This window comes from Brevibacillus dissolubilis, from assembly GCF_006170445.1.
GTDB classification, from domain to species: domain Bacteria; phylum Bacillota; class Bacilli; order Brevibacillales; family Brevibacillaceae; genus Brevibacillus_B; species Brevibacillus_B dissolubilis.
The window spans coordinates 57672-173014 of the sequence record NZ_VCNA01000001.1; the positions used below are offsets into that span (position 1 = coordinate 57672).

At 51.3% G+C, this 115343-nt stretch carries 18 protein-coding genes and 2 pseudogenes (2 of these 20 cut by a window edge); 18 read left to right on the forward strand and 2 right to left on the reverse strand.

What is annotated here, in order from left to right:
- The 7 genes from FGI41_RS00190 to FGI41_RS00220 all read left to right on the forward strand — a co-directional run.
- Positions 1 to 1181 carry the 3' end of a non-ribosomal peptide synthetase gene (locus FGI41_RS00190; protein WP_139487908.1) on the forward strand. Its footprint begins 2776 nt before the window's first position, so only the last 1181 of its 3957 coding nucleotides appear in the window; its start codon lies off the left edge, out of view; its stop codon occupies positions 1179 to 1181.
- 125 nt (positions 1182 to 1306) lie between these two features.
- Positions 1307 to 5830: a non-ribosomal peptide synthetase gene (locus tag FGI41_RS00195; protein WP_139487909.1), complete on the forward strand. Its 4524-nt coding sequence runs from the start codon at positions 1307 to 1309 to the stop codon at positions 5828 to 5830.
- A gap of 35 nt (positions 5831 to 5865) precedes the next feature.
- Positions 5866 to 8757, forward strand: a complete 2892-nt coding sequence (locus FGI41_RS00200) for an AMP-binding protein (protein ID WP_139487910.1) — start codon at positions 5866 to 5868, stop codon at positions 8755 to 8757.
- 33 nt (positions 8758 to 8790) lie between these two features.
- Positions 8791 to 9354, forward strand: a complete 564-nt coding sequence (locus tag FGI41_RS00205) for a GNAT family N-acetyltransferase (RefSeq protein WP_139487911.1) — start codon at positions 8791 to 8793, stop codon at positions 9352 to 9354.
- A 16-nt stretch (positions 9355 to 9370) separates the two neighbouring features.
- Positions 9371 to 15613, forward strand: coding sequence for a MupA/Atu3671 family FMN-dependent luciferase-like monooxygenase (locus FGI41_RS00210; protein WP_139487912.1), 6243 nt, complete (start codon positions 9371 to 9373; stop codon positions 15611 to 15613).
- Positions 15614 to 15723: 110 nt separating this feature from the next.
- The gene (locus FGI41_RS00215; protein WP_139487913.1) at positions 15724 to 16281 is read left to right on the forward strand and encodes a beta-sandwich domain-containing protein; all 558 of its coding nucleotides are present in this window, start codon (positions 15724 to 15726) and stop codon (positions 16279 to 16281) included.
- The gene (locus tag FGI41_RS00220) at positions 16282 to 17265 is read left to right on the forward strand and encodes a hypothetical protein (protein ID WP_139487914.1); all 984 of its coding nucleotides are present in this window, start codon (positions 16282 to 16284) and stop codon (positions 17263 to 17265) included.
- A 263-nt stretch (positions 17266 to 17528) separates the two neighbouring features.
- Here the strand turns inward: FGI41_RS00220 and FGI41_RS00225 are convergent, their stop codons facing one another.
- Positions 17529 to 18107, reverse strand: coding sequence for a diacylglycerol/polyprenol kinase family protein (locus FGI41_RS00225; RefSeq protein WP_139487915.1), 579 nt, complete (start codon positions 18105 to 18107; stop codon positions 17529 to 17531).
- Positions 18108 to 18634: 527 nt separating this feature from the next.
- Here FGI41_RS00225 and fabD point away from each other — a divergent pair.
- The 8 genes and pseudogenes from fabD (at position 18635) to FGI41_RS00335 (ending at position 87428) form a co-directional block, all read left to right on the forward strand.
- Positions 18635 to 20953 carry an ACP S-malonyltransferase gene (gene fabD / locus FGI41_RS00230; protein ID WP_139487916.1) on the forward strand — a complete coding sequence of 773 codons (2319 nt, stop codon included), beginning with the start codon at positions 18635 to 18637 and terminating at the stop codon, positions 20951 to 20953.
- A 148-nt stretch (positions 20954 to 21101) separates the two neighbouring features.
- Complete coding sequence (locus FGI41_RS00235) at positions 21102 to 25106, forward strand: type I polyketide synthase (protein WP_139487917.1); 4005 nt, start codon at positions 21102 to 21104, stop codon at positions 25104 to 25106.
- On the forward strand, positions 25103 to 37516 hold the full coding sequence (locus tag FGI41_RS00240; protein ID WP_139487918.1) for an SDR family NAD(P)-dependent oxidoreductase: 12414 nt from the start codon (positions 25103 to 25105) through the stop codon (positions 37514 to 37516). The genes FGI41_RS00235 and FGI41_RS00240 overlap by 4 nt, the downstream gene beginning before the upstream one ends.
- Before the next feature lie 3 nt (positions 37517 to 37519).
- Positions 37520 to 44275 (forward strand): SDR family NAD(P)-dependent oxidoreductase, encoded by a 6756-nt coding sequence (locus tag FGI41_RS00245; protein ID WP_139487919.1) that lies wholly within the window; start codon positions 37520 to 37522, stop codon positions 44273 to 44275.
- Positions 44272 to 44649: pseudogene (locus FGI41_RS25730) on the forward strand (class I SAM-dependent methyltransferase); the annotation flags it as partial. The gene FGI41_RS00245 and the pseudogene FGI41_RS25730, both read left to right, overlap by 4 nt.
- A gap of 150 nt (positions 44650 to 44799) precedes the next feature.
- Positions 44800 to 54864 (forward strand): annotated as a pseudogene (locus FGI41_RS25290) (SDR family NAD(P)-dependent oxidoreductase); the annotation flags it as partial.
- 36 nt (positions 54865 to 54900) lie between these two features.
- A complete protein-coding gene (locus FGI41_RS25295) occupies positions 54901 to 74385 on the forward strand; it encodes an SDR family NAD(P)-dependent oxidoreductase (RefSeq protein WP_255298242.1) in 19485 nt (6494 codons plus the stop codon).
- A 116-nt stretch (positions 74386 to 74501) separates the two neighbouring features.
- The gene (locus tag FGI41_RS00335) at positions 74502 to 87428 is read left to right on the forward strand and encodes an SDR family NAD(P)-dependent oxidoreductase (RefSeq protein WP_139487920.1); all 12927 of its coding nucleotides are present in this window, start codon (positions 74502 to 74504) and stop codon (positions 87426 to 87428) included.
- 228 nt (positions 87429 to 87656) lie between these two features.
- Here FGI41_RS00335 and FGI41_RS00340 read toward each other — a convergent pair whose 3' ends face one another.
- Positions 87657 to 88886: a cytochrome P450 gene (locus tag FGI41_RS00340; RefSeq protein ID WP_139487921.1), complete on the reverse strand. Its 1230-nt coding sequence runs from the start codon at positions 88884 to 88886 to the stop codon at positions 87657 to 87659.
- Positions 88887 to 89309: 423 nt separating this feature from the next.
- Between FGI41_RS00340 and FGI41_RS00345 the strand changes: the two genes are divergently transcribed.
- The 3 genes from FGI41_RS00345 to FGI41_RS00355 form a co-directional block, all read left to right on the forward strand.
- Complete coding sequence (locus tag FGI41_RS00345; protein WP_139487922.1) at positions 89310 to 105137, forward strand: non-ribosomal peptide synthase/polyketide synthase; 15828 nt, start codon at positions 89310 to 89312, stop codon at positions 105135 to 105137.
- Between the two features lie 162 nt (positions 105138 to 105299).
- Entirely contained in the window at positions 105300 to 113105 is a 7806-nt protein-coding gene (locus FGI41_RS00350) for a non-ribosomal peptide synthetase (protein WP_139487923.1), read from the forward strand.
- Positions 113106 to 113166: 61 nt separating this feature from the next.
- Positions 113167 to 115343: the beginning of a non-ribosomal peptide synthetase gene (locus FGI41_RS00355; RefSeq protein WP_139487924.1), read on the forward strand. It continues 16963 nt past the right edge of the window; the window shows 2177 of its 19140 coding nt (coding positions 1–2177); it begins with the start codon at positions 113167 to 113169; its stop codon lies off the right edge, out of view.

The following is a 115343-nucleotide window of genomic DNA, read 5'->3' on the forward strand; positions in this document are numbered from 1 at the left end:
TTCTGCATGAGTCAGATATCTCGTCTGAAGAGGCAGAGCTATTCATGGCCCGCCACTCCCATTTTGATTTGGCGAACGGTCCACTTGTCAAGCTTGTTTTGATCAAGTCAGGCAGTACGGACTTTTTGGGCATTCTGATTCATCATCTGGTCATGGATGGTATTTCCTGGAGAATCGTATTGGAGGATTTCGTTGTCGGCTATCAGCAGGCACTACGCCAAGAGGAAGTCACCCTGCAAGAGAAGACCGATTCCTATCTGAAATGGTCCCACCACTTGCAGCAATACGCAGAGGGAAGCAAGCTGCGCCAAGAAGTGGACTACTGGGATTCCTTGGAACAGATGAATATCCCTCCGCTTCCAAGCGATTCCACTGCTTCCATCCAGCATCGCAATGCAAGCCATACCCTCACCATCCAACTTTCTCCGGAAGAGACAGATCGCTTAGTCACGACAGCCAACAAAGCGTACCGTACGCAGATCAATGATCTTTTGATCACGGCGCTGGGATTGGCGGTAAAAGAATGGTCAGGCAATGAGAAAATCCTCTTGAATCTGGAAGGCCACGGCCGGGAAGAGATCGGCAAAGATATAGCGATCAGCCGTACAGTAGGCTGGTTTACTACGATGTTCCCAGTCGTCGTCGACATGACCCGTTCCCATGACATGAGCTATGCCTTGAGGCAGACCAAAGAAACCTTGCGCCGCATTCCCAATAAAGGAATCGGGTATGGGATTTTAAAATACCTGACTGCTCACAAACAACCTGATTTGCCAGTTTTCAACCTGCAGCCGCAGATGAATTTCAACTATTTAGGTGAGATGGATGAGAGCACACGTGGTACTGAATTCCAAATTACTGCGTACAAAACCATCAGCCATGAAACCGACCCGGCGCAACACGTACGCCCCATTGACATCGTGGGGATCATCGAAGACAAATCACTTCATCTGTCGGTTACGTACGATGAGAAGCTGTATGGGGAAGTCATGGTGCAAGAATTGCTCCGCAGCTTCCAGTCCCATTTGATCAACCTGATCGATCACTGTTGCTCCCGTGTGTCAGCTGGTACGATTCAACCAACCCCATCTGATGTCACCGAGGAAGAGCTGACGATTGAAGAACTGGACAAGATTTACCAATTGATTGAAGACCTGTCCATCGAAAGCGATTCAGACTAGCCGATTGGCATGAACCTCCCTTTCCAAATGGTTTATGAATGCACGTTTTGTGAAAGGGAGGATTTTTTTCACCTACGTTTGCCTGCCTGTCAGAGTAGGCAGAGTGATTCGGGAGGAAGTATGTTATGGGAAACAAAGTGGAGATCGACAAAATTTACAGCTTATCTCCTTTGCAAAAGGGGATGTTGTTTCATTCGATGGTTGAACCGGATTCCGTTGCCTACTTGGAGCATTATTCCATCGACATAGATGGTGCTCTATATATCGAACATTTGGAGAAAAGCTTCAATATGCTGCTTCAGCGGCATGATGTGTTTCGCACCATTTTTCTTTTTGGTGATACAGATGAGCCCAAGCAGATTGTGTTGAAGAAGCGCACATCCAAAATTAAGACGTATGACATTACCCGCAGACCAGAGGCAGAAAAACAGGCTTTTCTCGATGAATTCGAAGAAAGTGACAAGCGAAAACGGTTCAACCTATCCAGGGATGTACTGATCCGGATCACCGTGATTCAGGTGACCGAATCTCATTACCGGTTGAGTCTATGCTTCCATCATATTATTATGGACGGTTGGTCTGTCGGAATCATCATCAATGAACTGTTCCAAATCTATAAGCGGTTGATTCATAACGAACCTAGCCTCGTCGAACAGCCCCATCCGTTTGCCCATTACATCAAATGGCTGAGAGAACAGGACAAACAAGAGGCTATTGGTTACTGGAAGGATTATTTAGCGAATTATGAACAAAAGATCAGTGTGATTCCCCATCTGAGAGAGATCGAATCGAACACAGCGAAAATCTATCAATATGAAGAATATAAATTTCAAATCAGTCAAACTGATGCACAAGCACTGACAACACTCGCCCATGAACAAGGCGTCACGATAAATACCGTCATCAAAGCAATCTGGGGCATCTTGCTGCAAAGATACAACAATGTGGAAGACGTCGTATTCGGCACCGTGATCTCTGGAAGGTCTGCCGATGTAACCGACATCAATCAAATGGTCGGGATGTTCATCAACAGCATTCCTGTACGAATTCAGAATTCCAAAGAGACGACACTGGCTGAACTGCTAAAGAAGATTCAGGAAGCCAGCATTGCCTCGGAGCAGTACGGCTACTTGTCCCTGGCAGAGGTCCAAGCCAACTCTGATCTCAACAGCCAATTGGTCAATCACCTGATGTTGTTTGAATACAATTTTTCGGCTGATGCGCTCAAGCAGGATCACTCCCTTGGTTTTGACATTCACAGGATCAAGGATTATGAACAGACCAACTATGACTTTATGGTTTCCGTCAATATGACCGAGGGAATCACCGTTACCTTCAAATACAACGCACATGTGTACAAGCAGCAAGATGTCCGCAAGATAGAGACCCATTTCCATCAAATCAAAAAAGCCTTCCTGGTGGATCAGCATATGTTGATCCATCAGATAGAAGTGGTGGATTCCGAAGAAAAAGAAGTTCTGATCAACAGGTTCAACCCCAAACCAACAGCCTATGATCATACGAAAAAGATTCAAGATCTTTTCGAGAAACAGGTCATGCTTCAACCGTCCGCCACAGCCGTCGTGTTCCAAGGAGCGAGCATTACGTACGCGGAACTGAACGAAAAAGCAGACAGGCTCGCCCGATATCTGCGTTCCCGTATCACGAAGCCTGACTCGATCGTAGCGATTGCCACTCAACGCTCCATCGAAATGATCACCGGGATCTTGGCGACGCTCAAAGCCGGAGCAGCCTTCCTGCCGATTGACCCGAAATTTCCGCAGGAACGGATTCAATATATGCTCCAAGACAGCCAAACCACCATTCTGCTGACGGATGAGTCCGTAGGCGAGTCGATCCGTTTTGACGGGGAGGTATTGGAGCTGGCAGCGTTTTACACGAACTCACCTGAGGAAACGGAACCGATCATGCCTGTGACGAACCTGACTGATCTGGCGTATGTGATCTATACGTCAGGTTCAACCGGCAATCCAAAAGGGGTCATGATCGAACATCATTCTGTGATCAATTTCTTCCAGGCGATATCTGAGAACATTGATGTTCGTGCAGGCCGCTCCATCCTAGGGCTAACGACAATTTCCTTTGACATCTTTATCTTGGAGATTCTGCTCCCGCTCGCGGTGGGGATGAAGATTGTGCTCGCAGATGAGATGCAGCAGAACGATGCCGAGGCGATTGCCAGCCTGCTCCTTCAGAGCGGTGTGGACATGATACAGCTGACACCGTCACGCTTGCAGCTGCTGCTTGGCAGTCCTTATGCCCAACAGGCACTAAAACAGGTCTCCAAAATCATGGTTGGCGGTGAAGCGTTCCCGCTCAGTATGCTGAAGCAGCTGAAAGCGGTGACGGATGCGCGAATATATAATATGTACGGTCCGACAGAGGTAACCATCTGGGCTGTTATGAAAGAGTTGACAGACGAGGAATCAATCTCGATCGGCAGACCTTTGAAGAATATTTCCGCCTATGTCGTAGATAAATACAACAAACTGCTTCCGCATGGGGCAGTCGGTGAACTCTGTCTGGCAGGGGCAGGTGTTGCAAGAGGATATCTGGGCAAACCTGATCTGACGGCGAAGGTATTCGTCGAGAATCCGTATCAGCCGGGTACGTACATGTATAAAACAGGGGATTTGGCAAGATGGCTGCCAAACGGGGAGTTGGAATATATAGGCCGCTCCGACTTCCAGGTCAAAGTCAGAGGCGTGCGGATTGAACTGGGCGAAATCGAATACCAACTGTCAGAGCATCCAGCAATTCAAGAGGCGGTTGTCGTGATCAGACATGATTCCTCCGGCAATCCGTACATCTGCGGCTATTACGTCTCCGCGGCGGAAGTGGATCAGAAGGACATCCGTAAAACCTTGCTGGAGAAACTGCCTACCTATATGGTCCCGTCCATCCTCATGCGACTGGAGAGCATTCCACTGACCCCTAATGGCAAGACCGACCGACTGCGTCTGCCGGAACCACTAAGTACACATGACACAGCAGGAAGCTTACCTAAAAACGAGATGGAGAAGAAAGTGGCGGACATCTGGAGAGACATTTTAGGAGTTACTGAGATCGGAGTGAATCAGAATTTCTTTGATCTGGGTGGACACTCGATCAAGGCGATGAATCTGATCTCACGGATCAAACGGGAAATGAATAGGGATCTTCCGCTCAGCAAGTTTTTCGAAGATCCGACGGTCGAGCATGTCTCATCCCTGCTCCTTGAAGCGGAGAAGGAAATCCAATACCACATCACTCCTGCTGAAACCAAAGAATATTACCGCGTCTCATCTGCACAGAAACGACTTCTGGTGTTGCTCAGCCAGTTGGATGAGGCATCATCCATCAGTTACAACATACCGGTCGTGGTTCAAATTCACGGCAAGCTGGACATCTGTCGACTGGAAGAAGCTTTCCATGCGCTGATTTTGCGTCATGAATCCTTACGTACCACGTTCCATTGGATGGACGCAGAGCCGATGCAAAAAATCCATGAGAGTCCACCATTCCACTTGGAATACACCGAAGCCCGGTCGGAAGAAGTGGATTCTATCATCCAAGGGTGGATTCAGCCATTCGATGTAGAGCAGGCCCCGTTGCTGCGTGCAGGCGTGATCCAAACCGCCCTGAATCAATATGTACTGGTCATGGATATGCTGCATGTGATTACAGATGGAACCTCGATTGGTACGATGGTGGGAGAACTGATGGATTTCTACGCAGGCAAAACATCGCCTGACTTGAAGATTCAATACAAAGATTATAGCGAGTGGCAGCACGAGTTCCTCCAATCCGAAACCATCCAGAAACAAGCGGATTATTGGTTATCCGTCTTTTCCGGGAATTTGCCAGTGTTGAATCTGCCGACCGATTACTCCCGGCCTGATGTCCAGAGCTTCGCGGGCGAGACGGTCGTCATGGATCTGGACAAGCAGATGTCAGACAGGCTCTATGCGTATGTGAGTGAATCAGGAACAACACTGTTCATGTTTTTCATGGCGGTCTACTCGATCCTGCTGTCCAAATTGGCTGTCCAAGATGAAGTGATTGTAGGCGTTCCGGTCGCGGGCCGCACCCATGTGGACCTGGAGCAGATCATCGGAGTTTTTGCCAATACGATCGCCTTGCGGAACTTCCCGACAGGAAATAAATCATTCGCAGATTATCTGCAAGAAGTGAAAAAGCACACATGGGACGCATTGGATCACCAAGACTATCAATTCGATGATCTGGTGAGAGCGCTCAAAATCGAACGGGATGTCAGCAGAAATCCACTGTTTGATGTGATGCTGTCTGTTCATAATAATAATTTCCCTGAAGTGAACGTAGAGGGCTTGCGGATCGTTCCAGAAAAGGCTTCTACCCATACATCGCGCTTTGATCTCACTTTACTCATCAGTGAGACGAATCATACGATCGGGGTCGAGCTGGAGTACAACACCCAATTATTCAAAAGAGAGACGATTGATCAGTACCTCAACTACCTTGTCACGATTATGAATCAAGTGACCCAAAATCCACAGGTGCTGTTACAGGATATCGAAATCATTGATCAGGAGACGTTGAATGCGATTCAGTCCAAATTCAAGTCGTCCGAAAAGAAAGTCTCTATAGATGTAACGTTCAACTTTTAATTTGGCAGCATACGAATGGGAGCAGGTGAAAAGCAATGTTTATCAAATTTCCGTTAAAACCGGATGATCAGCAATTGATCGAGACATATAACCAAACAGAAGAAGCGATCACTCCGACTACCTTGGATCGATTGTTTAGCGACCAGGCGGTAAGATTTGGTGAGCGGGTCGCAGTCGAGTATCAAGAAGAGAGCATGACGTATCGGGAACTGCACGAAAAATCCAATCAGGTCGCCGCCTATCTCAAAAATCGCAACATCAGCAATAATCACTTGGTAGGTGTGCTGGCTGAGCGGTGCATCGAGACGATTGTGATGATTCTTGGGGTACTCAAAGCGGGTGCCGCGTATGTACCGATTGACCGCGAATATCCGGAAGAGAGACGCAATTATATTCTCTTAAATAGTGACTGCAGGCTCCTGCTGGATCGCAATTTTTACAAGAAAAAGGGAATCGATCAGCTCTCTACAGCCGAACATGAACCGGTCAGCCAACGGGATGATATGGCCTATGTGATGTACACCTCTGGCAGTACGGGACGTCCTAAGGGTGTCGTCATCACACACCGGGCTGTGACGAACACCATACTTGATATGAACCGAAAATTCAACGTGAATGAACAAGATAAGTTTCTCGGTGTCTCCTCCATGAGCTTTGACTTATCCGTGTATGATATCTTTGGTGCCTTTGCCAGTGGGGCGAGATTGGTCATCGCTCCCGATCAACGGGACATCAAGAAGCTCTATCAACTGATCCAGAACAAAGGGATCACCATCTGGAATTCCGTACCGGCGATCCTGGATCTGGTGACCGATTATGCCGCCAATCACCGACCGACGGCTGCTGCTGAGGAGCCGGCGATACAGCCGGAAACTGCCACAGGGAACACGTCCACCCCAGCTGATAAAGCCGCATCCATGGTTGAAACGATGACATACTATTGGTCTCCTGCTGCGCATTGGTCTATAACAGGTACGGTTCTACAGATTGCCCATACTCCGTTTGAGAATCACGAGCATGTCCTGTTCCCTGATTTTTACTATCTTGCACAGGCAGGAATCACACTTGATGACCTCACTCGTCATTTCCCTCTGCATCACCCGGAGAAGCTCCAGCAGTTTTTCCGCCAACTGGTTGATCAGCATGTGCTCGTGTCAGAGCTGCTTCCGGTTCAAGAGGTGTTTTATCCTCATCATGAGCTGTACAAAAAGCTCTCACAGAAAAGCAGCCAGCCGCACGAGTCTGGATATGAGCTGACCATTCCTTTGAAGCCTACCACAGTGTATCCGGCCTCGATCACGAATCGGAAAAGCCACCGCCATTTTTCACAGACTACGCCTATTCCGTTCCACGATTTTTCCCATATGCTGTCCGTTCTCAAACGAAAAGGTACGGGTCGCGATGATTCCTATCATTATGCCAGTGCTGGCGGACTCTATCCGATTGAGACCTATGTCTATGTAAAAGAGGGAAGAGTAGAGGATGTCCCAGAGGGCTTGTATCATTATGACCCAGTAAGTGGTGAGCTTGGTCTGGTACAAAAAGAGGCGAACATCACAGCCTATCATTACAGCAACGTTAACCGTTCCCTCTTTAACGAATCAGCTTTTTCGATCTATCTGATCTATAATGCGGACGTCAATATGCCGAAGTATGGTGTCCAAGGTTATCTCTATGCCGCGATTGAAACAGGGATGATGACGACCACGATCTGCCAAGTCGCAGAAACCATCGGCATCGGAACCTGCTCGATTGGTGAACTGAGCTTCGAGGAGATCAAGCCGGCCTTTGACCTGAAGCCAAATCAACTGTTTCTTCACGCGATCGAAGGCGGGTTGATCCCGTCCTCCGGCTTCCCTGCAACCAAACAAGCTGTCGAACAACCATCGCAAGCAACAGCACCTTCCCCAGTCCCGGCGAGTGAAGCTCAGCCAGTCGGTACAAGTACGCTTCGCCTCATCCTGCTCAGTGGAGACTGGATTCCGCTGACTCTCCCGCAAGCGGCCAAGAAGCAATTCACCAAAGCACAAGTGATCAGCTTAGGCGGAGCAACCGAGGCGTCCATTTGGTCGATCTACTACCCGATTGAAGAAGTAAAAGAAGAGTGGACTTCGATCCCATATGGTATGCCATTGGCGAACCAAACCTTCTACGTGCTCAACTATGAGCTGGATCTCTGCCCGGTCGGAGTCAGAGGGGAGTTGTATATTGGCGGGGTCGGTCTTGCCCAGGGTTACTTTAAAGATGAAGAGAAGACGAATCATGCCTTTATTACCCATCCGAAATACGGACGTCTGTACCGCACTGGTGACCATGGCATTATGCGGAAGGAAGGCTATATCGAATTCATGGGCCGTGTCGATCACCAGGTCAAAATCCGTGGCTATCGGATCGAACTAGGTGAGATCGAGCATAACCTGCTGGATCACGAAGCTGTGAAAACAGCTGTCATCCTTGATAAAACCGATGCGAACGGGAAGAAGTATATCTGTGCCTACTACATTCCGCACCAAGAGGTCAGCACCAATGAGTTGCGTGAACATCTCCAGAAGCGAATCCCGATGTATATGATTCCTAGCTACTTTGTACCAATTGACCATATCCCGCTTACTCCGAACGGCAAAGTAGACCGCAATGCGCTACCGGAACCTCAAGAGGATGCATCTGTTACATCCAGCTATCAGGAGGCCACAACACAACTGGAAAAAATGCTGACAGGGATTTGGGAAGAGCTTCTGCAGGTCCAAAATATCGGGGTCCATGATGACTTTTTTGAACTGGGTGGACACTCTCTCATTGCGATTAAGATGCAGGTAGAGATTGAAAAGGTATTACATTTGGAAAATTTGGAGATTCATATTAAAATTTATGAATACCCAACAATCCAAAAGTTGGCTGCGTTTATTGAGCAACATCAAAAGCGTTAACGAAAATCTCTACATGCCAGGAGGACATTGGACATGACTATCGAACGTATTTTTCCCACTCTTGAAACGGAACGCTTCATTCTGCGAGAAATGACTGCTGAAGATGCAGCGGATCTATATAGTTATTACAACGACCCTGAACTGACAAAGTTTTTGGATTGGTTCGGCCCATCTTCCGTCGAACACGCCGAAGAATTGATTGCCTATTGGAGACAACAATTCGAGGAAGACACCTTTATGAGATTCGGCATCGCTTCTAAAGAGGACAACAAAATCATTGGAACCATTCCAATAAATCCTGTGCGTGGACCGTTCCGCTGGAGACTTCCGATTGTATTGGGATACGAGCTGTCCAGAGAGCATTGGAACAAGGGAATTATGACCGAGGCGCTGCAGGCGGTGATCCCGTATGTATTTGAGACTTTGAACAATCATCGGATTATTGCGGAGGTTGTACCTGACAATCATTCTTCTCTGCGGGTGCTTGAAAAACTAGGATTTGAAAAAGAGGGTTATCTGAAACAGCATTTCTATCACGATGGATTGCGGACATGGAGTGATGTGGTCACACTCGCGCTCTTGAAAGACAAGGAGTAATAAGGGGATATAACTTATGATCGATAAGCATACGCAATCCATCATCATGACCAGTAAAACCTTTGCCAAGGAACGGGATTACTGGAGTCAAAAATTATCCGGGGATTTCTTGCCAAGTCAATTTCCTGTGGAACACCGTACTCAGTCAACAGCAGAAGAGAGTCTGATCATTCGCAGCGTAAAATCGCTGTCATCCACCGCCAGCACCAAGCTTTCCGAGCTGGGCAATCATAACGGCATGGCAATCTATATGATGGCCGTTACGGCGGTTCAGTACGTACTGCGCAGATATACGGGTCAGACGGACATCACGGTTGGAATGCCGCGTCTTGGCGTCAATGATTCCAACGATAATGGTTATCTGTACCTGCGTACGGAGATGGCTTCCTGCACCACCTTCCGGGAGCTTTTGATGGCAACGAGAGAAACCGTCGCAGAAGCCATCGAGCATGAGAATTTTCCAGTCAGCGTCTTATTTGAGGAAGAGATGCCGATGTATACCTTGGTCATGCTCGACTCCATCCATGACCGTTCCATAGCCGGAAAGGGGGAAGCAGACCTCTGCTTCCTCTTCTCCCATACGGAGGGGGGGCTCAGCGTTGAACTGATCGGAAAACCAGCGCTCTACAGCGAGAGCTCATTGGAGCGGATTGCCGAGCATGTGATCCATTATCTCGAGGCAGTCGCAGCCAACCCAGCCACGACGCTCGCTGATGCAGATATTTTGTCAGCAGATGAAAAAGATGTTTTACTCAACCGCTTTAACGATACAGCGATGGAATTTCCACGTGAGCTTACGATCCAGCAAGCCTTTGAACAGGTGGTCGTACAGCAGCCGAACGCGGTCGCGATCGAGTTTGACGGGGAGAGCTGGACATTTGCCGAGGTGAACCATAAGGCCAATCAGCTGGCCCATGCCATCCGGGCGCAATACGAGATTGGTGCGAACGATCTGATCGGGATCAAGCTTGACCGTTCAGAACAGATGATCATCAGTATGTTGGCTGTGCTAAAGGCTGGTGCAGCCTATGTGCCTCTGGACCCTGCCTATCCGCGTGAGCGAATCTCTTATATCGCCCAGGACAGCGGTCTCAAAGCACTGATTACGGAGGACAGCTTTGCCGGGCAATTCGGTCACGAAATTGTGATTGACCGCGATGCCGCATCGATTAGCACCCAGCCGACCCATAATCCAGAGCTGATCAATCAGGCAGGGGACTTGTGCTATGTGATCTACACCTCCGGCTCAACCGGTAAGCCAAAGGGAGTCATGGTCACCCACCATAACGTGATCAACTTCCTGTATTCCATGGATCAGAAGCTGTCACCAGAATCCGACGATGTCATGTTGTCGGTGACGACGATTTCTTTTGATATCTCGGTCTTAGAGATTCTGTGGACACTGACACGAGGCATTCAGGTGGTGCTCAGGCCAAGTGGAGAGCTGACCAATTTTGACCGAATCCTCCATCGTAAATCCAAACAGGTCAACATGGAGTTCAGCATCTTCTTTTTCTCCAGCTATGACAATAACGATCCCGCCCACAAATATAAGTTGATGCTGGATTCGGCCAAATACGGAGACCAGCACGGATTTCGTGCTGTATGGACGCCTGAGCGCCATTTTCACGAATTCGGCGGGCTTTTCCCCAATCCATCCGTGACATCTGCTGCGCTGGCTATGGTGACAGAACAGATGCAGATCCGCTCCGGTTCTGTCGTATCCCCCCTGCACGATGCCATCCGGATTACAGAGGATTGGTCCGTAGTCGATAACCTGTCAGGTGGCCGGGTGGGCATCTCTTTTGCCGCGGGTTGGCATCCTGATGACTTCGTATTCGGACAATCTGACTTCGCAGACCGCTACCATACGATGTTCACCCAGATTGAAGAGGTTCGTACCCTTTGGCAGGGGGGAAGCGTGAAGCGGATGAATGGTCTGGGGAAAACAATTGACGTGCAGACCTATCCGCGACCGTTGCAAGAGAATGTACCAATCTGGGTAACCACCGGGGGGAACAAGGAAAGCTTCATCCGCGCCGGGAAGATCGGAGCCAATGTGCTGACCCACTTCTTGGGACAGGACTTCGATACCCTGGAGGAAAATATCGCAGCCTACCGCCATGCTTTGGCAGATGCAGGCTATGACCCAACTCAAGGGAAGATTTCGCTTATGCTTCACACGTACATGCACGATGATCTGGAGCATGTCAAACAAGTAATCAAAAAGCCGTTCACCGATTATTTGCGTACCAGTGTCGATCTGCTCAAACGCTTGGCTGACAACGCCAACATCGATGAGAATACGGTGAACGATGAATCCGTGATGGAGCAGCTGTTGGAAGTCGCCTTTGATAAGTACTGGAAGCTGTCGCTGATGGGAACACCTGAAACCTGCGCGGCCATGACAGAGAATCTGGCCAAAATCGGTGTAGATGAGATTGCCTGCCTGATCGACTTTGGGATCGACTACCAGGAAGTGATGAACAGCCTGCGCCGGATCGGAGAATGGAAACAGGGATATGAGGCCCAAGATACTTCGTTCACCAGCTCACCGGTTACCATGATGCAGACGACCCCATCTCTGTTAAAACTGTTGGCAAGCGATGACAAATCAGAGCGTTTCCTCGCTTCACTCCGTACGCTGTTGGTTGGCGGAGAAGCCTTCCCGCCCGGATTGGCAGAGGAGATCAGAGGCAAGTCCAGTACGAAGATTTTGAATATGTATGGCCCAACGGAGACAACCGTCTGGTCCTCAGTTCGCGAACTGCCGCGTGAGGAAAAGCAAATCATGTTAGGTGGACCCATCGGCAATACCCAGATCTATATTCTTAATGATCTGCATGAATTGATGCCAATCGGGATCAGCGGGGAGATATGTATCGGAGGCGAAGGGGTCACACGCGGTTACCTGAACCGGCCTGAGCTGACCCAGGAACGTTTCATTGTAAATCCATTTTCGGACAAGCCGGATGAGTATCTGTACAAAACAGGCGACATGGGCCGGTTGAACGCGGATGGTACGATCGAGTTTTTGGGACGTAAGGATTATCAGGTAAAAGTCAGAGGGCATCGGATTGAGCTGGGTGAGATTGAGGAAGCGATGCTTATCCTGCCTTCCATTCGGGAAGCGGTTGTCATCGACAAGCAAGATCAGACGGGTTCTACCCAGTTGATCGCGTACTACGTCAGTGATCGGGAATGGAAAATCGGAGACTTGCGGGATGCGATCGGGGAGAATGTGCCCGATTATATGATCCCTGCGTTCTTCGTCCGAATTCCGAAGCTGCCGCTTACCCCAAATGGAAAAATCGACCGCAAAGCACTCCCCACCCTGACTGCCGGTTCGGACAACAGCCATTACGTTGCACCTCGCAACAGCACGGAACAACTGTTGGTACAAGTCTGGCAAAAGGTCTTGGGAGTGAGTCAAGTCGGTATTACGGAGAACTTCTTCCATCTGGGTGGGGATTCGATCAAGGCTATTCAGGTATCCTCCCTCATGCAGAAATACGGAAAGAAGATTGACATTAAAGACTTGTTCCAAAATCCAACGGTGGAGAGATTAAGCGAACATGTCAAATCGTTGAGTTTCAACGCGGACGCACAGCGATTGGTGGAAGGTGAGCTTTCCTTGACGCCGATCCAGCATTGGTTCTGGCAACATGGCTTAGCCGATCCGCACCATTACAACCATTCTGTCATGTTATGGAACAAAGACGGCTGGGACGAAGCGATCCTGCGCAGACTTTTTGGCAAATTAACAGAACATCATGATGCGCTGCGCCTGCGTTTCGATAGGACAGACGGCTTGCCGCGCGTCTACAACCACGGATTAGAAGGTCAGCATGTGATCTTCGATGTATTGGATCTGCGTGGTATGGACGATTACGCTTCTCGGATCGGCTCCGAAGCCAACCGCCTTCAAGCCGGCCTTGACCTTCAGGATGGACCGCTTGTCCGAGTGGGTCTATTCCAAACGGATGAAGGGGATCACCTGCTGCTTGTCATTCATCACTTGGTTATTGACGGGATTTCCTGGCGTATCCTGTTTGATGACTTGTCTAGCGGATACGAGCAGGCGAAGAGTGGGATAGAGATTAGCTTCCAAGCCAAGACCGATTCGTTCCTAAACTGGTCCGAGCAGCTGCATGCCTACGCCAACAGTGATGAGGTTTTCCAAGAAATAGATTACTGGAAACAAATTACAGGTGCGGACGTTTCCCCGCTTCCGAAAGATTACAATGAGCCGGGTAATTATGTAGAAACCATGCAGCGGGTTTCATTTGAACTTAATCCGACTGAGACGGCCCGACTGCTCAAAGACGTGAATGCTGCCTATGGTACAGAGATCAATGATATCCTGCTGTCTGGATTATCTTTGGCCCTGTACAACTGGAGCGGTCATAGCCAGCGCACTTTTATGATCGATGTAGAGGGACATGGACGAGAGCATATCCCAGGATCATCGCTGGATATTTCCCATACAGTGGGCTGGTTCACTTCCTTGTTCCCGACGCTTCTTCAAGTCAAGCAGAATGACGTAGGACAGCATATTTTGGCGATAAAAGAAAGCCTGCACCAGATTCCTAATAAGGGCTTCGGTTATGGTCTGCTGCGCTATCTTTGCACCAGAGAGACTGATCTTGCCCAGCAGTTGGATGTACGTTCTGAGATCATCTTTAACTATCTGGGACAGTTTGATCAGGACGTAGAAACCGATCTGTTCACGCCTTCTCCATATTCTACCGGGAACAACATCAGCCCACGGAATAAGCGTCCGTACACATTTGAAATCAATGGGAAGATTCATGATCAAAAGCTCCAGATCGAATTGGATTACAACACCAACCATTATAACGAATTAACCGTAATCCGTTTCCTCGAATCTTACAAGATGAGCCTGCAAGAGATCATCGCCCATTGCATCGAGAAAAAAGCAACCAACGCCGAAACGCAACAGTATGAACCATTCCCGATGACCGATGTACAGCTGGCTTATTATTTCGGTCGAAACGATGAGTTCGGTCTTGGTGGAATTTCTCCGCATAACTACTCAGAAGGCGTCATGCAGCTTGATTTGGCTCGTTTTAACGAGAGTCTGAACAAAGTGATCAAGCGTCATCCGATGTTACGTGCGGTCTTTATCGCCGGTCAACAACAGATTTTGCCGGAAGTCCCTGACTATGTGATCGAAGTGACAGACATCAGTGGCATGAGTGAATCTGCGAGAGAGGCTTGGATTTTGACGCAGCGCAAAGAAATCTCCCATCGCGTGTATGCTCCTGATACATGGCCGCTGTTTGAAGTCAAGGCTGCCAGTCTAGGAGACGGTCAATACCATCTGTTCATCTGCTACGACCTGCTGGTTACGGATGCCATCAGCAATCATCTGATCAATCGGAATCTGATGGCCTACTATCAAAATCCTGAGCTTGTTTTGCCTGAACTAGAATACACCTTCCGTGATTATATCTTGGAATACGAGCGCTTAAAACAATCGGAGATCTACCAGAACGCCAAGATGTATTGGCAGAACAAACTGGAGTCGTTCCCATCTGCCCCTGAATTGCCTTACCGTCAAAAACCAACGGAGATCAAAGAAGCTCATTTCACAAGACAGAGCAGGGTCTTTAGCCGTGACGAGTGGGATCGCTTTATCAAAGTGGCGCAAGATCAGAACGTCACTCCGTCCACATTGTTATGCACGGTTTACGCCCAAGTACTGGGATATTGGAGCAATCAGCCACACATGGCAATCAATCTGCCGATCATTAACCGATATCCGTTCCATGAACAGGTTGATGAGATTGTGGGTGAATTCACCTCCCTGCTCTTGTTAGAGATTGACCTGCAGTCAGCCGATGCATTCTTCGATAAAGCCAGACAGATCCAAGGCAATCTCTTAGAAGCATTGGAAAACCGACATTATGACGGGGTAGAATTCATTCGGGATATCGTTCGTCACAGAAAACTGGCCAATACGGCTGTCATGCCGATTGTCTTTACCAGCCTGCTGTTTAACGAATTAAGTCAGACCACCGACAACGAAGAGGAATTCGGTGAAGGCGTGGGGATTAACCTTACGTCACAAACCTATCTGGATTGTCAGGTACTGGACAAAAACGGACAGTTGGTCATCTGGTGGGACTATGTGGAAGAACTCTTTGATGAGAACGTCATCCACACCATGTTTGACCAGTTTACCGGGATCATTGAGCAAATTATGCAGAGCATCACATCTGAATCGACTGTCTAATTCATGTGCGAAAGTAGCTTACATAGCCAGATCTGCACGGTGTTGTAAGCTGCTTTCGCTTATTTTTTCATAATTATGTGGAAAATAAATGAAAGAATAGGAGGATAACTATGAACGATTATCATTTTGATATTCAACTATTTCTAAACAATAAAGGGATTGTTGATGCGGCTGCGAGGGAAGAGGGCGGATTCAGTCTGGGCTTTACGTCCTATCCAAGTGAGTTATTGCCGCCAGAAGGATCGATTTTTACATGGAATGATGTATCCTTTCGTTTTCCAGTAAGATCTGCGGATGGTTTTGATAATTTCGTCTTAGAGGAACAACGGATGTCGGTCGTACCACGCAACTACACCAGCATAGCGATTCTGGGTGCTTCAACGAACGGCAACTTTTACGAGGAGCTGTCTCTGCTGTATCAAAGAGAGGAAACCTACCGCTTCAAACTAAAGCTGTCTAACTTTATTGAGCAGGAGAGCTGGTTTGGAGAAGCAGTTGCACTTGAATGTGCCTATGGACGATGCAGAACCAGTGATATTGACTACTATAAACCCAAAATCTACTGTGTAACGGAAACTCTTCCTGATCATCTTTTATTTGATGAGATCGTTATGGGGGATAATCCTTTCATGCATATTTTTGCGATTACAATAAGAGGGGTGAACTAAATGATCCAATTTTTTTCCCACCCCTTTCAGGATTGTATAACGATCTCGGTCAGTGGAGTGTTGCGGCCCTATGTCCAAACGGAGCAATTATGGTATCAAAACAAATTATTCGCTGTAAAAGCGAATGACGAAATCAGATTTGCAGCATCAATCGAATCGTTCCATACAGAGATATCCCGATATTCTAAAATCGAGGTGGATCATGTTAAAGCGAACACGATTGATGAATTTATAGATTGCGTCGATCTACATCTTGGGATGGGGAAATACCTCTTAGTCTCGATTGATAATTACTATTCACCGTACAGCCAAGATTATCGTACCATGCACGGGCTGCACTGGGTTATCTTATGGAAAAAAGAGGGACGTACATACAGCATTGCCGATTATTTTTATCATCATCATATCGATTTTGATGTAGAGACCCTTAAAGAATCGATGGAGGGGGCCCGTAATCTCAATCAAGCCGATTATATTGGATGCTTCGTCATGAACCAAAAGTCAGAGTGGAATCCCATCAATCTTTGCAATTATAAAGATGCCATCGAAGATAATTTAACCTATATGATCGGAAAATCCGAAGTAGGAAGTACTATTCCAGACACAAACTTGGTGGTCATCGAGCAAGGATTGGATGTTTTTCGTGTAATGTATCAGAAGATTGCGAGTATTGAAGATGATCTGTCCAGCTATGATGAAAATTCCGGATCTTTCAAACTTGATTTCGAACGTTTAAGTAATCATCGATATCTTTTTAGTGAATTTTTAGGCTCTTTGGATGTGTCCTATCCGTCTAAACATGAAACGATCGAACTGCTTACTGATATTTCGCATGATTACAGAGTCTGTCGTAACCTCGCTATTAAATCAGCGTTTGATGGGAGCAAATCCATTAAGAAAATGGCAGATCGACTTGAGAAAATTGAGAGGAATGAACAAACCTTATTAAAACAGTACGAGAATATATTGAGAGAACTGAGTTGAGGACGTTCGAAGAGTAGTCGTCTTCAGTAGTTAAAAGTGTTCGACAGCCGCAAGCCAATCATTAAACCATGATGGACGGGGCCAACCTGTAACTTCCGATTCACGCGGAATGATCAGGTTGGCCCCTTTTTGTTATCAGCCAATCGCATCTTCAAGGCTCCTCAAAATAAAACGATCGATCCTCGTATGATTTGAGGATCGATCGCTATCTGCAATGAAAGTAAGTTACATCTGGATCACAACGTGTCCAACATTCAACAAGCTTAAATCAGCTTAACCAAATACAACGTCACAAACCCTACCAGCAGCAGGAACGGTGTATCCCACGTATGCGGGGAGAACGCCTCTGTCAGTGTCATCAGGATCGGCAACGTTAATAGCGCAACGGTGAGCTGCATACCGGTGAAGCTGCTGCTAAACCCGATGAGGATCAGCACGGAAGCGATAAAGACACACGCACTTCCTTCAATACTGCGCCAGTATTTTTTGGTAGAGAACAGAGCGCGAACCTGGTATTTATGCTTGCCCCATTTGACTCCGACCGGTTCAGCAAGCCCGTCGCCAAGACCATTGATCAGGATCGGGATAATAGCAAGGGCCATGTAGCCTAAGCTTTGGAAGAACAAGAAGAACGGAATCATAACCACGTACATCCCTAACAGCTGAGTTACCAGCCACAGCAAGGTATGTGGACGGTCTTCCGGTCGGTCAAAAGAAACAAACATTCGATTGATGATCCAACTTCTTTTACGGATTGGCTCGATATAGATGACCATCATCCCACAGTTGATCACGACAGCAGCCAAAAGAGCAGGCAGGGTGAAGTCAGTTCCTGCTGGCATTATCACTTCCATCAGAATCGGGCTTAACATCGATAAGAAGTGAACCATTTTCCTAGCATAGTTTACCTTTAAACCTTTTTTCACGACGAGGGTTCCAACTAAAAATTGAAATCCACATAAGATTAAAAACAAAATCACATTTCTGATAATAAAATAGGTCATTCCATCAATCTCCTCTTGCTATGTTGATTTGTACAGATGAGAGAGGGGATTTCCCCTTGCCCGGTTTGTTCCATGCATATGTATGAGAGCCAAGTCAGGTATCTTCGATGGTTTCACCTCACTTTGATCTTCGGCGTGACAACTTTTTTTACAAAAAAAAACAAGTTTAAATCGTGTAATATTGGTAATTTTATATGAAATAATACAAAAAGTACATTGACTTAAAAATAATCTAAATGTTTAATTAATACATATACACGAATATATTATAGTATATTTCTTTATTGTGAAATAAATCAATGTATTTCCTATGTTAATAAAAAAACCTTACCGATAAAAGATAATGGCACGAAGGAGAAAAAAGGATGCTGGCATATGTATTTCCGGGTCAAGGCTCCCAAAAGAAAGGGATGGGCAGCGGATTATTTGACGAATTTCCTGAGATAACCGCTCAGGCTGATACGATATTGGGATATTCCATCAAGGAACTGTGCTTGGAGGATTCTGATGAGCGGTTGGGACAGACCCAATACACTCAACCTGCCTTATATGTGGTCAATGCACTGACTTATATGAAAAAGGTGAAAGATACCGGGAAAGTGCCAGACGTGGTTGCGGGGCATAGCCTTGGGGAGTATAACGCGTTGTTTGCTGCGGGGGCATTTGATTTTGCCACAGGGCTTCAATTGGTGAAAAAAAGAGGGGAATTGATGAGTCGTGCTTTCGGAGGAGGGATGGCTGCGGTCATCAATCTGAATGAGGAAGCGATTCGTCGTGTTTTACAGGAGAATCAGTTGGAGAGCATCGACATCGCGAACTACAATTCTCCCAAACAGATCGTGATCGCCGGCCCGCGTGAAGACATCGAACGGGCGAAGACCGCATTTGAAGTAGCAGGGGCCATGTATATTTTGCTGAAGGTGAGTGGGGCTTTTCATTCACGCTACATGATGGAGGCACAGGAGCAGTTCAGAGAGTTTCTGCAAACCTATCCTTTGTCAGAATTGAAGATTCCCGTGATTGCCAATATCAGTGCAAGACCGTACCGACAGTCCGAATTGATGCAGAACCTGACGGAACAGATCACGAACTCTGTCAAATGGTGTGAGACCATCCAAGTGATGATGGGGCTTAGGGACATCGAGATCCAAGAGGTTGGGCCGGGGAATACACTCAGTGGATTGGAGAAGCGGATTCGCAAAGAGGCAGAGCCAATCGTCATCTCACTCGATGAATACAAGGAGAGAGCAGCTGACGTAGTGGCTCAAGAGCATACGGAAGCCTATCAACAGGTGGCTGCGGGCATCCATACAGAAACGATACCCGTGTTATTCACTGCTCAAACGCTAGGATCGGCAGAATTTAAAAAAGATTATAATCTGAAGCTCGCTTACGTGTCTGGTGCGATGTATAAAGGCATCGGCTCCAAAGAATTGGTTGTCCGAATGGGAAAAGCAGGGATGATGGGGTTTCTGGGCACAGGCGGTTTGCGTCGGGAGCAGATCGTAGAAGCGATTGAATACATACAGAAGGAACTACGGGACGGACAATCCTACGGGATGAATCTCTTACATACCCCGACTCATCCAGAGCGGGAAGAGCAAAATGTGGACTTGTACATCCAATACGGTGTAGTGCATGTAGAAGCGGCCGCATTTATGTCGATTACACCGGCCTTGATCAAATACCGGGCACATGGACTACAGCGAAACCCAGATGGCTCTGTTGCGGTGAAAAATCGGATTATCGCCAAGCTGTCAAGACCCGAGGTGGCGGCAGTCTTTTTGAGTCCGGCTCCTGAGCAGCTGGTAGAGAAGATGGTCAAGAACGAGAAGCTCACGCGGGAGCAGGCCGAGCTGCTCAAAGAAATCCCGATGGCCGACGATCTGTGTCTGGAGGCGGACTCCGGCGGGCATACCGATGCGGGTGTCTCCTTCGTCATGATGCCAGCCATGGTGACGTTGCGTGACAGCATGATGAAGAAGTACGGGTACCACAAGCCAATCAGATTGGGACTGGCAGGCGGGATCGGCACTCCAGATGCGGCTGCGGCTGCTTTTATCATGGGAGCGGATTTCATTGTGACAGGGTCGATCAACCAATGCACCGTAGAAGCTGGAACCAGCGACGCCGTCAAGGATTTGCTTCAGCAGATCAACATTCAAGATACCGAATACGCTCCGGCGGGGGATATGTTCGAAATCGGCGCTAGAGTACAGGTGTTGAAAAAAGGCGTGTTTTTCCCGGCAAGAGCCAATAAGCTGTACGAGCTGTACCGTCAATACAACTCGCTTGACGAGATTGATGAGAAGACGAAAAAACAGCTGGAAGAAAAATATTTTAAGCGTAGCATTACGGAAGTCTATGAGGAAGTAAGAAGATATCAACCGCCAGAAGAGATTCAAAAGGCGGAACAAAATCCCAAGCATAAAATGGCACTCGTATTTAGATGGTATTTTGCTTACTCGACTCGTCTTGCGCTGGATGGTACTCCTGGTCAACAGGTGAATTATCAGATTCACTGTGGCCCTGCTCTGGGTGCTTTTAACCAATGGGTGAAAGGGACATCTTTAGAAGATTGGCGGAACCGGCATGTTGATGAGATCGGCATCAAGCTGATGACCGAAACGGCTGAATTGCTTACCAAACGGGTGACCTCTCTTCTAGCGCCTAACCAATCGTAAGCGATAAGACCAACGAGTGTGGAAGAGCTGCTGCCATTTTGATGGGGATGCTGTTTTTTCGCACTCGTTTTTTTTGAGCCGCCGAAAATGAGTCCGGGTGAAGTCCGGCTCACGGGGGCTAACTCTCTTTACAGTGAGGTGTGATGAGATGAAAACAGCTGCGCACAAGGGTGCGGTTAGAAGAAGCCAGGTGACAGCGGGAACAGGTGGCATCGCGATTGTGGGGATGGCGTGCCGGTTCCCTGGGGCCAATGGGTATGAGCAGTTCTGGGATAATCTGCAAAAGGGAGTAAACTCTATCAAAGAAATCACACCTGATCGCTGGGATATCGGTGAGTACTACTCTCCTAACATAGATGAGCCTAACAAGAGTGTGAGCAAATGGGCAGGCTTGATGGATGGTATCTATGATTTTGACCACCAATTCTTTCAGATATCGCCCCGTGAAGCGACCAACATGGACCCGCAGCAGCGGTTGCTGTTGGAGGGGACGTGGCATTGTATCGAGGACTCCGGTATTCCGCTGCGCGCCCTTCAAGAGAAGACGACCTCTGTCTATGTAGGGGTGATGGCGGCGGACAACCGTCAGGAGGCCGTGCTGCCAGGGCTTGAGACGGACAGCTACGCATGTCTGGGCAATTACGAGAGTATTTTGGCGAACCGGATTTCTTATACGTTTGACTTGCGGGGGGCGAGTGTCCCGATCAATGCGGCATGTGCCTCCTCGCTTGTGGCGATCCATGAGGCGAAGCGGTCCCTGCTTTTGGGGGAAATAGACTATGCGTTGGCGGGCTGTTGTAACCTGAATCTTCATCCGTGGAAATATATCTCCTTCTCCAAATCTCGTATGCTGAGTCCTGACGGGCAGTGCAAGACCTTTGACAAGGATGCGAATGGCTATGTACCAGGAGACGGGGTCGGCGTGCTTCTCTTGCAGAGGCTCGAAGATGCAATCCGGGACGGCAACCGAATCTATGGAATCGTAAAAGGCACTGCGGTCAATCACGGTGGGAAGAGCCAGTCGATCACCGCACCACGGGTGGAGGCACAGCGGGAGGTGATCCTCGCTGCTTATCAGGATGCGGGGTTCAGTCCGCAGACGGTCGGTTATGTAGAAGCGCATGGGACAGGCACCTCGCTTGGTGACCCGATTGAGATCGAATCGCTGACACAGGCGTTCCGTACCTATACCGAGGACAATCAATTTTGCCGGATCGGCTCGGTCAAAACCAATATCGGTCATCTGGAAGGAGCCGCAGGAATCGCCGGGGTGATCAAGGTTCTGATGATGATGCGGCACAGGAAGATTCCGAAGACGTTAAACATTCGGACGGTCAATCCGATTATCGAATTTGAGCGGACGCCGTTTATGGTTGCGGACAGTCTGGATGAATGGCAAAGCAGTGAAGAAGGGCTTCCGTTACGGGCAGGGGTCAGCTCCTTTGGGTTTGGAGGAGTCAACTCTCATATCCTGCTGGAAGAATACATAGAAGCAACCTCGTATCCATCTGAGAGGGGTTCCACGGATGGCGATACGCTCTTCACCCTCTCGGCCAGAACACCACAGGGCTTGAAAAAGCTGGTGGCAGATTGGCAGCACTTCATAGAGAGTGAGGATTTCGCTCAGCTTCGGCTGGAGGATCTCGGCCGGACACTGCTGGTTGGCAGAAAAGACTTTCCGCATCGGATCGGTACATGTGTGAGCAGCAAGGAAGAACTGAAGCGCTGGATTGGGCAAGGCGTAGAGCCGCTCACTGCCAGCGCTAAGCGTTCTTGGTGCTTGCGGGTCGGCACTCTGCCGTGGAGCCGATATGCGGATGTGGAGCCGTTGCTCCGGGAATTTGATGGGATGAAACAACATCTACATGAGCTGTTGCGGAAGCTGGCGGTAATCGATGGGAACCGCAGGCTGTCGAAAGGATTTCACCAGGAGGCGTGGGCTGGGCCATATCGTCCTCTTTATCTGTTTCTGGCAGGCTTTGCTTATGCCAAGACACTGTTGGATGTGGGATTTGCGCCTGACACGGTAAGCGGGGAGAAACACGGAGTATGGGTCGCGATGGCTGTCAGTGGTCTCATGAAGCCAGATGAGATCCTAGCGGTGCTTGCAGGCAGACAAGAATTGGAGCAAGTCAAGCTGGCACGACCATCGATACCTTTTGTTGACCCGGTTACTCAGCAGGTTTTGACGCGTTACCGCTTTGATGTGGGGTATGTGCACTCCCTGTTAGATGGCTTAACCATTGATCATAAGCCGGTTCGTTCTTCGCTTTTTGACAAGGGGTTCGATATGGAGTCCTCATCGGCTGAGATGCTTGCGCAACCACTCACCTGCGAAGAACAGAATGAAACGCTTTTCTTCTACATAAACAAGGCCCGTTTGTTGAACGAAAGCCAATATACATTTAAAAAGCATATGGACGAATGGGACGAGATTACTAGGAAAGTCTCAGGGTATGAGATCAAACAACTGCTCCATGATGAGAGACTTTTGACAGATGAATCGAATGTATTCCAAAAAGAGAAGCTGTTGCTCGTCACCGTGATCGTAAGCTCCCTCCACAAGCTGAACCAGAAGTGGAACCTGATGGAGCAAAAACGCATGGAGGATGACCGTTTTTATGAGCTGATCGATCTGATCACAGACGAGGTCATGCCAAAAGAGATGCTGATCGGGCTATTGACCGGCGAGCAACTGGATATCCAAGCAGTGGCTGACATCCTGCACGAGCGTCAGAATCGGCTGAGTCCCGCGAATGAGTATCGCTATCTCAACGAACGGAACCGAAGCGTAGATGAGATCGCGGACACGGCAGATTGGATCAAAAAGCTGGTTGCAGCCGATACCAGTGTGACTGTTCAAGCGGATCAGGATGGTGTGGAGCTGGGCAGCTTGGCGACTTCTATGGAATCATCCGTACAGGCGAGGCTTGCGGGAGACGTCGTCAGAAGCTTTCAGGAGACCCTGCTCCAGCTATGGCTCAGAGGCATGGAGACAGACTGGAGGAAGCTGTATCCGGAAGGCTCTTATCAAAAGCTGAGGCTGCCTGTAACAGTGTTCGAACGGAAGACATTCCGCCTCACTCAACAGAAATGGCAACAGCAACCAAAGCCAAAACAAGAGCAAGATGCCAAACAAGAGTCCAAACAAAAGCAGACACAAGAGTCTAAACAAAAGCTCACACAAGAGCACACACAGGAACCTCGGAAGCCAGAGCTGCTCCACCCGTTACTGGGACGGAATGCTTCTACTTTGGATGAGCATCGATATACCACCCAGTTTAGCGGAGATGAATTCTTTCTGGCCGACCATATCGTCGTCGGGCAAAAGACACTTCCAGGCGTGGCCTATGTAGAGATGGCCCGTGCCGCTGGCGAAATGGCTGGGGTGGGCAGAGTCCAGCGGGTAAAACAGATCGTCTGGACGCGTCCGCTGACAATCGAGGTGGAGCCGCGCGATGTGATGATCAGCCTGTCCCGCAATGGAGAGATGGTTCGCTATGAAGTATGGACAGAGGGAAGCAATGGACGACGAATCGTTCACGGACAGGGCAAGCTCGGCTATGCAGAGCCTACAGAGACTCCTGCACCGGCAGCGGTAATCGATCTGCACAGCATCCAAAACAGCTGCCATATCATTACGGACAGCAAGCAAATCTATCAAGAGCTGCAACAAATCGGGTTAGCATACGGGCCTTCTTTTCAACCGATCCGCGAATTCTGCTGCAATGTACAAGAAGCGCTCTCCAGCCTGATTCTCCCTGAGGTATGCAACAAGGACGCCAGTGAGTTCGTGCTTCACCCGACCTTGCTGGATGGAGCGTTGCAGACTGTGATGGGACTGGTCGGGAAAAACGCTGATGGTGGCGTCTATATGCCTTTTTCACTGGGTGAGGTTGTGATCGTCAAAGCACCGGGAAGCAGATGCTACGCTTATGTCACACAGACAGAAGGCGGACAGGGTGTGATGAAGTACCGAATCCTGCTGACAGACGAGTCCGGGCAGGTGCTGGTCGAGATGAATGATTTTTCCGTAAGAGCGGTTGAACAAAAGAAGCACTCTGCCGAAGATCCATTGAAGAATTGGTTGGCGAAGCTGGAGGCTGGAGAACTGGATATCCACGATGTAAAAGTATTAATGGAGGGACTATGATCATCGATACTCGTACACGTATAGATAAAGTCCTTGAAATGATAAAGGACCGCACAATAAGCTCGGAGGAAGGTTTTAGGCTGATTAAAGAACTTCAGCAAGGGGCAGTTGCGGATGGGACGGCAACAGCTGTATCTTCGACCGTTTACTATCAACCCTTGTGGGAGGAGCGAGAGTCAGCAGCTCAGGCAGATCTGTCAAGTCGCATTCTGCTGTTGGATACGGACGAGAATCAGTGGAACAGGCTGACAGAACGCGGAATCGCGGCCGTACTGGTTAAGCCGGGTGAAGCTTTTGCCGCTGTTGGGGAGCGCTCCTATGTGATCAATCCCCTCCAGCAGGAGAGCTATGATGAACTGCTGGATGCTCTGGAGCGAAAGGATTTACTGCCGGAAGGGATCATTCATCAATGGTCTACGGAAGCTTTTTACACCGAAGAAGCGAGCCTGTGTGTACAGCTTGACAGCGGAATTTACTCGCTTTTTCATCTGAGCAAAGCCCTTCTGCGAAAGAAGCCGAAGCATCCGGTCAAGCTTCTGTATGCATATCCGACACAGGAAGTAGCTGAGCCGCAGTATGCAGGGGTGTCGGGATTCGCCAAGACCATTCGTCAGGAGCAGTCTGCCTGGTACTGGAAGACGGTCGAGATCAACGGATCAGGCGACGCAAGCCTTGATCTTTTGCTGAATGAATTACAGGCTGCGGACGATGAGGTCTGCATCCGTTATCAGGATGGTAAGCGGTACGTCAAGCAATTCCGCGTAATGAAGCCGAATGGCGGACAAAGCATTCAGCTAAGAGAAAACGGAACGTACTTGATTACAGGTGGCTTGGGAGGGCTGGGTCTTATTTTTGCCAACGATCTGGCCGGACGGGGCAAGGGTAGGCTGGTGCTTACCGGACGCTCGGAGTTAACTCCAGAGACCACTGCAATCATCCAGCAACTGCAAGAAAAAGGCGCTGAGGTGCTCTATCTGCAAGCTGACGTATCCAATCGCGAAGAGGTAGAACAGCTCGTCAGCGAAGCCACAGCCCGCTATGGTGAAATTCATGGTGTCATCCATGCGGCAGGCGTGTTGCGCGACTCCTACCTTGTCAACAAGACCAAGGAGCAGATGCAGGACGTGCTTGCTTCCAAGGTGTACGGCACGCTCTGGCTGGACGAGGCCACGAAGGAGCAGAACCTTGACTTTTTCGTGATGTTCTCATCGATCATGTCGGTGCTGGGCAATCTCGGACAGGCTGATTACGCATATGCCAATGGGTTTATGGACAGCTATGCCGAGTACCGTGAGTCTCTGCGGGAGGGCGGTGTGCGCAAGGGCAAGACGGTCTCGATCAACTGGCCGCTGTGGAAGGAAGGCGGCATGCAGGTGGACGAATCGACGCTTGCGTTGATGGAGAAAACATTGGGGATGGCTCCGATGCCAACAGAGAGCGGGATTCAAGCATTCGGAGATGCACTTGCCTTGCAGGTAAATCAGCTTGTCGTCATGGAAGAGGTGGCTGGCAGTAAGAAACGGGTGTTCGCGCAGAAGGTGGAGAGAACAGAGGAAGTCGGTCAACGGGCTGCTGTTGCCCCACAGGAGGTCAATCCGAGCGCTGGAAATCCATCACCATCTCCATCACCATCGCAAGAGCCTGCGTCTGTGAACGAATCAGAAGTGTACGAAAAAACGTGCGAGGCGATCATCGAGATCGTGACGGCCATCCTGTATGTCGACCGGGAAGAGGTGGATCTGCAAGCGGACAAAAGCGATTACGGTTTTGATTCCATCTCTACGACGGACTTTATCAACCGCGTCAACGACACGTTTGACCTGGAGCTGACACCGCCGATCTTTTTTGAGCATTCGACGATTGGATCGTTTGTCAGCTACTTATGGGAGAAGCATAAGGAGTCGTTTATCAATAGATACGGAGGCAGTCTGGAATCGGCGGAGAAGACGGCGAATACAGAGGCAACCGCGCAGACACAGGTGGTTTCGCAGTCGGTACAGGAGGATCAGAACGTACAGCACGTACCGTACGCGCAGGAGATTCCCCAGATACAAGAAACTCCCCAAGTACAGACAATAGAACGGGTACAACCAGCAGATCATCAGCAGACGACGGGTGCATACACCGCACAGCGAAAAGACGAGCCGATCGCCATCGTAGGCATATCCGGTGTCTTCCCTCAATCTGATACCCTCGACGAATTCTGGCAAAACCTCGAAGCAGGCAAAGACCTGATCACAGAAATCCCACAGGATCGGTGGGATTGGCAAGAATACTACGGAGACCCCGCCAACGATACGAATAAGACTAATATCAAGTGGGGCGGCTTCATGAAGGCCGTGGACAAGTTTGACCCGCTGTTCTTCGGAATCTCGCCGCGCGAAGCACAGATCATGGACCCACGCCAGCGGATTTTTCTCCAGACGGTCTGGAAAACGATCGAGGACGCAGGGTATAAGCCATCTGACCTGTCAGGTTCCAAAACAGGCTTGTTCGTAGGGGTAGTCAGTTCAGACTATTACGATCTGTTGTGCCAGTCTGGAATCGATGTGCAGGCGCAGACCGCCACAGGGGTGTTTCATTCGATTTTAGCGAATCGGATTTCATACCTGTTGAACCTGACTGGGCCAAGCGAGCCGATTGACACGGCCTGCTCGGGTTCGCTTGTGGCGATTCATCGAGCGGTCGAAGCGATCCGCAACGGAGACTGTGAGATGGCGATTGCGGGCGGCGTGAGTGTGATCGCCAGTCCCAATCTGTATATTGCGTTCAACAAGGCTGGGATGCTGAGTGAGGATGGCAGATGCAAAACATTTGACAAGAATGCCAATGGGTATGTACGGGGAGAGGGCAGTGGGGCGATCCTGCTGAAGCCGCTCTCCAAGGCGCAAGCGGACGGAGACCACATCTATGGTGTGATTAAAGGAACCGCGATCAACCACGGCGGACACGCCAACTCCCTGACCGCACCGAATCCGAACGCCCAAGCTGAACTGATCGTCAACGCATGGCGTAAATCAGGGATCGACCCTGCTACTGTCACTTACATAGAAGCGCACGGAACAGGAACTCCATTGGGAGATCCAATCGAGATCAACGCTCTTAAAAAAGCGTTTGATGAATTGTATCAGGAGTGGGGTCACTCACCTACCAGTCAGGCTCATATCGGGCTTGGTTCGGTCAAGACCTATATCGGCCATCTGGAGGCAGCAGCAGGGATTGCCGGTATCATCAAGGTGCTGCTCAGCATGAAGCATGGCAAGCTTCTGCGCAATCTCCACTTCGGCGAGCGCAATCCATATATCAAGCTAGAGGGCAGTCCGTTTTACATCATGAGCGAGACCAAGGCGTGGGAGAGACCGGCAGACGGAGCTCCACGGCGTGCCGGGGTCAGCTCATTCGGCTTCGGCGGTGTGAATGCCCATGTGATTATCGAAGAGGATATGACTCAGGTGCATCAGGTGGCCGCCCAAGACCAGCCGCAGGTGCTCGTCCTGTCTGCAAAAAGCGAGGACAGGCTCAAGGAATATGCGAAGCGCATGGTCGACTACTTGGAAACCACCAAAGAAAGCCTCGCAGAGATCGCCTACACCCTGCAGACAGGCAGAGAGGCGATGGAGGAAAGATTGTCGCTTGTCGCATCCAGCGTCTCTGAATTCCGGGAAAAACTGACACGTTATCTCCAAGGCAAGAGCAGAGACGGGGAGATCTACCTCGGTACCAGCAAAGCAACGAAAGCCGCTCTCCGCTCACAACCTGAAGGTGTAGAAGGGAAGACCCTCCACCAGCTGGCAGAAAGCTGGGCGTCAGGTGCGGATATCGATTGGAAACGGAAGTTCTATAACAGTGAAAAGCTGCCTAGCCGTGTATCTCTGCCGACGTACCCGTTTGCCGAGGAGCGGTATTGGATACCACAGTCTCAACCGCAACAGGGGACAGCTCCAACTATCAGCCTACGTACCGCCTCCTCTTGGGCCGCATCTGCCAAGCATACCGAGTGTGAGTCTCATCCGCTCCTGCACCGCAACACCTCTGATTTCTCTGGAATCCGCTACAGCTCCACCTTTGATGGGCAAGAATTTTTCCTTGCTGACCATCTGGTAAAAGGGCAAAAGGTTCTGCCAGGGGTCGCTTATCTGGAGATGGCACGGGCGGCCGTGGCAAAAGCTACTGGCTCAGGCGACATCGGAATCAAGTTGAGCAATGTAGTCTGGGCAAGTCCGATCCGTGTGGAGGATCAGCCGGTCGATGTTCATATTAGACTCACACAGGGCGAAAACGGTCTGATTCACTACGAGATCGGCAGAGAGACCGAAACGGGAGAATCGAGTGTATACAGCCAAGGGAGTGCAGTGACCAGCCCTGTTGAGGATACAAAAACGCTTGATCTGCCTGCCTTGCAGGCTCAGTGCCGTCGAAGTGTTCTCTCATCTGCACAATGCTACGAGATGTACAGAGCGATGGGGCTTACATACGGGCCAGGGCATCAAGGGATTCAAGAGGTATATATCGGAGCGGATCAGGTAGTAGCCAAGCTGTCCCTTCCTGATGCTATTTTCCCGACCCAACATCAATATGTCCTGCATCCAAGCCTGATGGATTCTGCCCTGCAAGCCGCGATTGGTTTGACAGAGGGGTCTCATGCAGGGGCGGGAAGCGGCGTTAGCGTACGGAAGCCAGCACTGCCGTTTGCCCTGCAAGAGCTTCATGTGATCCGTCCGTGTACCACATCCATGTGGGCGCTGATTCGCTACAGCGAAGGCAGCAAGGCAGAAGACAAGGTACAGAAGCTGGATATTGATCTGTGTGACGAGCACGGTGCGGTATGTGTACAGATGCGAGGATATACTTCCAGAATACTGGAAAATGGGGCAGGAGCAGATCGCAGTGATTCGTCTGCGAACGGAATCCTGATGCTGGAGCCTAATTGGAAGGTACAGGAGGTCGGTATGAATGACCCGATTCCAGCTTACGCACAGCATCTTGTGATTTTATGTGAGCCAGAAGATCATGTACACACCGCCATCCAACACCACATGCACCACGCAAGAATCATCCGACTGCAATCTGGACATGGCAACAAGGCGGAGAGATTTAACAGCATGGCCGTACATCTTTTCGAAGAGATACAGAGCATTATCCAATCAAGACCCAAGGAGCAAGTGTTGATTCAGGTCGTGTGCTGGAATCAGGGAGGCCACCGGCTTTTCACAGGGCTTTCCGCTCTCCTGAAAACAGCCCGACTGGAGAATCCGAAGCTCATCACACAGCTGATCGAAGCAGAGCCTAGAGAAGGTGCCCAGCAGCTCATCGGGATGCTCAGAGAGAACTCTCGAAGCCCGCAGGACGCACAGGTCCGCTACCAGCAGGGCCAACGATTCGTAGCCGGCCAGAGTGTGCTTCAGGGAACCCAATCCCCAAAAGCGAGACTTCCACTTCCATGGAGAGACTATGGCGTCTATCTCCTCACAGGCGGAGCAGGTGGACTTGGACTGATTTTTGCCAAAGAAATCGTCCAGAACGTGAAGCAGCCAACTCTGATTCTGACGGGCCGATCCAGTCTGACCCCGGACAAGCAGTCCAAGCTGAGAGAACTAGAAGCATGGGGTGCCAAAATCGATTACCGCCCAACCGACGTGGCGAACCGAACAGATGTTGACAATCTCATCCAAAGCATCGTCGCAGAATACGGCGGTCTCAACGGTATCATCCACAGTGCGGGTGTCATCCACGACAACTATATCCTGAGAAAAACCAGCGAAGAATTCCAGCAAGTCCTTGCACCGAAGACAGCAGGTACAGTGAATCTGGATGAAGCGACTAAAAAGTTGAATCTTGACTTCTTTGCTCTCTTCTCATCTGTTACAGCAGGCTGGGGAAATCCGGGTCAGGCTGATTATGCAGCTGCCAATGCTTTTATGGATGCGTACGCAAGCGAGCGTCACGAGCTGACACAGATCAACCAACGTCATGGGAAGACGCTGTCGATCAACTGGCCGCTGTGGAAGGAAGGCGGCATGCGGGTTGATATACAGACGGAACAGATGATGAAGCAAAACATGGGCATGACCCCCATGAATACGAAAAACGGCATACAGGCCTTTTACCAAGCGATCTCGACTGGCAAGCCTCAGATCATGGCGGTGGAAGGAGAGCTATCACGCATCAGACAGGCTCTGGTGCTTCATACCGAAGCCGAAGCTTCATCTGAAGAGGCAACGGTCACGACGGCTTCTACATCAGGGAGCGACACACAAGCCCTGCTGGCAAAAGTCCAAGCGATCCTCGTGCAAGCCTTGTCAGAGCAAATGAAGGTGCCAAGCGAGGATATTGACATCGAGGAAGAGCTGGAAAGCTACGGGTTGGATCAGATTATGCTGACAGAATGGCTCAGCACACTCAACCAACAGTACGGGCTGGAGCTGAAAGTGGAGGTATTCCGTGAGTATGTGACTCTGCGTCATTTTGCCGCGTATCTGGTGGAGGAGTATCGGGATGCGATCGCTGTACACGGTCAGGCGGAGGGTGTCACGACAGCACCAGAGTATTCATTCGAGGAGTACCAAACAGAGGAGCGTGAACCGTTCGTGGATACCCCTATGACTGTGGCACATACCGAAGGATCGGTTCTGGCGGCCACATCCGATCAGCTCCGTCCAAAAGCAACCCACTACCTCAAACAGCTGCTGTCATCTGTCATCCAGCTGCCAGAGCACCGAATCGACGCTGAGGCTCCGATGGAGAAATACGGAATCGATTCCTTCATGGTCATCCAATTGACCAACCAGCTGGAAAAGAGCTTCGGCCCACTGTCCAAAACCTTATTTTTCGAATATCAGACCATCAGTGAATTGACTGGATATTTCTTGGAAGCTCATCGGGAGCAGCTGCTGCAACTGCTTGATGTCGATACATCGGCAGGCACATCTGCAACCGAAAAACAATCAGAAAAGCCTTCTTCTTTGGAGAAAAATCCGAGCCAAGGCGTGCCATCCATCCAATCGCCAATAAAAGCCGCCAACGAGCCACGCCTCCAAACGGCCCAGACCGTATCGACAGCTCAGACGACACCGCACACCTCAGCTGATTCCGATATCGCCATCATCGGTCTCTCTGGACGCTACCCAGGCGCGCGCAACGTACGGGAGTTCTGGAAAAACCTGCAGGCTGGCAAAGACTCCATCACCGAAATCCCGCAAGACCGCTGGGATCTCAGCCTGTATTATGACGAGCAAAAAGGCAAACCGGGCAAATCGTACGGCAAGTGGGGAGGCTTCATCGAGGGTGTCGACCAGTTCGATCCGCTGTTTTTCAACATCTCCCCGAGGGAAGCGGAGCTGATGGACCCGCAGGAGCGATTATTCCTCCAATGTGTCTATGAAGCGATGGAAGATGCGGGCTATTCCCGTGAGGCGCTCCGTTCGTACCGGGGAGCGGGGATGGACGGCAATGTAGGTGTCTACGTAGGGGTCATGTACGAGGAGTACCAGCTTTTCGGAGCGCAGGCTCAGCTGCTGGGTAATCCCATCGCGCTGAACGGCAATCCATCCTCGATTGCCAACCGTGTGTCGTATTTCTGCAATTTCCACGGGCCAAGCGTCGCTGTCGATACGATGTGTTCTTCATCGCTGACCGCGATTCATTTTGCCTGCCAAAGCTTGCGCAATCAAGAATGCGAGGTGGCGATTGCAGGCGGTGTGAACGTCTCGATCCACCCGAACAAATACCTGATGCTCGCCCAAGGCCGATTCATGTCGAGCAAGGGCCGTTGTGAAAGCTTCGGACAAGGCGGCGACGGATATGTACCGGGAGAGGGTGTCGGGGCTGTCCTGCTCAAACCACTGTCCAAAGCGATTGCAGACGGTGATCAGATCTACGGCGTGATCAAAGGTACGGCAGTGAACCACGGAGGAAAGACCAATGGCTACACCGTTCCGAATCCGAATGCCCAGGCCAGTGTGATCGGACGAGCTTACCAAGCAGCCGGAATCGATCCGCGCACGGTCAGCTATATCGAAGCGCATGGCACAGGGACATCCCTCGGTGATCCAATCGAGATCGCGGGCTTGACGAAGGCCTTCACCCCATACAGCAAGGAGAAGCAATTCTGCGCAATCGGTTCAGTCAAATCCAACATCGGGCATAGTGAGAGCGCAGCTGGGATGGCTGGCCTGACGAAGGTGCTGCTCCAGATGAAGCATCAGCAGATTGCACCGTCGCTTCACTCCAAGGAGCTTAACCCGAACATTGATTTTAGCCAGACTCCTTTTGTTGTGACACAAGAGCTGACCGAGTGGAGACGTCCTGTGGTTGAAATCAATGGTAAGACACAGGAAGTACCGAGACGCGCGGGCCTGTCCTCTTTTGGCGCAGGCGGCTCTAATGCGCATATTGTGCTGGAAGAATATTTCCATACCGATGTGAAGAGCGTTAGCTGTACAACGACTCCTCATTCCCCAGCGGTGATTATCCTGTCCGCTAAAAACGAAGAGCGCTTAAAAGAGCAGGCCCAACGCTTGCTGACCTTGATCGAGGAGGATCAGCTCCAAGATCACGATCTGCCTGATATCGCCTACACACTTCAGATCGGACGCGAACAGATGGAAGAGCGTCTCGGGATGATCGTGAATTCCATCTCCGAGCTTACCCACAACCTGCGGGAATACCTCGCAGACCGCAACGGAAGCACGATGCTCTACCGCGGACAGTTCCAGCCAGCAGACGACACGATCTCCGCTCTGGCTTCTGATGAAGAAATGCACGAACTCATCGAGATGTGGATCGAGCGGAAAAAATACGCCAAGCTTCTCGACATGTGGGTAAAAGGCATCAGCATCAACTGGAGCAAGCTTTATGGGGAAGCAAAACCCCGTAGAATCAGCTTGCCTGCGTACCCGTTTGCCAAGGAGCGTTACTGGGTTCCAGTGCCAGACGCCGCGCTTTTGGTTAACAACAAGGGCATGGTTCCAGCTTCTTCTACAGTTTCGCCTGGCAGCGTCAAACAGGGTGAGAGTACAACCGAAACCGAACGGGCCTTGCATCTTTTGAAAAAAGAATGGGAACCGAGTCCAGCCACTCCGAGCAGACAGGTGAAGCGTACAATTGCCGTCCTCACTACCGACATGACCAAAGGAATTGCACAGCATCTCGCTTTGATGCTTCCACAGGTGCATGTTTTGGATTCGCAAGCGCTTGTTGCATTCGGCGGGCAGCAAGGTCAGGGATATGACTGGAGCAGCTATGACGGTTTTGTCGACCTGACGGGATGCGGTACAGATGGTAATGAACAGACTTCATGGATTCCATGGCTTGCGCAGCTGATCGAGAACCGGCATAAAGAAGGCGTAATCGTGCTGGGCGTAACCAAGGGATTGGAATCGTACCAAAACACCACGGTCAACCTGTCTGGTGCGTCCCGTGCCGGATTATACCGACTTTTGCAAAATGAATACGGCCATCTGAGATCACGCCATCTGGATGCAGATCCATACACGGATGACAAGGTGCTCGCCGGGCAGATCGTTACTGAACTCGTAACAGACAGTGAGGACTCCGAGGTATGTTACCGCGGCGGACAACGATACCGCTCGTATCTTAGTGAACAGTCGGAACAGCAACCAAGCGAACGTGGGAGAGTGTTCACCCCATTCCCACCGGATCAGGTGCTGTGGATTACAGGTGGGACAAGAGGACTCGGCTTTTTATCCGCGCAGCATTTTGTCGCTCACTATGGTGTGAAGCGTCTGGTCTTGACCGGACGGGAGACACTGCCACCGCGCGAGCAATGGGCCGCATATCAGGAGCAAGACACCTCTGTCGCGCAAAAAATCCGTTCGATTCAAGCATTGGAAGCCCAGGGTGTTCAGGTACGGGTGCTATCCCTCCGCTTGACCGATCAGCAGGATGTGCAAAAAGCGGTGGACGAGATCAAGCGTACGATGGGTTCGATCGGCGGCGTGATCCACTGTGCAGGGATGGCTGATATGGAGACTCCTGCCTTTATCCGTAAGACTCCCGAATCGATCCAACAGGTGCTTGCTCCTAAAGTCACCGGGCTGAATGCCCTGTATCAAAGCATGAAGCATGAGCCGCTGCAATTTTTTGTCCTGTTCTCCTCCGTGTCAGCAGCCATTCCGACACTTGGTGCGGGACAGAGCGATTATGCCATGGCGAATACGTATATGGATTATTTTGCCGGAGCACATCAGCACGCATGTCCGATCATCAGCATTCAGTGGCCGAACTGGAAAGAGACGGGCATGGGGGAAGTATACAGCCGCTCCTATGAGCAAACAGGTCTACTCAGCATGACCAATGAGGAAGGCTTGCACCTGTTCGACCGTATCCTCGCACACCGTACAGGCCCAGTCGTCTTCCCGGCAGTCGTCAATCCAGAGCGATGGAAGCCTGAGAATCTCATGCGACACAGAGCGAAGGAGACGCCAACGGCAAACGTGCAGTCCGGGCAGTCAGGACAATCAGGACAAGCGATAGCCGTGACTCCAACACAGAAGACCACGGATGAGCTTCTCCAAGCCACGCAAGACTGGCTCGCCTCCCTTTTGTCCAAAGAACTGAAGGTAGACGCCGCCAGACTCAAACCAGATGTACCGTTCCAGGATTATGGCATGGACTCTGTGTTGCTGGCCCAAGTGATCACCAACATCGACCGCGAGCTCAAGGTCGTCGCACTCGACCCTGGAGCCATGCTCGAATACCCGACGCTCAGAAGCCTGTCTGCGTACATGACCGAGAAGTATGCGGAGGTATTGGCGACATTATTTGCGATTCAGTCAACGAGCAGGGAGGGGGCTGACGCAGAGGTGGTTCGTAAACCATTAGTGGAACCAGTACCGTTCGTTGCCGAGCCATCTGCCATCCAACAGACCGTCTTAACGAATCCATCTATAAAAGAAACACCTGCCCGAAAAGACAAAATCGCCATCGTCGGCCTCGCCTGCCATTTCCCAGACGCCACCGACACGAGTGAGTACTGGCACAACCTCACCACAGGACACGACAGCATCCGCGAAGTCCCCAAATCTCGCTGGGATTGGGAAAAGCTCTATGATGCACAAGGCAGTGGCGAAGGCAAAAGCATCAGCAAATGGGGCTCCTTCTTAAAAGGCATCGAAGACTTCGATCCGTCCTATTTCAAAATCGGCGAGTCAGTCGCCCCGCTGATCGACCCGCTCCAACGTCAGTGGTTGGAGGTGAGCGCAGAAGCATTGGCCGATGCCGGATATGCGAAGCAGGATCTGTGGAACAGACAGGTTGGCGTCTTCGTAGGTACACGCGCAGCGAATTTTATACAAAAAACTGGCAAGAGCCAAAAAGACACGATCGTTGGGATCGGACAGAACTTCATCGCCACCCATCTGGCCCATGTCTATAATTTTAAAGGGCCTAACATGGTCGTCGACACCGCCTGCTCCAGCGCCTTAACCGCCATCCATCTGGCAGTCAAGAGCATCCAAAACGGAGAGTCCGAGGTAGCCTTGGCTGGGGGAGTCGAGATTCTGCTCGATGAGACCCCATATACCGTGCTGAGCGCCGCCAAGGTCCTATCCCCAGACGGCCGCTGCAAGACCTTTGATGCCAGTGCCAACGGGATCGGCTTGGGTGAAGGCTGCGGGGTACTCGTGTTAAAACCGCTCCAGCAAGCGATCCGCGACAACAACAAAATCTACGGAGTCATCGATGGCTCCGCAATTAATAATGACGGCAACACGATGGGAGTCACCACCCCTAACCCAGAAGCACAGCGGGAGCTGATCGAAAAAGCGATCGCGGATGCCAACATCTCAGCAGACACGATCACCTATGTTGAAACCCATGGGACAGGCACCCTGATCGGTGACCCAATCGAGCTCAAAGCACTCACACAGATTTTCACCAAAACAACATCACGCAAGCAGTTCTGCGGCGTTGGCAGTGTCAAAAGCAACATCGGTCACCTGCTGAGTGCGGCGGGAGCAGCCAGCATCGTCAAGGTATTGCTTGCCATCGCACATCAGGAGCTTCCCCCGACCCTTCACTGCAGCAACCCGAATCCACGCTTCCAGTTCGAGGAGTCACCACTCTATATCGTCAATCAAACGAAGAGATGGACGACCGAGAACCAGATTTTGCGCGCGGGGATCAGTGCTTTTGGTCTGGGTGGCAATAACGCACATATTATCGTCAGTAATGAAGGAATACCAGACACCCACAAAGCGTCCCTTGCGCCAAAAGGGGAAAAGGTTGTGTTTAACCGAAGACGCTACTGGCCGGAAGAATTCAAGCAAGACACTTCAACTCAGGAAACGCAGGACATTCAGGCACCTTCCACGCAAGTAGCATCTGGGAACGTGGGACAAGCAGGGACTATGGCCTTTTTCGAGCCGGTTAAGGTTGAAGAAAGGAAGTAAAACATGATGAAAAGTCCAACCAAAGAAACTTTTGTGCAACGAGTAACGCACAGCAACTATATCGTTTCGGATCATCGGGTACATGGCGTATGTACCCTCCCTGGTGTCACCTTACTGGACTTGGTTTACCGCCTATCGTTACCTTACCTCGGCACGCAGGCGATTGAACTGAGACACATCATTTTCAAGCAGCCGATCGTTACAACAGAGCAATTCGACCAAAACGTCTACGTCACATTCACCCCAGATGGTTCACAATGGAGGGTGTCGGTGACCAGCCAAAAGGTCAAAGGCGATGAGATCGTCGATTCGCAGGCAGATGAAAATATGGAATGCTTCCTGACTCTCAGGGAAGCATTCCAGCCTGCCAAGCCAACGCTTGATGTACAGGCATTCACCCGTCAAGCCATCCGGCAATATGATATGGACGAGATTTACGGTCTGGCGAGACAAGTGGATATCACGCACTATACCTTTATGAAGACATTAGGAACGGTCTATCAGCGCAATCATGAAGAGCTGATGAAGCTTCATTTGAGCGAGCTTGCCGAGTCCTTTTTGGATAAATTTTATGCACATGCAGCCTTTTTGGACGGATCGACGCTGGCAGGCAACTCGTTTAGCCTGGGCGAGGCCAAAGATGGAGTGTTCCGCGACCATACGCCATACATTCCATTCATGGTCGAGCGCTTCTGCATCCACAAGCCGCTCCCATCCACCATCTACACCTATTCGCAGAAAAAGCAGACGGCCTCCGCCTCTGTAGCATCGACACCGCCAGATATCGTTTCTATGGATATCATCATTTTTGATGAATCCGGTGAGGCACTGGTCGAATTCGGCCGATTGACCGCCAAGCGGATTCGGGAGCCGCATCTGATCCAAAAGTTAACCGAAAATAAGGAACAACCGCATCGTGCTGAAAATGGAATAGCAGAGCAGCAGCCTATACTTGGCGAACAAGCCCAAGCTGATCTGGGGCATTCAAGCAACCCGCCATTTGCCACCGACCTGGAGTCCCCAAGCCATCCGGCAGATGCAACCGATTCCAGCCAGCCAGATCCTACTGCTGCCATCCACCTCTACCTGCAGCAAGAAATCGCCGGCGTATTAGGAAAAACGGCAGGGGAAATCGACATCCACACGGGCTTCTACGATCTCGGACTGGATTCCACCGAATTGCTCGGACTGGTAAAGGTCTTAGAGCAAAAGGTACAAGCCCAGCTGTATCCGACACTTCTGTTCGAATATCCGACCGTTGTGGGATTAGGCGAATATCTCTTAGAAAACTGGGAGAAAGCCTTCGCGGTGGTGGATGTGCCTGCACAGGGGCAACCACAGGGGCAAGCAGGAGCGCAAAACCACGCACATCCGCAGACGCATGCGAACGACTCGGCCCAACACACCGATACAGATCGGAATCACTCTCCTGCGCAAACGCTGTTTTTCACCCCGGTATGGAACAAAGAAGAGCTCACCGCTGATCTGAACCAATTTCCAGGCAAGCAACACGACAGCAACCAACTCTCAGGTGCCAAACGTTTCCGCCATATCGTCATCCTGTTAGACCATGCTCTGCCAGCTCTGCCGCAAGCGATTCAACAGCAATCCGATGACATCGAGGTTGTGAGGATCGATTCTAGCGCAGGAAGCATCCCAGCCCGTTTCACGGATCAATTCAAGCAACTGCTTGCGCTCGTCCAGAAGCAGCTGAGACAAAAGCTTCCAACTGAATTGCTGGTGCAGGTGGTAGCAGATGCCGACCTGACAGGTGAATACGCCTACGCCTTAGCGGGTTTTCTCAAAACAGCCCATCTCGAAAACCCTAAAATACATAGCCAGATCATCACCATGGACCGCCTCCATGCGCAATCGGCCCCGTCCATAGCGCAGCTGCTTGAAAAAGAGGCACTGGCCCATAAAAAAGGGATGTCCGAAATCCGCTACCAATCCGGAGCATCCATGCGCTACACCAAGCGGTTGCAAGAGACCGACTGGCAGCAAACCCAAACCAAAGCCGTCCCAGCCTGCAAAGAAAACGGCGTCTACGTGATCACAGGCGGACTGGGTGGATTGGGACTGATGGTTGCCAATCATTTTGCTCATCAGGCCAAGGTCAAGCTTGCTCTCCTCGGCCGCTCCAAGCTCGACCAAACCAAGGAAGAGAAGCTGCAAGAGTTGAGGCAAAAAGGGGCAGAGGTGCTGTATCTGGAGGCAGATATCAGCAACGAAAGCGATCTCGCAATCACCCTGTCTACTATCAAATCGAAACTTGGCCCTATCACAGGAGTGCTCCATTGCGCTGGCATCCTCAAGGATCAATTTATCATTCAAAAAGATCCGGCAGACGTACAGGCGGTCTTCGAGCCAAAAGTCCAGGGGATTTGGAATCTGGATAAGGCTACTCAGCAGGAGAAGCTTGATTTCTTCGTTATTTTTTCATCCATTTCCGCGATTTTGGGCAATTTGGGACAGGCTGATTATTCCAGTGCGAATGCGTTCTTGGATGGTTTTGCCGCACAGCGCCAAGAAAAAGTGAACCGTAATGAATGTTATGGTAACACATTTTCGATCAACTGGCCGCTCTGGTCAGAAGGTGGGATGCATGTAGATGCCGAGATGGAGCAGATGATGTATGCATCAACTGGAATGCTGGCATTGCCTACCGGAGCAGGTATGGATGCACTCGATGCGATTTTGGCTCAGGATCAGACGCAGATTGCAGTGATGCACGGTAATGGGGATAAAATCCGCGATCATGTGAAGGCACATTTGGTTGCGAAAAATCCGGCAGACCGAGCAGAGACAGAGCGAGCCGAAACAAAACGAGCCGAAACAGACCGAGCAGAGACAAAGCGACCAGCTACAGAGCGTGGACAAAGCCGCACCCCAGCGTCTCAACCGTCCACCTACGATCAAGAGGACATCGCAATCATCGGCGTCTCCGGCCGCTATCCATCTGCCAACAATCTGGAGGAATTCTATCAGAACCTGCGGGCTGGCAAAGACTGCATCACGGGCTTCCCGAAAGACAGATGGAAGGACTACGAATTTACATATGATGTGGAGCAATTCTATCAATACGGCGGCTTTATTGACGGAATTGACCAGTTTGACCCACTTTTCTTTAACATCTCGCCGAGTCAAGCAGAGACGATGGACCCGCAGGCCAGACTCTTTTTAGAGACAGCGTGGGAAGCTTGTGAAGATGCAGGCTTTTTCCAAGACCGGACCCGTCATCATTATCCGTCCTCCAGTGACAGGAGTGTAGGCGTGTTTGCGGGCGTCTTTTGGAACCATTATGAATTGTATGCGGCTGAGATGACTCTGCGTGGCACACCTACCTCTTTTGGCGTGACTCCGGCAACGATCCCGAATATGGTGTCGTACTGCATGAATTTCCATGGCCCGTCGATGGCAGTGGATACGATGTGTTCATCCTCATTGACCGCGATTCACTTGGCAGCGGAGAGCATCAAGAAGGGCGAATGCCACTACGCAATCGCCGGCGGGGTCAATCTGGTGACACACCCGCACAAGTATATGTTCCTCAACCAGGCTCAGTTCTTAGCATCGGACGGCAGATGCCGCAGCTTCGGGATGGACGGGGATGGCTACGTTCCAGGTGAGGGTGTCGGGGCGGTACTCATGACCACGCTCAGCCATGCGGAACAAGAAGGCTACCACATCTATGCCGTGATCAAAGGCTCTGCCATCAATCATGTCGGCAAAACATCGGGAGCCACGGTTCCAGATCCAGTCGCCCAATCTGAGGTCATCGCGGATGCGATCCGAAAAGCAGGCATTCATCCAAGCACGATCAGCTATATGGAAGCCCACGGAACAGGTACCTCCCTGGGTGATCCGATCGAAATCCAAGGTCTTAAACGATCGTTTGATAAATGGGGCAGCCAACAGCAGACCTGTGCAATCGGTTCGTTGAAATCCAACATCGGACACTTGGAGGCGGCGGCAGGCATCGCAGGTCTGACGAAGCTGCTGCTTCAATTCAAATACCAGTGCATCTTCCCATCGCTGCACGCCGAGCGGTTAAATCCATTCATTCCGTTTGCAGACACACCGTTTTATGTAGAGCGCGAGTACAAGGCATGGAAAAGACCCGAAGTGCACATCGACGGACCATCCACGGTTGCTCCAAGACGCGCTGGCTTGAGTTCATTCGGTGCGAACGGGAGCAATGCACACATCATCGTCGAGGAGTATATTCCAAGAGCGATCAGACAGGAAAAAAGCGAAGGCATCGTTCAGAGCGGCCCTGTCATCGTGCCACTCTCCGCGAAGCATCACGACAGTCTTAAAGCATATGCCCGCAAGCTTCATCACGCGCTGGCACAGCAACCCTCCGAGTCTCTCAACCTGATCGATGTGGCCTATACGCTGCAAGTCGGACGGGAGCCGATGAGATACCGTGCTGCTTTTGTCGTCCATAGCATCGCGGAGTTGATTGATAAGCTTCGCCTGTTCATGCAAGGGGAGGAGCAGGTCGCGGGGGTTTACCTGGGGGATATCAAACAGAGTCAGGAGTGGAGCCGAGTCTCTGTCTCAGACCAAGACCTGTTGGATGCAGCCAAGTGCGCAACCGCGTGGGTACATGGCGCGAGCCTGGATTGGAACAAGCTCTATGGCGATATGAAGCCGCAGAGGGTCAGCCTGCCTGCGTATCCGTTTGTGAAAGGGAGCTATTGGGTGCAGGCACCAAAAGCCAAATCGTCTGACGGTGTGAACAGCGGTACGAAAATCGGTGCAGAAGTTGCTGCGAATACCGATGCAAGAGTTGCCGCGAAAACCAGTAACCCAACTGCTCAGACAACTGTCACCCATACCCATCCCGATCCGTCCGCTGGAACAACGATCATGCTCGCCCCAGTGTGGGAGACCGTACCGCTTCAACAAGGCAGTGCCTTCCCATCCACGTCTGACCGAATCGTCATGATCGGCGGGACTGAGCAAAAACGCAATGAGATCAGAAACTACTATCCTAATGCTCACACGTTGGATATTCACCCATACAGTACCGTAGAAGAAATCAGTCAAAAAATCGAAGCATTCGGCCCGATTGACCATATCGTGTGGATGGCGTCCGCTTCAGGGATCGCCACGATGACAGACGAAGGCTTGATCAAGGGCCAAGACCAAGGTGTCATACAGGTATATCGCATCATCAAAAGCCTGCTTCGCCTAGGCTACGCCAACCAAGAACTCGGCTGGACTCTGTTGACCGTACAGACCCAACCAATCCGTAACAACGATCCAGTCAATCCTATTGATGCCAGCCTCCACGGCCTCATCGGCTCCATGGCGAAGGAATACACCAACTGGAAGGTTCGGCTCGTCGATCTGGAAGCGAATCGGGAATGGCCGCTTGCCGAGCTGTTTACGATTCTGGCAGACTCACAGGGGAATCCTTGGGTATACCGCGATTCTGTGTGGTATCGCCAAGAACTGGTACAGGTGCAGCACGAACTGGCCAAGCAGCCATTTTATCGCACTGGTGGTGTCTACGTCGTTATCGGTGGTGCGGGCGGCATCGGAGAAGTGTGGAGCGAGTATATGATCCGCACCTATCAGGCTCATATCATCTGGATCGGAAGACGACCACTGGATGCCGACATCCAAGCCAAGCTGAATCGTCTCGCAACGCTCGGCCCTGCACCAGTCTATCTCTCAGCTGATGCCACAGATCAAGCCGCACTCGACCATGCCTATCGACAGATCAAACAGCGGCACCCACAGATTCACGGTGTCATCCAATCCGCTATCGTACTGATGGACAGAAGCCTCGCTAATATGGAAGAAGACCGTTTCCGCGCCGTTCTCGCCTCCAAGGTAGATGTCAGTGTGCGGGTGGCACAGGTATTCCAGCACGAACCGCTTGACTTCGTGATGTTTTTCTCTTCCCTCAATGCCTTCCTCAAAGGAGCGGGCCAAAGCAATTATGTAGCGGGCTGCACCTTTAAAGATGCGTTTGCCCACCAGCTTTCCCAAGAGTGGTCATGTGCGGTGAAGGTGATGAACTGGGGCTACTGGGGCAGTGTAGGGATTGTCGCTACCGATGAGTACACAGAGCGGATGAACCGCTTAGGCATCGGCTCGATTGAACCGGCTGAGGCGATGGAAGCATTAGAGGTGCTGCTCGGGGGTACGCTTGATCAGTTCGCGCTGATGAAGATCACGAAGCCGCTCCAGACCCATGGACTCAACCCAGAAAAACAGATCATTCTCCATAAGCGCAACCCACAAACTGGCATTCCTAGCATGAATGCATATAAAATAAAACATGATAAACGTGCTGAATATATCAGACAGCAATTGAATCATAAAATCGCAGAGATGAACGATGTTCTCAGCAGACTGCTCTTGGCCCAGTTGCAATCGATGGGCATGTTCACCCAAGGGCGCGCAGGACTCACCGTCTTGAAAAACGTAGGTGGACTGCAAGATTCCTATCTCAGATGGCTGGAGGAAAGTCTGGATGCCTTAGTCCGCAACCAGCATCTCAAGCTTGAGCAGGATACCTATACCGCAGCAGATCCAACCCCACTCCAACTCGATGAAGTATGGAGAGAGTGGGATCAAAAGAAAGTCTCATGGAGTGAAGACCGCAACATGAAGGCACAGGTGATCCTGGTAGAAGCAACACTGCGGGCTTTGCCAGACATCCTCACAGGAAAAACGCGGGCCACTGATATTATGTTCCCGAATTCCTCTATGGAATTAGTTGGAGGTATCTATAAATGATTGCACACTACTTTAATGAAGTGCTCGCTGATACTGTAGTTGCATATCTGCAGGAACGGCTCAATCAGGACCCAGCGGCACGAATTCGCATCTTCGAGATTGGGGCAGGGACGGGAGGAACCAGCACGACGGTTTTTCAGAAGCTCAAGCCCTACCAGAACCACATCCAAGAATATTGCTACACCGATATCTCCAAAGCTTTTCTGCTCCATGCTGAGAACGAGTACGGTCCAGAGAATCCGTTTTTGACTTATAAACTGGTAGACATCGGACGTCCGATTGTGGAGCAGAACATCGGCTCAGGTGAGTACGACATCGTCATCGCGGCCAATGTCTTGCATGCCACTAAAAACATCCGCCAAACCTTGCGCAATGCAAAAACCGTCCTCAAGAGCGGCGGCTTGATTCTGCTTAACGAGATTGTCTCGAAATCCTTATTTACCCACTTGACCTTTGGGCTTTTGGAAGGATGGTGGCTGTACGAGGATGAGGAAATACGCGTCCCAGGCAGTCCTGGGCTTTCGATGGACAACTGGAGAAAGGTATTGGAGCTGGAGGGATTTGGCTCCGTCTTTTTCCCGGCAAAAGAAAGCGAAGAGTGGGGGCAGCAGATTATCGTGGCGGAAAGTGACGGGGTGGTGCATGTCACCCCGAACGTCACGGCTCCAGCTCCGGCTCTGAAGAAACCTGTAGAAGCGCAGCCGATTCAGACTTCCCGAGCACAGCCAAAAGAATCGGCTATCCTTCCCCAAGCCAATGTGACCCAGCAGATGGTAGAGGACTTCGTGAGAGAGACGATTATCGAGAAATTGTCCGAATCCCTGAAGGTGGATAGCCATCTGGTAGATTTGCATGACTCGTTTTCTGACTATGGAGTGGATTCGATCACGGGGATCAAGCTGGTTCAGGCGATCAACCAAGCGTTGAAGATCAATCTGGAGACGACCAATCTGTTCGATTACAGCTCTGTGAATCAGCTCACGGCATATATCCTATCGCAATATAACGAGGCGATGACCGAGCTTGTTGCGAAGAGTGTAGGAGGGACGCAGAGCGCTCACACGGACAGCGCAATCCATGCGGACAACGCGGTCAAGGTATTGCATACAGACCATGCATTACACGCAGTCAATCCGACAGAATCTGCTCCAACCGTTGCCGCCCGAACCACTGCCACCTTTGTTGACAACCGTTTTACCGAGCAACAAAAGCTAGACAATAGAGCTACCCAAGCCAAACCCGCTCACGCGAAGAGCACCCAGCAAGACGGGAACAGCGGCACAGATGCCGTCGCCATTATCGGGGTGAGCGGACGTTTCCCCCAATCCAAAAACGTCAACGCGCTTTGGGAGCATCTGGTTAACGGAAGCGATCTGGTCGGAGAAGTCACTCGCTGGGATCTTTCGCAGTATTACGCGGAAGGCACGAAATATTGCAACCAGGGCGGATTTTTAGATGATATTGACCAGTTCGACCCTGCCTTCTTCCATATTTCTGGAACCGAAGCGATCTATATGGACCCACACCAGCGGCTCTTTTTGGAAGAGTCTTGGAAGGCATTAGAGGATGCGGGGTACGCGGGGAACACCAGTCAAGGCGCACGCTGCGGGGTTTATGTCGGGTTTAACGATCTGGATTACCGCTTGATCTATGGCGAGAATCCGCCTCCGCAAGCCTTCTGGGGGAATGCCAGCTCCGTGATTCCGGCACGCATCTCCTACTATCTGGATTTGCAAGGGCCTGCCATCGCGGTGGATACGGCATGCTCCAGCTCGCTGGTTGCCATCCATCTTGCTTGTCAGGCATTGCTTGCCCACGAGACAGAGATGGCGCTCGCAGGCGGTGTCTTTATCCAATCCACGCCGAATTTTTATCTGTCGGCGAATCGGGCGGGCATGCTTTCGCCGGGCGGACGCTGCTTTACGTTTGATGAACGGGCAGATGGATTCGTTCCGGGCGAAGGGATCGGGGTGTTCGTACTCAAGCGCCTGTCCGATGCGATTGCCGATGGCGACCAGATCTACGGCGTGATCCGCGGTACAGCGATCAACCAAGACGGCACGACCAACGGGATTACAGCGCCAAGCGCCAAATCTCAGGAGCGATTGGAGACAGAGGTCTACGATACGTTTGGCATCCATCCCGAGCAGCTTCAGATGGTAGAGGCGCACGGGACAGGCACACAGCTCGGCGACCCGATCGAGTATCAGGCCCTGACACGGGCATTCCGCGCCTATACGGATAAAACGGAGTTCTGTGCCATCGGATCGATCAAGACCAACATCGGTCATACAGCGTCTGCGGCTGGCTCGGCCGGACTGATCAAGATATTGATGTCCCTCAAGCACAAACAGATTCCACCGTCCATCCATTACCGTGCGGGCAATCCGAACATTCAGTTCCAAGGAAGTCCTTTTTACGTCAATACAACGACAAAAGAGTGGACGGTCGAACCGGGGATGCCACGGATGGCGGCGATCAGCGCATTCGGATTTAGCGGGACCAATGCACACATGGTCATCGAGGAAGCGCCTGTCGTCGTACGCAACCACAGCCAAAAGCCAGGGTATCTGATCGTACTGTCGGCCCTGACAACCGAGCAGCTGCGCCAGCAAGCACAGCAGTTGATCGCGTTCTGTGAACATGAGCCACAGGTCGATTGCGGCAACATGAGCTACACCTTGTTAGTCGGCCGAAAGCATATGAATTGCCGTCTGGCTTGTGTAGTTCGCAGTCAGGATGAGCTTGTGACCTACCTGAAAAAATGGCTGGAAAAAGGAAAGGTCTCACAGGTGTACGTAGCGGAACTGCTCAAAAATGATCAGCGGGAGCAACCGTCCTTAAAACGCTATGGCAACGAATGCATTGAGAACAGCAAGCGTGCCAGCCATGCCAGTGAGTATTTGGAACAACTGTCTACCGTGGCCGATCTGTATATCCAAGGGTATGAGTTGGAATATCCGAATTTATTTGCGGATGAGCAGTATTCTCGGATCTCACTGCCTACTTATCCGTTTGCAAGAGAACGGTATTGGGTGACGCAGGTTGAATCCGCGAATTCACCGCTACCGAAAGCCGCAGTGAACACCGCCTCCGCCAGCGCCAGCAAAGCACTGGACATCATCCCAGCGACAGTCGCGAGAGCAACGACCCTTCATCCACTGCTGCATGAGAACACCTCCGATCTGTCGGAGCAACGGTACAGCTCCACTTTTACCGGGCAAGAGTTTTTCCTTGCTGATCATGTGGTGAATGGACGCAAGGTGTTACCAGGGGTTGCTTATCTGGAGATGGCTCGTGCCGCTGTCGAACGGGCAACTGGTGAGTGGCAGGCTGGCGAGACGGTCATCCGGCTAAAAAATGTGGTGTGGGCAAGCCCGATCCACGTAGACGAGACACCTGTTGAGGTACATATCGGACTGGATCCGGAAGAAAACGGCGAGATTCACTACGAAATCTACGGTGATCTCACAGAGGACGCCATCGAGCCGACGGTCTTCAGCCAAGGCAGCGCGATGGTGAGTCCGTTGAGTGATGCTGCACGACTCGAGCTTGCTCACCTGCAGGCTCAATGCAACCAGCGGACGCTTACATCGGCACAATGCTATGAGGCTTTTGGCAGGATGGGGCTTGCGTATGGAGCGGGTCATCAGGGGATTGAACGAGTGTATGTAGGAACAGACATGGTGTTGGCGAAGCTGACGCTGCCGTCCTGCATAGCGGACACTTATGATCAGTATGTAATGCATCCGAGCTTGATGGATTCCGCATTGCAGGCTGCTGTAGGGTTGGTGGCAGCTGCGACTGCGGATTCGGATGGGCAGCTGACTGACGATTGGATTACGGGTAAGCCCGTGTTGCCATTTGCCCTGCAGGAGCTGGAGGTTCTGCGTCCTGGCACGTCCTCGATGTGGGCGCTCATTCGCTACAGTGCAGGCAGCACGGCAGAGGACAAAGTGCAGAAGCTGGATATCGATCTATGTGATGATCACGGGATGATCTGCGCTAGGTTGAGAGGCTTCACCTCCCGCGTGCTGGAGGGCGGTGCAGGTCACACTGGTCAGGTAAGTCAGGTCGCTGGTTCCACTGTCACGGCGATGGTCACTGCCACTGATTCGGTCAACGGAACCTTATTGCTCACTCCAGTCTGGAAGGAACAAGCAGTCGAACGGGATGCGACAGCACCAACGTTTACCCAGCAGATCGTGATGCTCTGTGAATCACATGAATATTTGTATGAAACCATCACCAGCGAATGGAACGGGGTCAGATGCATCCGACTCCAGTCTGGATTAGGCGGTATTGAGGAGCAGTTCTCAGCATGTGCCGCACAGGCTTTGGAAGAAATCCAGCGCATCCTCCAAGACAAGCCGAGAGAGGATGTCCTGATCCAGATCATCATCCCGAATCAAGGTGTCCAGCAGCTTTTTGCAGGTCTAACCGGACTGCTCAAGACAGCGCGGCTGGAGAATCCGAAGCTGATCGGGCAATTGATCGAAGTCGAACCTGGCGAGGTACCAGAGGGAATCATCAAGAAGCTTGGTGAAAACAGCCGACGCCCGATGGACATCCATATCCGCTACGAAAAAGGCAAACGCTTGGTCGCACGCTGGAGCGAGGTAGAACTGGCACAGCACGAAGTCCTTCATCCGTGGAAAGACCATGGTGTCTACCTGATCACAGGTGGTGCGGGCGGACTCGGACAGATTTTTGCCCAAGATATTGCCCGGAAAGTTAACAACGCCACATTGATTCTCACAGGCAGATCCCCGCTTGGCGCAGACAAGCAGGCTGCGATTCAAGCATTAGAAAGCAACGGAACCAAGGTGGAGTATCGGATCGCCGACGTCTCCCAGAAGCAGTCGGTGGACAGCCTGCTTACGCACATCACCGAAGCATACGGCACTCTCCATGGGATCATCCATGCGGCGGGCGTCATCCGTGACAACTATCTGATCCGCAAAACCACGGCTGAATTAACCGAAGTTTTTGCCCCAAAAGTAGCAGGGGTCATTCATCTCGATCAGGCGAGTCAGCATCTGCCACTCGACTTTTTGATCCTGTTCTCGGCGGCGGCGGGAGCCATCGGCAACCCGGGGCAGGCGGACTATTCCATGGCGAATTCGTTCATGGACGGCTATGCAGCGTATCGCAATACACTGGTGTCAACCGGTCGACGCCAAGGCCAGACGGTAGCTTTCAACTGGCCGCTGTGGAAAGACGGCGGTATGCAGGTAGATGCCGAGACAGAGAAAATGCTGATGCAAAGCACCGGGATGATCGCGATGCGTACCGGAACAGGTATCCAAGCGCTGTATCAAGGCTTGGCAGCAGGCAAGCATCAGATCATGGCAGGGGAAGGCCATGTGACGCGGATGAAGCAGGCGTTGCATGTGACCGGGGAGCCGCGTGATCGCAATCGGCAACATGACGAGGTTCAAGCCTCTCTGGTGAATCTGGTGTCCCGTATGCTCCAAGTGGAAGCGGCGGAGATTGACGTAGATGTCGAGCTTACTGAGTACGGGTTTGATCAGGTGATGATGAGTGAGCTGGTGAACAGGCTGAATCAGATGTATGGAGTGGAGCTGTCGATTGCTGCGCTGTTTGAATATCAGAACCTACGCAGTATGGCGGGCTATCTGGCAGGGATGATCGAAGAGACGGTTGTCCGACCACGATACGTCCAAACCGGACAGGACAAAGACCAAACCATACAGGCAAAAGTGGTCGATGTTGCGGTAACTGTGCCATCTGCTAAAGCCGGACAGGCTAACATGACGTATGCCGGAACTGTGCCATCTGCCCAGACCAGCGCAGCCGCTTCTTCGTCCCAAGACACGCTTCAAGAAAAAGCAATCCACTATCTCAAAAAGCTGCTCTCATCCGTGATCCAGCTTCCTGAGCACAAGATCGAAGCCGATGCCCCGATGGAGAAGTACGGAATCGATTCGCTCATGGTGATGCAGCTGACCAATCAACTGGAACAGTCTTTCGGCTCGCTCTCCAAGACGTTGTTTTTCGAATATCAAAACATCCGCGAGCTGACCGGCTACTTCTTGGAATCACACAGAGAAAAGCTGATCCAATTGCTGGGGATTGGAGTGGAGACCACACCGAATGCAACTGTGGCTCTCGAAATCGATGGGAAGCCGTCATCCGTGAAGGGACAAGCGCTTCATCAAGCTCAAGCTCAAGGGCAAGCGCAAGCGTTGAACATCACGCAAGCCCAGTCTCCATCGCAGGTGCAGACCGCAACACGTCGAAAATCCCGCAAGCACACCCGTTCGGCTTCTGCCAGATACACATCTGCATCTGTAACCACCAACACGCAACAGCCTCAAACCAGAGATACTGCAGACACCACACAACCTACGGACATCGCTATCATCGGTCTCTCAGGCCGTTATCCAGGTGCAGCCAACATCCATGAGTTCTGGAAAAACCTGCGGGATGGCAAGGATTGCATCACCGAAATTCCCCAAGACCGCTGGGATCACAGCTTGTATTATGACAAGCAGAAGGACACCCCCGGCAAAACGTATGCCAAATGGGGCGGTTTCCTCGACGGTGTGACACACTTCGATCCTCTTTTCTTCAATATCTCTCCACGCGAAGCAGAGCTGATGGACCCGCAGGAGCGTCTTTTCCTGCAATCCGTCTACGAGGCTATCGAGGATGCAGGTTATACCCGCGAGGCATTGGCTGCGTACCGCAGTTCAGGGATGGAAGGCAATGTCGGTGTCTACGTGGGCGTGATGTATGAGGAGTACCAGCTGTATGGAGCACAGGCGCAGGTGACAGGCCATCCGATCGCGCTGAGCGGCAATCCTTCCGCTATTGCGAACCGTGTGTCGTATTTCTGCAATTTCCATGGGCCAAGCGTGGCTGTGGATACGATGTGTTCCTCTTCATTGACCGCTCTTCATTTTGCCGCCCAAAGCCTGCAAAAAGGCGAATGCGAGCTGGCAATCGCAGGGGGCGTCAATCTCTCGCTTCATCCGAATAAGTATCTGATGCTGGCACAAGGCCGTTTTGCATCGAGCAAAGGACGTTGCGAAAGCTTCGGGGAAGGCGGCGACGGCTATGTACCAGGTGAAGGTGTGGGGGCTGTGCTGCTCAAGCCGCTGTCCAAGGCCGTTGCCGACGGAGACCAGATCTACGGAATCATCAAGGGAACAGCCATCAATCACGGTGGAAAAACCAATGGCTACACGGTTCCGAACCCGAATGCGCATGCGAATGTCATCAGCCGAGCTCTTACAGAAGCAGGGATCAATCCGCGGACGATCAGTTATATCGAAGCACACGGTACCGGGACATCCTTGGGTGACCCAATCGAGATTGCGGGCTTGAACAAAACCTTTAAGGAATACACCACAGACAAGCAATTCTGCGCAATCGGCTCAGCCAAGTCCAACATCGGGCATGCTGAGAGTGCAGCAGGGATTGCCGGTCTGACAAAGGTATTGCTCCAGCTGAAATACCAGCAGTTAGTGCCATCGCTTCACTCCAAAGCCTTGAATCCGAACATTGATTTTACGCAAAGTCCTTTTGTCGTTCAGCAGGAGCTGACCGAGTGGAGACGTCCGGTGATCGAGGTAGACGGTATTACGCAGGAGTATCCAAGACGCGCGGGTCTCTCATCCTTTGGCGCGGGTGGCTCTAATGCTCATATCGTGATCGAAGAGTATATACCTGATCACACTATCAACAAAACCAATGCAGTAAGCATCTCCCCAGACCATCCGGCGGTCATCGTCCTCTCCGCGAAAAATGAGGAACGTCTCAAGGAACAAGTACAGCAATTGCTCGGCGCCATAGACGAATACCCACTGACCGATGCGGATTTGGCCGATATCGCCTACACGCTGCAAGTCGGTCGGGACGCGATGGACGTACGCCTCGCTCTGCTGGCTCATTCCATCCAAGATTTGAAAGAAAAGCTGACAGGCTACACCGCTGGTCAGGAGCCTATCTCCGATGTCTACCATGGTCACCTCAAGCAAGGCAAAGAAACGCTGTCTTTGTTTACCGCAGACGAAGAATTGCAGGAAGCGGTACAAAAATGGGTGCAGCGCCGCAAGTACCCGAAACTGCTGGACCTGTGGGTAAAAGGCCTTCAAGTCGATTGGGACAAGCTGTATGGTGATGTACGCCCACGCAAGATCAGCCTGCCGACGTACCCGTTTGCCAAGGAACACTACTGGATTCCGCAAGCGGACGCGAAAGGATTTAGCAGCGGAAATGTACATGTAAGTACGGAGATGAACCCTTACCTCCATCCACTGCTGCATCAGAACACGTCGGATTTCTTGGAACAGAGATTCAGCTCCACCTTTACCGGCAACGAATTTTTCCTCGCTGATCATGTCGTAATGGGTCAAAAGGTATTGCCTGGTGTCGCTTATCTGGAGATGACCCGTGCAGCGGTCGAACAGGCAGCGGGAGCATGGTTACAAGACGGGACGATCACCGTCCTCAAAGACATCGTATGGATGACCCCGATTCGTGTAGCGGATCAAGCGGTTCAAGTCCATATCGGTCTTACCCCGAAAGGAAACGATGAGATTGGCTTCGAGATATACAGCAAGGATGTGACGACAGGGGAAAAGAACGTTGTCTACAGTCAGGGCAATGCGGTGCTTCAGCCTGTTGGAGAAATCCCTGGCATCCCGCTTGCTTCGATCCATGCTTCATGTGGCAGACGCACGCTTTCGGCGGCGCAATGCTACCAAGCCTTCCAAGCGGCAGGGATTGAGTATGGCCCACGACACCAAGGGCTACAGGTCATTCATGTCGGAGCAGATCAGGTGCTGGCGAAGCTTTCATTACCAGCCGAACTCGCAGCCGGACTCCAATCCTATGTCCTGCATCCAAGCATCATGGACGCGGCCCTGCAAGCATCGGTCGGCTTGGTCATCGGCTCTGGCGACGTAGGTTCTGATTCTGACAACACCACTTCAGGTGCACCAGCACTGCCTTTTGCTCTGGAAGAGATCGAAATCTACCAACCATGCCAGTCTAGTATGTGGGCATGGGTACGCTACAGCGAAGGCAGTACGGCAGGGGATCAGGTACAGAAGCTGGATATTGACCTCTGTGATGAGCAAGGAAGCGTCTGCGTACGGATGAGAGGTTTTACCTCCAGAGTGTCTGGTGGGGATGTGAAAAACATCCCTGTGGAGCCATCATCTGGCTGGCCGGATGGAACACTCTTGCTGACGCCGCTTTGGGATACCGTTTCCCTGCCACAAGGACAGCCATTCCCGTCCCAGCACGAAAAACTGGTGATCATCGGAGGAGATGAACTCAGTCGCCACGAGGTACGACAATACTATCCTCTTGCCGATGTGATAGAGATTCGTCCTAGCAGTACGGTGGACGAGATCACAGCCAAGCTCCAAGCCTATGGCACGATTGACCATATCTGGTGGATTGCCCCGGCCTACTCACAAGCCTCTGTCGGAGACGATTCTTTGATAGAGGGACAAGAAGCGGGCGTCCTGCAGTTGTTTGGCCTGATCAAAAGTCTGCTCCACCAAGGATACGGCAGCAGGGATCTGGGCTGGACGATCATCACCACCCAAGCTCAACCGATCCATCACAACGACCAAGTGAATGCGGTTCATGCAAGCGTCCACGGGCTGATCGGTTCAATGGCCAAGGAATATACCAACTGGAAGGTGCGTCTTGTCGATCTGGAAGCAGACACCGATTGGCCGCTGCAAGAGATCATTACGTTGCCACCTGATCCACAGGGCGATCCGTATGTCTATCGTCTCTATGAATGGTACCGACAAGAGCTGGTCGAGGTGAATTCCAACCCGATCGGGCACACCGCGTATCGGCATGGCGGCGTCTATGTCGTCATCGGAGGGGCGGGTGGCATCGGAGAAGCCTGGAGTGAGTATATGATTCGCACCTATCAGGCACAGATTATCTGGATTGGCAGACGGGCCAAGGATACCGACATCCAAGCCAAGCTGGACAGACTTGCCGCATGGGGACCTGCACCAACCTATCTTTCAGCTGACGCAACGAATGAATCCGAGCTGAGACGGGCCTATCAACAAATCAAAGCACAGCACCCACAGATCCACGGCGTCATCCAATCGGCCATTGTGCTGTTGGACAGAAGCCTCGCGTATATGGACGAAGATCGATTCCGTACAGGCTTATCGGCAAAAGTGGATGTGAGCGTGCGGATGGCACAGGTGTTCCGGGATGAACCACTTGATTTTGTCCTGTTTTTCTCGTCCCTCAATGCATTCACCAAATCAGCAGGTCAAAGCAACTATGTGGCAGGCTGCACCTTTAAGGATGCATTCGCACACCAGCTCTCCACAGAGTGGTCGTGCGGGGTGAAGGTGATGAACTGGGGGTACTGGGGTAGTGTAGGTACGGTTGCTTCAAGCGAGTATCAGGATCGGATGGCGGCTGCCGGGATCGGCTCCATTGAACCTCCGGAAGCGATGAAAGCTCTAGAGGTGCTTCTCGCCGGGCCGATGGATCAGCTGGCCCTGATGAAAACAACCAAGCCGATGATCCTGCCAGGAGTTAACCGAGAGAAATCAGTAACCATCTACTCGTAACAGATTGATTTTGGCAACGGGAGGAGATGAACCATGCATACGAACGAATTGATTCGACAGATCAGTCACCAACAAGAACAAATCAATCAGCTCCTCTGCAAATTGTTATGGGGTCAGTTCCAGTCTATGGGCTGGGCTGATCTCCTGAGCAACAAGGGGCTGCGTGATTTATACCATAGATGGATGAAAGAAAGCATTGCGTTTTTAACGCGACATCAGTATATCAAGGCTGACGGTACGACCTATGTAGCCAACGCCAGCGTCGATCTCGATGAGGCATGGAGAGAGTGGGATCAGAAGAAAACCGCATGGCTGTCTGACGGTGCTACGAGAGCACAGGTGATTTTGGTGGAGGCAACACTTCGTGTGTTGCCTGACATCCTCACGGGAAAGACGCTCGCCACCGATATCATGTTTCCCAACTCTTCCATGGCTTTGGTAGAAGGAATCTATAAACACAACCCAGTCGCAGACTACTTCAATGAAGCGCTGGGCAACTCGGTCATCACCTATATCCAACAACGCCTGCAAAAAGACCCCGCTGCCCGCATCCGCATCATCGAGATCGGGGCAGGGACAGGGGGAACAAGTGCCGGCCTGTTCAAAAAGCTGAAGCCTTTTCAAAACCATATCCAAGAATATTGCTATACCGATCTTTCCAAAGCCTTTTTACTGCATGCCGAAGCTACATACGGTCCAGACAATCCATACTTGACCTATCAAATCTTCGATGTATCCGCACCACTGTCCAACCAGAACGTGGAGCCAGGCTCCTACGATATCGTCATCGCAGCCAACGTGTTGCATGCCACCAAAAATATCCGCCAAACCTTGCGCAATGCCAAAGCGGTGCTTAAGGGCAAGGGTTTGATTCTATTAAATGAGATTACAGCCAATTCTCTGTTTAACCATCTGACCTTTGGACTTTTGGAGGGGTGGTGGCTGTACGAGGATACAGCCCTACGAATCCCAGGTTGTCCAGGCTTATCACCTGCCAACTGGAAAAAAGTGCTGGAGATCGAGGGCTTCAAGTCGGTTTCCTTCCCAGCCCAAGTGGCGTCGGAGTGGGGACAGCAGATTATTATAGCGGAAAGTGACGGGGTCGTTATGCGGAACAACCGGTTTGAAGGATTCGCACAGAAAAAGCCGGGGAGTCTGCCACAGGCGCAGAAGACGCAAGCGGTACAGTCTGCCCAACCCGTTCAGGGAGCAGCCAGCCACTCTGCTGCTGTGTCCCATACAACCAAAATCGAGCAGCAAGCAACGGCCCGCCAGCCAATGTCTCGACCAACCACACAGAAGTCTAACGCTCCATCCACAAAACCGGCACGGAGCAGAAGCTTCGACCTGCCTGATCAGATGATCGAGGACTTCGTCCGGACATCCATCCGGGAAAATATCGGAGCCGCTTTGAAAATGGATGAGAGCAGAATTCAAAATGACCAAAGCTTCTCCGAATACGGTGTCGATTCCATCGTGGCGGTCAACCTGATCAATCTGATCAACCAATCTTTTCAGCTGACTCTGCAAACAACCGTTTTATTTGACTATAACAATGTAGATCAGCTGACGAAGCATATCTTCCAGACACATAAAAATGATCTGGTGACGCTACTTAGAAAAGATCAGCCGGAGATTGCAGAAGAAGAAACGTTTGAAGAAGCATTTGAAGAGCCAACAGCCGAAATACCGACAGCCCCAGTAGTTGAGGAGACCAATTCTGTTCAAACCAACTACGTTCAAACCAACTACGTTCAAACGTTCGCACCCTTGCCAAAAGCGGAGACTAGCGCACCAATTCTACAAGCGGATCATTTTCCGATCCAGGTTACGCCAGCAGCCACGCCAGCATCTATGTCAACAAAAGAACCAGTACAATCCCACCAAACCACCGAGACAGTCCAAGTACCACCACAGAAGGATTCCCACTACTACCGCGTGATCATAGAGCGACCAGGCGTGATTGATGACCTCCGTCTGATCCAATCCGCAGCTCCTGCGTTACAGGATGATGAAGTCCGCATCGCCGTCCGTGCGTTTGCCTTGAACTTCGGTGACCTGCTCAGTGTAAAAGGGCTGTACCCGACGATGCCGCCTTATCCATTTACTCCGGGTTTTGAGGCGAGCGGGGTAGTCATCGAGACAGGGCGTGCTGTCACGACTGTCCAAAAGGGAGATGCGGTCGTGTTCTGTGCAGGCGAGTCGATGGGGGCACAAGCTACCTTGATCACCTGCGCTGAAAAATACGTGTATCCCGTCTCCAAGGAATTATCGTTTGAAGAAGCGTGCTCACTGCCGACGGTTGCTGTCACGATGATCGATGCCTTCCACCGTGCCCAACTGAAAAAGGGCGAGCGCATCCTGATTCAGACGGCCACAGGCGGTACCGGACTGATCGCGGTACAGATGGCACAAGCGATCGGTGCGGAGATCTACGCGACAGCAGGCTCACAGCACAAGCTGGATTACCTCCGAGAGCTCGGCGTTCCACATACGATCAACTATCTCGAACATGATTTTGAGGCAGAGATCAAGCGGCTTACCAATGGAAAAGGCGTCGATGTCGTCATCAATACCTTGGCGGGTGACGCGATCCAAAAGGGGATGAATTGCTTAGCCCCTGGCGGCAGATACATCGAAATCGCCATGACCGCACTGAAATCAGCCAAAACGATCGATCTGTCCGTCCTCAATAACAACCAGACCTTCTACAGTGTCGATCTGCGTAAGCTTGGGTTTGCCAATCTACATAAATTAAGAGAATACCAGCAAGAGATGACACAGCTGGTAGATCAGGGTGTCATCCGCCCGACGATCAGCCAGATTTTCACGCTCGATCAGGTTAAGGAAGCCTATCAGTGTCTCGAAGACCGCGGCAATATCGGCAAGGTTGTCGTCAGCATCCCTGAGGCGTATCAGTACCAAGCGACTGCAACCAATCAAGTGAGCCAAGAAGCCAACCTTGCACAGCCAAGCTACGCATCCACACCGTTCGGACAAAAGGAGCCAATCGCTATCATCGGGATGAGCGGACGCTTCGCCAAATCGAAGAACGTACAAGAGCTGTGGGAGCATCTGGCTCAAGGGGACGATCTGATCGAGGAAGCCTCCAGATGGGATCTGTCGCAATACGAGCCAGAAGGAAAAACCTATTGCAAGCATGGCAGCTTCATCGATGATATCGATCAGTTCGACCCGCTCTTTTTCAATATTTCGGGGACGGAAGCTACCTACATGGACCCACAGCAGCGGATTTTCCTCGAAGAATCTTGGAAATCGCTGGAGAATGCGGGCTACGCAGGAGAGGCCGTCCAAGGAAGCAGATGCGGCGTATATGTCGGATGCAGTGCGCCTGATTACCAGCATCTGCTTGGCGACACACCTCCTGCCCAATCCTTCTGGGGCAATGCCAACTCCGTCATTCCTGCGCGGATCGCTTACTATCTCGATCTGCAAGGGCCGGCTATCGCAGTAGATACCGCATGCTCCAGTTCATTGGTGGCGGTTCATCTTGCCTGCCAAGGTCTGTGGAGCAACGAGACACAGATGGCACTCGCGGGCGGTATCTTCGTTCAATCCACTCCGAATTTTTATCTCGCATCGAACCGGGCGGGCATGCTTTCGCCGACAGGGCGGTGCTATACGTTTGATGATCGGGCAGACGGTTTTGTCCCAGGCGAAGGGGTGGGTGTCGTTGTCCTGAAGCGTCTCTCCGATGCGATTGCGGATGGCGATCATATCCATGGTGTGATCCGTGGAACGGCGGTCAACCAAGACGGCACGACCAACGGCATCACAGCGCCAAGCGCCAAGTCTCAGGAGCGGCTGGAGCTTGAGGTATACGATTCGTTCGGGATTCATCCCGAGCAGATTCAGATGATCGAAGCCCACGGAACAGGCACGAAGCTGGGCGATCCGATTGAATTCCAGGCGCTGACCAAGGCATTCCGTCATTACACCGATCAGAACGAATTCTGTGCAATCGGCTCGATCAAAACCAATATCGGGCATTCGGCAACCGCTGCGGGCGTGGCTGGAATCATCAAAATCCTGCTTTCGCTCCAGCATCAAAAAATCCCAGCATCGCTGCATTATCAAAACGGCAACCCGAATATTTCGTTCGATGGTAGCCCGTTTTACGTCAATACCACGACCAAGGATTGGGTTGTGAATCCAGGGACGAAGCGTGCAGCAGCAGTCAGCTCCTTTGGCTTCAGCGGTACGAATTCGCACATCGTCATCGAAGAAGCACCGCATGTACAGCGCAAGCATACGGTGAAGCCCGCTTACCTCATCACCCTGTCAGCCCGTACCCCTGAACAACTGAGAGAACAGGCTCTGCAGCTCGTCGAGTTCTGCGAGACAGGGGAGCAGATCGATTGCGGGAATATGAGCTATACCTTGCTGGTCGGGCGTAAGCATCTGAATTGCCGCCTCGCAACGGTCATCCGCAGTCAGAATGAGCTAGTTGCCTACCTGCGTAAATGGTTGGATAAGGGGAACGCAACACAGGTGTATGTGGCTGAGCTGAACAAAAATGAACAGCGCGAACAGGCTGCTCTGAAACGATATGGCAATGAATGCATTCAACATGCGGGCACAACCCAGGATGCAGGTGAGTATTACGAGTACCTAACTACTGTGGCCGATCTGTATGTCCAAGGCTATGGGTTGGAATATCAACAATTATTTTCCAAAGGACAGTACTCCCGGATGCCGCTTCCGACGTACCCATTTGCCAGAGAGCGTTATTGGGTTCCGAAGGTGGAAGCACAGCCTGCCGTTGGAGCAGACAGCACCCGTACCCGTGGCAACAACGATACGGACAAGGAATCAGCGAAGACGGCTGTCCTCCATCCGTTATTGCATCAAAATACATCGGATTTCGTGGAACAGCGGTATCGCTCGACTTTTACCGGGCAAGAGTTTTTCCTCGCTGATCATGTCGTGAACGGTCACAACATCCTGCCGGGCGTCGCCTATCTGGAGATGGTGCGGGCCGCAGTAACAGAGTCCGTACGTGGTGCGGCTCCGGTCAACATGGTACTTCAAAATATCGTGTGGGCAAGCCCAGTCCGTGTGGGCGATGCACCTGTTCACGTGCACACCAGTCTTGATCTGCATGAAAATGGCGAGATTCACTACATCGTCTACAGTGAACCAGAATCAGAAAGTCACGCGAAGCCACTCGTCCACAGCCGTGGCTTAGCCATAATGGTTCAACATGGGGAAGATTCGCTTCACCCGCAAACGCTTGACCTGTCTGCCCTGCAAGCACAGTGCAGCCGTGGAACGATTGATGCGGAGAAATGCTATGAAGCCTTCCAAAAGATGGGACTCGCGTATGGCCCATCTCATCAGGGAATAGAGAAGTTGTATCTCGGTCAGCAAGAGGTACTCGCAAAGCTCTCGCTCCCGTCTTGCATAGCCGCTACCGAAGAACAATACGTCCTGCATCCAAGCCTCATGGATTCCGCCTTGCAAGCGGCGGTCGGTCTGATGCTGGATGTAGACGGCGAGATGGTTGCGGGTAAGCCTGGAGTACCGTTCGCGCTCCAAGAGGTGGAGATTCTCCGTCCTTGCACATCTGACATGTGGGCATGGGTTCGCTACAGCCAAGAGAGCACAGCGCAAGACCAAGCAGCGATGTTGGATATTGACATATGCGACGCGCAGGGCAATCTCTGTGTATGCCTGAGAGGATTTACCACGAGAGGATTCGGTGGCGAGACAAGCCATACGGATTCTCAAGACGGCATGCTGTTGATGGAAGCGGATTGGAAGGAGCAAGCGATTGATCGTGCAGCTGTCACACCTGCCTATGCGCAACAGATCGTCATGACCGCTGGATGTGACGAAATGCTATGCCGCACGTTGACCAGCCAACTTCCAGATGCGAAATTCATCCGTCTGCATACGGATTCGAGCGTACACAGCAACCAAGCATCGTTTGGTGAAAGTACGGTCCGTGCTTTTGAAGAAATCCAGAACATCATTCTCCAGAAGCCAAAAGAGACCGTCCTGATCCAAGTCGTCATCCCGAATCACGGGGAACAGCAGCTTTTCTCAGCACTCACTGGCCTGTTACGAACCGCACAGCTTGAGAATCCGAAGCTGATTGGACAACTGATCGAAGTGGAGGCGGGAGAAGAGGCTGAGTCCATCGCCCGCCATCTGATCGAGAACAGCCGACAACCGATGGATACACATATCCGCTATCACGCGGGACGACGTTTCGTATCCGGCTGGAGCGAGGTGCAGTCACCGTCACAGGAAGACCGCCTTCCATGGAAGGACCAAGGCGTCTACCTCATTACAGGCGGCGCCGGAGGATTGGGCCTGATTTTTGCCAAGGAGATCGCCGATACATGCCAAAATCCACTCGTGATCCTCACAGGCCGAACCGCACTTGACCATGACAAAAAACGCAAGCTGAAAGATCTGCAAGCGTTGGGAGCACGTGTCGATTATCAACAGGTGGACGTCACGGACAAGCAAGCGGTCGAGCGCCTGATCCAGAGCATCACCGCACAGCACGGGCAACTCAACGGCATCATCCACAGTGCGGGTATCATCCACGACAACTTTATTCTGAAAAAGACCACGGACGAATGGCAAAACGTACTCGCCCCAAAGGTATCTGGTCTGCTCCATCTAGACGAAGCCACCAAGGATATCCAGCTTGACTTTTTCGTCCTGTTCTCTTCTGTTGCAGGAGAGTGGGGCAATCCGGGGCAGGCGGATTATGCTGTTGCCAATGCTTTTTTGGATGCGTATGCCACATACCGCAACGGGCTGGTGCAATCCGGTCAACGTCACGGACATACGATGTCAATCAACTGGCCGCTGTGGAAAGAGGGCGGCATGACGCTCAGCGCAGAGAACGAAAAGCGGATGAAGCAGACGATGGGAATGGTGGCCATAAGCACCGATAATGGCATCCGGGCCTTTTACCAAGGAGTAGCCGCGGGCAAGCATCGGATCATGGTCGTGCAAGGGAATGTGGAGCGGATGAAGCAGGTTTTGCTTACCACGAATGTGACAAGCTCAGCAGGGTCTGCCGAAAAAAAGCAAACTGCTCCTGCAGAGAATAAGCAACATGTGTCTGCCGAGACCAAGCAACCTGCTTCTGCTGAGACTAAACAACCTGTTTCGCTCGCCCAACCAACGACGACCCATCCAGCCACACCAGAGGCCCTTCTGGAAAAAGCAACTCAATACCTGATCAAGCTGCTCTCCACCGTCATCGGACTTCCAGCGGGCAAAATCGAAGCCAATGCCCCGATGGAAGCGTACGGCATCGACTCGATCATGGTGATGGAATTGACCGAACAGCTGGAAAAAACATTTGGCTCCCTGTCCAAAACCTTGTTTTTCGAATATCAAACCATTCGGGAGCTGACCGCTTATTTCGTTGAGGCACATCGGGAAAAGCTGACCGAGCTGCTCGGAATGGGTGAAAAGACAGAGGAGACCGTCGAAAGAGTTGACGAGCTTAGCGTCAGCGGGATGTCCCCCGTGACAGAGCAAGTTCAACCAATGGAGCGTATCCAGCCAGCACCAGCCTACTCCAGACTTCGCAAACATTCGCGTCCGGCACTCATCCAGCCAGTAACCGCGTCTAACGAATCGTCAACCCTAGTTCGAGGGCAAGCCGACACTTACAAAGCAGCCAACCAAGCTCAAGACCAATCCCACACCTCAGACATCGCCATCATCGGCCTGTCTGGTCGCTACCCAGGCGCGGCCAATGTCCACGAGTTCTGGAAAAACCTCCGTGCCGGTAAGGATTGCATCACCGAGATCCCCCAAGACCGCTGGGACCCAAGCCTGCATACCGAACTTAGCCAGAACACAACCGGAAAAAACTCCGGCAAATGGGGCGGCTTCCTCGACGGTGTAGATCAGTTCGACCCAAGGTTCTTCAACATCTCTCCACGCGAAGCAGAGATCATGGACCCGCAAGAACGGCTCTTTTTGCAAAGCGTCTATGAAGCAATCGAGGATGCGGGCTATACCCGTGAAGCCTTGGCCTCCTACCAGGGACAGGGAATGGATGGCAATGTCGGAGTGTATGTCGGCGTCATGTACGAAGAGTACCAGCTGTATGGCGCGCAGGCCCAAGCGTTGGGACAACCTGTCGCCGTAAGCGGCAGTCTCTCTTCGATTGCCAACCGGGTTTCCTATTACTTCAATCTCCACGGGCCGAGTGTCGCACTTGATACCATGTGCTCCTCATCCCTGACCGCCCTGCATTTTGCCTGCCACAGCCTGCAAAAAGGGGAATGTCAGCTTGCCATCGCAGGGGGAGTCAATGTCTCCATCCACCCGAATAAATACCTGATGCTCACACAAGGAAGCTTTTTATCAAGCAAAGGGCGTTGCGAAAGCTTCGGGCAAGGCGGTGACGGCTATGTGCCGGGTGAAGGCGTAGGCGCAGTCCTGCTCAAACCGCTGGAAAAAGCGATTGCAGACGGTGATCACATCTACGGAATCATCAAAGGAACCGCGATCAATCATGGCGGGAAGACCAATGGATACACCGTACCGAACCCGAATGCCCAAGCGGCCGTCATCAGACAGGCCTACAAAGAGGCGGGGATCGATCCACGGACGGTCAGCTATCTTGAAGCGCACGGTACAGGGACATCGTTGGGTGATCCGATTGAGATTGCCGGCTTGGCGAGAACCTTCAAGGAATTCACACAGGACCGACAATTCTGCGCAATCGGATCAGCCAAGTCCAACATCGGTCATTGCGAGAGTGCGGCAGGTATTGCAGGACTGACAAAAATTTTGCTCCAGCTAAAATACCAGCAGCTCGTACCTTCCCTGCATTCACAGGAGCTGAACCCGAACATCGATTTTGCCAGCACTCCATTTGTCGTCCAGCAGGAGCTGTCTGAATGGAGTCGCCCCGTGATTGAGCTCGACGGGAACAAGCAGGAGTACCCGAGACGGGCAGGGCTTTCTTCCTTCGGTGCAGGCGGTTCCAACGCACATGTCGTGATCGAAGAGTACATCCCAATCGGGCAAGATCAAGCCTCCACCCAGACTACACCAGCATCTCCGGCTGTGATCGTATTGTCCGCCAAACATGCTGACCGCTTAAAAGAACAGGCCCAGCGATTGCTGACAGCGCTTGACGAGCACTCCTTCACAGACGCCGACTTAGCCGATATCGCCTACACGCTGCAGATCGGACGCGAACCGATGGACGAACGCCTCGGTATAGTTGCCGGATCGATCAAGGAGCTTACGGACAAACTCACTGCCTTTGTAGAAGGACGCACTGGCATTGACGGTCTCTACCTGGGACAGATCAAACCGCACAAAGAAATGATTGCGGCCCTTACTATAGATGAAGAAATGCAAGAAACCATCGAAAAATGGATGCAACGCCAAAAATACTCCAAGCTGCTGGAACTGTGGGTCAAGGGACTCCAACTGGATTGGAACAAGCTGTACGGGGATGTGCAACCAAGACGGATCAGCTTGCCGACCTATCCATTTGCCAAGGAACGATATTGGATTCCAATGGCAGAGGGGGCACCTGCCAAAGCGGTTCCTTCCGAAGAAGCCTATGAGATCATGACATTCGAAGAAATCTGGCAGGAGCAGGGCTTGGACGCGAAGACATCTTCGCATACGGGTTTGAACACGGTCGTATGCTTCCTCTCTGATGGGGTTAACCAACAGACGATGGCAGAGACCCTGCAACAGCGTCAACCGGCAACCAAACTGATCTTTATCGCACAAGGCACGAACTTGTCCCAAGCATCCCGCGAAAACGTACACGAACCCGAACAGTACACGGTCTCCCGCACGAATCCAGATGATTACCGGGAAGCTTTTGCCCGGATCAAGAAGGATCACGGAGATGTAGATGCGATCCTTTACCTGTGGCCGTTGGAAGATGTGACAAGCATTCAGGATTATTCCGCGATTGTCCATGTGCTCCAAGCGATGTCCACCGAGAAGGTGAAGCCATCACGACTCATCCTCGCAGGTCAATATGAGGATGAGCTGGATCGTTGCTATCTGGAATCATGGATCGGCTTTGAGCGTTCCTTGGGACTGCTCCTTCCACATACTAAAGTGAATGTCATCTGCCAACAGGCAAAAGCATCGTCCCAAGAGTCCAGCATGACAGATTGGACGAACGTGCTCTGGACAGAACTCCAAGCTGATAACGCCCAAAGCGTCTTATACCAAGACGGAACGCGCTATGTCAGCCGAATTCAGCCGACGACGCTTACACCCACACACCAATCGCCAGCTACGACAGGCACACCGACACACCCATCAGCATCTGCGACAGGCACACCGTCGCTGCGGGCGGGAGGGACATACCTCATCACAGGCGGTTTGGGTGGACTTGGACTCGTATTCGCAACCCATTTTGCCACGGCTCAACGAGTAAATCTGATCCTGCTTGGCCGATCCCCATTGGATGAAGCCAGACGTAAGAGCATCCTAGCATTGGAAGCCCTCGGCAGCCAGATCATGTATGTACAGGCCGACATCTGCGATGCTGTTGCGATCAAGGAAGGTTTGCAACAGGCAAAAGCGCGTTTTGGACAGATCGACGGCGTCATTCACGCGGCCGGGTTGGAGAGCGACCGGACGGTTTTGGACAAAGCGTATCCCGAATTCCAGAAGGTGCTTGATCCGAAAATCGCTGGAACACTGATACTTGACCAAGCGCTTGCAGAAGTCCTGCCGGGCGCACCACTGGATTTCGTCTGCTACTTCTCCTCATCGTCGGCGATCATCGGTGATTTCGGTTCCTGCGACTATGCGGTTGCCAACCGTTTCCAGATGGCATATGCCCATTATCGCAACCAGTGCCAACAACAGCACACAGGCCAGACATTCGTGATCAACTGGCCGCTGTGGAAAGAGGGGGGCATGGGAGTCAGCGAGCAAGAGACAGCCCAGATGTACCTCAAATCCAGCGGACAGCGTTTCTTGGAAAAAGCTGAGGGAATCGCAATCTTTGAACAGATTCTCGCTCAATCGGCCACCCAGCATCTGGTGCTGACCGGACAGCGCTCGCGTGTAAACCGCTTTTTGGGACTCGACCGAGGGCTGGAGAGCGAGCGTAAAATACCGTCAACGCAAGCTCAAGAAACCGTACAAGTACACGCTCAATCGCCTAGGGAACATCAAAAGCCAGCACCAGCATCAGCTCCTCACGTATTGAATGTAAGCCCAACCCACTCCAGCAAAGGAAGACGCCCTGAAATGAAGGGACTTAGCATCGAGCAATGTCTGGAATGGGATCTAAAAGAGCTCACCGGTCAAATCCTCAAGATTTCCCGGGACGAGCTTGATCTGGATGAGAATCTGGCCGATTTTGGTTTTGACTCGGTGACCTTGACTGAATTTGCTGCATTGCTGACCAAGCATTATCAGATTGAGATTACGCCGGCCTTGTTCTTCAGTCACTCCACTCTGGAAAAGCTGGCTGCATACTTGAACGGTGAACATCAGGCTGCCATCCACGAATTTTACCGGGAAGAGCAAGCAGGACCAATCCGTGTATTAAAAGAACCGGTAGCAACGAACGAAATGATCGAAATGATCGAAATGAACGTTGCCCCGCAAGCCACCACCCCACAGCCAGCAGACGATCCAATCGCTATCATCGGGATGAGTGGACGTTTCCCGGAAGCGCGCAATGTGGACGAGATGTGGAGCATCCTCGCAGAAGGGCGGGAAGTGGTCAGGGAAGTTCCGCAAGAGCGTTTCTTTGGTCAACTGTCAGAGAGACCAGAGTGGAAATGCGGACTCGTTCCAGGCGTAAGTGAATTTGATCCGTTGTTCTTCGAGATCTCTCCATTAGAAGCAGAGAGTATCGATCCGAGGCAGAGACTTTTGCTTCAGGAAGCTTGGAATGCATTGGAGGATGCCGGATACGGAGCAAGGCAGATTCAGCAACACAAGATCGGCATGTACGTCGGTGTCGAAAACAACGAATACCTGCAGCTGGTCGGAAATAATGGCCCGATCACCTCGAATCATAATGCGATTCTCGCAGCGCGGTTGGCTTATTTCCTCAATCTGAGCGGCCCGAATATGGCAATCAACACAGCCTGCTCCTCTGGCTTAGTCGCGGTCCATCAGGCATGCATGAGCCTGCGCAACCGTGAATGCGATACGGCGGTTGCAGCGGGTGTGAACCTGATGCTCACACCACAGCCGTTTGCAGCCATGAGTCAAGCCGGGATGCTGTCTCCTGACGGCAGATGCTACTCGTTCGATCAACGCGCCAATGGTATGGTGCCAGGTGAAGCGGTGGCAGTGGTCGTCCTCAAGCGACTTTCCCAAGCTATTGCAGACGGAGACCCCATCCATGCCGTGATCCAAGCAAGCGGGATCAATTACGACGGCAAAACCAACGGAATCACCGCGCCAAGCGGGATCTCCCAAACCAATCTGATCAAAGAGGTCTACCAGCAATACCACGTCAACCCAGAAGAGATCGACTATATCGTCACCCACGGTACGGGAACGAGACTGGGCGACCCGGTCGAGGTCAATGCTCTCAACGATGCATTCCGTGGCTTTACGCAAAAACAAGCCTATTGTGCGATTACCTCGACCAAGACTAATTTTGGCCATACCTTGGCAGCATCCGGTGTCGTCAGCTTACTCAGTCTGGTACAGGCGATGCGCCACGAGACCATCCCGGCCAATCTGCATCTGGAACAAGAGAACGAATATATCCAATGGACAGCAAGTCCGTTCTATGTCAACAAAGCCAATAAGCCTTGGCCAGAGAGCGGAGGTAAGAGCCGTACCGGAGCGGTCAGTGCTTTTGGGATGAGCGGAACCAACGTTCATCTGGTGGTACAAAGCTACCAAGCCAATCAAGCAGCTGCGACGGCACAGCCAGCACCGTCCTACTTGCTCGCCCTGTCCGCCAAGACAGCCGAAGCCTTGCAGGAAAAAGCGAAGGATATGCTCGCAGCCCTGAAAAAGCAAGACCGAAGCTTGGCTGAGGTCAGTTATACCCTGTTGGAAGGACGCCAGCATTTCAAACACCGTCTCGCGCTGGTCGTCAAAGACCACGAGGATGCGATTCATCAGTTGCAACAAATCACGCAGGCAGAGGCAGGTACAACGGATCAATCCCGCACTCTGTTCCAAGGCACCGTTCCCCGCAAATTTAAGGTGGAAGAACGCTCCCAACAGCTTGCGCAACAGCTGCTGCAACGAAGCCGCAATCTGCTGGCTGATCCAACGACATACGAAGAAACACTCGCCGCCTTGGCTGACCTGTATTGCCAAGGGTATAACCTCCAATGGGACCTTTTGTTCGGAGATGATACGCCACGCCGGATCAGCTTGCCGACGTATCCGTTTGTAAGAAATCATTACTGGGTATCGACCGCTGAGAAGACATCCTCTACGGGTGGTACATCCACGGCTGGTGGGGGGATCACCACAGCAACAGTCGAAAAAACCGCCGTGCTCCATCCGCTTCTGCATGAGAACACCTCGACTCTGTCTCTGCAACGATTCCGTTCCACCTTCAGCGGACGAGAGTTTTTCCTCGCTGATCATATCGTAAAAGGGCAGAAAATCTTACCGGGAGTGGCTTATCTGGAGATGGCTCGCGAGGCCGTGAAGCACTCCGTTGGGGAGGAGCATCGAGCCGACACCACAATGCTGTTGCGAAACATCGTATGGGCAAGACCGCTCCAAGCAGAGGAGAAGCCTGTAGCGGTACAGATCGGACTTTATCCCGAAGACAACGGACAGATTCGATATGAAATCATCAGCGCTGACCAAGCGGGCACGAACGAGCCTGCCACCATGTACAGCCAGGGCAGCGTGGTACTGCGTCCGGCAGAAAAAGCCCCAAGCATTGATCTGACTGCCTTGCAGGCACAGGATAGCCAACAGACGCTGACCACAGGCGAATGCTATGAGATTTTTAACCAAATGGGGCTGGAATACGGCCCGGCGCTTCGAGGCATTGAGCTGCTGCATGTGGGACAAGGCCGGATTTTGGCGAAGCTGTCACTGCCATCCGTGATCGCGGATACCACAGATCAATATGCACTCCACCCGACGATGATGGATGCAGCCCTGCAGTCAGCGATTGGACTGGTTGTTGGTGCGAATGCCGCACTCGCAGGTGGCGAGATGCCGCTCAAGCCATATGTGCCATTTGCCTTAGAAGAGCTGGAAATCTTCGGTGATTGCAGGTCCACCATGTGGGCGCTGGTTCGTAACCAAGAAGGCAGCATCGTGGGCGGCAAGGTACAGAAGCTGGATGTGGATCTATGCGATGAGCAGGGAATGATCCGCGTACGGATGAGAGGATTTACGTCCAGACTGATGGACGGCGATATGGAGCCGACCCCAAAACGGGGCAACAAAGCGCTTGAAGCCAGCCAACCGGAGCAGGCTAAGGCTGCCGATCCTCATATCAACCGAATCGACCGAATCCCAGTTCCCGGGCAGATTCAGGAGCACCTGATCCAGACGGTTGCCCACCTGCTCAAGGTAGATCCGAGAGACGTAGATGTAGATATTGAGATGGTGGAATATGGAGCCGATCAGGTGATGCTGTCGGAATTAGCCCAGAGCATTCACAAGTCATACGGAACCCAGCTCCCAGTCACCCTGTTCGTGGAATATCCAACCATCCGCAGTGTAGTCGGCTATCTGGCGGGGGATGATCAGGCGGTTGCCGAGACAATCGAGACAATCGAGAACATTGAGAATATCGAGACAATCGACAACCATTTTGACCAGCCAACATCACCGCTCCATCCCGCATCTGAATCGATTGGAGCAGACCTGCTCCGTGAAAAAACCATCCAGTTCCTCATCAAACAGCTTTCTTCCGTATTGAAGGTTCCGGAGAATCTGATCGAAGCGGATGCTCCCATGGAACAGTATGGAATTGATTCCATCATGGTCACGCAATTGACCAACGAACTGGAAAAAACCTTTGGCTCTCTGTCCAAAACCTTATTCTTTGAATATCAAAACATTGCGGATCTGTCCGATTATTTCGTTGAGGAGTACCGGGAACAACTGATTGAATTGCTTGGACTTACACAGGAAATCAAACCGGTCCAGCCAATCGCAACCGAGCAGCCTGCACCTGTCAAAAAACCAGTGCCATCCGTGTCCATCAGCAGCAAACCAGCCCGATTTACAGCGACCGAATCCGTATCCTTAGCGAATCAGGCCACGGTAGCCCCACGCTCCTCCGATATCGCCATTATCGGGATCTCAGGACGCTATCCAGGCGCAGCCACTGTCCATGAGTTCTGGAAAAACCTGCGGAACGGCAAGGATTGTATCACGGAAATCCCGAAAGACCGTTGGGATCACAGCCAGTATTATGATGAACGAAAAGGCAAGCTTGGAAAGACCTACGGCAAGTGGGGAGGATTCATTGACGGAGTAGACCAGTTCGATCCGCTGTTCTTCAACATTACGCCACGGGAAGCAGAGATTATGGACCCGCAAGAGAGACTGTTCCTGCAAGCGGTCTATGAAACCTTGGAAGATGCTGGCTATACCCGTGAAGCGTTTGGGCCATACCGAGGGACTGGCATGGAGGGTAATGTCGGCGTGTATGTGGGGGTCATCAATGAGGAGTATCAGCTCTATGGTGCGCAGGCACAAGTGATGGGAACCCCATTTGCTTTGAGCGGTACACCGTCCTCGATTGCCAACCGCGTCTCTTATTTCTGCAATTTCCACGGGCCGAGCATGGCGATCGATACGATGTGTTCCTCTTCGTTGACGGCGATTCACCTCGCCTGCCAAAGCCTGATTCATAACGAATGTGAGATGGCCATCGCAGGTGGAGTCAATGTCACCGTCCATCCAAACAAATATCTGATGCTCGCCCAAGGCAGATACATGTCGAGCAAAGGGCGTTGTGAAAGCTTCGGAAAAGATGGCGACGGCTATGTACCGAGCGAAGGGGTGGGTGCTGTCCTGCTCAAGCCACTCGCACAAGCGATTGCCGATGGAGATCAGATCTACGGCGTGATCAAAGGAACCGCGATCAACCATGGCGGCAAAACCAACGGATACAGCGTTCCCAACCCGAATGCCCAAGGAAGTGCCATCGGACGGGCGATTAAAGAAGCGGGTATCCATCCGCGTACGATCAGTTATCTCGAAGCGCATGGCACGGGTACATCGCTCGGTGACCCAATAGAGATTGCGGGCTTGACCAAAACCTTCCGGGAGTATACGCAAGACAGACAATTCTGCGCGATTGGCTCAGCCAAGTCCAACATCGGGCATTGCGAAAGTGCCGCAGGGATTGCTTCGCTGACCAAGGTGCTGCTCCAGATGAAATACCGTCAACTTGTTCCATCACTTCATTCCAGCGTGTTGAATCCTAACATTGATTTCGCTCAGACACCTTTTGTCGTCCAACAGGATTTGGCAGAATGGAGACGACCTGTGATCGAAGTCGACGGAAAAGTAGAAGAGTGTCCAAGACGCGCGGGTATCTCATCCTTTGGTGCGGGCGGTTCCAACGCTCATATCGTGATCGAGGAATACATCCCGAACGATCAGCACGAACAAGCACATCACGTGATGATTTCCCCGGAAAACCCAGCCGTGATCCTGCTGTCTGCGCGTAATGAAGAGCGGCTGCGCGAACAAGCCCAGCGCTTATTGTCCGCGATCGCGGAGCAGCCGCTGACACAGTACGATCTGGCCGATATCGCCTACACGCTCCAGATCGGTCGGGAAGCCATGGACAGCCGACTTGCTCTCGTGGTCAGCTCCATCGACGAGCTGACAGCCAAGCTCAACGGCTACCTGAGCAATCAGTCCGGCATCGAAGACCTTTATCACGGGCAGTTAAAAGAACATAAAGAAACCTTGGCTATTTTTACAGCCGATGAAGAATTGCAGCTTGCCGTGAGTACATGGCTGCAACGCAGAAAATATTCCAAGCTCCTTGACTTGTGGGTAAAAGGACTGAATGTCGACTGGGGCAAGCTGTACACCGATACAGATGTGCTGCCGCGCCGAATCAGCCTGCCGACCTATCCGTTTGCCAAAGAGCGCTATTGGGTTCCACAGCTAGACCGGGCAATGGCTCCGATCAGCACGGCCGCAACCACCACCACAACAGGAACGACTCCTTACCTGCATCCACTGCTGCATGCCAATACCTCAGATTTCACTGGGCAGCGGTATCGCTCCACCTTCAGTGGCGACGAATTTTTCCTCCGAGACCATCTCGTACAGGGCCAAAAAGTCTTACCGGGCGTCACTTATCTGGAGATGGCACGGGCCGCAGTAGAACAGGCAGGACGAGCAGGCAAGACGGGAATCACGCTCACCGATATTGTATGGGCCACCCCGATCAGCGTTGGAGCAGAGCCAGTTGACGTCCATATCGGACTTTTCCCGGCAGAAAAAGGGGAAATCCGCTACGAAATCTATCGTTCACAGGAAGCGGACAAGTCTGAACCAATCATCTGCAGCAAAGGCAGAGCCATCCTAACGCCGAACCTTGCTGCCACGAGCCTTGATCTGACCGCTCTGCAATCTCAGTGCAGTCACGGAGTGCTTACCGCCAAGACATGCTATGAAGCTTTTGAGGCAATGGGCTTAGCGTACGGGCCAAGTCACAGAGGAATTGAAAAGCTCTATCTGGGACAAGGGCAGGTATTGGCGAAGCTCTCCTTACCGAAGGATGTGGCGGCGGGCAAAGAAGCGTATGTCCTGCATCCAAGCCTGATGGATTCAGCCTTGCAAGCCGCGGTCGGCCTGCATGCCGGGACTGATCTGATGACTTCTAATGACAGGGGCGTCAACCAGACAGCCGTTCCATTTGCCTTGCAAGAGCTCCAAATCCTGCGTTCTTGCACGTCTGACATGTGGGCGCTGATCCGATACAGCGAAGGAAGCTCTGCAGGTGACAAGGTGCAGAAGCTTACTATTGATGTAGCTGATCAGCAGGGGAACATCTGCATACGGATGAGAGGATTCACCTCCAGAATGCTGGAGAGTGCCAATCGTCCACGCCAGCCGGAAGCTCCACAGCCATCCTCTGAACCGATGATGCTGATCGAGCCTGTCTGGAAAGCACAAGCAGCAGACACCCAGCAGACCAGCTATACGAAGCATATCGTGATGCTGGCCCAGCCATATGGGGGGCATGCGGACACCATCACCCAGCAGATGAATGGAGTCACATGCACCCGCCTGCAATCCGATGAGCCAAGCATGGAACAACGATTCCGCACCTATGCCGCGCAAGCCTTTGAAACAGTCAAAGCGATCATCCTAGAGAAGCCAAAAGGCATGGTGCTCATCCAAATTGTGATCCTACATCACGACGAGACGCTTCTCTCAGCACTTGGCGGCCTACTCAAAACAGCCCGCTTAGAGAATCCGAAGCTGATTACTCAGCTCATCGAAGTGGGAACAGACGAAGACACGGCGGGAATCATTGAAAAACTGCGTGAAAACAGCCGAAGCCCGATGGACACCCACATTCGCTATCAGGCTGGGAGACGATTGGTAGCTGGCTGGAGCGAACAAAAAGGAACCCCGTCCAATCCGACGCTTCCGTGGAAAGACAACGGAATCTATCTGATTACGGGCGGAGCCGGCGGACTTGGTCTTCTTTTTGCCAAAGAAATTGCACAGCGGGTCAAGAACGCCACCCTGATTCTCACAGGCAGATCACCGCTGCAGCCTGACATCCAAGCCAAGCTGACCGAACTGCAAGCCTTGGGGGCGCACGCAGCTTATCAGAGCGTAGATGTCACCAATCAACAGTCTGTGGAGGACTTGGTTACAGCCATCAAGCAAGGGTATGGCGGTCTGACTGGGATTCTTCACAGCGCGGGTGTGATTTTAGATAATTACCTCATGAAAAAGAGTCGTGAGGAATGGGAGCGTGTCGTCGCACCAAAAGCATCGGGTGTGGTTCATCTCGACGAGGCCACGAAGGAGCTGCCACTTGATTTCTTTGTACTGTTCAGCTCGATTTCAGGCGGCTGGGGCAATCCAGGCCAGTCCGATTATGCCACGGCCAATGCTTTCCTCGATGCCTTTGCCCACTACCGTAACCGGTTAAGAGGTTCAGGCCAGCGCCATGGACACACCATCTCGATCAACTGGCCGCTGTGGAGAGAGGGTGGCATGCGGGTTGATCCAGAGATCGAGAAGATGATGATGAAAACCATGGGGATGAAGCCGCTCCAGACATCACTTGGTATTCTCGCCCTTTATCAGGCGATGGCCTCCAACAAGTCCCAAGTGTTGGTAATCGAGGGTGATCTCGCCCGTGTTCGTGCTACAATAGATTTGACTCCGATTGATATGACTGTAAGTGATATGATTACAAGCGAAAGATACGAAGCGGTTCCTTTTACGCCACACGCTGAACAAGCACCAACCGATGAGGAACAACGATATGCATCGATTATCGAAAAGATAGCCAAAGGTGAACTATCAAAAGAACAACTACTAGAGATGATGAGTCTCTCGCATCAGTAACTTACAACTTCCCAAGATCAGGCGGCGTCGGAACCAGCCGATGCCCCTGTGACAGGGGGAATGAACAACGAGAGAGTCTATCAGCAAAACTGGCAAGAGAAAGAGAGGGTAGAGCGATGAGTGATGAACTATTGTTTTTATACGATGGAATAAAAGAAGGAAAGATCAGTAACCAAGATGCCGCGAAGCAATTAAAAACCCTCCTGTCCAGCACGAACAGCAACGGCCTGTCCACGAACCAACAGACGAACCAATCAGCGGTCGCCCTGTCACCAGAATGGCTCCACGAGATGACAACGGAGTACCTGATCAAGTCTCTCGCGTCCATCAGCCAATTGCCTGAGGAACTGATCGATCCTGAAGATCATCTGGAAAACTACGGAATTGACTCTGTGATGGTCATGCAGCTGACCGAAGAGATGGAAAAAGTCTTTGGAACTCTGTCCAAAACCTTGTTTTTTGAATACCAGAATCTCGGAGAGCTTGCCAGCTATTTCGTAGAATCGCATCGGAACGAGCTGATCCAATTATTTGGAGTAAATGAGGGGATGGAAGCCCCGGTTGAGCAGATCGCGGCAACCGAAGCTGAAGCTAAGAGGGAAGAGGCATCAGGCTCGTACATAAGCGCAACAGCTACGACCAACCAGCCAGCAGAGACGTACATAAGCGCAACGGCTACGACCAACCAGCAATCAGAGACGTACATAAGCGCAACAGCTGCGATCGACCAGCCAGCGGAGCCGTACATAAGCACAACAGCTACAACCGACCAGCCAGCAGAGCAGTCCAGCAACACAACCGTTGCATCCGACCTCCCTACCGACACAACTACTACCACCACGGGCACCACAGATATCGCCATCATCGGCCTCTCTGGACGCTACCCAGGTGCCGCGAATATCCACGAATTCTGGAAAAACCTGCGCGACGGCAAAGACAGCATCACCGAAATCCCGAAAGACCGTTGGGATCACAGCCTCTACTTCGCCGAAGAGAAGGACACACTGGGGAAAACCTACAGTAAGTGGGGCGGCTTTTTGGATGGCGTCGACCAATTCGATCCGCTGTTCTTCAACATCTCTCCACGGGAAGCAGAAATCATGGACCCGCAGGAGCGCCTCTTTTTAGAATGCGTCTATGAAACTCTGGAGGATGCTGGCTATACCCGTGACGCACTGGGTCAGTACCGCGGACGTGGGATGGAAGGCAATGTAGGCGTCTATGTAGGCGCGATGTACGAGGATTATCAGCTGTACGGCGCGCAGGCCCAAAGCGCGGGCAACCCGATCGCGGTCAGCGGCACGATATCATCGATTGCCAACCGTGTCTCGTATTTCTGCAATTTTCATGGACCCAGCATTGCCATGGATACCATGTGCTCGTCATCATTGACCGCACTGCACTTAGCCTGCCAAAGCATCCAAAAAGGCGAGTGCGAGCTTGCCATCGCAGGGGGAGTCAATGTCTCCATACATCCGAACAAATACCTGTTGCTTGCACAGGGCAAGTTCATGTCTACCAAGGGGCGTTGTGAAAGCTTCGGGGATGGCGGCGACGGCTATGTGCCGGGCGAGGGAGTGGGGGCAGTCCTACTGAAGCCACTGGAAAAAGCCATCGCGGACGGGGATCATATCTACGGAATCATCAAAAGTACGGCGATCAATCACGGTGGAAAAACCAATGGATACAGCGTGCCAAATCCGAATGCACAAGCCAGCGTCATCAAGCAGGCTTTGACGGAAGCAGGAGTTCATCCGCGCACGATTACATATCTTGAAGCGCATGGCACCGGTACCGCTCTGGGCGACCCGATTGAGATCACAGGCTTGACCAAGACGATCCGAGAATTCACAGATGACAGTCAATACTGTGCGATCGGCTCATCCAAAACCAACATCGGTCATCTGGAGAGTGCGGCGGGAATCGCTGGCTTGACCAAAATTCTTTTGCAGCTCAAGCATCAGCAGCTCGTACCGTCCCTGCATTCCCAAACGCTGAATTCGCACATTGATTTTGGCCAGACGCCTTTTGTCGTCCAACAGGAACTGGCAGAATGGCCTCGAACCGTGCTTGAGATCAATGGAAAAATGGTGGAACAGCCACGACGTGCAGGTCTCTCATCCTTTGGGGCGGGCGGCTCCAACGCACACGTGATCATCGAGGAATATATTCCGAACCATACGGAAAAAGCAGCTGTTCCGATTACGCCTAACCTTCCGGCAATCATCGTTCTGTCGGCCAAGAGTGCCGAGCGGCTCAAAGAGCGCGTCCAGCGTTTCGCAGCGGCGATCGATGAGCAATCCTTTTCTAATGAAGATTTGGCTGATATCGCCTATACGCTCCAAGTGGGACGCGAAGCGATGGAAGAGCGCTTGGCACTGATGGTCAGCACCATTGAAGAGTTGAAAGTCAAGCTGAACCAATTTTTGGCAGGGGAAGAGACAATTGCAGACCTCTACCACGGACAATTCCGACCAACAAAAGATAACCTGGCAGCGTTAAAGCAATTCAAAGAGACACGCCTCACCAGTGACGGCCATCTTCACGGCGACGGTGATCTCAGCACACTGCACGACCTGTGCCATCACTGGGTAAAGGGTCTTGCATTTGACTGGAACACGCTCTATGGCGAGACTACGCCACGCCGGATCAGCCTGCCCACCTACCCATTTGCCAAGAACCGCTACTGGATTCCTGTGATTGAACAGGCACACAACCACACGGCAGCCGCACAAAAGCCAGCCGTCATCCACCCGTTGCTGCACCAGAACACCTCGGATTTCTCGGAGCAACGCTTTAGCTCCACGTTTAGCGGGGACGAATTTTTCCTCAACGACCACAGGGTAAAAGGCCAGAAGGTACTCCCTGGAGTCGCTTATCTGGAGATGGCCCGCGCAGCCGTGGCTCAGTCGACCAGACAAGGCGAGACAGGTATCCGGCTGAAAAATGTGGTGTGGCTCAGTCCAATCAGCGCAGGGGAAGCCCCTATTGATGTACATATCGGATTATTTCCCGAGGAGAACGGCGAGATTTCATATGAAGTTTACAGAGAACAGGACGGGAAGAGCGAAGAAGCAGTCGTCCACAGCCAAGGCAGTGCGCTTTTGATTCCGGCAGCGGACGATTCCCGACTGAACCTCTCTGCCTTGCAACAGGAATGCAAGAAGCAAGCTCTGACACCATCCCAATGCTACGAGGCATTTACTGCGATGGGATTAGAGTACGGCCCAGCGCATCAGGGGATCGAGCAGGTCTATGTCGGACAAGATCACGTATTGGCAAAACTCTCATTGCCTGCCACGCTGTCTGCTGATGCCGATGCCTATGTCCTGCATCCAAGCCTGATGGACTCGGCACTCCAAGCTGCGATTGGATTGGCGTTGGGCGCTGATGCGGTTACATCCGACAGTGCGGGTTCTGCCAAACCGGCGTTGCCTTTTGCCCTGCAGGAGCTTGATATCTTGCGTCCGTGCACGTCTGAGATGTGGGCATCGATTCGCTACAGCGCAGGCCATACCGCACAGGACAAGGTGATGAAGCTCGATATTGATCTGTGTGATGAACAGGGAGCTGTCTGTGTCAAGCTGAGAGGATTTATGTCTCGCATTTTCGACGGGGAGGCAGATTCTACTGGATTGGGAACGTTGATCCTCAAGCCCGAGTGGACAGAACAGCTTACCCACAGCGAAGCCACCGCGCACACGTATGCCAAGCATCTCGTTCTGCTTTGCGAGCCTGAGGTGCATGTCTATGAAGCAGTCACACGAGAGCTTCACACAGCCTCCTGCATCCGCCTCCAATCCGAGTCAGGCAGCATCGACGAGCGGTTCCGTACCTATGCCGCCCAAGCTTTTGCAGCCATCCAAACGATCATGCAAGAGAAGCCGGGAGGCAATGTACTCATCCAGATCGTACTGCCACACCACGGAGAGCAGAAGCTTTTTGCCGGACTGAAGGGTCTGTTAAAAACCGCGCAGCTTGAGTATCCAAAGCTGGTCGGACAAGTAATCGAAGTAGAGCAGGGAACAGATGCAACCACCCTGGCACAAAGGCTCATGCCAAACAGCCAATGCCCGCAAGATACACACATCCGCTATCTGGTAGGTAGACGCTTCGTGTTTGGCTGGAGTGAACTCCAAGGCATCCAGCAAGAGAACACCCTCCCATGGAAAGACCGCGGCATCTACCTCATCACAGGCGGCGCTGGGGGATTAGGACTTGTTTTTGCCAGAGAAATCGCGGAAAAAGTGGCGTATCCAACCCTGATCCTCACGGGGAGATCATCCCTCGCACCAGACAAGCAAGCCAAGCTGACCGAGTTGGAAGCCTTGGGAGCCGACATCGTGTACCGGACAGCCGATGTGACCCAGCAACAAGATGTCGAAAGCCTGATCCAGAGCATCACCCAAGAATATGGGACCCTCAATGGGATTATCCATGCAGCAGGTGTCACCCAAGACAACCTGATTCATAAAAAAACGGCCGAAGAACTCCAAAACGTCCTCGCGCCAAAGGTATCCGGTGTTGTCTATTTAGATGAAGCAACGAAGCATATCGCCCTTGACCTTTTTGTACTCTTCTCATCTGTAGCGGGAGCATGGGGCAACCCAGGCCAGGCTGATTATTCCACCGCGAATGCGTTTATGGACGCCTATGCCAGCTATCGCAACGAGCTCGTCTCCTCCCACCAGCGCCACGGGAAGTCCCTGTCAATCAACTGGCCGCTGTGGAAAGAAGGCGGGATGCATGTCGGGGCCGAAACCGAGAAGATGATGAAGCAGAGCATGGGCATGATTCCGATGAATACGGCGAGTGGGATTCACGCCTTTTATCAGGGGACATCGTCGTGTCAACCACAGATCATGGCGATCGAGGGGCAGCTCACACGCTTGAGACAGACCTTGCTTTCTCCTAAGCAAGCGAAGCAAGCAAACCAAGCCACCCCTGACAAACCCATGACCGATGACAAAGCAACCACCACTGCCACAGGGACGAATACCAGCGCTGTGCTGGAAAAAGTGCAAAACATCCTCGTGCAGAAAGTCTCCAAGCTGCTCAAGGTCAAAATGGAGGATATCGATGTGGACGTGGAGCTGAACGAATATGGCTTCGATTCCGTCACATTGACCGAACTCGCCACCCAGCTGAATCAGCAGTACAAGCTGGAATTGACACCTGCCGTCTTTTTTGAGCATTCCACACTTCACAGCTTTGCGGAGTTTTTGGCAAGCGAGTACCAAGGGTCATTCGGTGTGCCATCATCTGCTGTGTCATCCACGACTGCGATACCAAGCCCGAACCAGACCCCGGCACCCGTTGTGGAGGAACAGACGGTCGAAAGCAATAACGTCACAAGCAAAAGACGTCGCCAGCGTTTTGCCACCAACTCCACTACCACAACCGCGCAGACGGCGAATAATCCGTCCGCAACAGCAGGCGGACCCGCAGACGAAGCCATCGCGATCATCGGGATGAGCGGCAAATTCCCGATGGCCGACAACCTGGACGAGTTCTGGAACAATCTCGTCGAAGGCAAGGATTGCATCACCGAAATCCCGCGCGACCGCTGGGACTGGCGCGAGTACCATGGTGACCCAGTCAAAGAAGCCAACAAAACCAATATCAAATGGGGCGGCTTCATCGACGGCGTAGGTGACTTCGACCCGGCATTCTTCGGGATTTCCCCGAGAGAAGCAGAGCTGATGGACCCGCAGCAGCGTCTTTTGATGACCTATGTCTGGAAAACGATTGAGGATGCTGGATATTCGGCCCAAAGTCTGTCAGGAAGCAAGATGGGGATTTTCGTCGGTACTTCGAACAGCGGCTACAGCGGACTGATTGCCAGAGCGAACATCAACATCGAAGCGTATTCCTCGACGGGGATGGTTCCATCAGTTGGACCGAACCGCATGAGCTATTTCCTGAATATCCATGGGCCGAGTGAACCTGTCGAGACAGCTTGCTCCAGCTCGCTGATCGCCATCCACCGTGCCGTCCTCGCGATGAAAAACGGGGATTGTGACACAGCCATCGTCGGCGGGGTCAATACGATCATTACGCCAGAAGGACATATCAGCTTTAACAAAGCAGGCATGCTCTGCGAGGATGGACGATGCAAAACCTTCTCCGACCAAGCCAATGGCTACGTACGCGGCGAGGGTGTCGGCATGATTTTCCTGAAAAAAGTAAAGGATGCCGAGCAAGCGGGAGACCATATCTATGCCGTCATCCGTACCACCAATGAAAACCACGGTGGACGAGCGACCTCGCTGACCGCACCCAACCCGAAAGCACAGGCCGAACTGTTGAAGACCGCCTATCTCAAGGGCAACATCGATCCATCCACCATCACCTATATGGAGGCACACGGCACCGGCACTCGACTGGGTGACCCGATTGAGATCAACGGGTTAAAGGCTGCTTTCACCGAGCTAAACCGAAGCAAGGAAGGAAACGAGGTCAGCCGTGCCTATTGTGGATTAGGTTCGGTCAAAACCAATATCGGGCACCTCGAACTGGCCGCAGGGATTGCCGGCGTGTTGAAGGTTCTTCTGCAACTCAAGCATAAGACACTGGTGCAGACCCTCCACTGCGACACGATCAACCCGTATATTCAGCTTGAAGACAGCCCATTCTATATCGTCCACGAGAACCGAGAGTGGAACGCCTTGCAGGATCAAGCAGGCAACGAGCTTCCACGCCGTGCAGGGGTAAGCTCCTTTGGTTTTGGTGGAGCGAATGCCCATGTGGTGATCGAGGAGTATATTCCGACACAGCCTGATACCGCTGCTGTTGCGATTACTCCGCAGAACCCTGCGATCATTCTTTTGTCCGCCAAAAATGAAGACCGTCTCAAGGAGCAGGCTGCTCAACTGCTTACCGCCATTCGCCAACAATCGTTCACCGACGCCGATCTGGCCGATATCAGCTACACGCTTCAGGTAGGCCGTGATGCCATGGACACTCGTCTGGGGCTGATTATCTGCTCGATTCAGGAGCTGCAGGAAAAATTGCAGAGCTTCCTCGATGGAGAAGATGGCATCGAGTCGCTCTATCTGGGACAGGTCAGACGCAACCGCGACACCTTAGCGATTTTTGCCGCTGACGAAGAATTGCAGGAAGCCCTCGAAAAATGGATGCAGCGCAAAAAATACACCAAGCTCGTCGACATGTGGGTAAAGGGACTGCCAATCGATTGGAGCAAGCTGTACGGTACAGCCAAACCGCGCCGGATCAGCCTGCCGACGTACCCATTTGCCAAAGAGCGCTATTGGATTCCAGCAGGTGGGGCAAAGGCCAAACCATCAGACCGTATGACAGCAATTACAGTCGCACAGACAGCCGCCACGATCCATACGGTGAACGAGGACGAGGCTCCATCAACTGTCACATCCCAATCGGCTGCAACTCGTACGTTGGAAGAAGCTTACGAAATCCTGACTTTTGAGGAAATCTGGCAAGAGCAGGAACTGGAACTAGGACTGGAACAATCGGTACCAGCTCCGTCGCGCACCGACTATAAAACCGTCGTCTGCTTCCTCTCCAATCCAGTCAACCAGCTTACCCTCGTGGAGAAGCTGCGTCAGATGAATCAGGATCAGGACACCAAGGTGATCTTCATTTCACAAGGTACGGCAACCTATCAAGAATTGGACAATCATTACAGCATTCTTTCAGACGATCGTGATGCGTACCGCGAAACCTTCCAACGCATTCAAAACGATCACGGCAAAGTGGACGCCGTGCTTTATCTGTGGGGCTTGGAAGAGCAAGCTTGCGTTCAGGACGTCACTAGCATCGTCTACATCCTGCAAGCTATCGCAGCCGAACCGCTCAAACCAGCCCGAGTGCTGTTAGCGGGCCAGTACACCAATGATCTGGAGCGCTGCTGCCTGGACTCTTGGATTGGCTTCGAGCTATCGCTGGGACTCATGATGCCACAGACCAAAGTTAATGTGATCATACAAGAAGCAACAGAGTTGAACCCGCTTGCGATCATGGACAGCTGGACACCGATTCTTTGGCAGGAACTCCAATCGGCAAGTTCCCAGAGCGTCCTGTATCAACACGGAAAACGTCACGTCAGCCTGATTCAGCCAACGCCTGTAATGTCTGAGACATCAAACACATCAGACACACGTACACTGCGACCTGGCGGGACGTACCTCATCACAGGCGGCTTGGGAGGACTGGGACTCGTATTCGCCAGACATTTTGCCACCCAGCACCCAGTTCATCTCGTATTAGTTGGCCGCTCTGCGCTGGATGATACCAAGCAAGGTCAAATCGATGAACTCAAAGCCCTCGGCAGTCAGGTTCTTTACATCCAAGCCGACATCTGCGACCGTGCCGCCTTGAAGGAAGGCATCCTGCTGGCAAAAGCCCGCTTTGGCAATATTCACGGTGTCATCCATGCTGCTGGGATTGAAAGCAGCCAAATCTTGCCGGAAAAAGAGATTCACGACTTCCACAAGGTGCTGAACCCGAAAATCAAAGGAACCATCGTCTTACACGAAGTGCTGGATGAAGTACTTAGCAAGACCCAGCAGGCAGAGCCACTTGACTTCACCTGCTATTTCTCCTCATCCTCTGCGATCTTAGGGGATTTTGGCTCTTGCGACTATGCCATCGCCAACCGCTTCCAGCTGGCATATGCCCGCTACCATGCTCATCAGCACTCAGCCAAGACCTTTGTGATCAACTGGCCGCTCTGGAAGGAAGGCGGCATGGGCACGCATGATGAGGTCACTACCAGCATGTATCTCAAATCCAGCGGACAACGTTTCTTGGAAAAAGAAGAAGGGGTTGCGCTGTTCGACCAGATGTTATCCCAATCCCGTACACAGCAGCTTGTCGTGACTGGACAGCCTACACGGGTGTACCGATTCTTGGGTCTCGCCCAAGAGGAGACTTCCAATGGTGCGTCAACATCAGTCACTCCTGAGGCAAGTACAACGTATGTGATTTCAGCAACACCTGTATCTGCAGTGAATTCAGCTGCCAGCATCGTGCGTCATACATCGAACGCACTCGCAAGACAGGCTGTCACAGACGGATTCGATATCGAAAAAGCGGTCTTAGAGGATCTCCAAGAGCTGGTCAGCCAAATCCTCAAAATCCCACGGAATCAACTGGATGCGGAAGAAAATTTGGCTGAATTCGGCTTTGACTCCATCAGTCTCGCTGAGTTAGCGACCGTGTTAACCAATCATTATCAGATCGAGATGACCCCAGCCACGCTGTTTGGTCATTCCACCTTGGAAAAGCTGACGCGCTACTACGTCAAGGAGCACCAAGAAGCGATCCGGGCATTTTACATCAAAGATATGGAGGCAACTGTAGTCCCACAAGAAACGCTGGTGACACCAGAGTTGTCCCAACCATATCAGCCGGAACAACCACACCAATCAGCAACGCAACACACAACAGCATCTGCCGTGGCGATCCAACCACAATCTCCGGCAGAAACCACACCAGCCTCCATCCCGGTATCGTTGTCAGAACCAATCGCGATTATCGGCATGAGCGGACGTTTTCCGAACGCCAACACGGTAGAAGAGTTCTGGGACAACATCAAGAACGGCAAAAACGCCATCACCGAAGTCCCACCAAACCGCTGGAGCGGGGGAACTCAGACTGACTCTCTGGAATCAGGCGAGGCGCAGTCCCGATATGGCGGATTTATCCCAGAGATAGACAAATTTGACCCACTCTTTTTCCAGATCTCACCTAAAGAAGCGGCGGCGATGGACCCAAGACAGCGTCTCTTCTTAGAGGAAGCATGGCATGCCTTAGAGGATGCAGGCTACATGGGGGATCAGATCAGAGGGAAGTCATGCGGGGTCTATGTCGGGGTAGAAGAAGGCGAATATGGCTATCTGGCAGGCGAGCAAGGCGGAATCAACAGCAACCAAAACGCTACGCTGGCTGCACGAATCGCCTACGCATTAGACCTGAGAGGCCCGAATTTTGCCCTGACAGCCGCTTGCTCATCTGGTCTGGTCGCGATTCATCAAGCATGTCAAGCTCTGCGTCAAGGCGAGTGTGAGATGGCCTTAGCCGGCGGTGTCAACCTGATGGTGTCACCTATGCTGCATGTCGGCATGGGCAGTGTCGGAATGCTCTCACCTGATGGGACGTGCTCTGTTTTTGATCAGCAGGCCAATGGGCTGGTTCCGGGCGAAGCCGTAGCGGTTGTCCTGCTCAAGCCACTCTCCAAGGCAATTGCGGATCAAGACCACATCTACGGTTGCATCAAGGCAAGTGGAATCAACTACAGCGGCAAAACCAACGGCATGACCGCCCCGAATCCAGTGGCCCAAGCAGAGCTGATGGAGCAGGTCTATGACCGTTATCAGATCAATCCGGCTGATATCCAGTATGTGATGGCCCACAGCGTAGGCTCACAGCTGGGCGACCCGATTGAGGTTCAGGCTCTGACAAGCGCATTCAAAAGCTATACGGATGAAAAGCAATATTGTGCGATCGGCTCGGTAAAGCCATTGATCGGCCATACCTTTGCCGCCTCCGGTGTCGTCAGCCTGATCAGCATGCTGATGGCCATGAGAGATCAGACGATTTTGGCTCTGCACAACTACGAATCGCCGAATGCGTATATCCATTTCCCGAACAGTCCATTTATCATCCCGACTGAAAATACGGCATGGACCACCAGGCCTAATCAACCGCGTCTGGGCGCAATCAGCACCACGGGGATCAGCGGAACCAACGCTCATGCGGTGATTGAGGAATATATCCCGGCAAAAGCAGGAGGTGTACAATCCCGCCCAGCGGCTGCCCCACAGATTGTCGTCATGTCCGCTAAGAACCCAGACCGCTTACAGGCACTCGCCCAATCCATGCTGGCCTATGCCGAACGCACACAGGAATTGTCCTTGGCAGACCTGGCCTATACACTCCAAGCAGGACGCGAAGCGATGGAAGCCCGATTGGCGATGGTAGTCACGACTCAGGAAGAGTTGATTCATGGTCTGAGGGCGTACCTGACCTCCATCAGCCAAAACCAAGCCATCCAAGCCTCGATCCCGATCTTTACAGGCAACCTCAAAGAGGAGAGTTCTGACATCAAAACCCTGCTCGCCGGGAAAGCGGGAGAGATCGTCCTGCAAAGCCTGCTCGCTCAAAATTGCCTCGATCAGATCGCGTTCTACTGGGCTAAAGGTGGAAAAATCCCATGGAATGTGATCCGTCAGGGAGAACAGGCGAGAAGAATTCCATTGCCGACCTACCCATTTGAAAAACGGCGTTGCTGGATCGAAACGGCGAAGACAGTGAATACAGTGAACACGCCGAACTCAAAGCCTCCCCAGCAAGAAATGGTGAAACCAGCAGAAAAAAGAACTCCCGTATCTACGTCAGAGCTGGATGACCTCGTCCCAAGCCTAGACGACCTGATTCCCAACATCGACGATATTGCCGTCAGTCTGGATGACCTCGTCCCAAGCCTAGACGATCTGATTCCCAACGTCGACGACATCGCCGCCAGTCTGGATGACCTCGTCCCAAGCCTAGACGATCTGATTCCCAACGTCGACGATATTGCCGCCAGTCTGGATGACCTCGTCCCAAGCCTAGACGACCTGATTCCAAGCGTCGACGATATCGCCGCCAGTCTGGATGACCTCGTCCCAAGCCTAGACGACCTGATTCCCAACGTCGACGACATCGCCGCCAGTCTGGATGACCTCGTCCCAAGCCTAGACGACCTGATCCCAAGCGTCGACGACATCATCCCACCATCCAACCCGATGACCTCCACGCCATCCCACGATCCTTCATTAGAACCACAGCTGACCGAGATCGTCGCCGACACACTGGGCATGGAGCCAGAGGAAATCCAAGTGAACACCTCATTGGATGAGTATGGATTCGATTCCATCCTGCTGATGCAATTCATCCAAAAATTGCACAATCAGATCGACCCATCGCTAGACGTAACCCTCCTGCGCGAGTGCCGGACGATCCGCGACATTGTCAACGTCCTGCAGTCTCAAAAGAGAGCCAGCACAGTCGAATCCAAGCCACAGGAGCAAGCGCCAATTCCGGTCAGCTATCCACAGTTCCCAGAGCTGATCCGCCTCAATCAAGGGACACATGGACGACCTGTTTTTTGGGTGCATTCCGTATTCGGTGGGGTAGAGGGATATCATCTGATTGCACAGAAGAGCAAGCGGCCGTTCTATGGGATTCAGGCACGGGGCTGGATGACCGACCGCGCCGCTGTATACGGAATCGAGGGGATGGCCATGTATTACGTGCACATCATCCAAACCGTACAGCCAAAAGGCCCATACGATCTTGGCGGATACTCGCTGGGTGGCATCCTTGCCTACGAGATTGCCCGTCAGCTGCAAAAGAAGGGGGAAGTTGTCAATTCCATCGTCATGCTCGACGCCATGCATCTGACCGGCCAGGACGAGATCAAAACCTCCAAAAAAGGTCTGATCCTCCAAGCCGTCAACATGGGACTGCTGTCAGCCATTCTGCAGCAGCCGGAAAAAATCAGCCGAACCCTGATACACCGTGACGAGCTTGATTTCACCCTGGAGGATAAAGACTTCTTGGAAGATCTGATGGAACGGGCCAAAGCAAGAGGCTTGAACAAAACCGACAAACAGATCCAAAACCTGATCCTGCATACGGTCAAAATCCAACAAGCATATGGATTACACCTGTACCAAACACCACCGCTTCCCGATCCACAGGCTGTTACCTGCTACTTCTTCCGTAACAGGGATGGATTGTTCTTCGGAGAACTGGAACCGTATTTTGTCACAGCAGACGATGAAGTCAAAATGAATGATGACCGTTACTGGGAAGAGTGGCAACGACTCATTCCCGCAACACACATGTTCGACTTGGATACGTCCAACCATATGATGTTCCTCACAGAGCGAAAAGCCTATGAAACCGTCTCCGCCTTCTGTGAGGCACTCTACTCGGAAAAAGGGGTATCCAACAGCTTCCTTCACTCCTTTAAAAGAAAGACCAAAAAGCTGCATAACAAAGTACGTACACGCTAAAAGAAGTCAGTAACACCCAATAAGTTGGCCGCTTTCGGTACTGCTAAGACCGAAAGCGGCTTTTTTTATAAGAGATTGATTGATCAAAGAAACCTCCGTTCAGAATCCTTGGTTCAAAAAAAAAAAATCGCCCTTCACCCAACCCGATAAAAGGCTGGATGAAGAGCGATTTTTTAATAGATGCGACACGGCGCGCAAAACCATACCTGCGCCATAATCATTTTGAACCTACCAAGTCACCTGCAGCTCGGTCTGTCCACGGAAACCTGCATTGCCTTGCCATACCGCCTTGTCTTTAACAGGCTTCACGTTCGGGAATCTCGCAATCAGGGTGCTGATTGCAACTTCCGCTTCCATAAATGCAAGCTGAGCACCAATACAAGAGTGAACACCGATACCGAATGCCATATTACGCGCTTCATTTCGTTCGATTTGGAATTCATCCGGATTGGTGAATTTACGTGGGTCACGGTTAGCTGAACCGAAACAGAACATGATCAGTTCACCTTTTTTGATCTGCTGTCCGAACATTTCCAAATCATCGAGAGCAGCACGCACGGTGATTTGAGCCGGGCTTTCAAAACGAAGCATTTCTTGGATCGCGCTTCTCATCAGCGTAGGCTGATTGCGCAGCTTGTCGAATTCCTGCGGATGAGAGAAGAGGGACCACAACCCGTTCCCGATCAGGTTGCGGGTAGTTTCATGACCACCGAACAGGAGGTTGGTACATTGGGCATAAATCTCATCAACCGTCAGCTTCGTTCCGTTTTCATCCTCGACGTTGAGCAGCTTGGTAATAAAATCATCCTGCGGCTGTTGTTTGCGTTGCTCGATGATCTCGCTCAGATAAGTGGTCAGCATAATCAGACGGTTCTGTGCCTCAGTGACCTGCTCATAGGTGACATCCATGGAACCGAACACTTTTACGAGACTGTCAGCACAGAGAGCGATCTCCGGATATTTTTCTTCTGGGATCCCCAGCATTTTCATGATGACTCTGGTAGGAAGCGGGTATGCATAGTCATTGATGATATCCATATGACCTTGTTTTTCTACTTTATCGAGCAGCTCATTGGCTACTTGTTTTATGTATGGAGCAATTCCTTTTAAGGATTGCTGGAAAGCTTGGGTCAAAATACTGCGGTATTTCAGATGGGCTGGTCCATCCTGCAAGGCCATCCACATAGAGAAGACACGGATAAATTCGGAAATTCCGAATAATTGCTGCTCAGAGAATTGGATCGCCCAGTAGGCTTGTGCCGTATTGTGTGAGATGCGGGGATCTGAGATATATTTTGCGCATCCCTCGTACCCGCCAATGAACCAAATACCGCCAAAAATATTTAAGCGGTGAATCTCCCCCTGATTGAGAAACTCGCGATACACAGGATACGGATTCGTATTAAAAGCTTCATTACTAAGAATCATTGGATCACTAATATCAATCTGTTTCTGCATTTGTACATCTCCTCTGTAAATATTTTGCAAAGTAACAAGATAGATATATGATAACAAAAAAAAAGAGTAAGTAAATTAGTTTCTCCAAAAGAATATTAATAAAAAAATGTTTATGTAACATAAAAATGAAGAGTCTTATTGTTTTAGTAAAAATATACATTTTATCAATATAATAATTTGAAATCTATTTCATTACCAAAAATAATAAATATTAAGTAAATGTAAAAAAGCATACTTGTTATGAAGAAAATTATATATCATGTCAATTATTGTGTTATTATGTAAAAAGAATCCTTATAACCATATATTTATGATCATAGTTTCATTGACCATTTAACCGGCAAGAATATTGCCGGAATTTGATTTGGTCTGCAATGGAGTGCAACACGATTACTTATTCACTGTAAAAAGGATGGATAATGAATGTCGATTAAACACCCTGACACAATGAAAGAGGATACCATTGAGGTAACTCAAACCGTTACCAAAAAGGAGGTGGATATCATCCTGCATCGTTTTAACGACACGAAGGCCGACTATCCAAAAGACAAAACGATCCACCAGCGGTTTGAAGAGCAGGCAGAGAAGACGCCTGGCCATGTGGCAGTTGTGTTTGAAAATCAGGAGCTGACCTACCTTGAACTGAATAAGCGTGCCAATCAGTTGGCCCGTACGCTGCGTGAACAGGGTGTAGGCCCAGATCAGTTGGTCGGGATTATGAGCGAACGCTCACCCGAGATGATTGTTGGTATTTTTGCGGTTTTAAAAGCAGGCGGAGCGTATGTGCCGATTGATCCGAACTATCCAGAAGAGCGGATCCGCTACATGCTGGAGGATTCAGGAGCCCCGGTTCTGCTGGTGCAGAAACATTTGCAGAATCGTGCCACCTATACAGGCACACAGATTATTCTCGATGACCAGACGTTCTATCAGGAAGACGGTTCGAATCTGGAGCACGTAGCAGATCCTCATCATTTGGCATACGTGATCTATACATCTGGTACGACCGGCAAGCCAAAAGGCGTAATGCTTGAGCATCATGGAATTGTATCGCTTCACACTTATCTTCAAAATCAGTTTTCCTTTGGTGAACAGGACCGCTTTGTTCAGTTTGCCAGCTTCTCCTTTGATGCATCGGTGTGGGAGATGATGGGATGCTTGCTGTCTGGTGCAACCTTGTACCTGCCGACGCAAGATACCATCCACGACCCTGTGGCTTTCGGCACGTTTATGCAAAAGAATAAGATTACGGCCAGCCTGTTGCCGCCTGCCTATGTCGTCAATCTGGATATCAACCACTTGACATCGATGCGGGTCCTCGTGACTGGCGGCTCTGCCACCAACCAGAAGATTGTGGAGACATGGAAAGACCGTGTGACTTATGTTAACGCTTACGGTCCGACCGAATCTTCGATCTTGGCGACCACATGGATTGGTCGGGAGCGCACCGACGGCGTCCTGCCAATCGGTGAACCTGTCTCCAATACCCAAATCTATATCGTCGACGCCGAGAATCAATTGCAGCCAATCGGCACAGCAGGGGAACTCTGTATCGCCGGGGATGGTCTTGCACGCGGCTATCTCAACCGACCTGACTTGACCGCCGAAAAGTTCATCGATAATCCGTTCGTACCGGGCGAGAAGATGTACAAGACAGGCGACTTGGCGAGATGGCTTCCCGACGGCAACATCGAATATCTCGGACGCATGGACGACCAGGTCAAAGTACGCGGCTTCCGCATCGAGCTTGGTGAGATCGAAAACCAATTGCTCAAGCATCCGGTTGTCAAAGATGCTGTCGTAACAGCGAGAAAAGACAGTGAGGAAAACGACTACATCTGCGCTTATCTCACGTTCAGCCATCCTCAGGATGATTCTGTTTTGCCAGACATCAGACAATTTTTGTCCACTGAGCTTCCAGATTATATGATCCCGTCCTATTTTGTTACATTGGATCAACTGCCGCTGACAGCCAATGGCAAAGTAGACAAAAAAGCATTGCCCGAACCAGATGGAAGCATCCATACCGGAGCGGAGTATGAGGCACCGCGTAATGAAACAGAACAGAAACTGGCAGAGATCTGGCAAGAGGTGCTGCATGTCAAAAAAGTGGGGATCAACGACCACTTTTCCATGCTAGGCGGACATTCCCTCAATGCCATCGAGCTCATCGCCAAAATGAACGAGCGCTTAGGCGAGCATATCCCATTAAAGCAGCTATTCCGCTTATCCACGATCAAAGGATTAAGCGCCTACATAGAGGCCCATACAGAAGAGGGCCTGCAAGACAAGCCATTTGCTTACACAACCGATCTGGAAAAGATACACGAACCTTTCCCGTTAACCGGAATCCAGCTGGCCTATTTAGTCGGCCGTGATCCTAGCTTTGAAATCGGTGGCGTATCGACCAGTCTGACAGTTGAGTTTGAGATCGACATGGATCTGGAACGGTTTAACAGAGCGTTCCAAAAGCTGATTGACAGACATCCGATCCTGCGCACCATTGTTTTTGAAAATGGTACACAGCAAATCCTTGAAGAGCTGCCAGTTTATACCATAGACACAACAGATGTAACCAACTGGAGCCAAGTTGAAATCGAAGCATGCATTCTGCAACAGCGGGAACGGCTGTTAACCAAGGTCATCGATCCAAGCCAGTGGCCATTGTTTGAAATCAAAACGTTACAGTTACCGAACGGCAACAAGTATTTCTTCTTGAATATGGACGCGTTGATTTGCGACGACAGCAGCTTGAAAATCCTGATCAAAGAGTTCCAAAGCTTTTATGAGAACATCGACCTCCAATTGCCGGACTTGCAGTTCAACTTCAGAGATTATGTGCAGGCATCCGCTGAATTCAGACAATCCAACCGTTATAAAAAAGACGAGAAGTATTGGATGGACAAATTGGAGAAGTTTCCAGGCGCACCTGCATTGCCGCTCAAGTGTGACCCGGCAGATGTGGAGATCCCGCAATTCGGTAAGCTTTCGCAGTTTATGGACGGTGACAACTGGAACCAACTGAAGCAAAAAGCAAGAAAACGCAATGTCACTCCAACCTCTGTTCTTTGTGCGGCTTATGCGTATGTCTTGGCGTACTGGAGCAATCAAGATCATTTTGGTGTGAACCTGACCGTATTTAACCGCATTCCGTTCCATGAAGATGTGAAAAAGCTGGTCGGGGACTTCACGACACTGATGGTATTGGATATCGATGCGAAGAACAGCCTCAGCTCCTTCTGGGACTTTGCTGAGAAGGTTCAGGATTCGCTCCTCGAAGCGCTTGAACACAGACACTATGATGGTGTGGATTTCATCAGGCATTACAGCAGAAAACAGGGCATGAATAAAAATGCAGCAATGCCAATCGTATTCACTAGTGTGTTGAACGACAACCCGGAGGATTCCTTTGACCAGCTGGTAGATTTCAATAAAATCTCATTCTTGAGCACTAGAACATCACAGGTGTATATCGATAACCAAGTCTATGAAATCAATGGCGGTCTCTATATCACATGGGACTTCGTAGACCAGCTGTTTGAGGATGAAGTCATCCAATCGATGTTCACCCAATATATGGATATCCTGAATCAGGTGATCAGTGCGGAGCAGATTGCCGATCTGGAGCTTGGTGCCGGCAGCCTGCAGGTCATCGAGAAATATAATGATACAGATATGCCGATTCCAGTCTGCCCGCTGCACCAGATGCTAGTCGACACTGCGAAGCGTCTGCCTGATCATATGGCGGTCAAGCATCATGAGCAGACGATTACCTACCGCGAATTGGATGAGAGATCGAATCAAATCGCCCGATATCTGATCGAGCAAGGCGTATGCAAAGGGGATTATATCGGCGTAATCGCAAAACGGTGCATCGATACGATTGTGAACTTGTATGGTGTGTTAAAATCCGGTGCGGCCTACATCCCGCTTGACCCTGAATATCCGGAAGAGCGTAAGGAATACATCAAAGAGAAGGCCAATTGCAAGTTTTTCGTTGCCCCTGATCTTTATGAAAAAGAGAAGCTGCATACGTATTCCACAGATGCCGTTGATACTGGCGTGACCACGGATGACATGGCCTACGTCATTTTCACATCCGGCAGTACGGGTAAGCCAAAAGGTGTGCAAATCAAGCATGGCGCTGCTGCGAATACGATCTTCGACATGAATGAAAAATTCGCTGTCACCGAAAAAGACCGCTTCATGGGCATCTCTTCCATGTGCTTTGACTTGTCCGTCTATGATGTATTCGGGGCAGCACTCAGCGGAGCGGTCATGGTTATCGTGGATGACCAGCGTGATGTATTCCAGCTCAAACAGCTTGTGGAGAATGAGCGGATTACGATCTGGAATTCTGTTCCGGCGATCATGGAGCTGACCGTCGATCTGTATACGGAGACAGAACACAATGATGATCTGCGAGTTGTGCTGCTCAGTGGTGACTGGATCTCCCTGAAGCTTCCTGAAAAAATCAACAGAGCATTCAGAACGGCAGATGTGATCAGTCTGGGCGGTGCAACCGAGGCTTCCATCTGGTCAATCTATTACCCGATCAACGAAGTATCGAAAGATTGGAAGAGTATCCCATACGGCATGCCGCTTGGAAACCAGAAGATTTATGTGCTCAACCAGAATCAACAATTCTGTCCGGTAGGCGTAGAAGGGGAGCTCTACATCGGTGGTGTCGGGGTAGCGAGCGGATATATTAATGATGAGGAAAAAACGAATGCCGCCTTTATCATGCATCCGCAATTAGGCTATATCTACAAAACAGGTGACCACGGGCTGTTACGGGCAGAGGGATATGTCGAGTTCCTAGGAAGAAAAGACAGCCAGGTGAAGATCAGAGGATACCGCGTAGAGCTGGGGGAGATCGAGAACTCGCTCTTACAGCATGAGGATGTCAAAAAAGCGGCCGTGATCGATTATACAGATGATAAGGGCATCAAAAACTTGCTTGCTTTTGTCGTATCAGCCGAAGAGACCGATCCACGGGATTTAAAACAGTACCTGCAACAAACACTGCCACCATACATGATTCCGGCGCGATTCTTCCAGATCGATGAGATTCCGCTTACCGTCAATGGAAAAGTGAATAAGAGTATGCTGGTGGAATTCGCGAAGGTACAACCGCTCGATGAAGTGGCGGCAACCACCTATGAGGAACCGACAGATGAGATGCAGACGATGCTGTTGAACATCTGGAAAGAAGTGTTCCAATTAGAGCACATCGGCACAGATGTCAGCTATTACGAAATCGGCGGAGATTCACTGAAAGCGATCCGGATCGTTGCTGAAGTGAATAAGAAAATGAATATCGAGATTCCGATCGGCGAAATTTTCAAAAACGACACCATTTTGGCGTTGGATCATTATTTGAAAAACAGATCGGATGCCTATCAAGAAAATAAAATCAAACGCATCGCGAAACAGGACTACTATCCGACCTCTCCAGCCCAAAACCGGATGTACCTGCTGTCTAAGCTGGAAAACGACAGAGGCGCTTATCATATTCCGATGGCCCTGCTGGTTGAAGGCAACCTAGATGTCGATCAGCTTGAACAGGCACTTCACACCTTTATTCAACGACATGAGATTCTGCGGACAGGGTTTGAACGGATTCAGGATGAGCTGATGCAAAAGGTTTACGATGACGTGGAGTTCCACTTGGGTTATGAGGATCTGGGTGTATCTGTGACAGATGCTGACTCCCTGAAGAAACTAACCGGTGAAGCATGTAAAGCATTGACCCAACCGTTTGATTTGACCGAGCCGCCTCTTATGAGAGCAAAAGTCTTCAAGCTGGAGTCTGCAAAACATCTCTTGGTCATTAACTTCCACCACATCATCGCAGACGGGGTATCCCAAGGGATCTTGATGAATGAATTGCTGGAGCTGTACAGCGATTGCATGTTGCCTGAGGTGCCAATCCAATACAAAGATTATGTGAGCTGGAACCAGAGCTACAACCAATCAGAGGCGATCCAAAAACAGGAAGCGTATTGGCTGGATGTATTCCGCACCGAGCCGGCTAAACTGCAGTTGCCTTACGATTACAGCCGTCGCGGTACAGGCAGCTATGAAGGCAGCAATGTATATGTACATCTGGGACAGGAGCTTTCTGAGCAGATCCGCAGAGTATCGAAGGAAACAGGCTCCACCCTGTATATGACGATGCTCAGCGCTTATTATGTATTACTTCACAAATATACCAATCAGACAGATATCGTGGTTGGTACAGCCGCATCAGGAAGATTGCATCAGGATTTGCAGGATGTCTTCGGCGTATTCGTCAACACGATTGCACTGCGGAACGAAATCGACGGAGCGAACAGCTTCGCCCAATTGTTGGAGCAGGTGAAGCGAAATACGATTGCGGGCTTTGAGAACTCGGAGTATCAGTTTGATGAATTGATCCGCAAGCTCGATTTTGAACGGGTGGCCAACCGGAATCCATTGTTTGATACGATGTTTGTCTTGGAGGATGGTGCTCTGTTCAGCAAGCAAAAGGGCGAACTCCAGATGTCTCCGGTGATCTTCGATCTGGATAATGCCAAATTCGACATTACGTATACCGTGCTGGACATGGAAGACGAGATTGTCCTCAATATTGAATATTCCACCGAATTATTCCATCCAAACACGATGAATCGAATGGCGGACAGCTACCTCCATATTTTAAAGGAGATTTCACGAAATCTTCATCTTAATTTACATGCAATCGAGATGATTTCGGAGGAAGAAAAAACACATCTGCTGGTAGACTTCAACGATACGCTGGCAGATTTCCCGCAAGATAAGACTGTGCATCAGCTGTTTGAAGAGCAGGTAGAGCGCACGCCTGACCATGTAGCTGTAGTGGCAGGTAACCACCAATTGACCTACCGTGAGCTGCAGGAGAGATCCAATCAGCTTGCGCGAGTACTGCAAGAAAACGGCGTCAAGCCAGACACAATCGTCGGGATCATGATGGACCGTTCCGTTGAGATGATTGTCGGGATTCTCGCGATTATCAAATCAGGCGGAGCGTATCTGCCGATTGATCCGGCGTATCCAGCAGAGCGGATCGAGTACATGCTGCAAGACAGTCAGACGAGACTTCTGGTGACACGTGAGCGGTTAGCCAAACAAGCTGGATTATTGGAAAATAACAGCGTTAATATCATTAATATTGATTGTAACCATATTTCTTCAAAAAATAAAGAAAATCTCGTTCATGAGAATAGACCAAATGATTTAGCCTATGTCATCTATACGTCTGGTTCTACCGGAAAACCAAAGGGTGTCATGGTAGAACACCGTTCCTTGGTGAATCTGTGCAGCTGGCATATCTCTACCTATCAGGTTACATCGGAGGATCGAAGCGCGAGCTATGCGAGCATGAGCTTTGACGCATTCGGCTGGGAGGTATTCCCTTATCTTCTGTCTGGCTCCGCTGTCCATGTGTTAACGGAAGAGCTCCGTCTAGATGTAGAGAAACTAAATCAATATTTCCATGAGCATCAGATCACGATTACGTTCCTGCCTACACAAGTGTGCGAACAATTCATGAAGCTGGATAACCAATCTTTACGCACCTTGTTGACTGGCGGTGACAAGCTCAATTATTTTGAGACCAAAAATTATCAGATCGTCAACAACTACGGCCCAACCGAAAATACAGTCGTAGCGACCCACTTCGTCATTGATCAGGCTTATGTGAACATTCCAATCGGGACACCACTGCATAATACAAGTGTTTATATCCTGAATGAACATGGGGCGCTTTGTCCGATCGGGGTGGCTGGAGAACTGTGCATCAGTGGTGTCGGCTTGGCCCGCGGGTATTTACACAGACCAGAGCTGACAGCAGAAAAATTCGTGCCAAATCCATTTGTTCCAGGCACAAAAATGTACCGTTCGGGTGACCTCGCCAGAAGGCTGTCGGATGGTACGATCGAGTATCTGGGACGGATTGACTATCAGGTAAAAATCCGTGGCTATCGAATCGAATTGGGCGAAATCGAGAATCAACTGCTGCAGCTTGCATCAGTGAAGGAAGCTGTCGTGGTGGCAAGAGAGGATCAAGATCAGAACCATTACCTCTGCGCCTATATCACGCTAGAGACAACCGAGACGGATTCGACGATCGCCGCGATCAGACAAGCCCTGTCCAATGAGCTGCCTGAGTACATGATCCCTGCTTATTTTGTCATGATGGATCAACTGCCGCTGACCGCCAACGGCAAAGTGGACAGAAAGGCATTACCAGCACCAGAAGTGGGCGTCAATACCGGTACAGCGTATGAAGCGCCAAGCAACGAGTTAGAAGAGAAGCTGGTATTGATCTGGCAGGAGACACTGGGTGCGGCCAATATCGGTGTGACTCACAACTTCTTCGAGGTTGGCGGCCATTCACTGAAAGCGACCACACTGATCTCCAAGATGCACAAGGAACTCAAGGTCGAAGTGCCGTTAAGTCAAATTTTCAAAACGCCTACGATCCGCGGGCTTGCTGCTTTCATCGGTACTACCCAGCAAAGCGCTTATGCATCGATCAAGCCAGCGGAGCAAAAAGCGTACTACGAGCTGTCCTCCGCGCAACGAAGAGTCTACATCTTAAGCGAGATCGAAGGGAACGGAACCTCTTACAATATGCCTTTTGCCATGCGCATCCAAGGTGGTCTGGACGTGGCTCAGCTGGAGCGTGCTTTCCAGGCATTGGTAGAGAGACATGAGGCCCTGCGTACTTCTTTTGAGATGGTAGACGGTGAGCCTGTTCAAAAGATTCATCAGGTGGCAGACTTCAAGCTTGCATACAGTGAGCTGGGCGAAGCTGACCTCGATGAGAAGCAGGCAGGCTGGATCCAGCCATTCGACTTGACCCAAGCACCACTTCTGCGGGCGGAAATCGTAAAAGTGGCTGACCAAGAGCATATCCTGCTCGCCGACATGCATCATATCATTTCAGACGGGGTTTCCATGGGCATCATCATGGGAGAATTGGCTGAACTGTATAAAGGCAACACACTTGCGCCACTCCACATTCAATATAAAGACTACTCCGAATGGCAGGCGGAACGGAGCAAGCAAGAGGAGCTCAAACAGCAGGAACAATACTGGCTGGATGTGTTCAACGAGGAGATTCCGGCTCTTGATCTCCCAACGGATTATGCCAGACCGCAAAAGAGAAGCTATCAAGGCGATATCATCCACTTCCAATTGGACGCCAAAACGGCTAATCAGCTCGATCTGCTGGCAAAAGAACACGGTGTCACGATGTACATGGTTCTGTTGGCCGCCTACACCGCGTTGCTCTCCAAGTACACCGGGCAAGAGGATATCGTTGTCGGTACGCCGATTGCAGGCCGCAAGCATGCTGATCTGAATCAGGTGCTCGGGATGTTCGTCAACACACTGGCGATCAAGAACAAGCCTGCGGGTCACAAAACCTTCAGCCAATACTTGAACGAAGTCAAAGAACATACACTCAAAGCCTACGAGAATCAAGATTATCCGTTTGAACAGCTGGTAGAGAAATTGAATATCAGAAGAGATCTCTCCCGTAACCCGTTGTTCGATACGATGCTGGTGCTCAACAACACGGATACGATGCGACTCGACATCGACGGCTTAGAGTTCACTTTGCTGGAAGACAGACGCCAGTTGTCCAAGTTCGATCTCACAGTACGAGCAGATGAGACACAAGATGGCTGGAAGCTGGAAGTCGAATATTGCACAGCCCTGTTTACGAAGGAACGAATGCAACGATTCTCCGAGCACTTCATCCAGCTGCTGCAAAAAGCGGCACAGCAGCCGTCCCTGCGCCTGTGTGACATCGATATGCTGACAGAGGCAGAGAGAAACACTATGCTCTTTGACTTTAACAATACCCAAGCACCATATGCCAAAGAGAAGACGCTGACCGAGCTGTTTGAAGAACAGGTAGAAAAAACACCGGATCAGATCGCGCTTGTCTTTGAAGATACAAGCCTGACCTATCGGGAACTGAATGAGCGGGCCAACAACATCGCCTATGTGCTCCGTCAAAAAGGAGTCGGACCAGATGTGGTCACAGGCATCATGGTAGAACGTTCCCTTGAGATGATTGTCGGGGTCATGGGGATTCTCAAAGCAGGCGGCGCTTATCTGCCGATCGACCCAGAGTTCCCAGAGGATCGCAAGCAGTACATGCTAAGCGACAGCCAAGCCAAGGTATTATGTGTGGCAAGTGATGTGGCGACCGCAGGTATTGCTTTTGACGGAGAGATCGTCCGCTTGGATCAGATCGATCACACACAACACCCAGCGAACGTGGAGAGAGTCAGCCGATCCAGTGATCTGGCCTATGTCATCTACACATCTGGTTCTACAGGCCAGCCAAAAGGGGTCATGATCAACCAATATAGTGTGCACAATCTGGTGAATGGGCTTCATGCGGTCATTTACAGACACTATACGACTCCGCTCAACGTTGCCTTGATCGCGCCATATATTTTTGACGCATCGGTGAAGCAGATTTTTGCCGCGGTGTTGTTGGGCCATGCCTTGCATATTGTGCCTAAGGCAACCAGCTGGGATGCCAACCAACTGATCGAATACTACGCGAAGCACTGCATCCACGTCTCTGACGGTACACCTGCTCACTTCAAGATGCTGACCTACCTCAGCAATGAGATCAAGCAAGAGCTGGCCGTGAAGGAATTCGTCATCGGTGGCGATGTGCTGACACATGACTTGATCGAGGAAGTACGCCACAAAGTGCCGAATCTCACAGCCAACGTGACCAATGTCTACGGACCGACAGAATGCACGGTTGACGCTACCAGCCATCGTGTCGTATACGGCGAGCCGAAACAGCCGGGGGCCATCCCGATCGGTAAACCACTGATGAATACCAACATCTATATCGTGGACAAAGCCAATCACCTGCAGCCATTGGGCGTGGCAGGGGAGATGTGCATCGGCGGTGAGGGTGTCGCCAGAGGGTATCTGTGCAAGCCTGAGCTGACCGCTGAGAAGTTCGTGGACAACCCATTTGAACCGGGACAGAAGATGTATCGCACAGGCGACTTGGCGAGATGGCTTCCAGACGGACAGGTCGAGTTCATCGGACGTGTGGACCATCAGGTAAAAATCCGTGGGTACCGCATTGAGCTGGGCGAAATCGAGCATCAGCTGGTGAAGCATGAACAGATCGCAGAAGCAGTCGTCATCGCGAAAAAAGACAACGAAAACAATGATTACCTCTGCGCCTATATCGCGCTGGATGGATCAGATCAGACATTGACGATCATGGACATCCGTGAGTTCTTGGCGAGCCAGATTCCTGATTATATGATTCCAGCCCATTTTGTGAAGCTGGATCGACTGCCTCGGACAACCAGCGGGAAGGTCGACAGAAAGCTGCTGCCTGAACCGGATGGAAGCATGCTGGACGGAGTCGAATACGAAGCTCCGCGCAATGAGCAAGAAACCAAGCTGGCACAGATTTGGCAGGAGATTCTCGGGGTGCAGCAGGTCAGCATCAACCATAACTTCTTTGCCATCGGTGGAGACTCGATCAAGGCGCTCCAGATCATTTCCCGACTTGCAAAAGCAGGGCTCAAGCTGCAAATGAGAGATTTGTTCGCCAATCCAACCATCCGTACTCTCAGCAAATATGTAAAAGAAGAAAAGAAAGATCGCACAGCCAATGAACAGGTGACTGGCGAGGTTCTTTTAACTCCGATTCAACAGAGATATTTCGAGCGTAATCAAGAAGAACTGAATCATTTTAACCATTCGATCATGCTGTACCGAGAGGGCGGTTTTGATGAACAGGTTATCCAGCAGGCGTTTGACAAGCTGTTCGAACACCATGATGCGTTGCGGATGATCTATGAAGAGAAAGACGGGGTCATCGTACAGACCAACCGAGACCAACAGGAACATATGTTCGATTTGAGTATTCACGATCTCAGAGGCGTAGAGCACATCGAACCAACTGTGAATGAGCTGGCTACCACACTGCAAAAAGACATTTCCATTAAGCAGGGTAAGCTTGTGAAGCTGGGTCTCTTCCAAACAGACGAGGGCGATCATCTGCTCATCGTAGTACATCACCTTGTGATTGACGGTGTGTCTTGGCGAATCCTCTTGGAAGACTTCGAGAATCTGTATACACAGGCCGCCAAGGGTGAGAAGCTGGACATCGGCTATAAGACCGACTCCTTCCAGCATTTTGCTAAAGGATTGCAAGGGTATGCCGACCATCATCTCCTCCAGAGAGAGAAAGCGTTCTGGCAATCTGTCGCCCAAGCCCAAACAAGCTTTATCCCGAAAAAGCAAGAGGGCACACGCAACCTGTTTGAAGACAGCCGAACCATTACCATCAAGCTGGGCAAAGAAAGCACGAACCGCCTGTTGAGACAGACCAACCGAGCCTACAACACCGAAATCAACGACATTTTGCTGACAGCTCTCATGGTCAGTGTCAGAGCACAGACGGGTGAGGATCGTCTGAAAATCATGATGGAAGGCCATGGACGCGAGGAGATCGGGGCTGGCCTTGATCTGAGCAGAACCATCGGCTGGTTCACATCGGTATATCCGGTATGGATCGACTTGGCTCATGAAACAGAGCTTGCCACGAACATCAAGACGGTCAAAGAGATTCTCAGAAAAACACCAAATAAGGGCATCGGCTATGGCGTCCTGAAGTACATGGCAGCTGACAGCGGTCTCTCTCAGGAAGAAAAAGCACCGATTTCGTTTAACTACCTAGGCGAGATGGATCAAGACGTCAACCGCGGACTTTTCGTGGAATCCAAGCTTCCAACCGGCCAAACCGTCGGAGGCAAGATCGCGCGGAGCCATTCGATCGAGATGAACTCGATCGTCCTAGACGGCGAGCTAGTGATTCATACCACTTATAACGAGTCGGAGTATGATGAACAGACCATCCATGAGCTGAACCGACATTACGTGCAAAGTCTGGAGCAGATCATCGAGCATTGTATCCAACAACCTATGACAGAGCGCACGCCTTCTGACTACGGGGATACTGACATTACGCTCGAACAGCTGGATGCCATCCAGAAGAAGTACGCAACTCTGACCATCGAAAAAATCGTTCCACTGGCCAACATGCAGAAGGGCATGCTGTTCCACTCGCTGGAGCGCAAGGATTCGAGTGCCTATTTCCAACAGGTTGTTATGGATCTGCACGGTTTCGTAGATGCAGCGGTGTTAGAGCAAAGCTTCAATGAAATCATGAAGCGTCACGAAGGATTACGAGCCGCTTTTGAATATGAGATTGTCGCGGAGCCGAGACAACTGATTATCGAAGGCAGACAAGCTGGCTTCACTTATCTGGATTGGACAGGGAAATCGACTGACCAACAGGCACAATTCACAGCGGCCTATCTCACGGAAGATCAGGAAAAAGGATTTGACTTGAGTGCTGACACGCTGATGAGAGTCGGTCTGATCAAGACGCAGGAGCAGTCCTACACATTGGTGTGGAGTCACCATCATATCTTGCTGGACGGCTGGTGCCTGGGGATCATCTTGAACGAGATGTTTGCCATCTATACCAGCATCATCCAAGGGAAGCCATATCAATTGGAGGACCCACGTCCATTCAGTGATTATATCCGTTGGCTGGAACAGCAGAATAAAGCAGAAGCACAGCGCTATTGGACAGACTATCTCGCTGGCTATGAAAAACAGGCTTCCTTACCGAAGACCGGAAGCAATGCGAGTATCAACGGAGCGGACAGCAAGGAGAAAGTCATCCACTTCTCCAAAGAACTGACCGAGCGTATGACGCAGCTGGCCAACAGCAACCGTGTCACCTTTAACACCGTATTCCAAAGCATTTGGGGTGTTGTGTTGGGTCGATACAACCAGGCTGACGATGTCGTATTCGGTACCGTTGTCTCTGGCCGGGAAGCAGATGTGGACGGCATTGAAAATATGGTCGGATTGTTCATCAACACCATCCCGACGAGAGTCCGAGTGCAAAGCGGCGAGCGTTTCCGAGACGTTTTACAAAACGTACAGAATGACGCGCTGCAAAGCAATGCGTACACCTATCTGAATCTGTCAGAGGTGCAGGATCTCAGCGTCTTGAAGCGGGAGCTGCTTGATCATGTCCTTGTCTTCCAGAATTATGCTATTGATGAAGTTAATATTATGAATGAAGGTAATATAACTGGTTTTACACTTACAGGGATTAAAGGGAATGAACGGACGAATTATGACTTCAGTATCGTAGCGTCCTTACAGGATTGTCTGACGCTCAAAGTGACGTATAACGAAAGCGTGTTTGATCCGTCCTTTATCGATCGACTGGAGGGCCACCTGATCACCGTAACCGAGCAAGTGGTCACCAATGAGAACGTGCTGGTGCAGGACATTGAGGTCGTGTCAGCGGCAGAACGCAATCTGCTGCTCCACACATTCAATGACACCAAGACCGACTATCCAAAAGACAAGACGATCGCCCAGCTCTTCGAGGAGCAGGTCGAGCGCACCCCAGACCATGCAGCTGTCGTGATGGATGATCAAGTGCTGACGTACAGACAGCTCAATGAACGCTCCAACCAGCTGGCAAGGTATCTGCGTGACAAGGGAGTCCAAGCGAATACCGTTGTCGCCATCATGGCAGAGAGATCGCTCCACATGATGATTGGCCTCATGGGTATCCTCAAATCCGGGGCGGCTTACCTGCCGATTGACCCTGAATGGCCGCAAGAACGCATCACGCATATGCTTACGGATTGTCAAGTCAACCTGTTCGTGACCCAGCGCACCTTCACCGATGCGATCCAGATGGACGTGGAGACGATTCTGCTGGATGCAGAGGATGGCCGTAGCGCAGACAGCTATTCCACAGAGAATCTGACACCTGTAAACAGTGCCGGGGATACCGCCTATATCATCTACACATCTGGCTCTACGGGTACACCGAAGGGCGTCGTGATTTCCCATACCAATGCCATCCGGGTCGTGAAAAACACGAACTATATCACGCTTGATGAGCATGATCACGTGATCCAGCTTTCCAACTACGCATTTGACGGGTCTGTCTTTGATATCTTCGGTGCGTTGCTGAACGGCGCGAGACTGGTGCTGATGGATAAAGAAACCGTACTCGATATCAGCAAGCTGGCGAAGCTAATCCGTACCCAGCATGTCACCGTGATGTTCATTACCACAGCACTGTTCAATGTACTGGTGGACAGAGAGCTCGAGTGCTTGTCCGGCATCCGCAAAATCCTGTTCGGCGGCGAGCGTGTCTCCGTGGCCCATGCGAAAAAAGCGCTGGATTACATGGGACCCGACAAGATGCTCCATGTGTATGGCCCAACCGAAAGCACAGTGTACGCCACCTACTATCCGATCAATGACATCAAGGACGATGCCGTGACGATTCCGATTGGTGCACCATTAGCCAATACAACAGCCTATGTGGTGGATCAGCATAACCGTCTCGTCCCAATCGGTGTGCCAGGTGAGCTTTGCATCGCTGGCGATGGTCTGAGCAGCGGCTATCTGAACAATCCGCAGCTGACCGCAGAGAAGTTCGTGCCGCATCCGTTTGCCGCAGGGGAGCGGATGTACCGTACCGGAGACTTGGTCAGATGGCTGTCGGACGGCACTATCGAATTCTTGGAGCGGATCGACCATCAGGTGAAGCTGCGCGGCTTCCGTATTGAGCTGGGTGAGATTGAGAGCTCCCTGTTGAAGCATACAGATATCCAAGAAGCCTTCGTGATGGCGAGAAAAGATCAGGATTACAACGACTACCTCTGCGCCTACATCACAGCTGCAAGAGAATTGCACGTAGAAGAGCTGCGTAGCTTCTTAGGGGAAAGTCTGCCTGAGTACATGATTCCAGCCTATTTCGTCAAGCTGGATCAACTGCCGCTCACGCCTAACGGCAAAGTGGATCGCAAGGCACTGCCAGAACCTGATACAAGCATCATCACCCAAGCTGCCTATGAGGCGCCGACCAACTTCGTAGAAGAACAGCTCGTGTCCATCTGGGCGGAGGTCCTCGGCGTTGAGCGAATCGGTACGACCAGCCATTTCTTTGAACTGGGCGGCAATTCACTCAAAGTGATGCATGCGGTTCACGCGATCAATAAAAAATTCCAAAGCGACATCAGCATTCGGAGCTTCTTTGAACATCCAACGATCAAACAGCTGGCTGCGATCATTCTAGGCGCGGAATCCACCGAGCCAAGCAGCACAGATGATTACGTGGAGCTGGAAATCTAGCTCCCGTCTCTCGGATCGACAACACCGGCCCTGTCCGGTGCATTTGGAAAAACTGCACAATCGCCTTCCCATACGCAGATGACGGAGGCTGATTGTGCAGCAATTCCGAGGGGCTCTATTTTTGTTACGTGGGGTACATCAAAAGGGGAGTGACCACTTCATATGAATATTGCGGGCCTCATTCAAGATTTAAAAAAGCAATCTATCACCTTATTTCACGATCAGGGAAAATTAAAAATCATCGGTCCGCGCGAGCTGATCAGCCCTGAAATCATGGAGCAAATCAAATTATATAAGGAAGAGATTATCCACTTCCTCACCTCGGAACAACTGGCGCCTAAAGATGCCATTCCAAAAGCGAAGACGTCTGCGAATGGTTGCTACGCACTGTCCCGGGCACAGAAGCGGATGCTGATCCTCAACCAATTGGACGATCAAGGGATCACATACAATGTCCCGCTCATCATGAAGCTAATCGGTGATTTTCAACTCGACCGTTTTGAACAAGCGTTTAACCAAATCATTCAAAGACATGAAGGATTGCGTACCTCCTTTGTCACTCTGGACGGAGAACCTGTCCAACAGATACATACGGACCTTACCATTTCCATTCCCTATAACGAATTAGGCGAAGAAAGCATTACCGACAAGATCCATCGATTCATCAGACCTTTTGACATGGGACAAGCCCCTCTACTGCGGGTAGAAATCCTCAAGGTAAAAGAAGGCGAGCACATCATGATGCTGGATATGCATCATATCATCTCAGACGGGGTCTCCATGGCTGTCCTGATGAAAGAAGTAGCCGCCTTATGTGAAGGAAAAGAATTGGCGCCTGTCGCCGTTCAATATAAAGATTACTCGGAATGGCAAAGAGAATCGTCACTGCAGGAGAAGATGAAGAAGCAAGAGGAGTACTGGCTGCAGACGCTTAGCGGTGAATTGCCAGTGCTTACGATGCCGCTCGATTTTGCCAGACCGCCTGTACAGAGCTATGAAGGCGACCGGATTGAGTTTGGCGTGGGTCCAGAGCTGACGAAGAAGCTGAAGCGTCTGGCCCAGCAAAACGGTGCCACCATGTACATGCTGCTTTTGGCTGCATACAACACGCTGCTTACCAGATACACGGGGCAGGAAGATGTAATCGTCGGCTCCCCGATTGCAGGACGGTCGCACGATGATCTCAAGCAGGTAATCGGTATTTTTGCCAATACACTGGCATTACGCAATTACCCTAAATCGGATCTAACGTTTACTGACTTTTTGCAAGCAGTCAAAGCCAGCACCCTGCAAGCGTACGAAAATCAAGATTATCAGTTCGATGAGCTGGTCGAGAAGCTCGATGTCAAAAAAGACATGAGCAGACATGCGCTTTTTGACACGATGTTTGACCTGCAGAATCAGGATGAATATGAGTTCGGGTGGAGCGGCATACAGGCAGAGCCGTACCACATCGATTTTCAGATCGCCAAATTTGATCTGAGCCTGACTGCTGTGGACTGTGGTGATCAGATCAAGCTTGATCTGCAATACGCCACGAAGCTGTTTGCAAAAGAAACGATGGAGCGCCTCACCGGCCATTTTGTGCAGATTCTCGAAGACGTAGCTGATCGTCCTGATTGTGCATTAGGCCAAATCAAAATGATCTCTGATGCAGACGTACAGACGATCATCGATCAATTCAACGATACCAAGTTGGAATATCCAACAGAGTTGACGCTCGTTCAGCTGATCGAACAACGGGTGGAGATGACTCCTGATCATATTGCAGTCGTATTCGGGGAGCAACAGGTGACCTACCGGGAGCTCAACGAGAAGTCCAATCAATTGGCGAGACTGCTCAGACAAAAAGGCGTCAAGCCGAATACGCTGGTCGGCATCATGGCCGAGCGTTCTCTTGAGATGATGATCGGGATCATCGGTGTTCTCAAATCCGGCGGTGCTTATTTGCCGATTAATCCTGAGCTGCCAGATGACCGGATCGCGTATATGCTCTCCGACAGCGGAGCGGGCATCACACTCGTGCAGGAGCATTTGCAGGCCAAAATCAGTTCGTTCCCACACATCACCTACGAAGGCGTAGCATGGAGCAGCTTGGATCATACCAATCCAGAGCCTGTCAACGAACCGACCGATCTGGCTTATGTCATCTATACATCTGGTTCTACCGGCAAGCCCAAGGGTGTCTTGACCACTCATCAGAACGTGGTCAACTATGTCCATGCCTTCCTCAAGCAGGTTCCGCTGCAGGAAGACGATGCGGTACTGCAAGTTGTTTCCTTCTCTTTCGATGCTTTTACCGAAGAAGTGTATCCGATCTTAGCCTGTTCCGGCCGATTGGTAGTGAGTCAAAAACTGGGCGATGTCACCATCGATCAACTCGTTCAACAGATCGACACCCATCAGATCACCGTCGTCAGCTGCTCGCCACTGCTGCTCAATGAGATCGATAAAAACGAACATCTGAAGCTTCGTTCCAATATGAAGTTCATCAGCGGCGGGGACGTCCTCAAATATGAATACATCAAAAACATGGTAGAAACAGCTACTGTCTATAACTCCTACGGGCCAACAGAAGCGACCGTATGTGCGACCTACTATAAAATCAGCCCAACAGACCGCGACAGAAAAACTATCCCAATCGGTCAACCGCTCGCAAACTATCAAGTCTATGTGCTGGATACAGACCTGCAAGTATTGCCGATCGGCATCCCCGGCGAATTATGTATCAGCGGTGCAGGCTTAGCCAAGGGATATCTCAACAATCCAGAACAGACCGAGGAGAAATTCGTCCCACATCCATTTTTACCGGGTGAGCGCCTCTACCGTACCGGAGACATGGCGAGATGGCTGCCTGATGGCAACATCGAGTTCCTGGGCCGTATCGACAACCAAGTCAAAATCCGAGGATACCGGATCGAGCCAGAGGAGATTGAGCGTCACCTGATCAACCACGCAATGGTGAAGGATGCGGTAGTCACCGCCAAAGACGATGCGGATGGCAACAAGTACCTCTGCGCCTACATCACGCTGAACGCTTCCGCTTCAGAAGAGACAACGGTTATCGAGGAAGTAAGAGCCTTTGCCGCAGACGCCCTCCCCGATTACATGGTTCCGTCCTTCTTCGTTGCGCTTGAGCAAATCCCACGCACGATCAATGGTAAGGCAGATTGGAAGGCATTACCTGAGCCGGATTTCACGGCCATGACCAGCACGGCATACGTCGCACCCCGCAATGAAGTCGAGCAAAAGCTTGCGTCCATCTGGCAACACATTCTGGGGATCGATCAGATCGGGATTGACCATAACTTCTTTGAATGGGGCGGCCAGTCCTTGAAGGCCTTCGCACTCGCATCTGCCATCCACAAAGAATTCCAAGTCGAAGTGCCGCTCAAGCAGATCTTCAGCCAGTCCACGATCAGACAGTTGGCAGCGTACATCCAAGAGCAGGAGAAAAGCACCTATCTCCGCATCACGAAAGCCGAAGAGAAGGAATATTACCCACTGTCTGCCGCGCAAAAACGACTGTACATTTTAAATCAATTTGAAAATAACGGTATCACGTACAATATGCCGTTCGCGGTCAAAATATCGGGCGACCTGCAACTGTCAGAGCTTCAACGTGCGTTTGAACAAGTGATTCACAGGCATGAGGCCCTGCGCACCTCTTTTGTCATGGTGGATGGGGAGCCTGTGCAAAAGATCGAAAAAGAGGTCTCCTTTACACTCGTAACAGGTGTTGCCAAAGAGGAAGAGCTGGCGCAGCGCATCGACGAATTTATCCAGCCGTTTGATCTGGAACAAGCACCACTGCTGCGGGCGTCCTTGCTGACAATCGATGAAAACGAGTATGTCATGCTGCTCGACATGCACCATATCATCTCTGACGGTGTATCGACAGACATTTTGACGAGAGAAATAAGCGAACTGTACGCAGGGCGCGAGCTTGCACCATTAGCTCTGCAATATAAAGACTACTCCGAATGGCAAAAAGAGATGGACAACCAAGGCGGGATGCAGAAGAAGGAGCAATACTGGCTCAACGTGCTTGGGGACGAGCTACCGGTTCTGCAGATGCCGCTTGATTACGCCAGACCGCCTCTCCAAAGCTTCGAAGGTGACCGGATTCATGTCGGCATTGACCATGAGCTGACCAAACAGCTTCAGCTGCTTGCCCAAGAAAACGGAGTCACCATGTACATGCTGCTATTGGCTGGATATACGGCGCTGCTGGCTAAGTATACCGGTCAGGAAGACATCATCGTCGGCTCACCTGTAGCGGGCAGACCGCACGAAGATATGCAGAATATGATCGGGATGTTCGTCAATACGCTCGCCCTGAGAAACTATCCCAAACAGGACATGACCTTTGCCCAGTATCTGCAAGAGGTCAAGGAAAGCACCTTACAAGGCTACGAAAACCAGGAGTATCCGTTTGACGCCATCGTTGAGAAGCTCAACCTGCAACGTGATCTCAGCCGCAATGTGCTGTTCGATACCATGTTCACCGTGCAAAGCGCAAACGGTCTTGAATTCGATGCAAAAGGATTAGATTTTGCCCCGTATCCATTCGAATACCCGATTGCCAAGTTCGATCTGAGCCTGACCGCTGTCGAGTATGCCGACCATCTGGAACTGCACGTAGGATACGTCACCAAATTATTTAAAAAAGCAACGATGGAGCGCCTGGCGAACCACTTCGTCATGATCCTACAGGAAGTCGTCCGTCAACCAGATATGAAGCTGGGTGAAATCAACATCGTCACCGCAGAAGAAAGAGATCTGCTCCTGTATACCTTCAACGACACCAAGACCGATTACGCGAAAGACAAGACCATCTGGCAGGTGTTTGAGGAGCAGGCGGCCCGCACGCCTGACCATGTGGCTGTTGTATTTGAGGGCAAGCAGCTGACGTATCGGGAGCTCAATGATCGAGCCAATCAAGTGGCCCGTTATTTGTTGGAGCAAGGGGTAGAGCGGGAGACCATCGTCGGCTTGATGGTGGATCGCTCACTTGAGATGATCGTCGGTATCATGGGTATTTTGAAGTCTGGTGCAGCTTATCTGCCGCTCGACACCGAGTATCCAGAAGACCGGATCCGCTACATGCTCCAAGACAGCGGAACGAAGCTTTTGATCACTCAGGATCATCTGCTTGACAAAGTGAATCTCTCAGACCGGCCTGAGCTCGTCCGGGTCACCATCACCGATGAGATGATCGTCAAGCAGGACACAGCCAATCTCGAACAAACGAACCGTCAGATGAATGATCTGGCGTACGTGATCTATACATCAGGCTCAACCGGCTTACCAAAAGGCGTGTTAGTGGAGCATGCGACCTTCGTCAATTTCTGTTATTGGTACATCGAGTCCCATGAGATTACAGCAAGCGACCGCGTTACGAACTATTTAAAAATTTCGTTCGACGTCTCTCTTGCTGAAATCTTCCCAACCTTGATGACAGGTGCAACCCTACACATCGTGCCAACCGATCTGCGTCTCGACCTGCACCGGTTGAATGAGTACATGGAAACGAACGGGATTACTGTTGCGACGCTGCCTAGTAAAGTAGCCGAGCAATTCGTCGGGCTGACCAACCATTCGCTTCGCCTACTTGAAGCGGGCGGAGAAAAGCTCAATCTGACGACAGATACCCGCTACCCGATCATCAATGCCTATGGCCCGACCGAAGCGACGATCTGGTCCACCCATTTTGTCATCGACAAGCAATATGCGAATATCCCAATCGGTAAGCCGATCTCCAATTACAAGGTCTATATCTTGAACGCAAGTAACGCTCTGTGCCCTGTCGGAGTCATCGGGGAACTGTATATCGCTGGTGACGGCCTTGCCCGCGGCTACCATAACAGACCGGACTTGACGGCTGAGCGGTTCGTGGCTGATCCGTTTGCACCAGGCAAAAGAATGTACCGCACCGGTGACTTGGCAAGATGGCTCCCAGATGGAAATCTGGAGTTCCTCGGAAGGATTGACCATCAGGTAAAAATCCGCGGCTATCGGATCGAACTGGGTGAGATCGAGACACAACTGCTCAAAGCACCGACCATCCAAGAAGCGATCGTGATCGCCAGAGAAGATAAGGACAACAACAACTATCTGTGCGCCTACATCATCTCGGAAAAAGAGTGGACAGCGGCAGATGTGCGCGAATGGCTGGAGAGTGAGCTTCCTGATTACATGATCCCAGCCTATGTCGTACAGCTGGAACGCTGGCCGCTCACCCCGAACGATAAAGTGGATCGCAAGGCACTGCCAGAGCCTGACCGCAGCGTGAGCACCGGTACCTCATATGAAGCACCGAGAAATGATGTGGAGGAAAAGCTGGTTGAGGTGTGGCGCGATGTGATCGGTGTAGCTGACATCGGGATCAACCATCACTTCTTCGTCTCCGGCGGTGACTCTATCAAGGCGCTCCAAATCATGTCCCGACTGGCAAAAATCGGCCTGAAGCTAGAGGTTAAGGATTTGTTCGCCAATCCCAAAATCAAGGATCTCTCCAAATACGTGAAGCAAGACCACAGACAACAAGACACAACTGGAATGATCGAAGGTACCGTCGAGTTAACCCCGATCCAACAGTGGTTTTTCGCGCAGAACCAAGAAGAGCGCAACCATTATAACCAGGCGTTCATGCTATACAGACCACAGGGCTTTGATGAGAAACACATCGAGAACGTATTCACCAAGCTGACCGAGCACCATGATGTCCTGCGGATGATCTATGAAGAAACAGACGGTCCAATCAAGCAAATCAACAGAGGCTATGGTGACCAATTCTTCCAGCTGTCCATCTACGACGTACGCGAGCTGGACAACCAAGAGGTACGCGTCCGTGAGCTGGCTACCCAGATCCAACAACAAAGCTCGATTCAAGAGGGCAAGCTGGTAAACCTCGGCATGTTCAAGGCAGACGACGGAGATCACCTGCTGATTGCGATTCATCACCTCGTCGTAGACGGCGTATCGTGGCGTATTTTGCTGGAGGATATCGAGACGCTGTACGAACAGTCCGTACGGGGCGAAAAGCTGGATCTCGGCTTCAAGACAGATTCCTACCAACGATTTGCGTCTGAGCTCAAGGAATATGCAACAAGCCGAGCACTAGCCAAGGATAAAGCGTACTGGACAGAAGTCGCCCAGGCTAAAGTCGACTTTATTCCGAAGCAGAAGGAATGCCAGCCGGATATCTATGGACAGAGCAGCTCGCTTACCATCGCACTGAGCAAAGAAGCGACGTCCCAATTGTTGAGAGAAACCAACCGAGCCTATAACACCGAGATCAACGATATTTTGTTGGCAGCCCTGTTCGTCGCCGCCCGCGAAATCACCGGCGAGAAGCGTCTCAAGGTCAATATGGAAGGACATGGCCGTGAAGATGTGTTAGAAGGCGTGGACATCAATCGAACCGTCGGCTGGTTCACCACGATCTACCCGGTGTTGCTTGAAGCAGGGGACAGCACTGAGCTTTCCACCACAATCAAAGTCATCAAAGACCTGCTGAGAAAAGTGCCGAATAAAGGCTTCGGATACGGTGCCTTAAAATATATCGCGCAGGATGCAGACCTGTTGAACGAAGAGTCAGCACCCATCCTTTTCAACTATCTGGGCGAAATGGATCAGGATGTACAACGCGGCGGATTCTCTGCCTCCCGCTTCTCCACAGGCGAAAGCATCGGCGGCAACATCGTCAGAACCAATTCTATCGAAATAAACGGTGTCATCACGAACGGTGAATTGGTGATCAACACCACGTTCAATGAACTAGAGTACAGTATCTCTACCATCCAGCATCTGAATGAGACCTATATCAACAGCCTGACGAAGATCATCTTGCACTGTGTCAACAAAGACGAGACAGAAAAAACCTCTTCCGATTACGGCTATGACAAGCTGTCATTAGATGATCTGGACGATTTACTGAGCGAGTATGAACTCATAGAAGACTAGGATTTACGCCCGACAACCATTAGAAGCAGCAACCGCACATCAAGGAGGAGAAGTTCATTCTATGAAAGTCAAAGTGGAAAAGATATATCCTTTGTCCAACATGCAAAAGGGGATGCTGTTTCATACCTTGGACAATCCGAATGAGGATGCCTATTTTGAACAAATGATCATAGATTTGCAGGGGGAAGTCGATGAGGCTGTCTTAGCGGACAGCTTCAACGAACTGCTCAAGCGCCATGATATTCTGAGAGCCTCGATCAGCACCAAAATGGACGAGCCTCTGCATGTCATCCTGTCCGAGCGCAAAATCAAATTCACCTATGCGGATATCCGTGAGCAGGATCAAGTGAGCCAAGCGGGGTATGTAGAGACATACCTCGCGGAAGATAAGCAAAAGGGTTTTGACTTAGCCAAAGAGACCCTGATCCGAGTGGGCCTGCTTCGCACAGCGGCTGACGCCTACAAGGTGATCTGGACGTACCACCATATCCTGCTTGACGGCTGGAGTATGGGCATCCTCTTAAACGAGCTGTTCACCATCTATGCCTACAAGGTAAAGGGCGAGGATCATCAACTGAGTGCTCCAAGATCGTTTGGCGATTATATCAAGTGGATGCAGGCTCAGGATCAGGAAGAAGGATTGACCTATTGGCGCAAGTATCTTGCGGGCTATGAGCAAAAGGCGCTGATTCCTACCCTCCGCAAAAAATCCAACACAGCTGAGTACCAAAGACAAGAAAAAGTCATCACCTTCTCCAAGGAACTGACCAACAAAATCAAAAAGATGGCTGACCGCAATGCGGTTACCTTACATACGGTCCTGCAAACTCTCTGGGGCTTCATTCTCGCCAAGTATAATGGCACGCAAGAGGCGGTTTTTGGAACCGTCGTATCAGGCCGGAATGCCAACGTGGACGGCATCGAAAACATGCTGGGGTTATTCATCAACACCGTCCCAACCCGTATCACATTGGGGAGCGAGCTGCGCTTTGTTGATGTCCTGAAACGAACCCAGCAAGACTCCCTGGAAAGCCAGCCTTACCATCATCTGAATCTGGCAGATGTTCAAGCGGTCAGTGAGTTAAAACAAGATCTGATCGACCATGTCGTAGTTTTTGAAAACTACGCGTTCGATGCGTCATCCATGGAAGAGAAGAAAAACGACTTAGGCTTTGAAGTCAAGGGCGTCAGCGGTGATGAGCGAACCAACTATCCGTTTACGATTGCAGCAGGATTAGGCGAGAAGCTCACCCTGATTCTCATCTATGACGGCCGGGTCTACGATTCGATCATCATGGATCAGATCGAAGCTCACATGAAACAGGTCATGAAGCAAGTTGTTGCCGATGAGGATCTGTACGTACGTGACATTGAACTCGTCTCGGACAAAGAAAGAACGATGCTTCTCGAAACGTTCAATCAGACCACAACCAACTATCCGAAAGAGAAGACGATTGCCCAGCTGTTCGAGGAGCAGGTCGAAAAAACACCTGACCACACAGCATTGGTCCTTGGCGATCAACAGCTGACCTACCGGGAGCTGAATGAAAAGTCCAACCAGCTGGCAAGACTTCTGCGTGACAAAGGGGTGCAGGCTAACACCGTAGTCGGCATCATGGCAGAGAGATCGCTCGGGATGATCGTCGGAATCATGGGGATTCTCAAATCCGGTGCCGCTTATCTGCCGCTCGATCCCGAAGCACCGCAAGACCGCGTCCGATTCATGCTGCAGGACTGTCAGGTGAATCTGTTATTGACCCAACAGAGCGTCATCGACGGCGGTATGCAACTCGGCGTGGAGACGATTTTCCTCGACACAGCGGATGTACACAGCTACCCGACCGATAATCTGCCGCCTGTCAACCAGTCCGCAGACTTGGCCTATATCATCTACACCTCAGGCTCCACCGGTACACCAAAAGGGGTTATGCTCTCCCATACCAATGCGGTGCGTGTTGTCCGAGATACGAACTATATCCAGATTAACCAAGACGACACGATGCTCCAGCTCTCCAACTACGTGTTCGACGGCTCTGTATTCGATATCTATGGCGCATTGCTCAACGGTGCCAAATTAGTGCTGGTCGATAAAGAAACCGTGCTCCATATCAGCAAGCTGGCATCATGCATCATCAATGAAAAGGTAACGGTCACATTCATTACGACAGCCCTGTTCAATGTGCTCGTGGACAGAGAGATCGAATGCCTGGCAGGTCTTCGTCACATCCTGTTCGGCGG

What these genes read in the sequence shown, in the direction of transcription:
- FGI41_RS00335 (WP_139487920.1), top strand. Translation starts at nt 74,502, where the DNA reads ATGAGTGATGAACTATTGTTTTTATACGATGGAATAAAAGAAGGAAAG.
- FGI41_RS00345 (WP_139487922.1), top strand. Translation starts at nt 89,310, where the DNA reads ATGTCGATTAAACACCCTGACACAATGAAAGAGGATACCATTGAGGTA.
- FGI41_RS00245 (WP_139487919.1), top strand. Translation starts at nt 37,520, where the DNA reads ATGATGAAAAGTCCAACCAAAGAAACTTTTGTGCAACGAGTAACGCAC.
- FGI41_RS00350 (WP_139487923.1), top strand. Translation starts at nt 105,300, where the DNA reads ATGAATATTGCGGGCCTCATTCAAGATTTAAAAAAGCAATCTATCACC.
- FGI41_RS00340 (WP_139487921.1), bottom strand. Translation starts at nt 88,886, where the DNA reads ATGCAGAAACAGATTGATATTAGTGATCCAATGATTCTTAGTAATGAA.
- FGI41_RS00215 (WP_139487913.1), top strand. Translation starts at nt 15,724, where the DNA reads ATGAACGATTATCATTTTGATATTCAACTATTTCTAAACAATAAAGGG.
- fabD (WP_139487916.1), top strand. Translation starts at nt 18,635, where the DNA reads ATGCTGGCATATGTATTTCCGGGTCAAGGCTCCCAAAAGAAAGGGATG.
- FGI41_RS25295 (WP_255298242.1), top strand. Translation starts at nt 54,901, where the DNA reads ATGCATACGAACGAATTGATTCGACAGATCAGTCACCAACAAGAACAA.
- FGI41_RS00210 (WP_139487912.1), top strand. Translation starts at nt 9,371, where the DNA reads ATGATCGATAAGCATACGCAATCCATCATCATGACCAGTAAAACCTTT.
- FGI41_RS00205 (WP_139487911.1), top strand. Translation starts at nt 8,791, where the DNA reads ATGACTATCGAACGTATTTTTCCCACTCTTGAAACGGAACGCTTCATT.
- FGI41_RS00235 (WP_139487917.1), top strand. Translation starts at nt 21,102, where the DNA reads ATGAAAACAGCTGCGCACAAGGGTGCGGTTAGAAGAAGCCAGGTGACA.
- FGI41_RS00220 (WP_139487914.1), top strand. Translation starts at nt 16,282, where the DNA reads ATGATCCAATTTTTTTCCCACCCCTTTCAGGATTGTATAACGATCTCG.
- FGI41_RS00195 (WP_139487909.1), top strand. Translation starts at nt 1,307, where the DNA reads ATGGGAAACAAAGTGGAGATCGACAAAATTTACAGCTTATCTCCTTTG.
- FGI41_RS00240 (WP_139487918.1), top strand. Translation starts at nt 25,103, where the DNA reads ATGATCATCGATACTCGTACACGTATAGATAAAGTCCTTGAAATGATA.
- FGI41_RS00225 (WP_139487915.1), bottom strand. Translation starts at nt 18,107, where the DNA reads ATGCCAGCAGGAACTGACTTCACCCTGCCTGCTCTTTTGGCTGCTGTC.
- FGI41_RS00200 (WP_139487910.1), top strand. Translation starts at nt 5,866, where the DNA reads ATGTTTATCAAATTTCCGTTAAAACCGGATGATCAGCAATTGATCGAG.